Below are 113,915 nucleotides of genomic sequence, written 5' to 3'. Positions count from 1 at the left end.
TGAGCGAGGCGTACTACGGCGAGGAGTCCCAGATCGCGAAGCCGACCGTCGAGGAGTACAAGGAGATCACGAGCGGCCACGGCCACCACTGATCGCTGAGGCGTCGCCACGCCCCGCACAGGGCCCCGTCCGGTCTACGGACGGGGCCCTCTGCCGTGCCGCCCGGCTGGATAGGGTGGGGGCACACTTCCTTCTACGCATCTGGAGCGGCCTTATGAGCGCTGTGACCCCCGCTGGAGGCGACACCGCGGCGGGCCGCTCCTGGCCCGCCCTGCTGAACGGCCTGCTGGCCGGCCGCGACCTGAGCGCCGACGACACCGCCTGGGCGATGGACCTGATCATGCGCGGCGAGGCGACCGACGCGCAGATCGCCGGCTTCGTGGTGGCCCTGCGGGCCAAGGGCGAGACGGTCGAGGAGATCAACGGCCTCGTCCGGACGATGTACGAGCACGCCAACGTCATCGAGGTGCCGGGCGCGGCCGTCGACATCGTCGGCACCGGCGGCGACGGCGCGAAGACGGTCAACATCTCCACCATGTCGTCCATCGTGGTGGCCGGCACGGGCGCGAAGGTCGTCAAGCACGGCAACCGGGCCGCGTCCTCCGCCTCCGGCGCGTCCGACGTCCTGGAGAAGCTGGGCGTCAACCTGGAACTGCCGCTGGAGCGGGTCCCGGTGGTGGCCGAGGAGGCCGGCATCACCTTCTGCTTCGCGATCAAGTTCCACCCGGCGCTGCGCCACGCGGGCGCCGCCCGCGGGCAGCTGGGCATCCGCACGGTGTTCAACGCGCTCGGCCCGCTGACCAACCCGGCGAAGGTCAAGGCGCAGGCGGTGGGCGTCGCCGACCCGCGGATGGCGCCGATCGTGGCCGGCGTGTTCGCCGAGCGCGGCCACTCCTCGCTGGTGTTCCGCGGCGACGACGGCCTCGACGAGCTGACCACCACCGCCACCTCCCGGGTCTGGGTGGTCCGCGACGGCAAGGTCGGCGAGGAGGTCTTCGACCCGCGCGACGTCGGTATCGACCTGGTGCCGGTGGAGGCGCTGCGGGGCGCCGACGCGTCCTACAACGCGGAGGTCGCCCGGCGGCTGCTGGAGGGCGAGACCGGGCCCGTACGGGACGCCGTGCTGCTGAATGCGGCGGCGGCACTGGTAGCCCTGGAGCCGGGCCCCGGGACGCTCGCCGAGCAGATCCGCGAGGGCATGGCCAAGGCCGCGGAATCGATCGACTCCGGCGCGGCCAAGCGCACGCTGGAGCGCTGGGTGGCCGCCAGCAACGCCTGACCGAGGTGCGCGCGGTCCCGTGATCCGGACAGGAGTTGCGGGACCGCGATCACCTCGCGTACGTTCCTGTCCAGGTCATGAGTGACAGTCATACGGCCCCGGCCGGCTGTCCGGCAACCCTCCGTCCGTGGCGGGGTGCCCCGGGTGAGGACCAGGCCGTGGGCAGCGAGGTCCACGGCAAGCGCGGACCCCTCGCACACCAGGGGTCCTGGTCGTCGAGGAGCCTTCTGTGAGCAAGCGAATGCGATAGGGCGCAGCGCCCCGCCTCCGCGTACCCCTCTTTCACCTTTCCCGCGCTTGAGCCGTACGCGCTCGCGCGGTGGATCCCCTTGCCTTCACAGGAGTTCGCCATGTCCGTCTGCACCGCTGCCGTCGCCCCGGCCATTTGCGCCCCGCTGCCCGTTCTGGGCGGGGACGTCACCGTCCCGCTCGCCACCGGCGGCGAGGTCGCCTACGCGGCGCTCGACTACGCGGCCAGCGCCCCCGCCCTGCGGCGCGTCTGGGACGACGTGGCCGCGTACGCGCCGTACTACGGCAGCGTCCACCGCGGCGCCGGTCACCTCTCCCAGCTGTCCACCGACCTGTTCGAGAACGCCCGCCGGACGGTCGCCGGGTTCCTCGACTGCCGCGCCGACGACCAGGTGGTGTTCACCCGCTCCACCACCGACTCGCTCAACCTGCTCGCCGCCGCCCTCCCGGCCGGCTGCCAGGTGTTCGTCTTCGAGACCGAGCACCACGCCTCGCTGCTGCCGTGGCGGGACGCCCGCGTCACCTTCCTCGACGCCCCGCGCAGCCCGCGGCAGGCCGTCGAGACCCTGCGGCGCGCCCTGGCCGCCCGCGCCCCGCACGGGTCGGCCCTGGTCTGCGTCACCGGCGCCTCGAACGTCACCGGCGAGCTGTGGCCGGTGCGCGAGCTGGCCGCCACCGCCCACGCGCACGGCGCCCGCATCGTCCTGGACGCCGCCCAGCTCGCCCCGCACCACCCGGTGAGCGTCCGCGACCTGGACGTCGACTGGGTCGCCCTCTCCGGCCACAAGCTGTACGCGCCCTTCGGCTCCGGCGTCCTGGCCGGCCGCGCCGACTGGCTGCGGGAGGCCGAGCCGTACCTCGCGGGCGGCGGCGCCAGCCGCCGGGTGACCCGGCGCGCGGACGGGGGAGTGGACGTGGAGTGGCACGACAGCGCCGCCCGGCACGAGGCGGGCTCGCCCAACGTCATCGGCGCCTACGCGCTCGCGTCGGCCTGCGAGGCCCTCACCGAGGCCGGTTTCGACACGCTGGTGGCCCGTGAGCAGTACCTGATCGGCAGGGTGCGGGCGGGGCTGGCCGAGGTTCCGGAGGTCAGGGTGCTGTCGCTGTTCGGCGACGACGCGCCCCGCGTCGGCGTCATCTCCTTCGTGGTGGAGGGCTGGAACAGCTCCCACTTCGCCGCCGCCCTGTCCGCCGAGTACGGCATCGGCGTCCGCGACGGCCTGTTCTGCGCCCATCCCCTCGTCCGCACCCTGCTGGGCGGCGAACCGCGGACCCCGGGCGAGTGCGCCGCCCCCGGGGCAGCGCCGGGCGAGAGGTCCCTGAACGCCGTCCGGGTCAGCTTCGGCGCCGGAACGCCCGACGAGCACGTGGAGCGCTTCGTCGGCGCCGTGCGGGAGCTGGTGCGCGACGGCGCGAAGCTGCGCTACCGGACGCGGGACGGCCGCTGCGTCCCGGCGGTGTGAGCAGCCGGGAGCGCCCACGGGGCGGCGGTCAGGAGTCCAGGCCGATCGCGAACGCCGCCTCCAGGTCGTGCTGCGAGTAGGTGCGGAAGGCGACGTGCGTGTCCGTCGCCTCCACGCCGGGGATCTTGCTGATGCGTCCCGGGATGACCTCCGCCAGGTCCTCGTGCTGCCTGACCCGCACCATGGCGATCAGGTCGTAGGTGCCGGTCACGGAGAAGACCTCGCTGACGCTCTCCAGCGCGGCGATCGACTCCGCGATCTCGGGGATCCGGTCCACGCTGGTCTTGATGAGGACGATCGCGGTGATCACGGCTGGTTCTCTCCCTCGGTGGCCGTGGCTGGGGCGGACTTCACCCTATCCCCACCCCGGAACCGCACCCAGGCGACCACGAACCCCAGCCCGAAGCCCATCAGGTGCGCCAGATAGGCCACGCCGGGCCCCTCGGCCGCCCGCCCCGCGGCCACCCACTGCAGGGCCGCCCAGAACGGCAGCACGACCCATGCCGGGAAGCGCAGCGGCAGGAACAGCAGGAACGGCAGGAGACTGGTCACCCGCGCCCCGGGGAAGAGGTACAGGAACGCACCGAGGACCGCCGAGATCGCCCCGGACGCGCCGACCAGCGACTGCCCGGAGGCGGCATTGGCCGCCGAGTAGCCCAGCAGGGCGAGGTAGCCGCAGCCGACGTAGAACAGGGTGAACCGCACGGGGCCCATCCGTTCCTCGGTCATCACGCCGAAGACGTAGAGGAAGAGCATGTTGCCCAGCAGGTGGACCCAGCTGCCGTGGACGAACAGGGCGGTGGCCGGGGTGAGCGCGGCCCGCGCCGAGCCCTCGAACAGCTGCGTGGGCACCACGCCCCAGCGGCGGAAGTAGGCCCGCTGGGCGGCGAGCAGCGTGTCCCCGGAGCCGTAGGCCGGGTTCAGGCCCGCCGCCGGGCCGATCAGGAAGATCAGGCAGCACAGGGCGATCAGCCCGTACGTCACCGGGGCCGAGGGAGCCCGGATCGCTCGGCCGAGGGTCACGCTCCAGTTGCCGATGATGTCGCCGATCACGAACACAGAGCATGACGTAAGGGGACGCATCATCCCGGACCGCCTCGCCGCCGTGGACGGACCAGCGGCGACTACCTGCCAGGCCGTAGGGTTACGGCCACACGCCCCGCCGGGCCGGGGCGTCGCCGACAATGGAAGACCCAGAAGGAAAGAGCACAGTCACGATGACGGTTCCCCTGCCGACCGCCACGACGCGGTGGCGCTGCACGCTCTGCGGCAACCTGACGCGTTTCGATGTGACCCGCTCGTCGAAGGTCGTCGAGTACGTCCACCTCGACCTCGCCGGTGAGCCGACGGTCGAGGAGCGCGAAGTGGTCAGTGAGACCATCGAATCGGTGCGCTGCCGCTGGTGCAACGCCGTGGACCAGGTGGAACTCGTGGACAGGCCGGGTGCCGGCTCCTCCTGAGGGGGACCGGGCCCTCGCACAGCTAGTGGGGTGTGACGGATGGTGGAGACCGCAGGCGGGGGGCCGGGCGACGGCGCCGCTGAGGTGCTCGACCGTCCGCTGCCCGACGGAGTGCGCAAAAGGGTCGTACAGATCGTCTCGGACGGGTTCGGCGGGCTGACGCTCACCGAACTGCCGGCGCAGCTCAGACAGTACGCGCGGTTCGCGCCGAACCGGCGGGCGAAGTTCGCCGGCAACGCGATGGCGGCGGCCCTGGAGACCGATCCGCTGTTCCGCCGGCGCATCGGGGAGAAGTTCCGGGAAGCCCAGCCGGAGCTGGCCGGCGCTCTCGACTCCGGTTCGCCGCCTCCGGCCGCGGATCCGCTCGACGTGGCGGCCGCGGCCTATGTGCTGCGCCCGGCCGGCTGGGTGAAGCTGGTGACCGCGGCCGGCGAGGAAGCCCAGCGGGCCGACGCCGAACGCGCCGACGAGGAGAGCCGGGCCGAGCTGGAGCGGCTGCGCGAGGAGCTGGCCCGCGCCCGTGAGCAGACCCGGGCCGAGACGGAGCGGCTGCGCACCGAGCTGGAGGCGGCCCGCAAGGAGGCCGAATCGCTGCACCGCAAGCTGCGCGCCGCCCTCAGCGACGTCAAGCGCGGCGAGGCGGCGCTGCGCAAGGCGCAGGGCGAGATGGAGGCCGTGCGCGCCGAGGGGCACGCCCAGGTGTCCGCCGCGGAGAGCGAGACGCGGCGGCTGAAGGCGCGGCTCGGCGAGGCGGAGGCGGCCCTGGAGGCCACCCGCAAGGCGGCGCGGGAGGGGCGCAGCGTCGAGGACATGCGCGTACGGCTGCTGCTCGACACCGTGCTGGACGCGGCGCAGGGCCTGCGGCGCGAACTCGCCCTGCCGCCGGTGTCCGTGCGGCCCGCCGAGACCGTCGACGCGGTCGAGCCGGGCCGGATGAGCCCGAAGGACATCGCCGCGCGGGCGCTGTCCGAGCACGACCCGGCGATCCTGGACCAGCTCCTCGCGCTGCCGCAGGCGCATCTGGTCGTCGACGGCTACAACGTCACCAAGACCGGCTATCCCCAGATGCCGCTGGAGAAGCAGCGGCTCCGGCTGCTCGGCCAGCTCTCGCAGCTCGCGGCGCAGACCGGCGCCGAGGTGACGTGCGTCTTCGACGGGGCCGAACTGGCCGCGCCCGTACTGCTGGCGCCGCCGCGCGGGGTACGGGTGCTGTTCTCCAAGCCGGGCGTCACCGCCGACGAGCTGATCCGCCAGCTGGTGCGCGCGGAGCCGCCCGGCCGGCCGGTCATCGTCGCCTCGACCGACCGCGAGGTGGCCGACGGGGTGGCCCGGGCCGGGGCGCGGCCGGTGGCTTCTGCGGTGCTTCTCAAGCGCCTGTCCTGAAAACGTCAAGGTCGAGGTTTAATGCCCGAATTGACGGGACCGTCACGCAACGTAGCGTCAACCGTGCATCACCTCATGTGAGTTGTGTGCAAAGAATGCATTGCGTGACGGGGTTTTTTGGTGTGAGGATTTGAACTGATCACAGGAACATCACTAGGGTCGGGCCTCGAACCTCCAAGCGGGTGATCCCTCGGAAGAAGGAGTTCGCCTCCGTGGCGTCCCATCGTCGACCCAAGCAGCCGAGCCGGGCACGTGTGACCGTGCTGACCACCGCGGCAGCCGCCGCTGTCGCCATCAGCGCGCAGGCCGCCAACGCCGCGCCGAGCGAGAAGCCGAGCAAGGACGAGGTCAAGACGAAGGTCGACAAGCTCTACGAGCAGGCGGAGCAGGCCACCGAGAAGTACAACGGGGCCAAGGAGAAGCAGGAGAAGCTCCAGAAGGAGATCTCCACCATCCAGGACGACGTCGCCCGCGGCCAGGAGGAGCTCAACGAGCTGCGCGACTCCATAGGGCTGGCGGCCGCGGCGCAGTACCGCTCCGGCACCATCGACTCCTCCCTCCAGCTGTTCCTGTCGTCCAACCCGGACGACTACCTGGACAAGGCGTCCGCCGCCGACCAGCTCAGCGCCCAGCAGGTCGAGGCGCTGAAGAAGATCCAGGAGAAGCAGCGCGAGCTCGCCCAGGAGCGGGCCGAGGCCTCCGACAAGCTCAAGGACCTCGCGGCCACCCGCACCGAGCTGGGCAAGAAGAAGAAGGAAGTCCAGAGCAAGCTCGCCGAGGCGCAGAAGCTGCTCAACTCCCTGACGGCCGCGGAGAAGGCGGCGATCGCCGCGGAGGACGCCCGCGCCAGCCGCTCCGCCAGCTCCCGGGTCGACCTCGGCAACTCCACCCCCGCCTCCAGCCGGGCCGCCGCGGCCTTCTCCGCCGCCCAGAGCAAGATCGGCTCGCCCTACGTCTACGGCGCCTCCGGCCCGAGCTCCTTCGACTGCTCCGGCCTCACCTCGTGGGCGTACGCGCAGGCCGGCGTCTCCATCCCGCGCACCTCGCAGGCCCAGGCCAACGCCGGCACCCGCATCTACAGCCAGAGCGCCCTCCAGGTCGGCGACCTGGTCATCTTCTACGGGGACCTGCACCACGTCGGCTTCTACGCCGGCAACGGCCAGGTGCTGCACGCCCCGCGCACCGGCACCGTCGTGCGCTACGAGTCGATCAACAACATGCCGTTCCAGTTCGGCGTCCGGATCTGACACCCGCCTTCCGCCCGAACGGGCGAATCGCGTGATCCCGCGCTGACCCCCACGCCCCGCCCATGACCTGCGCGTCAGGGCGGGGCGTCACGCTGTGTGGTCGCCGGGGTCTTTGGCCGGGGCCCGGGCGCGGGTCTACTGTCTGCCGCGTTTCCTCGTCCGCCAGCGGAAGGAGCGCGGCTTCCCGTGGGGTCACATCGCCGCCTTGCACCGTCCGGGTTCGACCGCGGCGCCTGCGCCGCCCTCGGCGTACTGTCCGCCGCGGCCGCCGCCCTCGGCCCCGTACCAGCGTCGGCCGCGCCGCACGACGACGTCCGCGCCGAGGTCGACCGCCTCTACGAGCAGGCCGAGAAGGCGACCGAGGCCTACGACGAGGCCGGTGAGCGGGCCGACGCGCTGCGCGAGCAGGTGAGCACGGCGCGGGACCGCGTCGCCCGCGGGCAGGAGCGGATCAACCGCATGCGGGAGGCGCTGGGCGCGCTCGCCGGCGCCCAGTACCGCTCCGGCGGCCTGGACCCCTCGCTGGCCCTGCTGTTCTCCGACGACCCGGAGGACTACCTCGACAAGGCCTCCGTCCTGGACCGCATCGGCGCCCGCGAGGCCGGCCGGCTCCGGAGGCTGCGGTCGGCGATGCGTGAACTCGCCCAGGAGCGCGCGGAGGTGAGCGGGAAACTCGCCGAACTGGACAAGAGCCGCAAGGCGGTCGTCGAACACAAGCGGACGGTCGAGAGGAAACTCGCCCGGGCGCGGCGGCTGCTCGATTCCCTGCCGTACGCCGAGCGCCTCGCCTACCAGCGCGCCTCCCGCGGCGGCCGCACCGACGTGCTGGGCCCCGGCGGCGCCGTCCCGTCCTCGGCCCGCGCGGCCGCCGCCGTCGCCGCGGCCCGTTCCGCCCTCGGCAGGCCGTACGTGTGGGGCGCCAACGGCCCCACCGGTTTCGACTGTTCGGGCCTGATGCAGTGGTCGTACGCGCAGGCCGGCGTCGCCCTGCCGCGCACCTCGCAGGCGCAGCGCCACGCCGGCCGGCTGATCCCGCTGTCCCAGGCGCGCCCCGGTGATCTGGTCACCTACCGGTCCGACGCCAGCCACGTGGCGATGTACGTCGGCAACGGCCAGGTGATCCACGCGCCCCATCCCGGCGCGGCGGTGCGCTACGACCCGGTGGACATGATGCCGGTCTCCTCCGTCACCAGGGTCTGACCGGGGCGGCGTCCCGGCCTTACGATCGGCGGATGAGAGGTCGCGGACGGGCGCCGGCGCGCCAGGTGGTCGCGCTCGCCCTGCTGCTCGTCTGCCTGGTGTCCTGCGGCGGGCGGCCCGCGGCCGACAGCGCCCGGGCCGACGTGCAGCGGGTCCTGGACCGGCGGGCGGCCGCGGTCCTCGACCGCGACCGGGCGGCCTTCCTGCGGACCGGCGCCCTGAGCTGGTTCGAGAACCTGCGCGGGGTGCCGTTCGCCGGCTGGTCCTACCGCGTCACCGGCCTGCACCGCACCGGCGACCGGGCCACCGCCGACGTCGAACTGCGCTACCGCGTCCTCGGCTACGACCGGGCCCCGGTCACCGCCGGCCGCACCCTGACGCTGTCCCGGCGGCCGGACGGGCAGTGGTACGTGGACGCCGAGACGCCCGCGCGGAAGTCCGCCCAGCAGCTGTGGGACCAGGGCGAGGTGGACGTCGTGCGCGCCCGGCGCGGGATCGTCCTGGGGGTCGGCCAGTCCGGCGAGGCGCTGCACAGGTACGCCGATCTGGCGGACCGCGCGGTGCCGGCGGTGTCGGCGGCCTGGGGCACCGACTGGGCCCGGCGCGTCGTCGTCCTCGTGCCGAAGTCGCTGGCGGGCATGGCCGGCCTGCTCGGCTCGCCCGCCTCCTCCTACCGCGGGATCGCGGCCGTCACCACCGGCGAGGTGGGCGGCCCGCCCACGGCGCCCGCGGACCGCATCATCGTCAATCCCGACGCCTACGCCGTCCTCGGCGGCCTCGGCAAGCAGGTCGTGCTCACGCACGAGACCACCCACGTCGCCACCCGCGCCCACACCTCCGCCGCGACGCCGCTGTGGCTGTCGGAGGGGTACGCCGACTGGGCCGGCTACCGCGGCACCGGGCGCACCGCCGCGCAGGCGGCGCCCGAACTGGCCCGTGCCGTCGCCGACGGGCGGCTGCCGGCCGCGCTGCCCGCCGACAAGGACTTCGCCTTCAGCGGGGACGCCGGTGAGCTGGCGCGGGCCTACGAGAGCGGCTGGCTGGCCTGCCGGCTGATCGCCGAGCGGTGGGGCGAGGTGCGGCTGCGGGAGTTCTACCGCGCGGTGGGCGACCACGAGCGGCGGGCGGGCGCGGTCGAGGACGCGATGAAGAAGGTGCTGGGGACGACGCCGGAGCGGTTCACCGCCCGGTGGCGGGCCTACGCGGAGGACCGGCTCACCTGATCCGGCCGGCCGCCGGCCGTCGGTCTCCGTGAGCCGTGTCCGGTCCGCTGGGGTTTCCGTGAGCCGTGTCCGGTCCGCTCCGGCGCACGGGGCCTGCGGCCTGGGGGCGCGGTCAGGAGGACGCCGAGGTCTCCCGCGCGCGGGGGGTCTGGGCGGGGAGGGACGGGGCGGGGGCGCGGGAGGCCGTCGACTGCCACAGTTCCAGGGCCGCCAGCAGGGTGGTGACCACCAGCAGGCCGTTGCGCGCGATCAGCAGGGTGACCCCCAGCGGGTCGCTCGCGACCACGTGCCCGAACCAGACCGGGAACTCCAGCACCGTCAGGAAGGCCGCGACCAGGACCAGACAGGCCGGCAGCCCCATCCGGCTGCCGCGGAAGCACAGGCAGACGGCCGCCGTGCCGACCAGCCACACCATGTACTGGGGGCTGATCACCCGGCTGGTGACGGTGAACAGCAGCACCGCCGTGAACGCCGCGTCCGCGAGGGTGTGCGGCGCGAAGCGGTTCGCCCTCAGCCGCCACAGCAGCAGCCAGCCGAAGGCGGCCACCGTCAGCCCCAGCGCGGCCGTGCTGACGGCGCTCACGTACGGGCCGAGGAACTCCACCGAGCCGTAGCGGAGCAGCACCTCACCGCGCCAGCCGAACTGCCGGGCCAGGTGGAGCACCAGCGCGCCCAGCGACTCCACCTCCGTGCCGCGCTCCCGCTGGAAGGCCAGGAAGGAGAACGCCCCGGGCATCGACACGGCGAACAGGGCGGCCAGCGCGCAGCAGGTGGCCGCGGCCGCGCCCCAGGCGCTCCGCCCGCGCGCGCCGACCAGCAGCAGCACCGGCCACACCTTGAGCATCGCGCCGAAGCCGGCCAGCGCGCCCATCGCCCGCGGATGCCGGGCGCCCGCGAGCAGCGCGGCCACCGCCACCGCGGTCACCATCACGTCGTAGCGCGCGTACACCGTCGGTCCCAGCAGCGGGACGCCCGCCACCCACACCCAGGCCCCGCGCAGCCGCCTGCCGGGGCGCAGGCCCGCGTACAGCAGCAGGCACAGGACCGTGAGGTCGGCCAGGAAGGCGAGGACGAAGAAGGCCGCGGCGTAACCGAGGAAGCCCAGCAGGGCGGGGGAGAGGATGGCGAGGGCGGCGGCGGGCGGGTACTGCCAGGTGACGTCGTCGAGCGGGAACGTGCCCTGGCGCAGCACCTCGTACCAGCCCCGGTAGATCACGGACACGTCGGTGGTGACGTCCGGTCCCGGGAAGCGCAGCACCCCGAAGACGAACAGCAGCAGCACCAGTCGGCTCACGGTCCAGGTCCCCAGCAGCCCGGCCAGGTAGCGCTTCGCGCCCGTCATGTCCACCTGTGCCCCTGTTCATCCGTTCCTCGCCCGAGGAGCCATGATGTCCCGTCGGCCGGTGCGCGAGCCATGGAACGCACCCGGAGTCGCGGGCCGCCGCCGGCGCTCGACTCCCAGGGTGGCGGAAAGCCCCGCGTCCGGCCGCCCGTGGGCGCCGTGCGGGTGGCGTTGGATAGGGTCGGCCGCGATGCACAAGACCCTGATAGTGACGAACGACTTCCCGCCCCGCCCGGGCGGCATCCAGGCGTTCCTGCACAACATGGCGCTGCGGCTCGACCCCGAGCGTCTCGTCGTCTACGCCTCCACCTGGAAGCGCGGGCCGGAGGGGACCGAGGCGACGGCCGCGTTCGACGCCGAGCAGCCCTTCACGGTCGTACGGGACCGTACGACGATGCTGCTGCCGACGCCGGCCGCGACCCGGCGGGCGGCCGGGCTGCTGCGGGAGCACGGCTGCACCTCGGTGTGGTTCGGGGCGGCCGCGCCGCTCGGGCTGATGGCGCCTGCCCTGCGCAGGGCCGGCGCGCGGCGCCTGGTGGCCACCACCCACGGCCACGAGGCGGGGTGGGCCCAGCTGCCGGCCGCGCGCAGCCTGCTGCGCCGGATCGGGGAGTCGACGGACACGATCACCTACCTCGGCGAGTACACCCGCTCGCGGATCGCGGCCGCGCTGACCCCCGAGGCGGCCTCGCGGATGGTGCAGCTGCCGCCGGGGGTCGACGAGAAGGTCTTCCACCCGTCGTCGGGCGGCGACGAGGTGCGCGCCCGCCTCGGGCTGGCGGACCGGCCCGTGGTGGTGTGCGTGTCCCGGCTGGTGCCGCGCAAGGGGCAGGACACCCTCATCCTGGCCATGCCCCGGATCCTCGCCGCCGAGCCGGAGGCCGTACTGCTGATCGTCGGCGGCGGCCCGTACGAGAAGGACCTGCGCAGGCTCGCCGCCGAGACCGGCGTGGCCGGCTCCGTGCGCTTCACCGGCGCCGTGCCCTGGTCCGAGCTGCCCGCGCACTACGGCGCCGGGGACGTCTTCGCGATGCCGTGCCGCACACGCCGGGGCGGACTGGACGTGGAGGGGCTCGGGATCGTCTACCTGGAGGCGTCGGCGACCGGGCTGCCCGTCGTGGCCGGCGACTCGGGCGGCGCGCCCGACGCCGTACTCGACGGCGAGACCGGCTGGGTGGTGTCCGGCGGCTCCCCCGCGCAGGTCGCCGACCGCGTCGTCACGCTCCTCGGCGACCCCGAACTGCGCCGCCGCATGGGGGAGCGGGGACGGGAGTGGGTCGAGGAGAAGTGGCGCTGGGACCTGCTGGCCGAGAAGTTGACGACGCTGCTCTAGGCCCTGGCCGGAACGTTCCATTCCGCCGATGCTGCGCGTATGACACCAGAACTGATGCAGCGTCAGCTGACACGCCGTCACATCCTCGGCATGGCCGCCCTGCAGACCGCCGCGGCCCTCGGCTTCACCCGCGTCGGCCTCCAGTCGGCCCGGGCCGCCGAGCCCGCGGCGGCCGAATCCGCCCCCGCAGTCGTGGTCGGCTCCGGCTACGGCGGCGCGGTCGCCGCCCTGCGCCTCGGCCAGGCCGGCATCCGCACCCTCGTGCTGGAGATGGGCAAGCTGTGGAACACGCCCGGCTCCGACGGCAAGGTCTTCTGCTCCACCGTCGCCCCGGACGAGCGGTCGATGTGGTTCCGCACCCGCACCGAGGCGCCGCTGGCCACCTTCCTGTGGCTGGACGTCGTCGACCGGGACATCAGCCGCTACCCGGGGGTCCTGGACCGCGTGCACTTCGAGAACATGTCCGTCTACGTCGGCCGGGGCGTCGGCGGCGGCTCCCTGGTCAACGGCGGCATGGCGGTCACCCCGCCGCGGGCGTACTTCACCGAGCAGTTCCCCACCGTGGACGCGGCGGAGATGTACGGCACCTACTTCCCGCGCGCCCGCTCCATGCTCGGCGTGAACTCCGTCGACCCGGCGTGGTTCGAGTCGACCGAGTGGTACCGGTTCACCCGGACCTCCCGCAAGGCCGCGACGAACGCCGGACTGAGGACCACGTTCGTGCCGAACGTCTACGACTTCGGCCACATGCAGCGCGAGGCGGCCGGCACCGCCCCGAGATCCGCACTCGCCCAGGAGGTCATCTACGGCAACAACCACGGCAAGCGCAGCCTCGACAAGACCTACCTCGCCGCGGCGCTCGGCACGGGGAACGTCACCCTCCACACCCTGGAGCGGGTGACCGGCATCAGCCGCGCGGGCGACGGGAGCTGGGTGCTGAACGCCGACCGCATCGACGCCACCGGCGCGGTCGTCGGGACCAAGCAGTACGGCTGCCGCCACCTCTTCCTCGGCGGCGGCAGCCTCGGCACCACCGAACTCCTGCTGCGGGCCCGCGAGACGGGCACCCTGCCGGACCTGCACGCGAGCGTCGGCACCGGCTGGGGGACCAACGGCAACGTCATGCTGGGCCGCGCCAACCACGTCTGGGACACCGTCGGCGCCGACCAGTCGACCATGCCGGTCATGGGCATCGACGACTGGGACAACGCCGCCAACCCCGTCTTCGCCGAGATAGCCCCGCTGCCGATGGGGCTGGAGCACTGGGTCAGCCTCTATCTGGCGATCACCAAGAACCCGGAGCGGGGCTCCTTCTCGTACGCGGACGGAGCGCTGCGGCTCGACTGGAGCGCCGCCCAGAGCGCCGTCTCCGTCGCCATGGCCAAGAAGCTGTTCGACCGGATCAACGCGGCCAACGCCACCATCTACCGGTACGACCTGTTCGGCTCGTCCGGCAAGGTCTTCGCGGACGACTTCTGCTACCACCCGCTGGGCGGCTGCGTGCTGGGGAAGGCGACCGACGACTACGGCCGGGTGAAGGGATATCCGGGACTGTACGTCACCGACGGCTCGCTCGTGCCCGGCTCGATCGGGGTGAACCCGTTCGTGACGATCACCGCGCTCGCCGAACGGACGATGGAACGGGTCCTCGCCGAGGACACCGCGGCGTGAGCCGCACGGCGCGCTGCGAGCCGGGCGGCGCGCCTCACTTGGCGTAGAGGGCCTCGATCTCGTCCGCGTAGTCCTTCGCCACCACGTTCCGCTTCAGCTTCAGCGACGGCGTCAGGTGGCCCGACTCCTCCGTGAACTGGGAGGACAGAACGCGGAACTTCCGCACCGACTCCGCCTTCGACACCGCGGCGTTGCCGTCGTCGACCGCTGTCTGGATGGCCGCCAGCAGCTCCGGGTCGTCACGCAGCGACGCCGCGGTGGAACCGGCCGGCTTGCCGTGCTCGGCGCACCAGCGGGCCAGGAACTCCTGGTCGAGGGTGATCAGCGCGCCGACGAACGGCCGCCCGTCGCCCACCACCATGCACTCCGCGACCAGCGCGTGCGCCCGGATGCGGTCCTCGATCACGGCCGGGGCCACGTTCTTGCCGCCCGCGGTGACGATGATCTCCTTCTTGCGGCCGGTGATCCTGAGGTAGCCGTCCTCGTCCAGGGTGCCGATGTCACCGGTGTGGAACCAGCCGTCCGTCAGCGCCTCGGCGGTCGCCGCCTCGTTGTTCCAGTAGCCCTTGAACAGGTGCTCGCCGTGCAGCAGCACCTCCCCGTCGTCCGCGATCCTGACCACCGAGCCCGGCAGCGGCTGGCCGACCGTGCCGATCTTCTGCCGGTCCCACGGGTTGAACGCGGTCGCGGCGCAGGACTCCGTCAGGCCGTAGCCCTCCAGGACGGTGAAGCCGATGCCGCGGAAGAAGTGCCCGAGCCGCTCGCCCAGCGGGGCGCCGCCCGAGACCGCGTACTCGCCCCGGCCGCCGAGCACCGCCCGCAGTTTGCCGTAGACCAGCTTGTCGAACGCCTTGTGCTTGATCTTCAGACCGAGCGACGGGCCCGACGGCGTGTCCAGCGCCTTGCTGTACGCGATCGCGGTGTCGGCGGCCTTGTCGAAGATCTTGCCCTTGCCGTCCGCCTGCGCCTTGGCCCGCGCCGAGTTGTACACCTTCTCGAAGACGCGCGGCACGCCCAGGATCAGCGTCGGCCGGAAGGCGGCCAGCTCGTCGGTGAGGTTCTTGATGTCGGGTACGTTGCCCAGCTTGATCGGCGCCATCATCGGCGCGATCTGGATGAGACGGCCGAAGACGTGCGCCAGCGGCAGGAACAGCAGCACGCTGCACTCACCGGTGCGGAACAGCGGGCGCAGGCGCTCCACGACGTTCCCGCACTCGGCGAAGAAGCTGCGGTGGGTCAGCACGCAGCCCTTGGGCCGCCCGGTCGTGCCCGAGGTGTAGACGATCGTCGCCGGGTCGTCGGCCTTGGCGAGCGAGCTGCGCTCCTCGACCGTGGCGTCGGTGACGTCCGCGCCGAGCGCGCCCAGCTCCTCGACCGCGCCGGCCTCGATCTGCCAGAGGTGCTTGAGGTCCGGCAGCCGGTCGCGCACCGACTCGACGGCGGCCGCGTGGGCGTCCAGTTCCGTGACGCAGGCCGTCGCGCCCGAGTCGGAGAGGATCCACTCCACCTGCTCCGGCGAGCTGGTCTCGTACACCGGCACGGTGATCGCGCCCGCGCTCCAGATCGCGAAGTCCAGCAGCGTCCACTCGTAGCGCGTGCGGGACATCAGCCCGACCCGGTCGCCCGGCTGGACACCGGAGGCGATCAGCCCCTTGGCGGCGGAGCGCACCTCGGCCAGGAAGGCCGTGGCGGTGACGTCCTGCCAGACGCCGTCAACCTTGCGGGCGATCACGGCGACGTCGGGATGCTGCGCGGCGTTTCTGCGGACGATGTCGGCCAGGTTGCCGTCCGCAGGGACCTCGTACAAAGCCGGAAGGCTGAACTCGCGCAAGACTGCTGCTCCTCATAGGGCGCCGGCGCCACGACGTTGTGCGATGCGACGGTGCGGTCCACGGCTCGGGCGGTGCTCAGAGATCCACTGGTTGAAATCCTGAGCACAACTGGACGGCCCGGACGTTACCCGCCGGTATAGCTCTTTCGACAGGGGGTCCCGACGATATGTTCGCTGCGTCACACAGATTGGTGTTCCTTTCTGCACGGTAGTCCACCGCCTTCCTGACTGGCCAGTAACCGCAGGTGGCGGCGGCACTGTTCACCCGCGCCGCTCGGCCGTACTCTTGATCGCCATGGCAACCGCACCGTCCGGCAACCGAAGGACCCGTGTCCACGTGGTCAGCGACGTGCACGGCAACGCCCGGGACCTGGCCAGGGCCAAGGACGGCGCCGACGCCCTGATCTGCCTGGGCGACCTGGTGCTCTTCCTGGACTACGCCGACCACTCGCGCGGGATCTTCCCCGACCTGTTCGGCAAGGAGAACACCGACCGCCTCGTCGCGCTGCGCACCGCCCGCCGCTTCGAGGAGGCGCGGGAGCTCGGGGCCCAGCTGTGGGCCGGCATCGGCGCGGACCGGGCCGCGGTGATCGAGCGCGCGGTACGCAGACAGTACGCCGAGATGTTCGCCGCGTTCCCGGCGCCGACGTACGCCACCTACGGCAACGTCGACATGCCGCCCCTGTGGCCGGAGTTCGCGGGGCCCGGCACGACGGTGCTGGACGGGGAGCGGGTGGAGATCGGCGGGTGGGTCTTCGGCTTCGTCGGCGGCGGCCTGAAGACGCCGATGCGCACGCCGTACGAGCTCACCGACGAGGAGTACGCGGCGAAGATCGAGGCCGTGGGCGAGGTCGACGTGCTGTGCACGCACATCCCGCCCGAGGTGCCCGAACTGGTCTACGACACCGTCGCGCGCCGCTTCGAACGCGGCAGCCGCGCCCTGCTGGACGCGATCCGCCGCACCCGGCCCCGGTACTCCCTGTTCGGCCACGTCCACCAGCCGCTGGTCCGGCGGATGCGGATCGGTCCGACCGAGTGCGTCAACGTGGGGCACTTCGCCGGCAGCGGGAAGCCGTGGGCCCTGGAGTGGTGACCCGTCGCGGTGTGCCGGGTACACGGTGAAGTCGGCTGGTCGGAGCGCGGTAGCCTTCACGCTGCACACACGTGCGCACGACCTGAATTCCGGCCCGCATCTGGAGGAGCCACGGCGATGGCGGAACACACCAGCTCGAGCATCACGATCGAGGCGGCACCGGCCGATGTCATGGGGGTGATCGCCGACTTCGCCCGCTACCCGGACTGGACCGGTGAGGTGAAGGAGGCGGAGGTGCTCAAGACCGACGCCCAGGGCCGCGCCGAACAGGTCCGCCTCGTCATGGACGCCGGCGCCATCAAGGACGACCAGGTGCTCGCCTACACCTGGGGCGGCGGCAACGAGGTCTCCTGGACCCTGGTCAAGTCCCAGATGCTGCGCTCCCTCGACGGCTCCTACCGCCTCAGGCCGGCCGGCCGGGGCGCCACCGAGGTCACCTACCAGCTCACGGTCGACGTCAAGATCCCGATGCTGGGGATGATCAAGCGCAAGGCGGAGAAGGTGATCATCGACCGCGCGCTGGCGGGCCTGAAGAAGCGCGTGGAGTCCGGGGAGACGTCCGGCGGAATGTTCGAGAAGAAGCAGCCGTGAGCCGGGCCGGGAACCGCCCTCGCGGCGGCCCGGCCGGCCGACCGGGTACCGGTACCGTCACCCCATGCGCACCATCCTGATCACGGGCCCCGGCGGTTGTGGACGTACCACCGTCGCCGCCGCCACCGCCCTGCGTGCCGCGGGCGACGGCACCCGCACCCTCGTCCTGAGCGCCGACCGCACCGACACCCTCGGCGCGGCCCTCGGCGCACCGACGGGCCCGGCCCCGCGGCAGGTCGCGCCGAACCTCACCGCCTGGCGCCCCGACGCCGCGGCCGGCTTCCGGGACGACCTCGCCGCCTTCCAGGAGCGCGCCGCGAACGTCCTCGACCTCCTGGGCGCCTCCCGCCTCGACGCCGAGGAGGTCACCCCCCTGCCCGGCGCCGCCGAGCTCGCCCTCCTGCGCGCCCTGCGGGACGCCGCCCTCGCCGACCGGGACGAGGCGCACCAACTCCTCGTCGTCGACCTGCCGCCCACCCCGCAGGCGCTCTCACTGCTGGCCCTGCCCGAGGAACTGCGCCGCTACCTGCGCCGTCTGCTGCCGCCCGAGCGGCAGGCGGCCCGCGCCCTGCGGCCCGTCCTCGGCCGCCTGGCCGGCGTCCCGATGCCCGCGGAGTGGCTGTACGAGACCGCGGCCCGCTGGGACCTGGAGCTCGGCGCCGTCGAGGCGGTCCTCACCGACCCGGACACCGTCGTACGGCTGGTCGCCGAACCCGGCCCGGCCGGCGCCGACGCCGTACGCGCCGCCTGCCTCGCCCTCGCCCTGCGCGGTCTGCGCCCCGAGACGCTGGTGGCCAACCGGGTGCTGCCCGAGCACGCCGCCGACAGCTGGCTCGCCGGCCCCCTCGCCCAGCAGCGCAAGGCCCTGGCGGAATGGCGGGAGTCCCACGACGTCCACCGCGTCGCCCACCTCGGCCGCGACCCGCGCGGCACCGACGACCTCGCCGCGCTCGCCGTGCCCGGCGTCAACGACACGACCTCCACGGTCGAGTGGCCCGTCACCGACCGGCTCGCCGCGGACGGCGTGCTGGTCTGGCACATCCCGCTCCCCGGCGCCATACGCGACGAGCTGGACCTCATCCGGCGCGGCGACGAACTCGTCGTCAGCGCCGGGCCGTTCCACCGCATCGTCCCGCTGCCGTCCGCCCTGCGCCGGTGCACCGTCGACGGCGCCTCCCTGCGGGACGGCCGGCTGCTGATCCGGTTCGCGCCGGACCCGGAGCTGTGGCCCGGCAGGCCCTGAACGGCGTACGGCCGTTCGGGTAACGTCGTAAGGACGAACCGTAGTCAGGAGTCCGTCATGAGCGAAGAGCTCCCCCCGTCGGATGCCGGTGACCGCGAGGCCGACGACGCGGTGCGGGCGACCGACGCCGACGCCTGGGCGACGGCGTGCGCCGAGGACCTCGCGGCCGAGAAGGCCCGCCGCCGCGCGAGCTACGGCCCGCCGCCGGGCTCGGCCGCCGAGGAACTGCGCCGGCTGGTCGACACCGTCGCGGACCGCCTCTCCGGGTTCTCGGGGTTCCGGTCGCCGCTGCTCGGCGCCGTCGCGGGCCCCGCCGCGCAGCAGGCGGTGCGGCAGGTCGTCCAGCAGGCCAAGGCCGCCGTCGAACCCGTGATAGAGCGCAACCCGGACGTCTTCGACCACCTGGCCGCGGCCGGCAGCGAACTGCTCGCCGCCTACCGCTCCGCGGTCCAGGCCCAGGAACAGCGCTGGACCCACGGCGCGGGCGACCCGCGCGGGGACCGCGAGGACCGGACGGGCAAGGACCCGGACGAGCGTCCCGGCCGGGACGACGGCACCGGACCCGGCCAGCGCATCGATCTCGACTGAGGGTCCCCGGGCAGCCCCGACCGCCTGATTCCGGCCTGTCCAGCGGCCGGACGACGGGGAACCGACGGCAGGGCCTCGGGTACGGTTGGCCGTAGCGGGGCTCGACCGGAACTGAGGGATTCATGGGACTCACCATCGGCGTCGACATCGGCGGCACGAAGATCGCGGCCGGCGTGGTCGACGAGGAAGGCAACATCCTCTCGACCTTCAAGGTGCCGACCCCCACCACGCCCGAGGCCATCGTGGACGCCATCTCCTCGGCGGTGGAGGGCGCGCGGGCCGGGCACGAGATCGTCGGCGTGGGCATCGGCGCGGCCGGGTACGTCAACCGGCAGCGTTCCACCGTCTACTTCGCGCCGAACATCGACTGGCGCCAGGAGCCGCTGAAGGACAAGGTCGAGGCGCGCGTGGGCCTGCCGGTCGTCGTGGAGAACGACGCGAACGCGGCGGCCTGGGGCGAGTACAAGTTCGGCGCGGGCAAGGGCCACCGCAACGTCATCTGCATCACCCTCGGCACCGGCCTCGGCGGCGGCATCATCATCGGCAACAAGCTGCGCCGCGGCCACTTCGGCGTGGCCGCCGAGTTCGGCCACATCCGCATGGTGCCGGACGGTCTGCTGTGCGGCTGCGGCTCGCAGGGCTGCTGGGAGCAGTACGCCTCGGGGCGCGCGCTCGTCAGGTACGCCATGCAGCGCGCCAACGCCACCCCCGAGAACGCCGAGCTGCTGCTGTCGCTGGGCGACGGCACCCCCGACGGCATCGAGGGCAAACACATCTCCATGGCCGCCCGCCAGGGCGACCCGGTCGCCGTCGACTCCTACCGCGAGCTGGCCCGCTGGGCCGGCGCCGGCCTCGCCGACCTGGCCTCCCTCTTCGACCCGTCCGCCTTCATCGTCGGCGGCGGCCTCTCCGACGAGGGCGAGCTGGTCCTGGACCCGATCCGCAAGTCCTACAAGCGCTGGCTGGTGGGCGGCAACTGGCGCCCGGTCGCCGACGTGATCGCGGCCCAGCTCGGCAACAAGGCCGGCCTGGTCGGCGCGGCGGACCTGGCCCGCGAGCCCGATCCCATCATGTGACGTCCTCCGGGACGACCCGAGGGGCGCGGGGTACACCTCGCGCCCCGGCGTGCGGCGTAGATTGATCCGCATGGAGCCGCTTCCCAACTCCCGTACCGAACCCGACGGTTCGGCCGTCGTCCGGGTCCTGAGCTACAACGTCCGCTCGATGCGGGACGACACGGACGCCCTCGCCCGCGTCATCACCGCCTGCGCCCCCGACCTCGTCCTGCTCCAGGAAGCGCCCCGTTTCTTCCGTTGGCGCAAGAAGCTCGCCCGACTGGCGGCCGCCTCGGGGCAGGTCGTCCTCGGCGGGGGCGCGACCGCCGCCGGACCGGCGCTCCTGTGCTCGCTGCGGGCCACCGTCGAGCGCACCGAGGACGTGCTGCTGCCCCTCACCCCGGGCCTGCACCGGCGCGGCCTCGCCACGGCGGTGGTCCGCTTCGGCGGCGCCCGCCTCGGCGTGCTGAGCTGCCACCTCTCCCTCCAGAAGGACGAGCGGTACGAGCAGGGCGGCATGCTGCTGGACCGGCTCGCGGCCATGGGCGTGCGGCACGCCGTCGCGGGCGGCGACCTCAACGAGCCGCCCGCCGGCCGCACCTTCCGGCGTCTCGCCGGCACCCTCCAGGACTGCCGGGCCACGGCCCCCTGGGGCGGCGAGCACACCTGGACGCGCACCGAGCCGCACCGCCGCATCGACGCGGTCTTCGCCACGAAGGACGTCGAGGTGCTCGGCTGCGGGGTGCCGGTCGGCCACCCCGGCGTGACGGAGACCGACCTGAGGGCGGCCACCGACCACCTTCCGGTCCTGGCCGCCCTCAGGATCCCGGCGGGCTGACCGGCGCTGCGCCGGGCCCGCCGGGCCGCGCCGTCGGTCGGCTGCCGCGCCGTGGTGGCCGGTCGCGTGGTTCCCCGCGCCCCTTGGGGGGCGGTCGCCGAGGCTTGCGGCGGGTTGAGCGGCGTTGTGCGGGAGGCGTGGCGTCACGCCGTCGGTCGGCTGCCGCGCCGTCGTGCCCGGTCGCGCGGATCCCCGCGCCCCTTCGGGGCGCACCGGCGCGGGCTTCGCCCGGCCCGCCCGGAGGCCCGGAGCCCAGCCGGGGACGGGTCTCACACGACGGCGCCGCGGCCCGGGTCGCCGTCGTCCTCGTCGTCCGTCTTCATCCGCGTCACCAGCGTGGCGAAGCCGCCCAGGAAACCGCCGATGCCCAGCGTGGCGAGCCACCAGGTCATGTCCCAGCCGAGCACCACCGCCAGCAGGAGCAGCACCGGGCCGCCGATCACCGCCAGCCAGGCGAACTTCGCGGTCGCGTCGGCGGCCGGCAGCGGCGGCGGCTCCGGCGGGACGAAGTGGCCCTCGTCGTCCTCGTCGAAGTCGTCGTCGGACGCCTCGGGGGCCGTGTGGTCGCGCGGACCCACGCCCGGCGCGAAGGCCACCGACGCGCCCAGCGGCTTCGCCGGCTCGTCCTTCTCCGGCGGGTCGTCACCGCCGTCGCCGTCGTTCGTGACGGTCTCCAGCAGCGCCAGGTCCTCGACCGCCTTGAAGGGCTTGGCGCCCGGCGGGTCCGCGGGCTCCTCGCCGTACCCCGCCACGATCGCCGCCCACGCGGCGTCCTCGTCGAACGGCACGCCCTGATCCTCCGGCTCCCGGTCCTCCCGGTCGGAGTCGTGCTCAGCCACCTGCCGCCGTCCCTTCGTTGCCGACCCCGGTCCCCTTGCCGACACCGGTCGCGAGCCGGCCGATGAACGCGAGGCTCTCCGCGAAGATCCGGTCCGCGTCGTGGTCCAACGTCGCGACGTGGTAGCTCTGTTCCAGCAGGATCTCCGTCACGTCCAGCGAGGAGACGCGGCCCAGGACGCGCGCCGAATCGGCCGGTGGCACCACGTGGTCCTGCGGGCTGTGCAGCACCAGCAGCGGCTGGGTGACCTGCGGCAGCTCGCCGTCGACCAGCCGGAAGAAGGCGCGCAGGGAGTGGGCGGCGCCCAGCGGCACCCGGTCGTAGCCCAGCTCCGTACTGCCCTCCTTGGCGATGTCGCTGGCGATCCCCTTCGTCGAGCGGACCAGGTGGCGGACGACGGGGAGAGCGTGGGCGGCCAGGCCGTGCATCCGGTTCGCCGGGTTCACCAGCACCAGGCCGCGCACCGCGTCCCCGTGCTTCGCCGCCAGCCGCAGGGCCAGCGTGCCGCCCATGGACAGGCCCGCCAGGAAGACCTCCGAGCAGCGCTCCAGCAGGCCGCGCAGCTCCCGGTCCACCTCCGCGTACCAGTCCTGCCAGCCGGTGAGCTGCATGTCCTCCCAGCGGGTGCCGTGCCCGGGCAGCAGCGGCAGCGAGACGGTCAGGCCGCGCGCGGCGAGATACTCCGCCCAGGGGCGCATCGACTGGGGGGAACCCGTGAAGCCGTGGCAGAGGAGGACTCCGACCTCGCCGCCCTCGTGGCGGTACGGCTCGGCTCCAGGAAGGACCGGCACCATCGGTCTCCTGTTCGTGGAATGGGGCTGGCACTTGGCACTGCAGGACCTTCACCGTACGCGACGGCACCGACACCGACCAGGCCCGTCGACGCCTTCCGGACGGGCCGGGTTAAGGTCTGACCCACGGACATGGGAGGCACTCGGTTGTTGTACGGCGCGATGAAGGTCGCCATCGGGGGACCGCTGAAGGTCACCTTCAGGCCCTGGGTGGAGGGTCTGGAGAACATTCCCGCCGAGGGCCCCGCGATCCTGGCGAGCAACCACCTCTCCTTCTCCGACTCGTTCTTCCTGCCCGCGGTGCTGGACCGCAAGGTGACCTTCATCGCGAAGGCGGAGTACTTCACCACGCCCGGCGTGAAGGGCCGGCTGACCGCCGCCTTCTTCAAGGGCGTCGGCCAGCTCCCGGTGGACCGCTCCGGAGCGCGCGGCGCGGGCGAGGCTGCCGTCAGGAGCGGCATCGAGGTCCTGCAGCGCGGTGAACTGTTCGGGATCTACCCGGAAGGCACCCGCTCGCCCGACGGCCGCCTCTACCGCGGCAAGCCCGGCGGCCTCGCCCGGGTGGCGCTGGCGACCGGCGCGCCCGTCATCCCCGTCGCCATGATCGACACCGAGAAGATCCAGCCGCCGGGCCAGGTGATGCCCAAGCTGATGCGGCCCGGCATCCGCATCGGCAAGCCCCTCGACTTCAGCCGCTACCAGGGCATGGAGCACGACCGTTTCGTGCTCCGCGCGGTGACGGACGAGGTCATGTACGAGATCATGAAGCTCTCCGGCCAGGAGTACGTCGACATCTACGCGACCGCCGCCAAGCGGCAGCTCGCGGAGGCGGCGAAGGCCGGGAAGGAACAGGCCAGGGAACAGGCCAGGAAGGACAAGTCCGGGGCGTGAGCCCCGGGCCCGTCCTGGCCGGGGGGTGGGGGACGTGCCGAAGCGCGAGCGGGTCGTGAGGATGTCGGTCGAGCAGCCGCTGTGGCGCGCGCTGACCGCCTACCGGGTGCTGACCATGCTGTACGCGGTCGGCCTGTTCACCACCGTCTACGACCGCTACGACCGCCCCGCCGTCGCCGTCGCCTTCTACGCCGTCCTGTGCGTGTGGACGCTCGCCACCCTGCCGCGCGTGCAGAACGCGGCCGCCTGCACCAAGCGCTTCCTGGCCGTCGACCTCGCCGTCGCGCTCACCGGCATCGTGCTCACCCCCCTCGCCGTCAGCGAGCAGCACATCGACGACGGCGGCCCGACCCTGCCGTCGATATGGACCGCGGGCTCGGTGCTCGCGTACGCCATCAAGGGCGGCTGGCGCTGGGCCGCGTTCGCCTCCACGCCGGTCGCCGCCGCCAACCTGATCGAACGCGGCACCCCGGCCCGCGACACCGTCCACAACGTGATCCTCGTCTGGGTCGCCTCCATCGCCATCGGCTACGTCGTCGAGGTCGCCCGCGCCTCCGAGCGCACCCTCGCCCGCGCCCTGGAGATCGAGGCCGCGACCCGGGAACGGGAGCGCCTCGCCCGGGACATCCACGACAGCGTCCTCCAGGTGCTGGCCATGGTGCAGCGCCGCGGCGCGGTCATCGGCGGCGAGGCGGCGGAGCTGGGCCGGATGGCGGGCGAGCAGGAGGTGGCGCTGCGCACGCTGGTCTCCGGCGGGCTGCTGCCGGCGCCGCGAGTCTCGGTGGACGCCGCCGCGGGGGCGCTCGTGACCACCGTCGACGAGCCCGACGGACCGGACGGACCCGACCGGAACGGCACCGTCGACCTGCGCTCGCTGCTCGCACCGTACGCCGGCGCCAGGGTCAGCCTCGCCGAGCCGGGCGCGCCGGTGCCGCTGGCGCCTGCGGCCGCGCGGGAACTGGCCGCGGCCGTCGGCGCGGCCCTGGACAACGTCCGCCGGCACGCCGGGGAGCACGCGCGCGCGTGGATCCTCGTCGAGGACGAGCCCGGCGAGGTCGTGGTGACCGTACGGGACGACGGGCCCGGCATCCCCGAGGGGCGGCTCGCCCAGGCCGAGGGGGAGGGCCGGCTCGGCGTGGCCCTGTCGATCCGGGGCCGGCTGCGCGACCTCGGCGGCACCGCCGAGGTGATCTCGGTGCCGGGGCAGGGCACGGAGGTGGAGCTCACGGTGCCGAAGCACACGAAGCACACGAAGCGCACGAAGCGCACGGACGACACGAAGGACCCACGGGGGAAGGCGGAGCGGCGATGAGTGAACAGCAGGACGCGATCAGAGTCATGGTGGTCGACGACCACCCCATGTGGCGCGACGCCGTGGCCCGCGACCTGGCCGAGGCCGGCTTCGAGGTGGTCGCCACCGCGGGCGACGGCGAGCAGGCCGTGCGCCGCGCCAAGGCCGCCGCGCCCGACGTCCTCGTGCTCGACCTCAACCTGCCGGCCAAACCGGGCGTGCAGGTCTGCAAGGAACTCGTCGGCCACGACCAGGCGCTGCGCGTGCTCGTGCTGTCCGCCAGCGGCGAGCACGCCGACGTGCTGGAGGCGGTGAAGTCGGGCGCGACCGGCTACCTGCTGAAGTCGGCGTCCACCGAGGAACTGCTGGACGCGGTGCGCCGCACGGCCGTCGGCGACCCGGTGTTCACGCCCGGCCTGGCCGGCCTGGTCCTCGGCGAGTACCGGCGCCTGGCCGCCGATCCCGCACCCGCCGCGGACCCCGGCCGGCCGGACGCGCCGCGGCTGACCGAGCGCGAGACCGAGGTGCTGCGGCTGGTCGCCAAGGGCCTGAGCTACAAGCAGATAGCCGAACGCCTCGTCATCTCCCACCGCACCGTGCAGAACCACGTCCAGAACACCCTGGGCAAGCTCCAACTGCACAACCGGGTGGAACTCGTCCGCTATGCGATCGAGCGGGGGCTGGACGACGAGTGAACCGGGCGCCGCGAACGGGGCCGCGCCGATAGCGTGGAACCACGGGAAACGGAAGCTGATGCGAAGGGACGGGGAGATCCATGCGTGTCGGAGTGCTCACCGGAGGCCGTGACTGTCCGGGCCTGAACGCCGTGGTGCGGGCCGTCGTCCGCAAGGGCGTGCAGGAGTACGGCTACGACTTCGTCGGCTTCGTGGACGGCTGGCGCGGCCCCCTCGAAGGGGACACCGTCGCCCTCGACATCCCCGCCGTGCGCGGCACCCTGCCCCGCGGTGGCACCCTCCTCGGCACCTCACGCACCCACCCCCTGGAGCACCCGGACGGCGTCCGCCGCATCCGGGACAACCTCGCCAAGCTCGAGGTGGAGGCGCTCATCACGATCGGCGGCCGGGACACCCTCGGCACCGCGGCCGTCCTCGCCCAGGACCACGGGCTGCCCTGCGTCGCCGTGCCCAAGACCATCGACAACGACCTGCACGGCACCGACCGCACGGTCGGCTTCGACACCGCCGTCGGCGTAGCGACCGCGGCCATCGACCGGCTGCACACCACCGCCGAGTCCCACAAGCGGGTGCTCGTGGTGGAGGTGATGGGCGGCGAGACGGGCTGGATCGCCGTGCACTCCGGCCTGGCCGGCGGCGCCAACGCCATCCTGATCCCCGAGCGGCCCTTCGACGTGGACCAGGTGTGCGCCTGGGTCACCTCCCGCTTCCGCGCGTCGTACGCGCCGATCGTGGTCGTCGCCGACGGGGCCGCCCCCCGGGACGGCAAGCCGGTGCTCACGCCGGTGGCGGGCCCCGCATCCGGCGTGCGGCTTTCCGGCGTGGGGGAGTGGCTGGCCCGGGAGATCGAGCACCGCACCGGCAAGGAGGCCCGCACCACCGTCCTCGGCCACGTCCAGCGCGGCGGATCGCCCAGTCCCTTCGACCGCTGGCTGGCCACCCGGTTCGGCCTGCACGCCGTGGACGCCGTGCACGACGGAGCCTTCGGCACGATGGTGGCCCTGCGCGGCACGGACATCGTCCGCGTCCCGATCACCGAGGCGGCGGCCGGCCCGAAGACGGTCGACCCGGCGCTGTACGACGAAGTCAGCGTGTTCTTCGGCTGATCACCGGAACCGGAGCCAGGCATATGCGCCCGGCATATATTCGACGGGGTGCCCCGGCGGAGGGGCACCCCAGCAGAACGGAGAAGTCGTGGAGATTCTCGCCTTCGGCGTGCAGGCGGACGAGAAGCCCCTGATCGAGCAGGCCTTCCGGGGCCGCCACGAGGTCCGCTGCCTGGACGTCTTCCTCAACCAGGACACCGCCCCCATCGCGTCCGGCTACGAGATCATCTGCACCAGCGTCAACTGCGCCCTGGACAACCACGTCCTGCAGACCCTGGCGGTCGGCGGAACGCAGATGATCGCCCAGCGCTCCACCGGCTTCAACAACATCGACCTCCCGGTCGCCGAACGGCTCGCCATGACGGTCGCCCGGGTGTCGTACTACTCGCCGTACTCCGTGGCCGAGTTCGCCTGGACGCTCGCCATGGCGGTCAACCGCCGCATCGTCCGCGCCTCCATCCGCACCCGCGACTTCGACTTCCGCCTCAACGGGCTGATGGGCCGCGACATGCACGGCCGCACCGCGGGCGTCCTCGGCACCGGCAAGATCGGCGAGGCGTTCGCCCGGATCGCCCACGGTTTCGGCATGCGGCTGCTCGGCTGGGACGTCGCCGAGAACCCCGCCTGCGTGGAACTCGGCATGGAGTACGTCTCCAAGGAGCGGCTCCTCGCCGAGTCCGACCTGATCACGCTGCACGTGCCGCTGATGCCCGCGACCCAGCACCTGATCGACGCCGACGCGCTGAAGGCGATGAAGGACGACGCGGTCCTGGTCAACTCCAGCCGCGGCGGCCTCATAGACACCGCCGCGCTCGTCGCCGAGCTGCGCGAGGGCCGCTTCACCGGCGTCGGCCTCGACGTGTACGAGGCGGAGGCGGGCCTGTTCTTCCTCGACAAGTCTCTCCAGGCCATCGAGGACGACACCCTGGCCCGCCTGGTCACCTTCCCCAACGTCCTGGTCACCTCCCACCAGGCGTACTACACCGTGGACGCCGTCCGGCAGATCATCGACGCCACGGTGCGCAACGTCCAGGACTACACGGAGGGCCGCCGCTCCGAGAACGTGCTCGTGCCGCGCAGCTGACCCATCAGCTCCCCGACGACGGCGCCGCCGTTCAGGGTGAGCACCGACTCGGGGTGGAACTGCACGCCGGCGAAGCCGGGCCCGCGCAGGGCGTGCACCTCCCCGCCCGCGCTCCGGGACACCTCCACGCCGTGCGCGGCCAGTTCCTCGGCCGCCTCGTCGTCGCAGCGCGCCACGAAGCTGTTGTAGAAGCCGACGGTCTCGCTGCGCCCGAACAGGTCGATCGTCGTCTGCGCCCCCTGGTACGGCACCTCCTTGCGCACGATCTCCAGCCCCAGCTCGGCCGCGATCAGCTCGTGCCCGAGACAGACGCCGAGCACGCCGTGCCGGTGGTCGCGCACCACCCGCGCGGCCAGCTCCCGCAGGAACCGCATCTTGGGGTCGGCCAGGTCGGACGGGTCGCCGGGGCCCGGCCCCAGCACCACCGGCCCCGGGTGCGCGAGCACCGCATCCCGCAGGCCGGGCTCGTCGAAACGCCGGACGGTGACCTCCAGCCCACCGGAGCGCAGCACGTGGGCGAGCATCGCCGTGAAGGTGTCCTCGCCGTCGACGACCAGGGCGTGGCCCTCCAGCCCGTCCGACCGCTCCTGCATCCGCAGCCAGAACGGCGCCAGCGAAGCGCGGCGCCCGTCCAGCGCCGCCCGCACCCGGGGGTCGTCGGCCAGCCGGGGGCGCGTGTGCTCCGACCGCGGCCGGGAGGGCCGTACGCCGAGGGCCGCGAGCACGCCCGCCGCCTTCGCGTGCGTCTCCGCGACCTCGCCCGCCGGTTCGGACCCGCGCACGAGCGTGGCGCCGACCGGCACCCGCAGCCGCCCCTCGGCGTCGATGTCGGCGGTGCGGATGAGGATGGGGGAGTCGAGGGTCTGGGCGCCGCCGGAGTCCCGGCCGAGCAGGGCCAGCGCGCCCGCGTAGTAGCCGCGCCCGCCGGCCTCGTGCCGCTCGATGACCCGGCAGGCGTTCTGCACCGGCGAGCCGGTGACCGTCGCCGCGAACATGGTCTCCCGCAGCACCTCGCGGACGTCCAGCGAGGACCTCCCGCGCAGCTCGTACTCGGTGTGCGCGAGGTGCGCCATCTCCTTCAGCCGCGGTCCGACGACGACCCCGCCCCGGTCGCCGACGGTGCACATCATCTTCAGCTCCTCGTCGACGACCATCGACAGCTCCTCGATCTCCTTGCCGTCGGCGAGGAAGCCGAGCAGGTGCTCGGGGGTGGGGCCCCCGGCCGGATACCGGTAGGTCCCGCTGATCGGGTTCATGACGACGGTCCCGCCGGACATCCGCACGTGCACCTCGGGACTCGCGCCGACCAGCGTCCGCTCCCCGGTGCACACCACGAACGTCCAGTACGCGCCGCGCTCCCCCTCCAGCAGGCGCCGGAACAGGGCGAGGGCGTCGGCCCGGCCGAAGCCCGCAATCTCACCCCGGTACGTCCGCCGGATCACGAAGTTCGCGCCCTCGCCGCGCCCGATCTCCTCGCGGAGCACGCGCCCGACGATCCGCGCGTACTCCTCGTCCGGCACGTCGAAGCCGCCGCCGCGGACCTCGACGTGGTGGGCGGGGAGCTGGGCGAGCGCGGCCTGGAGCGGCAGGACGTGCGTCTCCTCGGGCCTGAGCACCGCCAGCGGGGTGCCGTCGTCGCGCACGTCGAAGCCGCGCTCGCGGATCTGCCGGAACGGCACGAGCGCGAGGCCCTCGTCGGGGAGGTCGGCGAGGCGGTCGTGCACCGTGACCGGACCGAGCAGCAGCTCGACGACGTCCTGGTCGTGGCCGGGGGTGCGGCGGCGCAGCAGGGCGAACGGGCGGGGGTCGTGCAGCAGGTCCGGCAGGTTCATGGGTCCGTGTCCTTCTCGGTCTCGATCGACGGAGAGGAACGGCCCGGGAAACGCGGAAGGCCGCCCCTCGGGCGGCCTTCGCGAAGTCTGTGCGTACGCGCAGTCAGTGGGCCGCCGGATGAGCGGTCCACCACCAGTTCTGGGTCGAAAGCGCGAACATGCCAGGCACCCTACCGCACCGGCGGGCGGCGCGTCCGGCCATTGATCGCTCTGTCTCACCAGGCGAACCGGAGACAAACCACGCGACACGACCCCGTAATGTTTACAGGGTGACCGTGAACGCTAAGACCAGCGCGAGTGCTGGCAACACCTGGCGAGACCTGCCCGCGGCGCAGCAGCCTGAGTACCCCGACACCGAGGCTCTGCGCGCAGTGATCGCGGACCTCGAGTCGTATCCGCCGCTCGTCTTCGCGGGCGAGTGCGACCAGCTGCGCGCCCGGATGGCGGCCGTCGCCAAGGGAGAGGCGTTCCTCCTCCAGGGCGGCGACTGCGCCGAGGCGTTCGACGCGGTGTCCGCCGACCAGATCCGCAACAAGCTCAAGACGCTGCTCCAGATGGGCGCCGTTCTCACGTACGCGGCCTCCGTGCCGGTCGTGAAGGTGGGCCGCATCGCCGGCCAGTACTCCAAGCCGCGCTCCAAGCCGGTCGAGACCCGTGACGGCGTGACGCTCCCCAGCTACCGGGGCGACTCCGTCAACGGCTTCGAGTTCACCGAGGCCGCCCGCATCCCCGACCCCGAGCGCCTGAAGCGGATGTACAACGCCTCCGCCTCCACGCTCAACCTGGTGCGCGCCTTCACCACCGGCGGCTACGCCGACCTGCGCCAGGTGCACGCCTGGAACCAGGACTTCGTGAAGTCCTCCCCCTCCGGCCAGCGCTACGAGCAGCTGGCCCGCGAGATCGACAACGCGCTGAACTTCATGCAGGCCTGCGGTGCGGACCCGGAGGAGTTCAGGACCGTCGAGTTCTTCTCCTCGCACGAGGCGCTGCTGCTGGACTACGAGTCGGCGCTGACCCGCGTCGACTCGCGCACCGGGCACCTCTACGACGTCTCCGCGCACATGGTGTGGATCGGCGAGCGCACCCGGCAGCTGGACCACGCGCACATCGAGTTCGCCTCGCGGATCCGCAACCCGGTCGGCGTCAAGCTCGGCCCGAGCACGACGGCCGAGGAGGCGCTGCAGTACATCGAGCGCCTCGACCCGGACCGTGAGCCGGGCCGGCTGACCTTCATCGTCCGCATGGGCGCCGACAAGGTCCGTGACAAGCTCCCGGAGCTGGTCGAGAAGGTCACGGCGTCGGGTGCGACGGTGGCCTGGGTGACCGACCCGATGCACGGCAACACCTTCGAGGCGGCCTCCGGCCACAAGACGCGCCGTTTCGACGACGTGCTGGACGAGGTCAAGGGCTTCTTCGAGGTGCACAAGGCGCTGGGCACCCACCCGGGCGGCATCCACATGGAGCTCACCGGCGACGACGTCACCGAGTGCGTGGGCGGCGGCGACGAGATCTTCGTCGACGACCTGCACCAGCGCTACGAGACGGCGTGCGACCCGCGTCTGAACCGCAGCCAGTCGCTCGACCTGGCGTTCCTGGTCGCCGAGATGTACCGGGACCAGTGACGGCTCACCCCGTCACCGGGACATGAGGTGGGGCGCGGATCACAACGATCCGCGCCCCACTCCGCTTTCGCGGGCCCCTTCCGGCGAGTAAGGTTAGGTTTGCCTCACCGATCAACGGGGACGGCGTCATCTGGATCCCCTCGGGAGGTGAACCGCGTGTACGTCTGCAGTTGCTTCGGCATCACCGAACAGCAGGTCAAGCAGCACGCGGAGAACGGCGCCTGCACGCCCCGCCGGATCGCTTCGGCCTGCAAGGCGGGCACCGACTGCGGTTCGTGCGTACGGCGCATCCAGGCCCTCCTGGGGCGGGGTGCCCTGCCGGGGCGCGAGACGGCCGGCCAGGGCGGACCGCTCCTCACCGGCCTCGACGAGGCGGCCTGACCGGCGCCGACGCCGCGGGCCGACGCCGTGGGCCGACGCAGCGGGCCGGTGCGCCTAGCTATCCGGCTGCTCGATCACCTGGGCGATGTAGAGCGCCTCGCCCAGCTTCTCCACCAGCTCCAGCTGGGTGTCCAGGTAGTCGATGTGGTGTTCCTCGTCCTCCAGGATCGATTCGAAGATGTTCGCGGACGTGATGTCGCCCTTCTCCCGCATCACCCTGACGCCGCGCTTGAGACGGTCGATCGCCTCGACCTCGATCTGCCGGTCGGCCTGGAACATCTCGGTGACGGTCTGGCCCACCCGGACGTGGAAGAGGCGCTGGTAGTTGGGCAGCCCCTCCAGCAGGAGGATCCGGTCGGTCAGCATTTCGGCGTGCTTCATCTCGTCGAACGACTCGTGCCGGGTGTACTTCGCGAGCTTGGTCCAGCCGAAGTTCTCCTGCATCTTCGAGTGCAGGAAGTACTGGTTGATCGCGGTCAGCTCACCGGTGAGCTGCTCGTTGAGGAATTCGATGACCTCGGGGTCGCCCTGCATCGCGAAGGCTCCTTCCAAGCCGGGGGTCAGGCGGAATGCGCCGCATGATTGCACCGGCGGGGAAGATCGTCCAGTAAGTCTCCGCTTACCACGTAGGTGCACAGTTGTCGTTGGTTGCCCGAATTTGAGTGGGGCCCGTCAGGTGCAGCGTCCCCGGTCTGTCAGGATGGAGTCATGGGTCAGCCGGTGGAGCGCGAGTCGGGAGAGCGTGATTCGGGAGGAGTGGCACAGTCCGAGCTGCCGCCCGGACAGCGCCTCCAGCGTGGCTGGCCGGTCACGCACTACGGGCCGGTCCCGAAGTTCCGTCCCGAGCGCTGGGAGTTCCGGGTCTTCGGCGCCACCGCGGGCGGCGAGAAGCACTGCTGGAGCCACGAGGAGTTCACGGCGCTGCCGTACACCACCGTGGTGGCCGACCTGCACTGCGTCACGCGGTTCAGCATGCTCGGCGCCGAATGGGGCGGCATCCCGGCGCGCACGATCTTGGAGATCGCCCCTCCGGCGCCGGCCGTCACCCATGTGATGGTGTGGGCCGAGTACGGCTTCAGCGCGAACCTGCGCCTGTCGGACTTCGCCTCCGAGCGGACCGTCTTCGCCACCCACAAGGACGGCGAGCTGCTGACCGCCGAGCACGGCTTCCCGCTGCGTCTGATCGTCCCCCACCTGTACGCCTGGAAGGGCCCCAAGTGGGTGCGCGGTGTGGAGTACATGACCACCGACCGCCGGGGCTTCTGGGAGGAGCGCGGCTACCACAACATCGGCGACCCGTGGAAGGAGCAGCGCTACTCCTACCAGGAGGAGCCCGGGGAGGGTCCCGAGCTGTGACTCCCGGCGCCCGCCGTCAGTGATGGTGGGCGTGCACCACCGCGTGGCCCTTGCCGCGGCCGATCATCCACTTGTTGACGGGTGTCGTGACCACGAAGGCGATCACCAGGGACAGGGCGAGGGAGGTCCAGAACAGCGCGTCGGCGAGTTCCGCGTCCATCGCGTCCGGCCACAGCGCGATCACGCCGTTGTCGATGAGTTCCATCACGGCGATCGACACGGTGTCCGCGGCCAGCGCCACCCGCAGGGCCGCCCGGAAGCCGAGGCCCGCCCGCAGTACTCCGCGCAGGGTGAGCGAGTAGCCGAAGAAGAAGGCGAGCACGATCGCCAGGACGGTCGTCGGGGCGTTGCCCCAGCCGAGCGCGGTGCCGATCACCATGCCGAGCACCTCACCGATGGCGCACCCGGTCAGGCAGTGCAGGGTGGCCTGCGCGGCCATGGCCCAGCCGGCCGGGGAGCGCCCGTGGCCCGCGTGGCCGTGCGCCGCGGGGTCGTGCGCCGCGGGGTGGTGTGCCGTGCTCCCGTGCGCCGTGTGCTGATGCGCGGCGTCCTGATGCGCGGTGTCCCGATGTGCCGTGTGCTGATGCGCCGCCGTCGCGTGCGCCTGGTGCGCCTCGTGCGCGTCGTGGTCCATGGCTTGCCCCCAATGCCGGGTGACGGTTTCTGTACCGGACAGGAACCAGATACCCCTAGGGGGTATTCCCACGCGTCAGGAGTCGCGGAGTTTCTTCAGCCGCTCCACGTCCGCCGCGTGCCCCTCCTTGCCGCCGGGCGTCTCGATGACCAGCGGTACGCCCGCGGTCGCGGGGTGGGTCGTCAGCGCGCGGAACGGATCCTCGCCGATGTGGCCGGCGCCGATGTTCGCGTGCCGGTCCTTGTGGGCGCCCACCACGTCCTTGGAGTCGTTGGCGTGGATCAGCTTCAGCCGGCCCTCACCGACCGTCTCCACCAGCAGGTCCAGCGTCCGGTGCATGCCGTCGGGACCGGTCAGGTCGTGGCCCGCCGCGAACACGTGACAGGTGTCCAGGCAGACGCCCAGCTTCGGATGGGAGTCCAGCGCCTCGAAGTACGGCGCGAAGTCCGCGGTCCGCGAGCACAGGGAGGCGCCCTGTCCCGCGGTCGACTCCAGCAGCAGGTACGGATCGTCGTCGTGGGTCAGTTCGTCGAGCAGCGGCAGCAGGCGCTCGCGCACCTGGGCCAGGGCCACGGCCCGCTCCCGGCCGCCGGTCGCGCTGCCGGTGTGCACCACCACGCCGAGCGCGCCGATCTCCCGCCCGCGCCGCAGGGAGTGCCGCAGCGACCGCACCGAGTTCTCCACCGTCGCCTCGGTGTGCGAGCCGAAATTGATCAGGTACGGGGCGTGGACGTACGCCGGGATCGACCGCGCCGCGCACGCCGCACGGAACTCCTCGTCCTGTCGCGGGTTGCCGGCGGGCGTGGCCCAGCCGCGCGGGTTGGCGACGAAGACCTGCACGGCCTCGGCCCCGAGGTCGCGGGCGTAGGCGAGCCCGACGGTGTTCAGACCGCCGGCCACGGGGACGTGGCTGCCGACGGGGTTGCGGGCGGGACCGGGGCGCTGGCTGTTCACCCGTTCAGGGTGCCACGCCGCCGGTCCCGCGCCGTCAGCGGATCCGGATGGTGATCGTCGATCCCTTGGGCGCCGTCTCGCCGCCCGCCACGGACTGGCCCTGGACCGTGTCGCCGAACAGGCCCAGCAGCCCGCGGTCCTCGTCGACCTTGAAGCCGGCCGCCTCCAGCGCCTTCGTCGCGTCGTCGACGCTGTCGCCGGTCACGTCCGGGACCTCGACCATCTCCGGGCCCTTGGACACGGTGAGCGTCACCGTGTCGCCCTCGGCGAGCTGCTTGCCGCTCGCGGGGGTCTGCGCGGCGACCTGGCCCTTGTCGTACTCGGAGTTGATCTGCACGGCCGCGACCTTGACCTTCAGGCCCGCGGCCGCCAGGTCCGCCTTCGCCTTCGCCAGGTCCTCGCCGGTGACGTCGGGGACGTCGACCGGGCTGCCCTTGCTGACGGTCAGCGCGATCGCCGAACCCGCGTGCCGGCTGCTGCCCGCCTCCGGGTCCGTGGAGATCACGAAGCCCTTGGGAAGGGTGTCGCTGAACGCGCCGGTGACCATGCCCGGTTCCAGCCCCCCGGCCTTCAGCCGGGCCTTCGCCCGGTCGAGCCGGTCGCCCTGCAGGTCGGGCACCCGCACCATCTCCGGGCCGTCGGAGATGGTGAGCGACACCGAGGCGTTGTCCCGGACGCGGGCGCCGGGCGCCGGGTCCGAACTGATCACCGTGCCCCGCTTCACGGTGTCGCTGTAGGCGTGTCTGACCTTCCCGAGGTCGAGGCCGGCCCGCTGCAACTGCTGGGTGGCCTGCGTCTGGGTCTTCGCCAGCACCGCCGGGACCCTGGTGAACTGGCCGGAGTTGATGTACCAGACGCCCGCGGTGACGCCGAGGACCAGCAGCACGGCCGCGACGACCATGAGCGGGCCGCGCCCCAGCAGCCCCGGGCGGCGCCGCGGCGGCAGGGGCGGCGGCGACTGCAGCCGGCTGGTGTGCTGCACGGGCCCGGCGGGACCCGCGCCGTCCCCGCCGGCCGGGAGCGGCCACGGCGGGGTTCCTCCCGCGGGGGCGAGGCCGGGTGCGGGGGAGGTCAGCGGGCGCGGGATGACGCTCGTACGGTCGTCGGAGATGTCGCGGTCCTCCGGGCCGAGGGCCCCCGGCGGGACGGCGTCCAGCTGGTCCGCGCTCAGCGCGCCGCGCGCCTGACGGGCCAGCGCGAGCAGCGCCACCGCGTCGTGCGGCCGGACGTCGGGGGTGCGGGCGGTGGCCGACGCGACCAGCTGGTCCAGCGCGTACGGCAGCCCCGGCACGGCGGCGGACGGCGGCGGCACGTCCTCGTGGAGGTGCTTGAACAGCACGGTGGCAGTCGAGTCGCCGGCGTGCGGACGGTCACCGGTCAGCATCTCGTACAGGACGACACCGCACGCGTACACGTCGACCCGGGTGTCGGCGGTGCCGTGCTCGATCTGCTCCGGCGCGAGATAGGAGGCGGTGCCGAGCACGGTGCCGTTCGTGCTGGTGACCGTGTCCACGGCGCGCACCAGGCCGAAGTCGGCGACCTTGACCCGGCCGTCGTCCGCGATCAGTACGTTCTCCGGCTTCATGTCCCGGTGCACGAACCCGGCGCGGTGCGCGGCGCCGAGCGCGGCCAGCACCGGCTCCAGGATGTCCAGCGCGGCGCGCGGCTGCAGCGCCCCGCGCTCGCGCAGCACGTCGCGCAGGGTGCAGCCGGGCACGTACTCCATGGCGAGGTAGACGTACGACCCGTCGGCGCCCTGGTCGAAGACCTGCACGACGTTGGGGTGCGCGAGCCGTGCGACCGACTTCGCCTCCCGGATGAACCGCTCGACGAAGGAGCCGTCGGCCGCGAGTGTCGGGTGCATCACCTTGAGCGCGAGCACGCGGTCGAGGCGGGTGTCCAGGGCCCGGTAGACCGTGGCCATCCCGCCGACCGCGATCCGCGCGTCCACGCGGTAGCGCCCGTCGAGCACCTGCCCGACCAATGGGTCCTGAAGGGTCGTATCCACGCAGGTGAGTGTACGAGCCGCAATCGACACGGCCGCCGGTTCACCCGATCCGGGTACGGAATGCAGCAGACCTGTGACTGTTGTGCGACGAGAACGCGGTGGTGCTCAGAACGCGGGGCGTTCGGGATCCAGCCGGGCTCGTCCCCCGGTGGGTGAGGAGGCCTCGGCGAAGTGGCGTCGCGGGATGCGTCCGGCCCGGTACGCCAGGCGTCCCGCCTCCACCGCGTGCCGCATCGCCTGCGCCATCAGCCGCGGCCGGTGCGCCCGGGTCACCGCCGAGGCGAGCATCACGCCCGCGCACCCCAGCTCCATCGCCAGCGCCGCGTCCGAGGCGGTGCCGGCGCCCGCGTCCAGGATCACCGGCACCCGCGCGTGCTCGGTGATCAGCTGGAAGTTGTGCGGGTTGCGGATGCCGAGCCCGGAGCCGATCGGTGAGCCCAGCGGCATGATCGCCGCGCAGCCGGCGTCCTCCAGCTTCCGGGCGAGGACCGGGTCGTCGTTGGTGTACGGCAGCACGGTGAACCCGTCGTCGACCAGCGTCTCGGCCGCCTCCAGCAGCTCGATCGGGTCGGGCAGCAGGGTGCGCTCGTCGGCGATGACCTCCAGCTTGACCAGGTCGGTGCCGAGTGCCTCGCGCGCGAGGCGGGCGGTGAGGACGGCCTCCCGGGCGGTGAAGCAACCCGCCGTGTTCGGCAGCACCCGGATGCCCAGCCGGGTGAGCACGTCCAGCACCGAGCCGTGCACCGAGGGGTCCACGCGCCGCATGGCGACCGTGGTCAGCTCCGTGCCGGACGCCACCAGGGCGCTCTCCAGCACTTCCAGGCTGGGGGCACCGCCGGTGCCCATGATCAGGCGGGACGTGAAGGACGTGCCGCCGAGGACGAAGGGGTCGTCGGCCATGGGTCAGCCTCCTTGGACGGCGGTGAGGACCTCGACGCGGTCCCCCTCGGCGAGGGGGGTCGACGGCCACTGCGCGCGCGGGACGACGGTTTCGTTGAGGGCGGCGGCCACCCCGGAGGACGCCGGGGCGAGTGCCCTCACCACGGTGTCGAGAGCCGTTCCGGGAGGGACCTCGCGGAGTTCGCCGTTGACCGAGATGTTCATGCGGGCTGCTCCGTGCGGGCGAACCGCCGCGGGGTGAAGGGGCGTGCCTCCTCGGGGAGTTCGCCGGTGGTCAGGACGTGCGCCAGGGCGTCGCCGGTGACCGGGGCGAGCAGCACGCCGTTGCGGTGGTGCCCGGTGGCCAGCAGCAGCCCGGGCAGCCCGCTCGGGCCGAGCAGCGGCGCGTTGTCGGGGGAGCCGGGGCGCAGCCCGGCCCGGGTCTCGGTCAGCGGCAGCTCGGTGATGCCGGGGACCAGCTCGTGGGCGTCGCGCAGCAGCTCGTACACCCCGCCCGCGGTGACCGTGGTGTCCCAGCCCAGCTCCTCGCTGGTCGCACCGACCACCAGCTCGCCGTCCTCGCGCGGCACCAGGTAGACGTGGCTGCCGCGCACCATGGCCCGGACGGTACGGCTGAGGAACGGCGCGTACCGTCGCGGCACGCTCAGCCGGAGCACCTGCCCCTTGACCGGCCGCACCGGCGGCAGCACGTCGTCCGGGACGCCCGCGAGCCGTCCGCTGAGGCTGCCGGCTGCCAGTACCACCCGGTCCGCCGCCAGCGCGGTGCCGTCCGCCGCGGTGACGCCGACGGCCCGGTCCCCGGCGCGGTCGAGGCGCTCGGCCCACACCCGGTGGAAGACCACGCCCGCCCGCTCGCAGGCGGCCACCAGCGCGCGGGTCAGCCGCCGCGGGTCGATCTGGTGGTCGCCGTCGACCCGGAGGCCGCCGCGCACGCCCGGCGCGAGCATCGGCTCCAGACGCCGGCACTCGCGCCCCGACAGCCATTCCGACCGCAGACCGGACTGCTGCTGCAGGGCGTGCAGTTCGCGCAGGTGGGCGCGGTCGTCGGCGTCCAGCGCGACGGCGAGCGTGCCGCACCGGCGGTAGCCGAGGTCGTGGCCCGTGAGGTCGGCGAGCTCGGCCGCGAAGTCCGGGTAGCGGCGGGCCGAGGCGAGGTTGAGGCCGAGCAGGGTCTGCTCGCCGTGGTGCAGTTCGGTGACCGCTGCCAGCATGCCGGCCGCCACCTGGGCGGCCCCGCCGCCCGGTTCCGGGTCCACCACGGCGGTGGCGAAACCGCGCTGCGCGGCGCGCCAGGCCGTGACCAGGCCGATGATCCCGCCCCCGACGACGAGGACGTCTGACGTACGTGACGGCATGGGCGTCCAGCCCCTCCCTTCGCCGGCATGACCCGGATCAGGTTCGTACGGTCGGAGGCCGCCAGCCTCCCTCTCAGCCCGGTGCGTCCGGGCTCCCGCGAGTGCTTGTACGGTGGCCACCCTAGCCCGCGCCCCGTCGCCCTCGTAAGGGAGCCTTCCCCATGCCGCGCTCGCTGGACGGCCTCGTCCTCGCACCGGTCGCCGACCAGGCCGCCGGCCAGGTGGGCACCCGGACCCGTTTCACCTACCACGAGGCCGACGGCGCCGTCTGGGCCGAGTACGCGGGCGGCGACGTCGTACGCGGCCGTCTGGTGGGTACCCGGGAAGGTGACCGGCTCGACTTCCGCTACGTGCAGCTGACGAACGACGGCACGACGGCCTGCGGGCACTGCGTGTCGGCGGTCGTGGAGCTGCCGGACGGCCGGGTGCGCCTGGAGGAGACGTGGGAGTGGGAGTCCCGGCCGGGCAGCGGCACCAGCGTTGTGGAGCAGGTCACTGACGGGAACCGCGACTGACGTGACGTCAGGTGTCTATGGTGATCAGGTGAGCGAGCAGACGCAGGAACGGCAGGCACCCCCGCAGCGGCGAGTCGTCGTGGCCGGCGCGGGCATGGCCGGCGTGCAGACCGCGGTGGCCCTGCGCGAACAGGGCTTCGCCGGGCCGGTGACCCTCATCGGCGCCGAGCCCCACCAGCCTTACGACCGGCCGCCGTTGTCCAAGGCCGTCCTGCTCGGCAAGGCCGAGGGGTCCGCCTTCGACGTCGACTTCGAGGCGCTCGGCATCGAACTGCGGCTCGGGCGCGAGGTGCTGGGCGTCCGGGTCGGCGACCACGAACTCGACACCGCCGAGGGGCCGGTGCCGTACGACGTCCTGGTCCTCGCGACCGGTGCCGAGCCGGTGCGGCTGCCGCAGGCCCAGGGGGTGCCCGGCGTCCATCTGCTGCGCACCCTGGACGACGCCGAGCGGCTGCGGCCGGTGCTCGCCCGGCAGCACGACGTGGTGGTCGTCGGCGCGGGCTGGATCGGCGCGGAGTTCGCCACGGCGGCGCGCGAGGCGGGCTGCGCGGTGACCGTCGTGGAGGCCGCCGACCGGCCGCTCGCGGGCGCGCTGCCCGCCGAGGTGGCCGCCCGGATGGCCTCCTGGTACGCCGACGCGGGCGCCGTGCTGCGCACCCACGCGCGCGTGTCGCGGGTCGAGCCCGGCGAGGTCGTCCTCGACGACGGCACCCGGCTGACCGCGGGCGCCGTCGTGGTCGGCATCGGCGCGCGCCCCGCCACCGGCTGGCTCGGCGGCTCGGGGATCGTGCTCGGGGCGCACGGCGAGGTCGTCGCCGACGACGGCCTGCGCACCTCGGCGCCGGACGTCTACGCGGTCGGCGACTGCGCGTCCTTCCCCTCCCGCAGGTACGGGGAGCGCCTGCTGGTGCACCACTGGGACAACGCCCTGCAGGGCCCGCGCACGGTGGCCGCGAACATCATCGGCGAGGAGCCCGCCGTCTACGACCCGGTGCCGTACTTCTGGTCCGAGCAGTTCGGCCGGTTCGTGCAGTACGCCGGTCACCACGCGGGCGCCGACACGACCCTGTGGCGGGGCGACCCGTCCGGCCCGAGCTGGTCCGTGTGCTGGCTGCGCGACGGCCGCCTGGTGGCGCTGCTGGCGGTGGGCCGGCCCAGGGACCTGGCGCAGGGCAGGCGCCTGATCGAGGCGGGCACGCCGATGAACCCGGACCTGCTGGCGGACGCGAGCAAGCCGCTGAAGGCCGCCACCGCTTAGCCGGGACGGTGGACCGCAGCCGGGACCACCCGGTCGGACGGGAGCCGGGACCACCTGGTCGGACGGGCCTGGCTTCCGACTGTCGGTGCGGGATGGCAGGCTTGTTCCCGTGACCGAGATTGACGCAAAGATCGATGCTCTCGTCCCCGCCTGGCTCACCCTCCCCGACATCGCCGAAATGCTCGGCGTCGAGGTGACACGTGTGCGGCAGCTGGTCAAGGAGGGCCAGCTCATCGCCGTACGCCGTGGTGAGAACCGCGCGCTGCACGTCCCCGCCGCCTTCATCGACGGGGACAAGGTCGTCAAGGGCCTGACCGGCACCCTGACGCTCCTGCGGGACGACGGCTTCACGGACGAAGAGATGATCGAGTGGCTCTTCACCCCCGACCCGACCCTGCCCGGCACCCCCGCGCAGGCTCTGAGCGAGAATCGCGGCACGGAGGTGAAGCGTCGCGCCCAGGCGCTCGCCGTCTGATCAGTACGGGCCACCAGCAGGCCACCAGCAAGACGACGAGCGAGACGACGAGCAGGCCGACGAACAGGCCGACCGGCAGACCTGCCGGAGGACGAACAGCAGGCTGAACACCGTCCGGTGTCCGGGCCGGGGCCGAACCGGCCCCGGCGCGGTCCCGGCGCGGCCGGAAGCGGCCCGCCGGGACCGTCCCGGCCCGCACGCCGCCGACAACGGGGGGACACCACCATGCCCGACACCGCCGCCACCGACGACGCCCGCGCGCGGCTCGCCGACGCCCGCGTCTACCTCTGCACGGACGCCCGCAGGCGCCAGGGCGACCTGCCCGAGTTCCTGGACGCGGTCCTGGCCGGCGGCGTCGACATCGTCCAGCTGCGGGACAAGGGCATGGAGGCGGCGGAGGAGCTGCGGTGGCTGGAGGTGTTCGCCGACAAGTGCCGCGAACACGGCAAGCTCCTCGCGGTCAACGACCGCGCCGACGTGGCCCACGCAGCCCGCGCCGCGCATCCCGCGGGCCCCTCGGTGCTCCACCTCGGCCAGGGCGACCTCCCGGTCCCCGCGGCCCGCGCGATCCTCGGCGACGACGTCCTCATCGGCCGCTCCACGCACGCGGAGGCCGAGGCGGAGGCCGCCGCCGTCCAGGAGGGCGTGGACTACTTCTGCACCGGCCCGTGCTGGCCCACCCCGACCAAGCCCGGCCGTCACGCGCCCGGCCTCGGTCTGGTGCGTCACACGGCGGCCCTCGGCACCGACCGCCCCTGGTTCGCCATCGGCGGCATCGACCTCGGCAACCTCGACGAGGTGCTCGACGCGGGCGCCCGCCGCGTGGTGGTCGTCCGCGCGATCACGCAGGCCGACGACCCGGGCGCGGCGGCGGCGGAGCTCGCCAAGCGGCTGCGGCAGCTGTAGCGGCACCGGTCGCAGCTGCGGCGGAACCGGTCGGCGGCCGCCGGGCCCCTGACGAGGGCGAATCTGTCCAAGGAGTGGACAACAAGTCGGCAAATCGGGCAAAAGGTCCAGGTTTGGTTGGGTGGTCCGCAGCCCCTGGTTAACCTGCGAGTATGGCCCTCGGCACCGCATCCACCAGGTCGGACCACGCTCGCACCGTGCGCGACATGCTCGCCACGGGCAAGACGACGTACTCCTTCGAGTTCTACGCCCCGAAGACCCCGAAGGGCGAGCGCAACCTGTGGACCGCGCTGCGCCGAGTCGAGGCGGTGGCCCCCGACTTCGTCTCCGTCACCTACGGGGCGGGCGGCTCGACCCGCGCGGGCACGGTCAAGGCGACCGAGGCGATCGCCTCCGACACCACGCTGACGCCGATCGCCCACCTCACCGCCGTCGACCACTCGGTCGCCGACCTGCGCAACATCATCGGGCAGTACGCCGACGCCGGGATCCGGAACATGCTGGCGCTGCGCGGTGACCCGCCCGGCGACCCGATGGGCGAGTGGGTGCCGCACCCGCGGGGCCTGACCTACGCCGCCGAACTCGTCGAACTCATCAAGGCGTCCGGCGACTTCTGCGTGGGTGTCGCCGCCTTCCCGGCGATGCACCCGCGCTCCACCGACTGGGACACCGACGTCCGCCACTTCGTCGACAAGTGCCGCGCGGGCGCGGACTACGCGATCACGCAGATGTTCTTCGATCCGGAGGACTACCTCCGGCTGCGCGACAAGGTCGCCGCCGCCGGCTGCGAGACCCCGATCATCCCCGAGGTCATGCCGATCGGCAGCGTCAGGACGCTGGAGCGCATCCCGTCACTGACCAACGCCGCCTTCCCGGGCGCCCTGAAAGAGCGGATCCTCGCAGCGAAGGACGATCCCGCCGCTGTACGCTCCATGGGGATCGAATTCGCCACGGAGTTCTGCGCACGGCTGCTGGCCGAGGGAGTGCCCGGACTGCACTTCATCACGCTCAACAACTCCACGGCGACGCTGGAAATCTACGAGAACCTGGGCCTGCACCACCCCCCGCGGGCCTAGACCGGCCGCACGGGTGTACGACACACTCGTAGCGGCGACTGGGAGAGGGGCGTACATGGGCTATACGGTCCTCTACATCGCGTTCGGCATCGTCGCGCTGTGGCTGCTCGGTGAGGTGCTGCTGCAGTACAAGGCGCGCCTGCGCTGGAGGCTGATCGCGTTCGTCGGCTTCCTCGGCGTCGTGCTCGGGGTGATGATCCCGTCCGTCGTCGTCATCGGCCTGGGCGCGGCCGCCTTCGCGGTCGGACAGACCTACGTCACGCTGTCGTTCCGCCGCGGCTTCTCGTCCGGCTGGGCGGTCAAGCGCCCCGACGCGGACGCCGAAGGCGGCGGCAGCAAGCGCCGCCGCGGCCGGGTGGACCGTCAGGACCCGACGCCGGAGGTCTCCGACCCGGACGCGGCCGACGGCGGGTACGGCTCGCCTGCCGGGAGTGAACCCGCCTACGGCCAGGGCGACGACTACGACCGCGACGACGTCTTCACCCCCGTCCGCCAGGCCGAGCCCACCGCCGCCGAGACCACCGCGGTGTACGAGCCGCAGCCCCTGCCCGACGACACCGGCTCGTACGGCGTCTACGGCGACAACGGTTCGTACGCCGCCGCCGGCCAGGCCCAGGACCAGTACGCGACGGCCGACCAGGGCTACGGCTACGACGGCTACACGGGCTACGACCAGCAGCAGTACGGCTACGACGCCGGCGGCCAGCAGCAGTACGCCGCCTACTCCGACCCCTACATCGGCACCCAGTCCTACGGCGCCGGCTACGACGCGGGTTACGACCAGTACGGGCAGCAGGGCTACGGCCAGGACCAGTACGCAGGCGGCGGCTACGGCGGCGAGACCCCGCCCGGCGGCGTGTGGGTCCCGCAGCAGCGCACCGACGAGTCCTACGGCGACGGCCTCCCGCCGGAGCAGCCCTACCCCTACCAGGGCGACGACCAGGGACAGGGCCAGGGGCAGGGGCAGGGCAACGGCTACGACGAGCAGTACCGCTACTGACCGCTGAGGACGTCCCGGCGGCGGGCGGCCCGCACCGCGGGGCGTCCGCCGTCGTTCACTGCGAGCCGCGGAACTCCGGTCCCTCCACGATCAGTCCGGCCACCAGCGCGCCCGACATGCCGGCGTGCGGCAGCCCCCCACCGGGATGAGACCAGCCGCCGACCCGGTAAAGCCCCGGCAGCCGGGTGGTGTTGGCCGGGTGCAGGAAGCGGCCCTCGCCCGCGGCGAGCGCCGGAGCGGACACGGCTCCTCCGGGGGCGCCGGTGGCCTCCTCGCCGTCGAGCGGAGTGCGCACCTCACGCCAGACCAGACGCTCGCGCAGCCCCGGAATCGCCGCCTCGGCCCCGGCGAGCACCAGGTCCGCGACGCGTTCGCGGGTCTCGGGGCGGCTCCAGTCGGCCTGCGCCGGCACCATCGCCGACACGACCGCCGACTCGTGGTCCGCGTCGGGACGCAGGCCCGGGTCGTCCGGCCGCAGCACCGTCACCGTGGGCCGTACCGTCTCCGTGAGCGGCAGGGGCTCGTCCGACCCGTACAGCCGGTCCAGTTCGGCCTCCCGGTCGGGGGTGTGCACGACCGTGCGGTGCGCCCCGCCTGCCTCGCGCGGCCCGCGCAGGGCCAGCAGCACCCCGAACCGCCCGGCGCGCGGCGCGCCGCGGTCCGCGGACACGTCGCCCGCGGCGTCCAGTTGACGCTCCGTCAGCGCGTGCAGCCGGGCGGGGTGCAGACCGGCGACCACGAAGTCCGCCTCCGCGACCGTACCCTCGGCGAGTTCCACGCCCGCCGCCCGGCCGTCCTTCTCCACGATCCGCGTGACCTCGGCGCCGAAGACGAACTCGACCCTCCGGGCCGTGCAGCGCTCGTACACCGCGCGCGCCAGCTCCCGCAGACCGCCGCGCACGTACCAGGTGCCGAAGGCGTGCTCCAGGTACGGCAGTACGGCCGCGCTCGCCGGGGTGACGCGCGGGTCGAGCCCGAAGGCCAGGGCGTGGCTCTCCAGCAGCGCGGCCAGCCGCGGGTCACGCAGCTCCCAGGCGCCGACCTCGGCGAGCGTGCCGGCCCGGCGGGTGCGCAGCAGCCGCTTGTGCGGGACGGCGGGATACGGTTCCCGCCCGGCCAGCACCGCCCAGTTCGGCCACAGCGGTTCCTCCAGCAGCGGCCGGCGCGTGCGGTCCCAGGCCTCGCGGGCGCGCACCAGGAAGTCGCCCCAGCGTCCGCCGGTACCCGCGCCGAGCGCCTCGTCCAGGGCGGCGACCACACCCGCCCGCGAGGCGTTCGGCAGTGCGACCTCGGTGCCGTCGGCGAAGACGTGCCGCGAGGACGGGTCGACCTGGACCAGCTCGACGCACGCCTCCAGCGGCTCCTTGCCCGTCTTGACGAACAGGTCCCGCCACACCGCGGGCAGCGGCAGCAGTCCGGGACCGGTGTCGAAGGCGAAGCCGTCCCGCTCGAAGCGGCCGACCCCGCCGCCGTAGGTCCCCGCCCGCTCGTACACCGTCACCCGGTGGCCCGCGACGGCCAGCCGGGCGGCGGCCGCCATCGCGCCCATCCCGGCGCCGATCACCGCAATCCGTCCCATGCCCGCGACTTTATCGACCACCCCCGACACCCCGGCCGCCGAGGTCGGCGCGGCGACCGGCCCGCCGGGCACCGGTCCCGGGGTCCGCGCGGGGAGCTGAGTACGCGTACCTAGGAGAGGAGATGAGTACGCGCGCGGATGGGGCCCGGCCCGCCGGGACGAGAGAGTGGGGGCACGGAGACGGGCACGGCCGCGGCACCGGCGACACGGGGCGCCGGAACGCGGCGGCCCGCGATCCGCTCCTTCCGTCGGCCGGTGCCGGCGGGAGCGAGGCACGGGGGACCCGGGGGAACGACCGCAACGGGGGAACACGGGGAACACGGGGGAACACGGGAAGGCGCCGGTCCGAGGCGGCCCGCGGGGGACGCGGCCACAGCGGACCGGCGCCTTCCCATGTCATCTCCGGCGTGTCATCTCTGACGTGTCATGCCCGGCGTGTCATCTCCGGCGTGTCGTCTCCGGGCGGTCACGTCCAGTGGCCGCTCACCCTGCCCTGCAGCAGCCTGGACAGCGACGCGTGGACGTCGTCCAGGGAGCGCTCCGGCTGGAACGACTGCCAGTCCAGCGCGGCCACCAGGACCATGCCGACCAGTGCGGCCGCGGTCAGCGGGACGTCGATCTCGTCGCTGAACTCGCCGCCCGCCACGCCCTCGCGCAGCACGTCCTCGATGACGGCGATCACCTGCTGCCGCACCACCATGAGGGTGGACTGCCAGGCGCGGTTGGTGCGCCACAGCTCGGCCACGTACAGCTGGGTGAAGGACGGGTAGCGGGCGATGAAGGCCAGCCCGGCGCGGATCATCGCGTCCAGGGCGTCGACCCTGCTGCCGCCGTCGCGCGCCGTCTGCTCGGCCGCCTCCTTCAGGGACGCGGTCAGCAGCCCCACGCCGTGCCGCAGCAGCTCCTCGAACAGGACGGACTTGCTCGCGAAGTTGTAGTAGACCGTGCCCTTCGCGACCCCGGCTCGCTCGGCGATCTCGTCCACCGTGGTGGCGGAGAAGCCCTGCTCGGCTATGAGCGTGACGGCCGCCTCGTAGAGCTTCTGGCGGGTGGCCTCGCGGCGCGTGCTGCCGCCCGTCGTGGCGCTGCTGCTTTCCATGGTCCCGATTCTCACAGGAACCGGGCGCGCGGCACTCCTCTTGCGGATCACAGGCTCAGCTCCGGGTGCAGCCGGGCGGGCGTCCACACCTGCCGGCGGCGCGCCGCCAGCGCGGTGAGGGCGAGGGAGCCCGCGGTGAAGACCACCAGCACGGCGCACGCCGTCCACACCGGCGCCAGGCCGCCGCCGGTGACGAGCCTCCTGAGCGCCTCGACGATGTAGCTCATCGGCAGGAAGGGGTGGACGGCGTTGAAGAAGCCGGGACTGGTCTGTACGGGGTAGGTGCCGCCCGCGGACGTCAGCTGCAGCATCAGCAGGGCGAGCACCAGGATGCGGCCCGCCGCGTCGAAGCGCGCGTTCAGCCATTGCACGATCGCCGCGAAGCACGCCGTCACCAGGAACAGGAAGCCCACCGTGCCGGCCGCCCGCGCCATCTGCAGGCCGATCGCCCAGTGCAGCACCGACATCAGGGCCGCGGTCTGCAGCACCCCGATCGCCACCACCGGCAGCCAGCCCGCGAACGCGATCCGCCAGGCCGAGGCGCCGGCGGCGAGCGCGCGCCGGTTCATCGGCGGGATCAGCATGTACGCCACCATCGAGCCCACCCACAGCGACAGCGGGATGAAGTACGGGGCGAAGCCGGTGCCGTAGTTGGGCGCCTTGTGCAGGTCCCGGGAGGCGAGCCGCACGGGATCGGCCATGACCTCGGTGCGCCGGTCGCGGTCCTTCTCGTCGTAGTCCGGGATCTTCGCGGCGCCGTCGTGCAGTCCGCCGGCGAGTTTGCCGGAGCCGTCGACGAGCTTGTACAGGCCGCCGTTCAGGGTCTCGGCGCCCGACTTCAGCCTGCCGACGCCCTTGTCGAGGTCCGCCGCGCCGCTGTCGGCCGTGCCGAGCCCCTTGTGCAGCTGCTTCGCGCCCGCGGCGACCTGTCCGGCGCCCTCGTTCAGCTTGTCGATCTTCTTGACCGCGTCGTCGAGGTCCTCGGACAGGTGCGGGGCGCGGTCGGCGAGTGCCTGGGCCTGCTCCTGGAGGACGGCCAGCCGGGCGTCGAGCTTCTTCAGGTCGCCGTCCTGGTCGCCGACCAGCGTGTTCACGTCGTCGGCGACCGTCGCCACGTCCGCGGCCGCGTCCCTTGCCTTCTTCAGGTCCGGGCAGGCGGCGTCCGGCGGTGCGGCGTCCTCGCAGCGCGCCGTGTAGACGCGGTCCAGCGTGCGGGAGGCCGTGCGGGCGCCCTCCGCGGCGGCCGGCGCCGTCTTCACCAGAGTGGAGAGGTGCTCGCGGACGATCTTCGCGGAGTCGGCGACGAGCTGGGCGGTGTCCCCGATGCTCTTCTCGTTGTCCTTCAGGAAGGGCCCCACCTTCGCGTCGACCGCGTCGACCTTGTCCGCGAGCGTCTGCGTGCCGTCCGCGACCTGCCGGGAGCCGTCCTGGAGGTCGCCCGCGCCCTTGTCGAGCTTCTTCAGGCCCTTCGCCAGCCTGCCGCTGCCGTCCTTGGCGTCCTTCAGCCCGTCGGCCAGGGCCTTGGAGCCCTTCTCCGCCTTGTCGATGCCGCTCTTGAGCTTGTCGGCGCCGCCGGCGGCCCTCACGGTCGCGCCGTGGATGTCGGAGAAGGAGATGAAGATCCGGTCCAGGTACGACCGTGACGTCCTGGTGGACGCGGCCCGGCGGACCTCGCTGAAGACCGTCCGCGAGATCTGTCCGACGATGTAGTTGTTCGCGTCGTTGGTCCGTACCTGGAGCGCGCCCGTCTCGGGGGAGTCGCCGGCGCTGGAGGCGACGCGCCGGCTGAAGTCGGCCGGCAACGTCAGCGACAGGTAGTACGTGCCGTCCTCCACGCCCGCGCGTGCCTGGGCCGCGCTCACCTCGTGCCAGTCGAACGTCCTGCTCTCGCGCAGGCCCTCGGCGATGTCGTCGCCGGCCGTGATCCGCCTGCCGTCCGCGGTGGCGCCCTCGTCGGCGTCGACGAGCGCCACGGGGATGCGGTCCAGGCGCCCGTAGGGGTCCCAGAAGGACCACAGGTACAGGGCGCCGTACAGCAGGGGCAGCACCAGCAGCGCCACCAGGGCGGCCCGCGGCAGCCTGCCGCGGCCGAAGCGGCGCAGCTCAAGCGCGGCCAGTCGCGGCGAGCGCATCGGCCTCCTCCTTCCCGCGGGCGGCGGCGGATCCCCCGGTGGCCACCTTGACCGTGTCCCCGGCGTCCCCGGGCGCCTCGCTGCACACCGCCACGACCGTGGTGCCGGCCTCGGCGATCGACCTCAGCAGCGCCCACACCTGGACCCGCTCGGCGTCCGAGAGCTTCAGGTCGGTGTCGTCGACGCCGAGCAGGCCCGGCCGGCCGATCAGCGCGAGGGCGACGGACAGCCGCAGCGCCTCCAGACGCTCCAGGTCCCGTACGGTGGTACGCGTGCCCTTGGGCAGGGTGCGGGGGTCGAGACCGGCCGCGTCCAGCGCGGCGTCGATCCGCAGTCCGGCCCGCAGGGCCCGTTCGCCGCGCGGTTGCAGCAGCCCGCGCAGCGAGTCGCCGAACCGCCGCTGCAGCAGCGCCCGTTCGCCCAGGTGCTCGCCGACGGTCAGCGCCGGGTCGAGGTCGGTGACCCCGGCGACGTGCGCGAGCCCGCCGGCCTGCCGCACGGCCGCCATCTGCTTCGGCAGCCGCCACTCACCCACCAGGGCCGACCCCTCCGTCGGCTTCATCCGGCCGGTGAGCGTGAGCAGCAGGCATGTGCGGCCGGAGCCCGACGGTCCCTCGACCGCGATCAGTGAGCCGGGCTCCGCCTCGAACGTGACGTCGCGGAAGGCCCAGCCGCGCGGGCCCCTGACCCCGAGGCCGTGTGCCGTGACTCCCAGGCCGCCATCCGTGGCCCCGGTGGCCGTGATTCCGGTGGCTCCCGTGGCCGTGATTCCGGTCGCCGTGGCTCCGGTTCCGGGCATGGTCCTCCCCCCTCCCCATTATTTGAACTGACTGGTCAGTGCAAAAACTAGTCCGAACTTCAGATCGATGCAAAAGCCCAGGTCGCAACGGATTGTCAGTGGCATACCGCACGATGGGCACATACGGCATCCCGTAACAGGGCATGCCGTCCGTAGACGACAGGAGGTTCGTCATGGCCAGCTACCACGCAGCCGCCGCCCGTCGGCGCCGCGCCACCGGCCCTGCCCCCTCACTGACCGGACCGGCGAGCGACGTTCACCCCGTGCTGCGCCGGGCCACCGCCCCGCCCGCGGCCCTGGACCTGCTCGCCCAGGCCCGCGCCGGACTCGACGAGGCCGCCGTCCTGGAGACGCCGAACGAGCGCTACGCGACGGCGCATCTCGCCGCCCTGCGCACCGCCGCCGCGGTGCTCGCCGCCCGCGGACGCCCGGAGAGCAGCGCCCGGCGCCGGGCCCGCATCCGGAGCGCCTGGGAAGTGCTCCCCGAGATCGCGCCCGAACTCGCCGAGTGGAGCGCGCTGTTCGCCTCCGGCGCCCGGCGCCGCGCGCTGGCCGAGGCCGGCATCCAGGGCGCGGCCAGCCGCCGGGACGCCGACGACCTGATACGCGACGTGGCGATGTTCCTGCGCCTCGTCGAGCGCATGCTCGTCCTGCAGCCCGTCCTGCCGCAGCCGCGCCAGGACGCCGACCGCCCGGACAACGGCCCGGACGGCCCCCGCGACATGCCCGACGCGGGATGAGCGGCGTCCGCCGGTGCGCGGCGCGGCCGGGCACGCCACCGCGGTGACCAGGGACGGCGGACAGGCAATAGGGTGGAAGACGCCTGAGGCCTTACCGTCCCGCCACCCCGGGCCGGGAAGGCAGCCCGTTCGCTCCGCCCCGCACAGGCGGTGCCGCGCCGAGGAGTCAACTGCCGTGTCGGACCCGATGCGCCCGCCCGTCTCCCACCAGCACGCCCACACCGCGTCGCTGCGCTCCGATCCCCCTCGGCCGCGTGCCTCGCTGCGTACCGCCGTGGTCTGGGAGGTCCTCCAGGACGCCCTGGACCGCCTGGTCAAGACCACGGGACGGCAGACGCTGGACGTCCTCGACACCGGAGGCGGCAGCGGCAGGTTCGCGGTGCCCGTCGCCGGCCTCGGCCATCAGGTCACCGTCGTGGACCCCAGCCCCAACGCCCTGTTCGCACTGGAGCGCCGGGCCGCCGAGGCCGGCGTCGCCGACCGCGTCCGGGGCGTCCAGGGCGACGCCCACGGCCTGTTCGACGTGGTCGAGCGCGGCGGCTACGACGTGGTGCTGTGCCACGGCGTCCTGGAGTACGTCGACGACCCGGCCGAGGGCCTGCGCAACGCGGTCGCCGCCCTGCGGTCCGAGGGCGTCCTGAGCCTGCTCGCCGCCGGTCTGGGCGGCGCCGTCCTCGCCCGCGCCCTCGCGGGCCACTTCAAGGAGGCCAAGCAGGCCCTGGAGGATCCGGCCGGCCGCTGGGGCCAGGGCGACCCGATGCCGCGCCGCTTCACCGCCGGGCAGCTCACCGAGCTGGTCGAGGGCGCGGGCCTGCGGGTGGGCGCGGTGCACGGCGTGCGGGTCTTCGCCGACCTCGTGCCCGGAGTGCTCGTGGACACCGAGCCGGGCGCCCTGGAAGCCCTGCTGAAGCTGGAGGAGGCGGCGGCCGAACTGCCCGCCTTCCACTCCGTGGCCACGCAGCTGCACGTGCTGGGTGAGACGCGGGGGACCGGAGAGGCCTGAGTACCTGCGGTGCCGCGCCGCTGATCAGGGACTTGTGTGCGGATGGTGTACGCCACAGGCCACCCGATCGGGCGGTCGGCGCCGTATGATCGGAGGAGACCACCCGGCATGACGGGTCGGCCGCTGGGGAATGGAAGACTCAGCGAGCCGGGACGTCCATGGCGGGTTCCGGTTGGCCAATTGGCGCAGAGGGGCGGGTTTCACGGGGGCGATTCCCTGCCTATCCTGAAGGGACCCCCGGGTCGCCCCGGCGACTGCACGATGAGGAGGACTCCGTGCCGCTCTCGGAGCACGAGCAGCGCATGCTCGAGCAGATGGAGCGAGCGCTGTACGCCGAAGATCCCAAGTTCGCGTCGGCGCTCGAGGGAAGCGGGCTGCGTACGTACACCCGGCGGCGGGTCTACCAGGCGGTCGCGGGCTTCCTCGTAGGTATCGCGCTCCTCATGGCTGGAATGGTCGCGAAGCAGGTCTGGCTCAGTGTGGTGGGGTTCCTCGTCATGCTGGGCTGTGCGGTGCTCGCCGTGACCGGCTGGCGCAAGGCCCCCAAACCGGGCGAGCACCCCGCCGGCGCGCCGCACGGGCGCCGTCAGGGCCGGCCGAAGCGCTCCATGATGGACCGCATAGAAGAGCGCTGGCAGCGGCGTCGCGACGAGCAGGGCCACTAGCCCGCTCCCGGCCGACGCCTCCGCAGACATCCCTGAGGGGGTGACCACCACGGTGGTCACCCCCTCAGCCATACCCCGGCCCCGCCACCCCACCGAGGGCACGGAAGCCCGCCCGCACACGCAGGCGCGGCATCACGGCGCCCGTGGCCCGGGATCCGTGGTCCGGCGCCCGTGGCCCGTGGCCGGGCGGCGTGGTCCAGCGCCTGTCGCCCGGCGTCGGCGAGTCGGCGGCTGCCGGTTCGCGGTCTGCCGGGGCGGTGCGCGGGGCGTCGGTGGTCAGTTGGTGTGTTGGCCTGAGGGGCGGCGGGACACAGTGGACCAGCGGTCGGCGGTGCGGGTCTTCAGGGCTGTCCATCGGTCGGTGAGTTCCCACACGGCGCGGACGGCCGAGCGGGGCGCGATCACCGCCCGTACCCGCGTGGTGCGGCCGACCCGGGAGCGCAGAGCCGCGCGCATGCGGTGGACGGCGTCGGGAAGGCCCGGCACGGCCTGCGGGCGGGGAGCGAACAGGACCTGCTCCACGGCGCCCGCGACCTGGTGCACCGATTCCGCCGCCGTCGGGTCCAGCTGCCCGAGCCGTACGATCCGCGCGGCGGCCTTGCGCGGGGTGAGCGCGTCGTCCGGCACGATGCCGTAGTCCCAGGCGGTGTCGACGAGCTCGCGCCAGACGGCCAGGACATGGCGCGCGGCCGCCTCCGCCGCGTCCCCGGCATCCGGCTCGATTCCGCCCGACGCGGCGTGCTGGGCGGACGCCAGCCGCACCGAGCGCCGTCGCAGCCGCCAGACCATGGGCAGCAGCGGCACGGCGACCACCAGCAGGCCGAGCAGCGCCCAGCCGCCGATCCGGTACCAGGGCGGGCCGGCGTCGTCCTTCTGCGTCGGCCCCGTCGGCAGCGCGTTGCCGCACGCCTCCAGCTTCTTCTCCTCCGCCCCGCAGCCGGCACTCGCCGAGGGCTCCGCCGACGCGGACGCGCCCGCCGACTGCGAGGGCCGCGCCACGTCGGGGAGACTGTTGCCCGGCGTGTCCGTCTGCGTGTACGAGGGAGTCGACCCCCGGTTCGGGGTCGGCTCGAAGCGGGTCCAGCCCACGCCCTCGAAGTACAGCTCGGGCCAGGCATGGGCGTCCTTCAGCCCCACCGACACCGAGCCGTCCGCCTGCGGTGTCCCCGGCGCGAAGCCCACCGCGACCCGGGCCGGTATGCCGAGGCTGCGGGCCATCGCCGCCATCGCGAAGGAGAAATGGACGCAGAAGCCCTGCCTGTCCTTCAGGAAACGGGCTATCGCCTGCGGCCCGGTGCCGACCTGCACCCGGGTGTCGTAGTCGAAACCGCCGGTCACGGCGAAGTAGTCCTGGAGCCTGACCGCCTGCTCGTAGTGGCTCGTCGCACCGTCGGTGACCTCGCGGGCGGTCCGGGCGACCACCGCGGGCACGGAGTCCGGCAGCTTGGTGTACTCGCGCTTCAGCTCCGCGGACGGCTCGGGCGCCTCGGCGAGCTGCTGCGCCGTCGGCTCCACGCCCAGGCTCTTGACCAGGTAGGTCCTGCCCCGGGTGGTCTGGCCGTGATCGCCGACCAGTGTCATGCCGACCGGTTCGTAGCGCCACTTGCCGTCGATCTCCACACCGCTGGGCGGGTAGGGCATCGGCAGCCAGTCCTGGGCGTACCAGTCGGCCGCCGTGATACGGGTCAGGATCTGCGTGCGCCGCACGTCCGCGCCGAGGCCGGCCGGCGTCGGGAACTCGTCCGGCACACCCTCGATGTGCCGCTTGGCCGGCTTCCACGTGCTGCCGTCGAAGTCGTCGAGGGAGACGATCCGCAGGTACAGGTTCGAGATGTCGTCGCTGTTGGTCCTCAGGGACAGGACCTGACGGTCCGAGTCCACGTTCAGGCTGTCGCGCAGCGACACCAGCGGGTTCACCGCGGAGATCGTGCCGCCGCTCCCGCTGCCGGAGCCCACACCCGTGCCGGCGCCGTCCAGCAGACCGCCGTTCATCGCGGGCAGGGCCAGCGGCACCGCGAGGGCGATGCCCAGCGCGACCGCGCCGATGCGCCGTCCGGTGCGGACCGGCGCCACCGCGCCGCTGTCCCGGCCGGGCGTGCGCTGCACGGTGGCGAAGACGCGGCCCCACTGAGAGAGCCGGTCCCGGCCCTCGGCCAGCAGCAGCATCAGGTAGCCCGCGGCGGCGACCAGGAACCACAGCCAGTCGGCGCCGCCGTCGGACAGACCCGCGGCGACCGAGTACAGCGCCAGCAGCGGCAGTCCGGCCGGGGCCGCGCTGCGGAACGTCACGGCGACGGTGTCCACCGCGAGGCCGATCACCAGGACCCCGCCGATCAGCATCAGCCGTATGCCGGCGGACGTCAGCGGCGCCGGGACGGCGTACCGCGCGATGTCGTCGGCGCCCTGCCGCAGCAGGTCGGCGAAGTGGCGGAAGGCCTCCGGACCCGGGACGAACCCGGCCACGGCCTGCGCCCGCGCGAAGACCAGGGTCAGCAGCATCAGCGTCACCAGCGCCTGCGCCGCGACGGTCAGCGGCCGGGCCAGCGGCACCCGCCGGGTCGCCGCGCCCACGCCCGTCTGCACCGCCAGCAGGACGGCCGCCTGCAGGATCCAGGTGGCCGGGTCGACCAGGGGCAGCAGGGCGCACGACGCCATCAGCGTGGCCGCCCAGGCGCACAGCGCCAGTCGTGCCCGCCCGCTCATGAACCCGCCCCCTTGATGCCCGTCCGGCCCGCCCCCGCCGTGCTCGTCCGGCCCGCCCCCGCCGTGTTCGTCCCGCCCGCCCCCGCCACGCTCGTCCCGCCCGCCCACTCCGAGCCCGTCCCGCCCGCAGCGGCCAGGCCCGTGCGCTCCCGGTCCGCCTGCCGCCACAGCGCGTCCAGCGAGGCGCCGCGCGGCACGCCCAGCGCCGTCCAGCCCGCATCCCGCAGCATCCGCAGCCGCTCCCCGCTCCGGTCCGACGGCCCGGGCACGTCGGTCGGTTCCCGCACCCACGAGCCGCTGTCCAGCACGAACGCGAGGGCGCCCCCGCTGCGCTGGCGCATCTTGGCCGCCACCGCGGCCTGCTCCTCGTCGAGGTCGCCGAAGAAAGCCACCAGCAGGCCCTCGTTCCCGCCGCGCAGCACGTCGTACGCCCGCGACAGGCCCGTGCCGTCCGAGTGGTCGATCACCGCGAGGGTGTCCATCATCAGCCCGGCCGCGTCGGCCGTCTCCTGGCTCGCGCCGGCGAACCCGTCGGCGCCCTCGCCGGGCACCGAGTTGCCGGTGTCGGTCAGCATCCGCACCGAGAACCCCCGCTCCAGCATGTGCACCAGGACGGACGCCGTGCCCGAGACGGCCCACTCGAAGGCGGAGTCGGGGCCCGCCCCCCGGAAGGCCAGGCCCCGGGTGTCGAGGAGGACCGTGCAGCGGGCGCGCTGGGGCTGCTCCTCGCGGCGCACCATCAGCTCCCCGTAGCGGGCGGTCGAGCGCCAGTGGACGCGGCGCAGGTCGTCGCCGTACCGGTAGCCGCGCGGGATGACGTCGTCCTCGCCCGCCAGGGCCAGCGAGCGCTGCCGCCCGTCGCCGTACCCCTTGGACTCGCCGCTCAGCCGCACCGGCGACAGCGCCTCCACCCGCGGTATCACCGTCAGGGTGTCGTACGTCGAGAACGACCGGGTCAGCTCGCACATGCCGAACGGGTCGGTCAGGCGCAGCTGCAGCGGGCCCAGCGGGTAACGGCCGCGCAGGTCGGAACGGACGCGGTAGGAGACCTCCCGGCGGCCGCCCGGCTCGACCCGGTCGAGCACGAAGCGGGGCCGCGGGCCGAGCACGTACGGCACCCGGTCCTGGAGCATCAGCAGCCCCGTCGGCAGCCGCGAGACGTTGTCCATGCGCAGGTGGACGCGGGCCTCGCTGCCGGCGGGCACGCGCGCGGGGGACAGGCGCCGACTGCCGGCCACCCGGTAGCGGGTGCGGTAGAGGACCAGCGTGCAGACCAGGGGCAGCGTGGCGAGCAGCAGGCCGACCCGCAGCAGGTCGCTCTGCCCGAGCACGTAGGCGCAGACCGCGGCCGCGACACCGGCCGCCAGGAACGAGCGCCCGCGGGTGGTCAGGCCCGCCAGGGCGGCCCGGACACCGCCCTTCTCGCCGCGGTCGGCCTCCGGGTCCCCGGCCTGGCCGGTGGTCATCACAGCCCCCGCGGCTGCCGGCCGTACGCCGGGCCGTGGCCGCCGAAGCCTTGCTGCTGGGGCGCCGCGGGCACGGGCGTGCGCTGCAGGATCTCCTGGACGACCTGCTCCGCGGTGCGGCGGTTGAGCTGGGCCTGGGCGGTGGGCAGCAGACGGTGGGCCAGTACGGCGACGGCGAGCGCCTGCACGTCGTCCGGCAGCGCGTACTCCCGCCCGCCGAGGGCGGCGGACGCCTTGGCCGCGCGCAGCAGGTGCAGCGTCGCGCGCGGGGAGGCGCCGAGTCTGAGGTCGGGGTGGGTACGGGTGGCGGAGACCAGGTCCACCGCGTACCGCCGGACCGTTTCGGCGACGTGCACGCCGCGGACGGCCTCGATCAGCTTCGCGACGTCGTGCGCGTGCGCCACCGGCTGCAGGTCCTCCAGGGGGGACACCCCGCCGTGCACGTCGAGCATCTGCAGCTCGGCCTCCACGCTGGGGTAACCCACCGACACCCGGGCCATGAAGCGGTCGCGCTGCGCCTCGGGCAGCGGGTAGGTGCCCTCCATCTCGACCGGGTTCTGCGTGGCCACCACCATGAAGGGGCTGGGCAGCTCGTAGCTCTGCCCGTCGATGGTGACCTGGCGCTCCTCCATCGACTCCAGGAGCGCCGACTGCGTCTTCGGCGAGGCGCGGTTGATCTCGTCGCCGATCACGATCTGCGCGAAGATGGCGCCCGGCTTGAACTCGAAGTCACGGCGCTGCTGGTCCCAGATGGACACACCGGTGATGTCCGAGGGCAGCAGGTCGGGCGTGAACTGGATACGCCGCACCGAACAGTCGATGGACCGGGCGAGCGCCTTGGCCAGCATCGTCTTGCCCACGCCGGGGACGTCCTCGATGAGCAGATGGCCCTCGGCCAGCAGCACGGTCAGCGAAAGCCGTACGACCTCGGGCTTGCCCTCGATCACTCCTTCCACGGAACTGCGGACCCGCTCCACAGTGGAAGTCAGATCACCAAGGCTCGCTCGATCGTCATAGGTCGTCACCCGGCCCTCCTCGGCCCGTTCTTTCTCCGGGCCGACGCGCCGCGACTGCGGACCGGCCCACCCCTGGAACACGGACACCACACGTGAATGGTTCCGTGTGACACCCCACCACGCATTCTTGCTGCCGTTACTGATTCGTGTCACTCGCCTGTGGACAAGTGCTTTCGATATGTCGGTTCTTACGACCTTTTGGGCAGCCCGCGGCCGGGATCGGCAACGGAACGACGACGGAGGCGCGGACGGTGACGGGGGGTGGGACCGGGACGCTCAGGACGGGTCGATCTCGCGCAGCAGGCCCGTCTTCACGTCGAAGACGAAGCCGCGCACGTCGCCGGTGTGCAGCAGGAACGGCGAGGTGCGCACGCGCTGCATCGACTGCCGCACGTCCTGGTCGACGTCCCGGAAGGCCTCGACGGCCCAGGCCGGACGCTGGCCGACCTCCATCTCCAGCTCGTGCCGGAACTCCTCGGTGAGGGACTCCAGGCCGCAGCCGGTGTGGTGGATGAGGACCACGCTGCGCGTGCCGAGCGCGCGCTGGCTGATGGTGAGGGAGCGGATCACGTCGTCGGTGACGACGCCGCCGGCGTTGCGGATCGTGTGGCAGTCGCCCAGTTCCAGGCCGAGCGCGGCGTGCAGGTCGAGACGGGCGTCCATGCAGGCCACGACCGCGACCTGGAGGACCGGACGGGCGTCCATCCCGGGGTCGATGAAGGCGGCGGCGTACCGCCCGTTCGCCTCGACGAGGCGGTTGGTGACGGTTTCGCCCGTTATGGCGCTCTGGGGGTTTGCGGGAACCGATGCAGAAGTCGTCATACCCATGACGGTACTGGTCACCTGCTGTCCGGTCGCGGTGTGAGGGTGAGAAAAGAGCGTCGTCACGGTCTTCTTGTGAGGTACCCCACAGGGGTGGCGCAGGCGCGGCCGTGCGGGTGAATTTCCCTGATTCGCCGCTTCGCGTGCCTGCCGGACCGCGACGCGCAGGCCGGTTGATTGACCGTGGGACCAGGTGGACTAAAGTGGCGCGAAAGCGGGAGACGAGGCTCTCCCTGCTGGACTGGAAACCCCCGGAGACCCCGGCCACCACCCGGAGATCTCCCCACGTGCGCGGCGCGTACGTACGGCTCGGCCTCCTCCCGCTCTCCGGTCGGCTGACGCTTCCGGCGGCGGCGGGCCTCCCCTTCGTGCGGGGGTCCCCGGCGTCGGCCGGGGAGGGCGTGGACCCGGCGGTGCGTGCGGCCCCGCCGGACCTGAGAGGGCCCCTTGAGCAGCCAAAGTCGACACGTCCCGGTGATGCTCCAGCGGTGCCTGGACCTGTTGGCCCCCGCCCTGCAGCGGCCGGGAGCGGTGGTCGTCGACTGCACGCTGGGCCTCGGCGGCCACAGCGAGGCGCTGCTGACCCGGTTTCCTCACGCAGCGCTCGTCGGCCTCGACCGCGACAAGGAGGCGCTGCGGCTGTCCGGCGAGCGGCTGGCCCCGTTCGGCGAGCGGGCCACCCTCGTGCACGCCGTGTACGACGAACTGCCCGAGGTGCTGCGCCGGCTCGGCATCCCGCGCGTGCAGGGCGTCCTGTTCGACCTCGGCGTCTCCTCCATGCAACTGGACGAGGCCGACCGCGGCTTCGCCTACGCCCAGGACGCCCCGCTCGACATGCGCATGGACCAGACGACCGGCATCAGCGCCGCCGAGGTCCTGAACACCTACCCGCCGGGCGAACTCGTCCGGATCCTGCGGGCCTACGGCGAGGAGAAGCAGGCCAAGCGGATCGTGTCCGCCGTCGTGCGCGAGCGGGAGAAGGAGCCGTTCACCACCAGCGCGCGGCTGGTGGAGGTCATCCGGGACGCGCTGCCACAGGCCGCCAAGCGCACCGGCGGCAACCCGGCCAAGCGCACCTTCCAGGCCCTGCGCATCGAGGTCAACGGCGAACTCGCCGTCCTGGAGCGGGCGATCCCGGCCGCCGTGCGGGCGCTGGACGTCGGCGGACGGATCGCCGTGCTGTCGTACCACTCGCTCGAGGACCGGCTCGTCAAGCAGGTGTTCGCGGCCGGAGCCGCCTCCACCGCGCCGCCCGGGCTGCCCGTCGTCCCGGAGCGCTACCAGCCCCGTCTCGAACTGCTCACGCGCGGCGCCGAACTCCCCACCGAGGAGGAGGTCGCCGAGAACCGCAGGGCGGCGCCGGCACGACTGCGCGGAGCCGTGCGCGTCCGGGAGGACGCCGAATGAGCCGGGGCACGGGACACCCGAGGAGTGAGTACGGCGGGGAACCGGACTCACTGGAGGGCGCGTGAGCACGAAACCCGAACCCAGGAAACCGGAACCCAGGAAACCGGAACGCAGGACCCCGGACCGCGCGAAACCGGAACGCCGGAAACCGGAACGCCGGAAACCCGAAGCGAACGAGCGTGAACCGGGAAAACGCGAACCGCGGAAACGTGAACCCGGGAAACGCGAACCGGACGAGCCGGGGGCCGGGAGGCGCGAGCCCGGCGGAACGGCGAAGAAGCCCGAGCTGCGCGGCCGGGCGGCCCGGCTCGCACGGCTCATCCCCGGCGCGAGAGCGCAGGGGCACGCCGCCCGCACCCCCTTCGTCCTGCTCGTCGTCGTCCTCCTCAGCGGCGGCCTGCTCGGGCTGCTGATGCTGAACTCCGCGATCAGCGAAGGCTCGTTCAAACTGGACGACCTGCAGCGGGACACCAAGAACCTCACCGACGAGCAGCAGGCGCTCCAGCGGGACATCGACTCCTACTCCGCTCCCGACGCCCTCCAGCGCCGTGCCCGCGAGCTCGGCATGGTCCCCGGCGGCGACCCCGTCTTCCTCGGCCCCGACGGCACCGTGAAGGGCGTCCCCTCCGCCGCCGCCCGGCAGTCCGCGGCCCGCGCGCCCGGCGTCGTACTGCCGCCCGAGGCCCTCGCCGCGACCTCCGTCCCGGCGGCCGCCCCCGCCCCGACCCCGAGCCCCGGCAGGTGACGGAAGTGTCCGACAGGCAACCGCCGCGCCGCCGGGTCCCCGGCCCCGCCCGGCCCGAGCGCTCCCCCCGAGCCGTGGTCGGCCAGCGCCGTCCGGGCCCCGGCGCCCGCCCCGCCCGCCGCCCGGCGCCCGGCCGGGCCACCGCCCCGCGCCCGCTGAAGCTGGGCAATCCCCGCCCCCGCCTGCGCATGGTCGGCGTCGGCCTGGCCCTGGTGCTGACCGCGTTCACCGTCCGGCTGTTGCAGGTGCAGGCCGTCGACGCGAGCACGTACGCCGCCAAGGCCGAGCAGAACCGATACGTGGGCCACGTCCTGGCCGCCGCCCGCGGCGGCATCACCGACCGCAACGGCGTGGCCCTCGCCACCAGCGTGGACGCGTACGACATCACCGCCGATCCCACGATGTTCACCCGCAAGCAGCTGAAGGTCGGCGACGGCCCCGAGCAGGCTGCCGCGCTCCTCGCGCCGATCCTCGGACAGGACCAGGAGACGCTCGTCAGGAAGCTGCGCCCGAAGAACAAGAAGCTGCAGTACGTCCTGCTGGCGAGCCGGCAGACCCCGCAGGTGTGGACCCAGATCAAGGACCTGAAGTCGGCGCTCGCCGCGAAGTCGGAGACGGACGCCTCCACCGCCAACGTCCTGGCCGGCGTCTTCTCCGACCCCAGCAGCAAGCGGGTGTACCCCAACGGCGACCTCGCCGCCGGGATCCTGGGCTGGGTCAACGCCGAGGGCAAGGGCGGCGGCGGCATCGAGCAGCAGCTCGACAAGCAGCTCACCGGCAAGGACGGCAAGATCCGCTACGCCCAGTCCGGCGGCCGGCAGGTGCCCACCGCGGGCTCCACCGAGACGCCCGCCGTGCCCGGGGCCGACGTCGAGCTGACCATCGACCGCGACATCCAGTGGGCCGCGCAGCACGCCATCACCGAGCAGGTGAAGAAGTCCGGGGCCGACCGCGGCTACGTCATCGTCCAGGACACCCGCACCGGCGAGATCCTCGCCATGGCCGACTCGCCGGGGTTCGACCCCAACGACCTGACGAAGGCGGACTCCTCCGCCATGGGCAACGCGGCCCTGCAGGACGCCTACGAACCGGGCTCCACCGCCAAGGTGATGTCGATGGCCGCCGTGCTGGAGGAGAACGTGGCCACCCCGCTGACGCACGTCGTGGTGCCCAACCGGCTGCACCGCGGTGACCGCCTCTTCAAGGACGACGTCAACCACGGGACGTGGAACCTGACGCTCAACGGCGTGCTCGCCAAGTCCAGCAACATCGGCACCATCCTGGCCACCGGGCAGCTCGGCAGGACCCAGCGGCAGGCCAACAAGGTCCTCTACTCGTACCTGCGCAAGTTCGGCCTCGGCAGCTACACCGGGCTGGGCTTCCCCGGCGAGACGAAGGGCATCCTCGCGCCGCCGGACCAGTGGTCCACCTCGCAGCAGTACACGATTCCTTTCGGCCAGGGCGTGTCGATCAACGCGATGCAGGCGGCGTCCGTCTACTCGACCATCGCCAACGGCGGCGTACGCGTGGAACCCACCCTCGTGCGCGGCACGAAGGGAGCCGACGGACGCTTCGAGGCCACGCCGAAACCCGAGAAGACACGGGTCATCAGCGCGAAGACGGCCAAGACCCTCGCCGAGATGCTGGAGTCGGTGGTGAGTGACCGGGAGGGCACCGGCACCAGGGCACGCATCCCCGGCTACCGCGTCGCGGGCAAGACGGGCACCGCGAACCGGGTGGATCCGGCCACCGGCGAGTACCGCGGCTACACCTCCTCGTTCGCCGGATTCGCCCCCGCCGACAAGCCGCGCGTCACCGTCTACTGCGCCATCCAGAACGCCACCGAGGGAAGCTACTTCGGCGGCCAGATCTGCGGACCCATCTACAAACAGGTGATGGAGTTCGCGCTGAAGACCCTCCAGGTGCCGCCCACCGGGGCCGAGCCCGCCAACCTGCCCGTCAGCTTCACACCCTGATCAGCGCCGACCAGCCAGGACCCTCCGTGACCATGATCACTCCCGACCCCGGGAACCAGACGCCGCCCACGCCCTCGCTTCGCCCGCAGGCGGGTGCGCCCGGTACGCTCACCGCCGTGCCACACGCTGATCAGTCCCAAACCACCCAGAAGGGCGCATCCGTGACATACCCGGGTCCGCCCAGACCGGTGCGGGTCCCCGCGACACCCCTCGCGGAACTCGCCGGTCAGCTGGGTACCGCCGTGCCGGAGACGACCGCGGAGGTCACGGGCATCACCCACGACTCACGAGCCGTGCGCCCGGGCGACCTCTACGCGGCGCTGCCCGGAGCCCGGCTGCACGGCGCCGACTTCGTGACTCAGGCGGCCGGCCTCGGAGCCGTCGCCGTGCTCACCGACCCGGCCGGCGCCGACCGCGCCGCCGCGACCGGCCTGCCGGTCCTGGTGGTCGACGACCCGCGGGGGCGGATGGGCGAACTGGCGGCCACCATCTACGGCCACCCGGGCCGCGACCTGCTCCAGATCGGCATCACCGGCACCTCCGGCAAGACCACCACCGCCTACCTCGTCGAAGGCGGCCTGCGGACCGCGCGGAAGACCGGCCTGATCGGCACGGTCGAGATGCGCGTCGGCGACGAGCGCATCAAGTCCGAGCGCACCACGCCCGAAGCGACCGACCTGCAGGCGCTGTTCGCGGTCATGCGCGAACGCGGCGTGGAGGCCGTCGCCATGGAGGTCTCCAGCCACGCGCTGGTCCTCGGCCGGGTCGACGGCTGCGTCTTCGACATCGGCGTGTTCACCAACCTCAGCCCGGAACACATGGAGTTCCACTCCGACATGGAGGACTACTTCCGGGCCAAGGCACGGCTGTTCACCCCCGAACGCAGCCGCCTCGGCGTCGTCAACGCCGACGACGAGTACGGCCGCCGGCTGGTGAAGGAGGCCGGCGTGCCGGTCGTCACCTACTCCGCCGAGGGCCACCCCGACGCCGACTGGCGCGCCGAGGACGTCGAGATCGGGCAGCTGGACTCGACGTTCACCGTGGTCGGCCCCCGGGGCGAGCGCATCGCCGCCAAGTCGCCGCTGCCGGGCCCCTTCAACGTGGCCAACACCCTCGCCGCGATCGTCGCCCTCGCCGCGGCGGGACTCGACCCGCAGGCCGCCGCCGACGGCATCGCCGCCGTGCCCGGCGTGCCGGGCCGCCTGGAGCGGGTGGACGCCGGGCAGCCCTACCTCGCGGTGGTCGACTACGCCCACAAGACGGACGCCGTCGAATCGGTGCTGCGCGCGCTGCGCAAGGTCACCGAGGGCCGGCTGCACGTCGTGCTCGGCTGCGGCGGCGACCGGGACCGGACGAAGCGGGCCCCGATGGGCGCCGCGGCGGCCCGGCTCGCCGACACCGCCGTACTGACCTCCGACAACCCCCGCTCCGAAGACCCCCTCGCGATCCTCGCGACCATGCTCGAGGGCGCGGCGTCCGTGCCGGCGCACGAACGCGGCGAGGTCCAGGTCTTCGAGGACCGGGCCGCCGCGATCGCCGCGGCCGTCGCCCGCGCCCGGCCGGGCGACACGGTGCTGGTCGCCGGGAAGGGCCACGAGCAGGGCCAGGACATCGCCGGGGTGGTCCGTCCCTTCGACGACCGCCAGGTGCTTCGCGAAGCTATCCAGAAGACCCAGGGATGAACTTGTGATCGCCCTCTCCCTCGCCGAGATCGCAGAAGTCGTCGGCGGGCAGACACACGACATACCGGACCCGTCCGTCCTGGTGACCGCCTCGGTCGTCCGGGACTCCCGGGAGGTGCAGCCCGGGAGCCTGTTCGTCGCCTTCGTCGGCGAGCGCGCGGACGGCCACGACTTCGCCCGGCAGGTGGTCGAGGCGGGCGCGGTGGCCGTGCTGGGCTCGCGCCCCGTCGGCGTCCCCGCGATCGTCGTCGACGACGTCCAGGCGGCCCTCGGCGCCCTCGCGCGGCACGTCGTACGACGCCTCGGCGCGACCCTCGTGGCCCTCACCGGCTCGGCCGGCAAGACCAGCACCAAGGACCTGATCGCCCAGGTGCTGCGGCGCAAGGCGCCGACGGTGTTCACCCCGGGCTCGCTCAACAACGAGATCGGGCTGCCGCTCACCGCCCTCAGCGCCACCGAGGAGACGAAGTTCCTGGTGCTGGAGATGGGCGCCCGCGGCATCGGCCACATCCGGTACCTCACCGGCCTGACGCCCCCCAGGGTCGGCCTGGTGCTCAACGTCGGCACCGCCCACATCGGCGAGTTCGGCGGCCGCGAGCAGATCGCCCAGGCCAAGGGCGAACTCGTCGAGAGCCTGCCCCCGGCGGACGAGGGCGGCACCGCGATCCTCAACGCCGACGACCCCCTCGTGCGCGCCATGGCGTCCCGAACCAAGGCGAAGGTGCTCTTTTTCGGAGAATCCGATGAAGCGGACGTACGTGCCGAGAACGTGCGACTCACGGACAGCGGACAGCCCGCCTTCAGGCTTCGCACACCCTCCGGTGCAAGCGATGTGACCATGCGCCTGTACGGTGAGCACCACGTGTCGAACGCGCTCGCCGCGGCCGCCGTCGCCCATGAGCTGGGCATGTCCGCGGAAGAGATCGCCACCGCGCTCTCCGAGGCGGACTCCCTCTCCCGCTGGCGGATGGAGGTCACCGAGCGCCCGGACGGCGTGACCGTCGTCAACGACGCCTACAACGCCAACCCGGAGTCCATGCGGGCCGCGCTGCGCGCGCTGGCCGCCATGGGCCGGGGACGGCGGACCTGGGCGGTGCTCGGCAAGATGGCCGAGCTCGGGGACGAGGCGCTCGCCGAGCACGACGCGGTCGGGCGGCTCGCCGTCCGGCTCAACGTCAGCAAGCTCGTCGCGGTCGGGGGCAGGGAAGCGTCCTGGCTGCAACTGGGCGCATATAACGAGGGTTCGTGGGGTGAGGAGTCGGTGCACGTGTCCGACGCACAGGCGGCGGTCGACCTGTTGCGCAGCGAGTTGCGCCCGGGGGACGTCGTACTCGTGAAGGCGTCCCGTTCGGTCGGTCTGGAGAGCGTCGCCCAGGCGCTGCTCGCGACCGGTACCGAGGGTGAGGTCGCGGCCCGATGATGAAGCAGATCCTGTTCGCGGGTGTCATCGGTCTCTTCCTCACCCTGATCGGCACCCCGCTGCTGATCAAGCTGCTGGCCCGCAAGGGCTACGGCCAGTACATCCGCGACGACGGCCCGCGCGAGCACGCCAGCAAGCGCGGTACGCCGACGATGGGCGGCATCGCCTTCATCCTGGCGACGATCGCCGCGTACTTCCTGAGCAAGGTCATCACCGGCTACCCCCCGACCTACTCCGGACTGCTGGTCCTGGGGCTGATGTTCGGCATGGGACTGGTCGGCTTCCTCGACGACTACATCAAGATCGTCAAGCGGCGTTCGCTGGGTCTGCGGGCCAAGGCGAAGATGGCCGGCCAGCTGATCGTCGGCATCGCCTTCGCGGTGCTGTCGCTGATGTTCGCCGACTCGCGCGGCAACACCCCGGCGTCCACGAAGCTGTCGTTCATCACCGACTTCGGCTGGTCCATCGGCCCGGTGCTGTTCGTCGTCTGGGCACTGTTCATGATCCTGGCGATGTCCAACGGCGTGAACCTGACCGACGGTCTGGACGGCCTGGCCACCGGCGCCTCGGTCCTCGTCTTCGGCGCCTACACCTTCATCGGCGTGTGGCAGTTCCAGGAGTCCTGCGCCAACGCCACCACGCTCACCAACCCGGGCGCCTGCTACGAGGTGCGCGACCCGCTGGACCTGGCCGTCGTCGCCTCCGCGCTGATGGGTGCCTGCCTGGGCTTCCTGTGGTGGAACACCTCGCCCGCCAAGATCTTCATGGGCGACACCGGCTCGCTCGCCCTCGGCGGCGTCCTCACCGGCCTGGCCATCCTCTCCCGCACGGAGCTGCTGGTGGCCATCATGGGCGGCCTGTTCGTCCTCATCACCATGTCGGTGGTCATCCAGGTCGGCTCCTTCCGGCTCACCGGCAAGCGCGTCTTCCGGATGGCCCCGCTCCAGCACCACTTCGAACTCAAGGGCTGGTCCGAAGTCCTCGTGGTGGTCCGTTTCTGGATCATCCAGGGCATCTGCGTCATCGTCGGACTGGGCCTCTTCTACGCGGGATGGGCAGCGGACAAGTGACCGACTGGCAGGGCAAGCACGTCACCGTCGCCGGGCTCGGCGTCTCCGGCATCCCGGCGGCCAAGGTGCTGCACGGGCTCGGCGCGAAGGTCACCGTCGTCAACGACGGCGACGACGCACGCGCGCGTGAGCAGGCCGCGGAGCTGGAGGCGCTCGGCGTCACCGTCCGCCTCGGTGACGGCGCGACCCTGCCCGACTCCACGCAACTCGTCGTCACCGCGCCCGGCTGGAAGCCGGACAAGCCGCTGTTCACCGCGGCCCGCGCGGCCGGCGTCGAGATCTGGGGCGACGTCGAGCTGGCCTGGCGGCTGCGCGGGCCGGACGCCGCCCCCTGGCTCGCGGTCACCGGCACCAACGGCAAGACCACGACGGTCCAGATGCTGGCGTCGATCCTGAAGGCGGCCGGCCTGCGCACCGCGGCCGTCGGCAACATCGGCGTCTCGCTGCTCGACGCGGTGCTCGGCGACGAGCCGTACGACGTCCTGGCCGTGGAGCTGTCGAGCTACCAGCTGCACTGGGCGCCCTCGCTGCGCGCCCACTCCGCCGCCGTGCTCAACCTCGCCCCCGACCACCTCGACTGGCACGGCTCCATGGAGGCGTACGCCGCCGACAAGGGCCGCATCTACGAGGGCAACCGGGTCGCCTGCGTCTACAACGTCGCCGACAAGGCCACCGAGGACCTGGTGCGCGCGGCGGACGTCGAGGAGGGCTGCCGGGCGGTCGGCTTCACGCTGGGCACCCCCGGCCCGTCCCAACTCGGCGTCGTGGAGGGCATCCTGGTCGACCGCGCCTTCGTCGAGAACCGGCACAAGAACGCCCAGGAGCTCGCCGAGGTCTCCGACGTCCGTCCGCCGGCCCCGCACAACATCGCCAACGCCCTTGCCGCGGCGGCCCTGGCGCGCGCCTTCGGCGTCCCCGCCAGGGCGGTGCGGGACGGCCTGAGGGCCTTCACGCCGGACGCCCACCGCATCGCGCACGTGGCCGACGTGGACGGGGTCGCGTACGTCGACGACTCCAAGGCCACCAACACCCATGCCGCGGAAGCCTCGTTGGCGGCGTACGAGTCCATCGTCTGGATCGCGGGCGGACTCGCCAAGGGCGCCACCTTCGACGAACTCGTCGCCAAGTCGGCAAAGCGACTTCGCGGCGTGGTGCTCATCGGCGCGGACCGCGCCCTGATCCGGGACGCCCTGGCGCGACACGCCCCCGAAGTACCCGTCGTCGACCTCGACCGGACCGACACTGGGGCGATGCTCCAGGCTGTCCAGGAGGCCGGTCGGCTCGCCGTCCGGGGCGACACGGTCCTGCTGGCCCCCGCCTGCGCCTCCATGGACATGTTCGCCAACTACAACAAGCGCGGTGACGCGTTCGCGGAGGCGGTTCGCGAACTCGGCGCGGGCACCTGACGACCGGCCTCGGCCACGGCGGGTGCCTCGGGACCCTTGGAGGGACGCGTGACTCGGATGTGGCCCGGGTGGGGCCGGCGGTCGTCCGCCGGCGGTGCGGAGCGGCGGCGGGCCGCGGTGCCGGAGGAGGGCGGCGCGGGGACTCCCGCGCCGCGGTCCGCCGACGGCCGTCCGGGAGCCCGCCGTGCCCGGTAGCCGCACCGGCGGGCGCCCGCCCGTCCAGCGGGCCGTCCGGCGCCCCGCCGCCTCCCGGCCGCCCCGCGACAACCCCGTGCGCCGCCTGTACGCCAGGGCCCGGCGCGCCTGGGACCGGCCGCTGACCGCCTACTACCTGATCCTCGGCGGCAGCATGCTGATCACGGTGCTGGGGCTGGTGATGGTCTACTCGGCGTCCCAGGTCACCGCGTTGCAGATGTCCCTGCCGGGCTCGTACTTCTTCCGCAAGCAACTCCTCGCCGCCGCCATCGGCGGGGTGCTGCTGCTGGCCGCCTCCCGCATGCCGGTCACCCTGCACCGGGCGCTGGCCTACCCGATCCTCGCCGGAGCGGTGTTCCTGATGGCCCTGGTGCAGGTCCCGGGGATAGGGATGTCGGTCAACGGCAACCGGAACTGGATCTCCGTCGGCGGCCCCTTCCAGCTCCAGCCCAGCGAGTTCGGCAAACTCGCCCTGGTGCTCTGGGGCGCCGACCTGCTCGCCCGCAAGCAGGACCGGAAACTGCTGACGCAGTGGAAGCACATGCTGGTGCCACTGGTCCCGGTCGCCTTCCTGCTGCTGGGGCTGATCATGCTCGGCGGCGACATGGGCACGGCGATCATCCTGACCGCGATCCTGTTCGGCCTGCTGTGGCTGGCCGGCGCGCCGACCCGGCTGTTCGTCGGGGTGCTGTCGGTCGCGGCCACGATCGGGGTGGTCCTCATCAGGACCAGCCCCAACCGCATGGCCCGCCTGTCCTGCATCGGCGCCACCGAACCGCAGTCCGGGCCGGTCGACTGCTGGCAGGCCGTGCACGGCATCTACGCCCTCGCCTCCGGTGGAATCTTCGGGTCGGGGCTCGGCGCGAGTGTGGAAAAATGGGGTCAACTCCCGGAAGCGCACACGGACTTCATCTTCGCCGTCACCGGTGAGGAACTGGGCCTGGCGGGGACGCTGTCGGTGCTCGCCCTCTTCGCGGCTCTAGGCTATGCGGGTATCCGCGTGGCCGGACGCACGGAGGACCCCTTCGTGAGGTATGCCGCGGGAGGCGTGACCACCTGGATCATCGCGCAGGCGGTGATCAACATCGGTGCGGTGCTCGGCCTGCTGCCGATCGCCGGCGTCCCCCTCCCGCTGTTCTCCTACGGGGGATCCGCCCTGCTGCCGACCATGTTCGCCATCGGGCTGCTGATCGCGTTCGCGCGTGACGAGCCCGCTGCGCGGGCGGCGCTTTCGATGCGGCAACCTCGCTTTGGTAGAAAGCGGGCGGGAGGCGCCGTGCCGGCACGGGGGCCTCGGAGATGGAACACGATGCGACGGCGTGCCTCGGCGGCGCGCACGTCCGGAGAGCGGTGAATTTCGGTGCATGTCGTACTCGCCGGTGGGGGGACCGCCGGCCACATCGAGCCCGCGCTCGCCCTCGCGGACGCCCTGCGCAGGCAGGACCCGGCCGTGGGGATCACGGCCCTGGGCACCGAGCGCGGCCTGGAGACCACGCTCGTTCCGCAGCGGGGCTACGAGCTCGCGCTGATCCCCGCCGTACCGCTGCCCCGCAAGCCCACGCCCGAGCTGATCACCGTCCCGGGCCGGCTGCGCGGCACCATCAAGGCGACCGAGCAGATCCTGGAGCGCACCAAGGCGGACGTCGTCGTCGGCTTCGGCGGGTACGTCGCGCTGCCGGGCTACCTGGCGGCCAAGCGCCTCGGCGTGCCGATCGTGATCCACGAGGCCAACGCCCGCCCGGGCCTGGCCAACAAGATCGGCTCGCGCTACGCGGCCCAGGTCGCCGTCGCCACTCCCGACAGCAAGCTGCGCAACGCGCGCTACATCGGCATCCCGCTGCGCCACTCCATCGCCACCCTCGACCGGGCCGCGGTCCGCCCCGAGGCCCGCGCGGTGTTCGGCCTCGACCCCAACCTGCCCACGCTGCTGGTCTCCGGCGGCTCGCAGGGCGCCCGCCGCCTCAACGAGGTCGTCCAGCAGGTCGCCCCGTGGCTCCAGCAGGCCGGCATCCAGATCCTGCACGCGGTGGGTCCGAAGAACGAACTGCCACAGGTGCAGCAGATGCCGGGAATGCCCCCGTACATCCCGGTAAGTTACCTGGACCGGATGGACCTCGCGTACGCCGCGGCCGACATGATGCTCTGCCGTGCGGGCGCGATGACCGTCGCCGAGCTCTCCGCCGTCGGACTTCCGGCCGCCTACGTCCCGCTGCCCATCGGCAACGGCGAACAGCGGCTGAACGCCCAGCCGGTGGTCAAGGCCGGCGGCGGACTCCTGGTCGACGACGCGGAACTGACGCCCGACTGGGTGCGCGAGAACGTGCTGCCCGTGCTCGCCGACCCGCACCGGCTGTACGAGATGTCCCGTGCCGCCGCCGAGTTCGGCCGCCGGGACGCCGACGACCTGCTCGTCGGCATGGTGTACGAGGCGATCGCCTCGCATCCGCGCCGGTGACACACCGGCGAGCGAGCCGGAGGGGCGCGGGCTGAGGCGCCCCGGTGGTCCTCCCCCGGGCCGGATGCGCCCGGGGGAGGACCGAGCCAGGGAAAGGGAGTGTGCGTGGCCGGATCGACCACCGCCGAACGCGGTGAACGCCAGCAGGAGTCGTCCGCTGCGCTCCTGGTCGGGCGATTCCGGCCCGGCCGGCGCCGTACGCTCGTCGCCGTCGCCGGCGCGGCCGTCGTCCTCGGCGCCGCCACGCTCTGGCTGCTGTACGGCTCGCCCTGGCTGCGCGTGCGGCAGGTGACCGTCTCCGGGACGGCGGTGCTGACGCCCGCTCAGGTGCGCGCGGCCGCCGACGTCCCGGAAGGGGCGCCGCTGATCTCCGTGGACACCGCGGACGTCGAGGCGCGGCTGCGCCGGGAACTGCCGCGCGTCGGCACCGTCGAGGTGGTCCGTTCCTGGCCGCACGAAATCGGGCTGAAAGTAATCGAGCGCACCCCGGTGCTGATTGTCCGAAAGGGCGGAAAGTTCGTCGAAGTGGACGCGGAGGGAGTCCGTTTCGCCACGGTCTCCCGGGCCCCGAAAGGCGTTCCCGCGCTCGAATTGCACCTGTCCCGCCCCGGTTCGGCGGCCGCGAGCCTGCGGCGCTTCGACGGGAAACGGCTGGTGCGGGAGGCGGTCCGGGTCGCCGACGCCCTCCCGGCCGCCGTCGCGCGCGGCACCCGCACGGTCGACGTGCGTTCCTACGACGACATCTCGCTGGAGTTGGGCGACGGCCGCACCGTCGCCTGGGGGAGCGGCGAGAGGGGCGCCGCGAAGGCCCGCACGCTGGTCGCCCTCATGAAAGCGTCGCCCGGCGCCCGGCACTTCGACGTCAGCGTTCCCAGCGCCCCCGCCTCATCGCGGAGTTGACGCACATCCGCGCAGGCCAGCACCCTGGTTGGGCAGCGCTGTGCCTGATCACATAGGGTGAAAAGAAAAACGGGAGGTTCGGCGTGTTCGTTGAACGCGCGCCACTTGTCGACTTAGTGTCCTGTTCGGAAGACTCCAGCGAACAGTCACACTGGTAACCCTAAACTTCAACGTTAGGGTTCGGGTCGGCGAAACGGACCGTCCCATTCGGCATCAGTCGTCGGATCGCGAGGCGCAGCTGCGTCGCGTCGATCCGCCGACACGTAACTCGAGGCGAGAGGCCTTCGACGTGGCAGCACCGCAGAACTACCTCGCAGTCATCAAAGTCATCGGTGTCGGCGGCGGTGGTGTCAATGCCATCAACCGGATGATCGAGGTCGGTCTCAAGGGCGTCGAGTTCATCGCCATCAACACCGACGCGCAGGCGCTGTTGATGAGCGACGCCGACGTCAAACTCGACGTCGGCCGCGAACTCACCCGCGGACTCGGCGCCGGAGCCAACCCGGCCGTCGGCCGCAAGGCCGCCGAGGACCACCGCGAGGAGATCGAGGAGGTCCTCAAGGGGGCCGACATGGTCTTCGTGACGGCCGGTGAAGGCGGCGGCACCGGCACCGGCGGCGCGCCCGTCGTGGCCAACATCGCCCGCTCCCTGGGCGCCCTCACCATCGGCGTGGTCACGCGCCCGTTCACCTTCGAGGGCCGCCGCCGCGCCAACCAGGCCGAGGACGGCATCGCGGAACTCCGCGAAGAGGTGGACACCCTCATCGTCATCCCCAACGACCGGCTGCTGTCCATCTCGGACCGCCAGGTCAGCGTGCTCGACGCGTTCAAGTCCGCCGACCAGGTGCTGCTGTCCGGCGTGCAGGGCATCACCGACCTGATCACCACGCCCGGTCTGATCAACCTCGACTTCGCCGACGTCAAGTCGGTCATGTCGGAGGCCGGATCGGCCCTGATGGGCATCGGCTCGGCCCGCGGCGACGACCGTGCGGTGGCCGCGGCCGAGATGGCGATCTCCTCCCCGCTGCTGGAGGCGTCCATCGACGGTGCCCGGGGCGTGCTGCTGTCCATCTCGGGCGGCTCCGACCTCGGCCTGTTCGAGATCAATGAGGCCGCCCAGCTGGTGAGCGAGGCCGCCCACCCCGAGGCGAACATCATCTTCGGCGCGGTCATCGACGACGCCCTCGGCGACGAGGTCCGGGTCACGGTGATCGCGGCCGGCTTCGACGGGGGCCAGCCGCCGGCCCGCCGGGACACCGTCCTCGGCTCGTCCTCGGCCCCGGCCCGCCGCGAGGAGCCGACTCCGGTACGGCAGCCCGAGAGCCGTCCGTCGTTCGGCTCGCTCGGCAGCGTGACGCCGAAGGAGGAGCCGGAGCCGGTTCCCGAGCCGGTCGCCGACATCCCGGTCGCCCCGCCCGTTCCACCGTCGCGGTCCTACTCGGACAGCGCGGCAGAGGAACTGGACGTACCGGACTTCCTCAAGTGATCCTTCAGACGTGACCACACAGCGCGACATCGCGAACGGCGCGCACTTCGCCTTCACCGACCGGTGGGGCGGGGTGAGCGCCGTTCCGTACGAGGAGCTCAACCTCGGCGGAGCGGTCGGCGACGACCCCGAGGCCGTGAGGACCAACCGGGAGCTGGCCGCCAAGTCGCTCGGCCTCGATCCGGCCCGGGTGGTCTGGATGAACCAGGTGCACGGGGCGGACGTGGCGGTGGTCGACGGACCATGGGGCGAGCGGCCCGTGCCGGAGGTCGACGCGATCGTCACCGCCCGCCGCGGACTGGCCCTCGCCGTCCTCACCGCCGACTGCACGCCCGTACTGCTCGCCGACCCGGTCGCCGGCGTCGCCGCCGCGGCCCACGCGGGCCGGCCCGGCCTGGTCGCCGGGGTCGTCCCGGCCGCCGTACGGGCCATGGCCGAGCTGGGCGCCGAGCCGTCCCGGATCGTCGCCCGCACCGGGCCGGCCGTCTGCGGACGGTGCTACGAGGTGCCGGAGGCGATGCGTGCCGACGTGACCGCCGTCGAGCCGGCGGCGTACGCCGAGACGAGCTGGGGCACTCCCGCGGTCGACGTGACCGCCGGAGTGCACGCGCAGCTCGACCGGCTCGGGGTGCACGACCGGGAGCAGTCGCCGGTGTGCACGCTGGAGTCGGGTGATCACTTCTCGTACCGCCGCGAGCGAGCCACGGGGCGACTCGCGGGATATGTCTGGCTGGACTGATGGGGCATGACGGACCGTAAGGATGAACTCGCCGCGAACCTGGCGAGGGTGGAACAGCGCATCGCCGACGCCTGCGCGGCCGCGGGCCGCGGACGGGAGGAGGTGACCCTGATCGTGGTCACCAAGACCTATCCGGCGAGCGATGTGAGGATTCTGTCGGAACTCGGTGTACGGCACGTGGCCGAGAACCGGGACCAGGACGCGGCGCCGAAGGCGGCCGCTTGTTCGGACCTGCCCCTGGTGTGGCACTTCGTGGGTCAGTTGCAGACCAATAAAGTGCGTTCCGTGGTCGGTTATGCGGATGTGGTGCAGTCCGTCGATCGTTCCCGGCTGGTGACGGCCCTGTCGAAGGAGGCCGTGCGGGCCGGGCGCGAGGTGGGGTGCCTCATCCAGGTCGCCCTCGACGCGGGGGCGAGCGAGCGGGGGGAGCGCGGCGGAGTGGCGCCCGGCGGAGTCGCGGAGTTGGCCGATCTGGTCGCCGGCTCTCCCGGACTGCGGCTCGACGGACTGATGACCGTCGCTCCGCTCACCGGCGAGTACGCGGGGCGTCAACAGGCGGCGTTCGGGCGGTTGATGGATTTGTCGACCGACCTGCGCCGGAGCCATCCGGCTGCGAACATGGTCTCGGCAGGGATGAGCGCGGACCTCGAACACGCGGTGGCGGCCGGAGCGACACATGTGCGCATCGGCACCGCGGTACTCGGAGTCCGCTCCGGGCTCGGGTAACGTCGCCAGGAAGTCGGACCACAGCAGAAAATATGGTCAATGCCGCCGAAAGGCGGTGTAAAGACCTCGTGGATCGCGGGCACTTGGCGGTCGTCAGCCGATCCACCACAGAGCGGAGGACTCAGAGCATGGCCGGCGCGATGCGCAAGATGGCGGTCTACCTCGGCCTCGTGGAGGACGATGGGTACGACGGCCGGGGATTCGACCCCGATGACGATTTCGAGCCCGAACTCGACCCCGAGCCCGAACGGGAGCACCGGCGGCACGAGCCGTCACTCCCGTCACACGGCGCACACCAGTCCCAGAGGGACGAAGAAGTCCGCATCGTCCAGCCGCCCGCGCCGCGTGAGCCGGTCGCCCGGTCCGCTTCGCTGTCCGCGGAATCCGGCCGCCCGGCGCGCATCGCGCCCGTGGCGTCCATCACACAAGAACGCGCAAGTCTGGAGAAGAACGCACCGGTGATCATGCCCAAGGTCGTGTCGGAACGAGAGCCTTACCGGATCACCACGCTGCACCCGCGGACCTACAACGAGGCCCGTACCATCGGGGAACACTTCCGTGAGGGCACCCCGGTGATCATGAATCTGACTGAGATGGACGACACAGACGCGAAGCGACTTGTCGACTTTGCGGCCGGTTTGGTGTTTGGTCTTCACGGCAGCATCGAGCGGGTGACGCAGAAGGTGTTCCTGTTGTCGCCTGCTAACGTCGATGTCACGGCGGAGGACAAGGCCCGCATCGCAGAGGGCGGGTTCTTCAACCAGAGCTGAGACGCACAACCGGAAACAGCAGTACACGAGCAGTACCGAGCAGCACGGAAACAGGGGAGAGGGAAGCACCGAACATGGGCGTGGTCCTGGATGTCGTCTACATCGCGCTGATGTGCTTCCTCATCGTGCTCATCTTCCGGTTGGTCATGGACTACGTCTTCCAGTTCGCCCGCTCGTGGCAACCCGGCAAGGCGATGGTGGTCGTTCTGGAGGCCACCTACACTGTCACTGATCCACCGCTCAAGCTTCTGCGGCGGGTGATCCCGCCGTTGCGTCTCGGGGGCGTGGCGCTCGACCTGTCCTTCTTCGTACTGATGATCATCGTCTACATCCTGATCTCGATCGTGAGCCGGCTGTGAGCGATGTGACCTACCGTCTTGCCGAATGCCGACGACTACGTTGAGGTGAAGAGATGCCGTTGACCCCCGAGGACGTGCGGAACAAGCAGTTCACGACCGTCCGCCTCCGAGAAGGCTATGACGAGGACGAGGTCGATGCCTTCCTCGACGAGGTCGAAGCCGAACTGACCCGTCTGCTCCGCGAGAACGAGGACCTGCGCGCCAAACTGGCCGCGGCCACGCGTGCCGCTGCTCAGAACCAGCAGAACATGCGCAAGCCCCCGGAGGGTCCCGGCGGTCCGCAGGATCAGCAGCAGGGTATGCCCCAGCAACAGGGCATGCCGCAGCAGGGTGGCATGCCGCAGCAGGGGATGCCGCAGCAGGGCATGCGAGGACCCGGCGCTCCGGTGCCCGCCGGGATATCGGGCCCGCCGCAGCAGCAGATGGGTGGCCCCATGGGTGGCCCGCCCCAGCTGCCGAGCGGTGCACCGCAGCTGCCCGCCGGTCCCGGCGGTCAGGGCGGTCCGCAGGGTCCCGGCCCGATGGGTCAGGGTCCCGGCCCCATGGGCCAGGGTCCGGGCATGGGGCAGGGTCCGGGCATGGGCCAGGGTCCGGGCATGGGCCAGGGTCCGATGGGTGGTCAGCCCCCCATGCAGCAGATGGGCGGCCCGATGGGCGGTCCCATGGGCGGCCCGATGGGCGGCCACGGACAGGGCCCCGGCGGCGACAGCGCCGCCCGTGTCCTCTCGCTGGCCCAGCAGACCGCCGACCAGGCGATCGCCGAGGCCCGCAGCGAGGCCAACAAGATCGTCGGCGAGGCCCGCAGCCGCGCCGAGGGTCTGGAGCGTGACGCCCGTGCCAAGGCCGACGCGCTGGAGCGGGACGCGCAGGAGAAGCACCGCGTCGCGATGGGCTCCCTGGAGTCCGCCCGCGCCACGCTGGAGCGCAAGGTCGAGGACCTGCGCGGCTTCGAGCGCGAGTACCGCACGCGCCTGAAGTCGTACCTCGAGTCGCAGCTGCGCCAGCTGGAGACCCAGGCCGACGACTCCCTGGCCCCGCCGCGCACTCCGGCCACGGCCTCCCTGCCGCCGTCCCCGGCGCCCTCCATGGCCCCGGCCGGCGCGAGCGCCCCGTCGTACGGCGGCGGCAACCCGGGCATGGGCGGCGCGCCGAGCCCCGCTGCTCCGTCCTACGGCGGCCAGCAGCAGATGTCCCCGGCGATGACCCAGCCGATGGCGCCGGTCCGCCCGCAGGGCCCGTCGCCGATGGGGCAGGCCCCCTCGCCGATGCGCGGCTTCCTCATCGACGAGGACGACAACTGACGGCCGCGTAGCACGCCGTAGGCGTCGGCAAGCGTTCAACAGGGCGGGGCCCCGGATCTGATCCGGGGCCCCGCCCTGTTACGCGTGTCGATCCCCGCACCGACGGGAGCCGTGCCGCGAGGCCGGTTGTGCCGACGGGAGCCGTGTCGCCGGTCCGCTGTCCCGAGGGCCCGGCCCCCGCGGGGGAGACCGGGTCCTCGGGCGCCGGGCGGTTACGCCTTGCGCAGGCGGAAGGTGAGGGACAGGCCCTCGTCGGTGAACGGGTCGCCGTAGGAGTCGTCCGCCTCGCCCTGGGCGAAGTCCGTGGCCAGGACCTCGTCGGCGATCAGGGCCGCGTGCTCGGACAGGGCCGCGATCACCGCGGGGTCGGTGGACGTCCAGCGCAGGGCGATGCGGTCGGCCACGTCAAGACCGCTGTTCTTGCGGGCCTCCTGGATGAGGCGGATCGCGTCACGGGCGAGACCCGCCCGGCGCAGCTCCTCCGTGATCTCCAGGTCCAGGGCGACCGTGGCGCCCGCGTCGGAGGCCACCGACCAGCCCTCGCGCGGGGTCTCGGTGATGATGACCTCGTCGGGGGCGAGAGCGACGGTCTCGCCGTCGACCTCCACCGCGGCCGTGCCCTCGCGCAGGGCGAGGGACAGCGCGGCCGCGTCGGCGTTCGCGATGGCCTTCGCCACGTCCTGCACCCGCTTGCCGAACCGCTTGCCCAGGGCGCGGAAGTTGGCCTTGGCGGTGGTGTCCACCAGGGAGCCGCCGACCTCGGACAGCGTCGCGAGGGCGCTGACGTTCAGCTCCTCGGTGATCTGCGCGTGCAGTTCGGGGTGGAGGGTCTCGAAGCCCGCGGCCGCCACCAGCGCGCGGGACAGCGGCTGGCGGGTCTTGACGCCCGACTCCGCGCGCGTGGCGCGGCCCAGTTCGACGAGGCGGCGGACCAGGACCATCTGCTTCGACAGCTCCGGGTCGATGGCCGACAGGTCCGCCTCGGGCCAGGACGCCAGGTGGACGGACTCCGGGGCGCCGGGCGTGACCGGCACGACCAGGTCCTGCCACACCCGCTCGGTGATGAACGGGGTCAGCGGCGCCATCAGCCTGGTGACCGTCTCGACGACCTCGTGCAGGGTGCGCAGCGCGGCCTTGTCGCCCTGCCAGAAGCGGCGGCGGGAGCGGCGCACGTACCAGTTCGACAGGTCGTCGACGAACGCAGACAGCAGCTTGCCGGCCCGCTGGGTGTCGTAGGCCTCCAGGGACTGGGTCACCTGGTCGGTCAGCGCGTGCAGTTCGGACAGCAGCCAGCGGTCCAGCAGGGGCCGGTCGGCGGGGGCCGGGTCCGCCTCGGACGGCGCCCAGTCGGAGGTGCGGGCGTACAGGGCCTGGAAGGCGACCGTGTTCCAGTAGGTCAGGAGGGTCTTGCGGACCACCTCCTGGATCGTGCCGTGGCCCACGCGGCGGGCCGACCACGGGGAGCCGCCGGCCGCCATGAACCAGCGGACCGCGTCGGCGCCGTGCCGGTCCATCAGCGGGATCGGCTGCAGGATGTTGCCCAGGTGCTTGGACATCTTGCGGCCGTCCTCGGCGAGGATGTGGCCCAGGCACACGACGTTCTCGTACGACGACTTGTCGAAGACCAGCGTGCCGACCGCCATCAGCGTGTAGAACCAGCCGCGGGTCTGGTCGATGGCCTCGGAGATGAACTGCGCCGGGTAGCGGCTCTCGAACAGCTCCTTGTTCTTGTACGGGTAGCCCCACTGCGCGAACGGCATCGAACCCGAGTCGTACCAGGCGTCGATGACCTCCGGCACGCGCGTGGCGGTCTTGCCGCAGGAGTCCTTGGGGCAGGCGAAGGCGACGTCGTCGATGAACGGGCGGTGCGGGTCCAGGTCCGACTGGTCGGTGCCGGTCAGCTCGGTGAGTTCCGCGCGGGAGCCGACGCAGGTGAGGTGGTCGTCCTCGCACCGCCAGATCGGCAGCGGGGTGCCCCAGTAGCGGTTGCGGGACAGTGCCCAGTCGATGTTGTTGTTCAGCCAGTCGCCGTACCGGCCGTGCTTGACCGTGTCCGGGAACCAGTTGGTGTTCTCGTTCTCCCGCAGCAGGCTGTCCTTGATCGCCGTCGTGCGGATGTACCAGGACGGCTGCGCGTAGTAGAGGAGCGCGGTGTGGCAGCGCCAGCAGTGCGGGTAGCTGTGCTCGTACGGGATGTGCTTGAACAGCAGGCCGCGGCCGGCCAGGTCCTCCGTGAGCTTCTCGTCGGCCTTCTTGAAGAAGACGCCCCCCACCAGCGGGACGCTCTCGTCGAAGGTGCCGTCCGGGCGGACCGGGTTCACCACGGGCAGGCCGTAGGCGCGGCAGACCTTGAGGTCGTCCTCACCGAAGGCGGGGGACTGGTGGACCAGACCCGTACCGTCCTCGGTGGTGACGTACTCGGCGTTGACCACGTAGTGGGCCGGTTCCGTGAACTCCACGAACTCGAACGGACGCCGGTACGTCCAGCGCTCCATCTCGGCGCCGGTGAAGGTCTGCCCGGTGCTCTCCCAGCCCTCGCCGAGCGCCTTGCCGAGCAGCGGCTCGGCGACGACGAGCTTCTCCTCGCCGTCGGTGGCGACGACGTAGGTGACCTCCGGGTGCGCGGCGACCGCGGTGTTGGACACCAGGGTCCAGGGGGTGGTCGTCCAGACGAGCAGCGCGGCCTCGCCGGCCAGCGGGCCGGAGGTGAGCGGGAAGCGGACGTACACGGACGGGTCCACTACCGTCTCGTAGCCCTGCGCCAGCTCGTGGTCGGACAGGCCGGTGCCGCAGCGCGGGCACCAGGGGGCGACGCGGTGGTCCTGGACCAGCAGCCCCTTGGTGAAGATCTCCTTCAGCGACCACCAGACGGAGTCGATGTACTCCGGGTCCATGGTGCGGTAGGCGTCGTCGAGGTCGACCCAGTAGCCCATGCGGGTCGTCAGCTCGGTGAAGGCGTCGGTGTGCCGGGTCACCGACTCGCGGCACTTCGCGTTGAACTCGGCGATCCCGTACGCCTCGATGTCCGGCTTGCCGGAGAAGCCCAGCTCCTTCTCGACCGCCAGCTCCACCGGCAGGCCGTGGCAGTCCCAGCCGGCCTTGCGGGCCACGTGGTAGCCGCGCATGGTGCGGAAGCGGGGGAAGACGTCCTTGAAGACGCGCGCCTCGATGTGGTGGGCGCCCGGCATGCCGTTCGCGGTGGGCGGGCCCTCGTAGAACACCCACTCGGGGCGGCCCTCGGACTGCTCCAGGGTCTTGGCGAAGATCTTCTGCTCGCGCCAGAATTCGAGCACCGCGTGCTCGAGCGCGGGCAGGTCGACCTGGGCGGGCACCTGGCGGTACGTCGGCGTTGTCATCAGCGAGCTTCCTCCGGCGGACTTGCTGCCTTCCGTCCGGAGGGACGAGAGCGACGACTGCGCGTACGTGCCGCACGCCGTCCACGCCGGTCTCGGCGTGCTCCCGCGGTACCACCCTCCTTGGCCCCCGGCGCGTTCCGCACGCCGGAGAGCCCCCTCATTGGGGTCGCGATGCCGGTTCTACTGACCCGTCGGGCGTTCTTCCGGCGGCTCCGGGGTGATCTTCACGCCGCGCTCGCCCCCGGGCTCCCACCGTCCCCGGGTCGCTCTGGGCTGCGTACGCCGCTACTCGTCCCCATCCACGCTTTTCGCTGCGCCCAGTGTACGGCGCCGCGGGGACGGCGGCCGACCGGTTTTCCGGCACCGGGCAGGGGGCGGGCCGCGGGGGCGGGGGCGACCCGAACGGGGGCCTGCGGGCCGGTCCGCGATCCGGGACCCGCGTCTCGGCGGATTACCCGGCGGGGAGCTGGGCACAACGGATGCAGGCTCGCCGTGCGCGTGTGCGAGCCGGGCGAATCGGGCGGTGTGCCCCGTTGCCGCGGGACACAAGTCGATTTATCGTCCGAGCACGATTCGCGAACCGGATCACGTAGGTGAAAGGACGCGGCCATGGTGGCGAAGAAGACCGCCGTACAGCAGCCGGCGTCCGGCAGCTCCACACGTGCCTCCGGCGGTGCGGCCGAGGACGTGAGCGGGGCGAAGAGCGGGCGGGCGGGTGCCACGGCGCGTACGGCGAAGCCGGCCGCCGGGGCGGCTCCCGCGAAACGGGCGGTGGCGGGGAAGGACGCCACGAAGAAGCCGGCGAAGCGGTCCGTGACGAAGGCCACGGAGAAGTCCGTGGCGAAGAAGGCCGCCGAGAAGGGCGCGGCCGAGCGGAGCGCGGCCGCCGAGGCCGCCACCAGGAAGGGCGCGGCCGGGAAGCACGCGGGCGCCGGGAGCGCGACCACGACGGCCACGGCCGACAAGAGCAAGGCCGACAAGAGCAAGGCCGACAAGAGCACGGCCGGGAAGAGCACGGCCGAAACGGCGGGCGCGGCCGAGGCCGCGCGGCAGACGGGAGCCACGACAGTGGTTGCGAAGAAGACCCCTGGCACAGCCACGGCGGCGACGACCGGCCTGCCCGAGGCACGGATCGCCACGGTGGAGCCGGGCGAGCTCGCGGTACGGCCCGGCGAGGACCCCTGGACCCCGGAGGAGGTCGAGGCGGCCCGCACGGAGCTGCTGTCCGAGGACGCCCGGCTGCGCGCCGAGATCAGCTCCTCGGAAGCCGCCCTCGTGGGCCTGATGCGGGACTCCGGGGACGGTGCCGGCGACGACCAGGCGGACACCGGCACCAAGAACATCACGCGCGAGCACGAGCTGGCCCTCGCGGCCAACGCGCGCGAGATGCTCATCCAGACCGACCGAGCGCTGGAGAGGCTCGAAGCGGGCACCTACGGCCTGTGCGAGAACTGCGGCAACCCCATCGGCAAGGCGAGGATGCAGGCGTTCCCGAGGGCCACGCTGTGCGTGGAGTGCAAGCAGAAGCAGGAACGCCGGTACTGAGGACGCCGGGGGACGTGCCGTACCCTCGTCCTCAGTCAGGTACTAGGCGAGGGACTCACGTGGCAGAGGCGGAGCGCATCATCGGTACGCCGGACACCCCGGAGGCGGCGGGGACCGGGCCGGAGCAGGACGGGACCGCCCGGCCCCGGGGCGGGCGCCGGATCGCCGTGCTGTTCGCGGTGGCCGCCCTGGCGTACCTGCTCGATCTGGGCAGCAAGCTGCTCGTGGTGGCCAAGCTGGAGCACCACCCGCCGATCGAGGTCGCCGGTGACTGGCTGAAGTTCGAGGCGATCCGCAACGCGGGCGCGGCCTTCGGCTTCGGCGAGGCCTTCACGGTGATCTTCACGGTGATCGCGGCGGCCGTGATCGTGGTGATCGCGCGCCTCGCCCGCAAGCTCTACAGCCTGCCGTGGGCGGTCGCGCTCGGCCTGCTGCTGGGGGGCGCGCTCGGCAACCTCACCGACCGGATCTTCCGCTCGCCGGGGATCTTCGAGGGCGCGGTCGTCGACTTCATCGCGCCCAAGGGCTTCGCCGTCTTCAACCTGGCCGACTCGGCGATCGTGTGCGGCGGCATCCTGATCGTGCTGCTGTCCTTCCGGGGCCTCGACCCGGACGGGACCGTCCACAAGGACTGAGCGCGCGTACGGGCCGCAAGGACTGAGCGCGCGTACGGGACCGTCCCGCCCGTCCGGCATACTCGACGGGTGAGCACGATTCCCGAGATCCGTACCCTGCCCGTGCCCGACGGCCTGGAGGGCGAGCGCGTCGACGCCGCCATCTCCCGCATGTTCGGCTTCTCCCGCACCAAGGCGGCGGAACTGGCCGGGGCGGGCAAGGTGCTGGTCGACGGCGCGGTCGTCGGCAAGTCGGAGCGGGTGCACGGCGGCGCCTGGCTCGAGGTCGAGATGCCGCAGGCGTCCGCCCCCGTACAGGTCGTCGCGGAGCCGGTCGAGGGCATGGAGATCGTGCACGACGACGAGGACGTGGTCGTGATCGTCAAGCCGGTGGGCGTGGCCGCGCACCCGTCGCCGGGCTGGACCGGGCCGACGGTCATCGGCGGGCTGGCCGCGGCCGGGTACCGCATCTCCACCTCCGGCGCCGCCGAGCGCCAGGGCATCGTGCACCGCCTCGACGTGGGCACCTCGGGCCTCATGGTGGTCGCCAAGTCGGAGTACGCGTACACCTCGCTCAAGCGCCAGTTCAAGGAGCGCACGGTCGACAAGCGCTACCACACGCTGGTGCAGGGGCACCCCGATCCCACCAGCGGCACCATCGACGCGCCCATCGGCCGCCACCCCCAGCACGACTACAAGTGGGCGGTCACGGCCGACGGCAAGCCCTCCGTCACGCACTACGACCTCATCGAGGCGTTCCGCGCGGCCTCCCTCCTCGACGTCAAGCTGGAGACCGGCCGCACCCACCAGATCCGCGTCCACATGGCCGCCCACCGCCACCCCTGCGTCGGCGACCTCACCTACGGCGCCGACCCGACCCTCGCCAAGCGGCTGCACCTGACCCGGCAGTGGCTGCACGCCGTGCGCCTCGGCTTCGAGCACCCCGGGGACGGGCAGTGGGTCGAGTTCGCCTGTGACTACCCGGCCGACCTGCAGAGCGCCCTGGACCAGGTCCGCGAGGAGACCTACCGGTGAGTCTGCCGTCGTACGAGGTCCGGGTCGCCGAGGACGCCGCGGACCGCGAGGCCTGCTTCGCCCTGCGCACGGAGGTCTTCGTCCGCGAGCAGGGCGTGCCCGAGGACCTGGAGTACGACGAGTACGACGCCGTGGCCGTGCACCTGCTGGCGGTGCGCGAGGACGGGATCGCGCTCGGCACGGGACGGCTGCTGTACGGCGAGGCGGCCGCGTCGAAGACCGGCGGCGACCCGTCGGTCGGGTCCCTGGGGCGGCTCGCCGTGGCCGCCCGGGCGCGCGGACTGGGCGTCGGCGCCGCGCTGGTGCGGGCCGTCGAGGAGGCCGCACGCGCGCGCGGGCTGGCCGCGGTGGACCTGCACGCGCAGACCCACGCCCTGGGGTTCTACGAGCGGCTGGGTTACCGGGCGTACGGACCCGTGTACCCGGAGGCGGGGATACCGCACCGGGCGATGCGGCGCCCGGTGTAGCCGGGAGGCCGAAATCGCTGGTCGCGGCGGCGGCGTGGCAGGCTGGAGATCCGCCGTCCGTCCGTCGACCCGCCCGGAGCGCTGACCGTGGACCAACTGGCCCTGTTGTTCGTGCTCTTGCTCGGGGCCCTGGTGAGCGTCCCCGTCGGAGACCGGTTCGGTCTGCCGGCGCCGGTGCTGATGACGCTGCTCGGGGTCGTCCTCGCCGTGCTCGACTTCGTCCCGAACGTCGACGTGCGGCCCGAGCTGATCCTGCCGCTGCTGCTGCCGCCCCTGCTGTACGCGGCGGTGCGGCGGACGTCCTGGCGGCAGTTCGCGGCCAACCGGCGGCCGATCTTCCTGCTGGCCGTGGCGCTGGTGTTCGTCACCATGGCCGCGGTGGCCGCCGTGGCCGGCGCGATCGTGCCGGGGCTGCCGGTCGCCGCCGCCTTCGCGCTCGGCGCGCTGGTCGCGCCGCCCGACCCGGTCGCGGCGACCGCGGTCGCGGGACAGCTGGGGCTGCCGCGCCGGCTGGTGTCCATCCTGGAGGGCGAGGGCCTGTTCAACGACGTGACGGCGATCGTGCTGTACCACGTCGCGATCACCGCCGTGGTCACCGGCTCCTTCTCGGCCTGGCGGGCCGGTATGGACCTGGTGCTGTCCGCCGTCGTGGCCGTCGTGGTGGGGCTGGCGCTCGGCTGGGGCGCCAACAGACTGCTGGACCTGCTGGGCGACGCCACCCTGCAGATCGGGCTCACGCTGCTGGTGCCGTACGCCTCCTACGTGCTCGCGGAGGAGCTGCACGGCTCGGGCGTGCTCGCCGTGCTGACCACCGCGCTGTTCCTCGCCGAGTACGCCACCGACGCCGACGACGTGATGATCCGGCTCGCCGGGCACACCTTCTGGAACATCGTCGACACGCTCGTCACCGGTGTGGCGTTCGGGCTGATCGGACTGGAACTGCACAACGCGATCCGGACGGCGTCCGGGCGCTGGGCCGAGATGCTCGGCTGGGCGGGGGCGGTCGTGGCCGTCGTGGTGCTGGTGCGGCTGGCCTGGCTGCTGCCGGCCACCTGGCTCACCAAACGGCTGCACGCCCGGCGGGACCATGACGAGGACATCCCGGCGAGCTGGCGGGAGACCGTCGTCATGTGGTGGTCCGGGATGCGCGGCGTGGCCTCCGTGGCGCTGGCGCTGGCGATCCCGCTGACGACCGACGACGGCTCGCCCTTTCCGGACCGAGACGAGATCGTGTTCATCGCCTTCGGGGTGATCATGGCGACCCTGGTGCTCCAGGGGCTGACGCTGCCGTGGCTGGTGAAGCGGCTCGGAGTGCGTGCCGACACCGAGCGCGAGAAGGACTTCGAGAAGGCGCTCGCGACCCGGGCGGCGAAGGCGGCGAAGCGGCGGCTGCGGGAGATCGAGCAGGTGGAGGAGTTGCCGGACGAGCTGTCCGAGCAGATGCAGCGGCGGGCCTTCGACATCGGGCTGCGCATCAGCCCGGAGATCGGGGAGGACGAACGGCGCGAGGACCACGAGATGCGGGTACGGCGGCTGAAGCGCGTGCGGCGCATCCAGAACGAGATGCTGAGCGCGGCGCGGCACGAGGTGCTGGCGGCGCGCAACGAGCCGGGGGCCGATCCGGAGGTGGTGGACCGGGTGCTGCGCCACCTCGACGTGCGCAGCATGCGGTGAGGCGGCGGGCGCGGCACGGCGCGGCCGACGGCGACGGTGCTCGCCGTCGGCGGTCCGCCGTTTGTAGGGTCGGTCCATGGCTCGCAACGTGGTGATCAGTGGTGGCGGTACGGGGATCGGGCTCGCCGCGGCCCGCGTCTTCGCCGAGGACGGGGACCGGGTGCTGCTGGTCGGGCGGCGCGGCGACGTGCTGGAACGGGCCGACGTGCCCGGCGCGTCCAGGTACGCCGCCGATCTCAGTGATCCGGGCGCGGTGCGCGGACTCGCCGCCCACGTGGAGCGGGAGTTCGGCGCCGTCGACGTGCTGGTGCACGCGGCCGGGGGCAACGGGCAGCTCGAGGAGCCGGCCGGCGGTGACGACCCGCTGGACCGCGTCGCGCACGAATGGACCGTCAACTTCCGGCTCAACACCCTGACCGCGGCGCTGCTCACCGAGGGGCTGAAGGACCGGCTGGCCTCGCCGGGCGGGCGCGTGCTGTTCATCAGCTCCATCGCCGCCTACCGGGGCTCCGGCAGCGTGGCGTACGGCGGGGCCAAGGCCGCGCTGCACCCCTACGCCCACGCCCTGGCCCGCGCGCTGGGGCCGCGCGGGATCACCGTGAACGTGGTCGCGCCCGGCTACATCGAGGGCACCGGGTTCTTCGGCCCGCGCATCGACCCGGCCCGCCGCGAACGGCTGGCCGGCGAAACCCTGGACAAGCGCGTCGGCACCCCCGGAGACGTCGCCGCGACCCTGCACTGGCTCGCCTCCCCGGGCGCCGGGCACATCACCTCGCAGATCGTCCAGGTCAACGGCGGCGCCGAGCGCGGGCACTGAGCCCGCGCCCGCTCAAGCCCGGCCCGCTCAGCCCCGGCCCGCTCAAACCCCGGCCCGCTCAAGCCCGGCCCGCTCAGCCCCGGCCCGTCCGCGGTGTCTCCTGGGCGCGGCGCACGGCCGCGCCGTTCCGCGCCGCGCCGTCCCGGGCCGCCCGCAGGATCCCGTCCGCGGACGTCCGGGGCGGCGGCAGCACCGCGTCGGCCGTGTTGACGCGGGGCAGCGCGTGCGGATGGTGCTCGCTCAGCCAGCGGATCATCCGCTCCCGGACCGTCACCCGCACCGTCCAGATGTCGTCCGCGTCCTTGGCCGTCACCAGCGCCCGCACCTGGATGGTGCTCGGGGTGGAGTCCGTGACGGCCACGCCGTAGTCGCGGCCGTCCCAGGCGGGGCAGGAGCGCAGGATGTCGCGGAGCTGCTCGCGCATCGCCTCCACCGGAGCCGAGTGGTCGAGGTGCCAGTAGACGATGCCCGTCATCTGGGTGCTGCCGCGCGACCAGTTCTCGAACGGCTTGGAGGTGAAGTACGACACCGGCATGGTGATCCGGCGCTCGTCCCAGGTCCGCACCGTCAGGAACGTCAGCGTGATCTCCTCGACCGTGCCCCACTCGCCGTCCACCACGACCGTGTCGCCGAGGCGCACCATGTCGCCGAAGGCGATCTGCAGCCCGGCGAACATGTTGCTCAGCGTGGACTGCGCGGCGACACCGGCGACGATGCCGAGGATGCCGGCCGAGGCCAGCAGCGAGGCGCCGGCCGCCCGCATCGCCGGGAACGTCAGCAGCATCGCGGCCATCGCCACCACGCCCACGATCGCGGAGACCACCCGCATGATCAGCTCGACCTGGGTGCGGACCCGCCGGACCCGCGCCGGGTCGCGGTGGACGCGGGCGTAACGGCTGTACGACGTCTCGACGACCGCCGCCGCGATCCGTATCACCAGCCAGGCCGCCGACCCGATCAGCACCAGGGTCAGGGTCCGGCCGACGCCGACCCGGTGCTGCGGCAGCAGGTCCGCCTGGTCGTAGGAGCCTCTGAGCAGGGCCGTGCACAGGACCAGCTGGTAGGGCACGCGGGCACGGCGCAGCAGACCCCACAGCGGGGTCTCGTGGTGCCGGCCGTCGGCCTTGCGCAGCAACTGGTCGGTGACCCAGCCGACGGCCAGGGTCAGCACGACCGAGCCGCCGAGCACGATCAGCGGACGCAGTACGTTCTCCATGCCGTCGAACCTAACCGGCACCGGGCGGGCACGAACATGTGACTTTCACGCGTTCCTGGGTACGGCCGCGAGCACGCGTTGTCGGACCCCGCTGGCACCATGGCCCCATGAACCTCATGCTCTTTCACTCCACCTACGGCCTCCGGCCCGCGGTGCGTCAGGCCGCCGACAGACTGCGCGAGGCCGGACACGAGGTGTGGATCCCGGACCTCTTCGAGGGGCGCACGTTCGACACCGTCGAGGAGGGCAGGGCCTGCAAGGACGAGATCGGCCAGGACGAGCTGCTGAAACGGGCCGTACTGGCCGCCGCCCCCTACTCGGAACGGGGACTGGTGTACGCCGGGTTCTCCCTGGGCGCGGCCGTTGCCCAGACCCTGGCGCTCGGCGACGAGAAGGCGCGCGGGCTGCTGCTCCTGCACGGCACCTCCGACATCGCGCCGAACGCCTCCGCGGACGGCCTGCCGGTCCAGCTGCACGTGGCCGAGCCGGACGCGTTCGAGCCCGACGACTGGCTGAGCGCCTGGTACCTGCAGATGGGCAGAGCGGGCGCCGACGTCGAGGTGTACCGGTACGCCGGGGCCGGTCACCTGTACACCGACCCCGGCCTGCCGGACTACGACGAGGAGGCGGCCGAGGCCACCTGGCGGACGGCGCTCGGCTTCCTGGACTCGCTCCGGTGATCCGCTACACCGGGTCGTAGGTCCGTTCCACCTTCTGCGTGCCGCTGCGGGTGCGGTAGGAGCGGGCCCACGACGAGGTCGCGTTCGCGGACGTGCGGTCGGACAGGACGTAGTAGTCCATCTGCGCGCGCTCGGCCGTGACGTCCAGGACGCCGTAGCCGTGGCGGTCGGTGTCGACCCAGTGGACGTGCCGGTTGGCGGCCTTGATGACCGGCGCGGCGATCGCGGAGACCGTGCCCTCGGGGACCTTCACGATGTCGTCGAGGTTGTCGGAGGTCACCGAGGTGACCACGAACTCGGTGGCGGCCGAGGCGGACAGCGGGTAGGTGCCGGCGTCCACGGGCACGTCGTTGGCCCACGCCATGTGGATGTCGCCGGTGAGGAAGACGGTGTTGCGGATGGCGTTGGACCGCAGGTGGGCCAGCAGTTCCCGCCGGTCGTCGGTGTAGCCGTCCCACTGGTCGGTGTTGAGGGCGAGCCCCTCCTTCGGCAGCCCGAGCAGCTCGGCGAGCGGCTTCAGCAGGTCGGCGGAGAGGGAGCCGACGGCGAACGGCGAGATCATCACCGAGTTGCCGACCAGCCGCCAGGTGGTGTCGGACGTCTTCAGCCCCGCCTTCAGCCAGTCGAGCTGGGCGCGCCCGGTGATCGTGCGGTCCGGGTCGTCCACCGAGCCGTTGCCGACCTTGACCTGCTGCGAGCGGAAAGAGCGCAGGTCGAGCAGGGACAGGTCGGCGAGCTTGCCGAAGCGCAGCCGGCGGTAGGTGGTGCCGGCGGTCGCCGGGCGCACCGGCATCCACTCGAAGTAGGCCTGTCTGGCGGCCGCCTGACGGGCCGACCAGGTGCCCTCGGCGCCCTCGGTGTGGTTCTCGGCGCCGCCCGACCAGGCGTCGTTGGCGAACTCGTGGTCGTCCCAGATCGCGATCACCGGCGCCTTGTGGTGCAGCGCCTGCAGATCGGGGTCGGTCTTGTACCTGCCGTGGCGGGTGCGGTAGTCGGCGAGCGTGAGGATCTCGTGGGCGGGCGCGTGCGGCCGTACGACGGTCCCGCGGGTGCCGTAGTCGCCGGTGCCGTACTCGTAGATGTAGTCCCCGAGGTGCAGCCAGGCGTCCAGGTCGCCGCGGGCCGCGAGATGGCGGTACGCCGAGAAGTGGCCGGCCTCCCAGTTGGCGCAGGAGACCACGCCGAAGCGCAGGCCGGAGACCGCCGCGTCCGCGGCCGGCGCGGTGCGGGTGCGCGCCGGCGGGGAGTCGGTGCCGCCCGCGGAGAAGCGGAACCAGTAGTCGGTGGCCGGCTCCAGGCCGCGGACGTCGGCCTTGACGGTGTGGTCGGAGGCCGCGGTCGCGGTGACGGCCCCCTCGGCGACGACGTCCGTGAACGCCTTGTCCCGGGCGACGACCCAGCCGACCTCGGTGTCCGGGCCGAGCCCGGAGCCGGGCACGGCCTCGGCGGTGGGGGTCACCCGGGTCCACAGCAGGACCCCGTCGGGCAGCGGGTCGCCGGAGGCGACGCCGTGCAGGAAAGCGGGGGTGCCGGCGGCCGCGCGGGCGGGCAGCGCGGCGGTCAGCGGACCGGCCAGGACGGCGGTGGCCGCGGCGGCCTTGACGATCGTACGGCGGCGCGGCGAAAGCGAGTTGACGCTCTCGGCGGGCGCGGATGCTCTGTATCGACTGGTCACGACCGATCAGGTTACTGATCGGTATGCGCGGGAGCGGGCGAACTCGGAAAGTTCGCCCGCTCTTCCGCCGGAAGTCGCCTCGGACGGTCCGTCAGCCCTTGAGGGCCGCCCCGACCACCTGGTTGAACTGGTCCGCCGTCATGGGCGGGTTGCCGTTGCTGTCGGCGGTGAGCACCTTGCCGTTCATGACGAGGCTCGGGGTGCCGGTGACGCCGTCCTTGTTGGTGTCGAAGGTCTTCGACATGGCGAGCGCCCAGGCGTCGTAGGTGCCCTTCTTCACCGCGTTCCGGAAGCCGGCGTTGTCCTTCAGGGCCGGAACGGTCTGGGCGACCTTGATCAGGTAGTCGTCGCTCTTGAACTTGTCGTCCGACTCCTCGGGGTGCCACTTCTTGGAGTAGAGCGCGGTCTTGTACTCCAGGAACGCCTCGTCGCTGACGTTCAGCGCGGCGCCCATGGCGCTCATCGCGTTCTTGGAGCCCTCGCCGCGCGAGCCGATCTGGCCCTTGCCGAGGGAGTCGCCGTCGAGGAAGGTGCCGCCGACGAACTGGAGCTTGTACTTGCCGCTGTCGAGGTCCTTCTTCACGGTCGGGCCGACTGCTTCCTCGAACTGGGCGCAGATCGGGCAGCGGGGGTCCTCGTAGACCTTCAGCGTCTTCTCGGCGCTCGCCTTGCCGATGACGACCGTCGTGCCGTTCTTGCCCGTGGTGTTGGCCGGCGCGACGACCTTCTCGTCCTTCACGGCCTCCCAGTGGCCGGGCTTGTTCGCCTGGACGACGGCGTAGCCTATGCCGCCGGCCGCGGCCAGCACGGCGACGACCGAACAGGCCACGATGACCTGCCGCTTGACCTTGGCCCGCTTGGCCTGGCGCTCGCGCTCCTGACGCAGCCGCTCACGGGCCGCCGTCTTGGCCGCCTGGTTGTTCCGCTTGCTCATATCGGTGATCTCCATGTGGGACGCGCATGTGTCGTGCGCGGGATACGTGTGGGGGTCTGCTGGTACTCAGCTGTGGTTCAGGCGAACGCGGCCGAGCACGGCGGCCCACGCCGCCCCAGGGAGTGCACGAGAAGCCGGTCGCGGACGACGGCGGACCGGCGGACGGGACGCCGCAGGCGCCCCTGCGCCTCGGCGGGCCGGACGGCCACCGCGGCCACCGCGAGCAGCAGCGGCCGGAACGTGGTCGCGGCGACCGCCCGCAGCGACTGGGCCAGCGCCCGCTCACCGCGGCGCAGCCAGGCGGCGGCGAGCAGCCCGACGCCGACGTGCGCGCCGAGCAGCAGCCAGGCGGTCGCCGGGTCGGCGTGGGCGAGCAGCACGGCGAGCCGGTCGGCGCCGGTGTCAGCCCACCCGTCACCCGGCCGCCACCCCTCGGGGAGGTGCTTCGCACCGCTGGTGATCTCGGCCAGCGGGCTGCCGACCTCGGTGCGGTTGCCGCACAGCACGTCGAAGCCGACGGAGCGCAGCGGGCCCGCGACCGGGCCGCCCGCGCGGCCGTAGCAGAGGTGCTGGCCGGTGGTGAAGACCGTGTCGGCGGCCAGCTCCAGCGGGACCAGCGCGGCGGCGATGCGCCCGAAGCCGCGTTCGCGGCCGGCCAGCGCGTAGGCGGCCGTGAACACGGCGGCGGCGACCGCGGCCACCGTGTTCAGCGGCAGCGGGACCCGTGACAGCAGCACGTGCGACGTGGTGCTGAGCGTCACGACGAGCGCCGTGAACACGGCCGCGCGCACGGCTCTCAACGGGGTCCCGGATATGTCCATAGCGCAGGAGAGTCTGTCACGCCGTGCCGTAAGGGACCCCTAAAGGGTCCCTGTGAGGCACGACCTGTCACAGACCCGGGATCCGGCCGTTGCGGAACAGGTCCACGAAGATCTGGTGGTCGGCACGCGCGCGTGCGCCGTAGTCGTGCGCGAAGTCCACCAGCAGGCCCGCGAAGCCGTCCTCGTCGGCGGCGATCGCCGCGTCGATCGCCCGCTCGGTGGAGAACGGCACCAGCGACTCGCCGGAGGTGTCGTCCGCCGCGGAGTGCATGGTCGCCGTGGCCCGGCCGAGGTCGGCCACCACCTGGGCGATCTCCTCCGGGTCGTCGATGTCGCCCCAGTCCAGGTCCACGGCGTACGGCGAGACCTCGGCGACCAGCTGGCCCGCCCCGTCCAGCTCGGTCCAGCCCAGCCAGGGGTCGGCGTGCTGCTGCAGGGCGCGCTGGGAGATCACCGTGCGGTGGCCCTCGTGCTGGAAGTAGTCGCGGATCGCCGGGTCGGTGACGTGGCGGGAGACCGCCGGGGTCTGGGCCTGCTTGATGTAGATCACGACGTCGTTCTCCAGGGCGTCGGTGTGCCCCTCCAGCAGGATGTTGTACGACGGCAGCCCGGCCGACCCGATGCCGATGCCGCGGCGGCCGACGACATCCTTGACGCGGTAGGAGTCCGGGCGGGCCAGCGACGCCTCCGGCAGCGTCTCCAGGTAGCCGTCGAACGCCGCCAGCACCTTGTAGCGGGTGGCGGCGTCCAGCTCGATGGAGCCGCCGCCCGGCGCGAAGCGGCGCTCGAAGTCGCGGATCTCCGTCATCGACTCCAGCAGCCCGAAGCGGGTCAGGGAGCGGGCGTCGCGCAGCGCGTCCAGCAGCGGCCCCTGCGCGGTGTCCAGGGTGAAGGGCGGCACCTCGTCGCTCTTGGCGCCGGTGGCCAGGGCGTGCACGCGCTCGCGGTACGCGGCCGCGTAGATCCCCACCAGCTCGCCGATCTGGCCGTCGCTGAGCGCCTTCGCGTAGCCGATCAGCGCGATCGAGGCGGCGAAGCGCTTCAGGTCCCAGGTGAAGGGGCCGACGTACGCCTCGTCGAAGTCGTTGACGTTGAAGATCAGGCGGCCGTTGGCGTCCAGGTAGGTGCCGAAGTTCTCCGCGTGCAGGTCGCCGTGGATCCACACCCGCGAGGTGCGCTCGTCCAGGTACGGACCGCTGAAGGTCCGCCCGTCGCCGCGCCCGGCCCGCTCCGCGTCCAGGTCGTGGTAGAAGAGGCAGGCCGTCCCCCGGTAGAACGCGAAGGCCGAGGACGCCATCTTCCGGAACTTCACACGGAACGCGGCGGGATCGGCGGCCAGGAGCTCGCCGAAGGCGGTGTCGAAGACGGCGAGGATCTCCTCGCCGCGCTGCTCGTCGCTGAGCTGGGGAACCGACATCGCTGGGTGCCTCCTGGTGCATGACAATGAGTGACGAGAGAGTCGTCACGTCCAACGGGCGAAGGTACGCGGGAGTGCCCGTGACCCACGCATGAAGGTACGCGGCGGAGCCCCGCGCGTGTCAGTGCCGAGGCATAGACTTCGACGCTGACCCCAGGACTGTCCGCCAGCCCGTTGTCCCGCGTTTCCCTTGGAGGCCGAACCGTGTCGAAGCCGCCGTTCACGCACCTGCACGTCCACACCCAGTACTCGCTGCTGGACGGTGCCGCGCGGCTGAAGGACATGTTCAACGCCTGCAACGAGATGGGCATGACGCACATCGCCATGTCCGACCACGGCAACCTCCACGGGGCGTACGACTTCTACCACTCCGCGAAGAAGGCCGGGATCACCCCGATCATCGGGATCGAGGCGTACGTCGCCCCCGAGTCCCGGCGCAACAAGCGCAAGATCCAGTGGGGCCAGCCGCACCAGAAGCGGGACGACGTGTCCGGTTCCGGCGGTTACACCCACAAGACGATGTGGGCGGTGAACAGCACCGGCCTGCACAACATCTTCCGGCTCTCCTCGGACGCGTACGCCGAGGGCTGGCTGCAGAAGTGGCCCCGGATGGACAAGGAGACCATCGCCCAGTGGTCCGAGGGCATCGTCGCCTCCACCGGCTGCCCCTCCGGCGAACTGCAGACCCGGCTGCGCCTGGGCCAGTACGACGAGGCGCTGAAGGCGGCCGCCGACTACCAGGACATCTTCGGCAAGGACCGCTACTTCCTGGAGCTGATGGACCACGGCATCGAGATCGAGCGCCGGGTCCGCGACGGCCTCCTCGACATCGGCAAGAAGCTCGGCATCCCGCCGCTGGTCACCAACGACTCGCACTACACGTACGCGCACGAGGCCGGCGCCCACGACGCCCTGCTGTGCATCCAGACCGGCAAGAACCTCTCCGACCCCGACCGCTTCAAGTTCGACGGCACCGGCTACTACCTGAAGTCCACCGACGAGATGTACGCCATCGACTCCTCGGACGCCTGGCAGGAGGGCTGCCGCAACACCCTGCTGGTGGCCGAACAGGTCGACACCACCGGCATGTTCGAGAAGCGCGACCTCATGCCCAAGTTCGACATCCCCGAGGGCTACACCGAGGTCACCTGGTTCAAGGAGGAGGTCCGCCGCGGCATGGAGCGCCGCTACCCGGGCGGCATCCCCGAGGACCGCCAGCGGCAGGCCGACTACGAGATGGACGTCATCATCTCGATGGGCTTCCCCGGCTACTTCCTCGTCGTCGCCGACTTCATCATGTGGGCCAAGAACAACGGCATCGCGGTCGGCCCCGGCCGAGGGTCCGCGGCCGGCTCGATCGTCGCCTACGCCATGGGCATCACCGACCTCGACCCGATCCCGCACGGTCTGATCTTCGAGCGGTTCCTCAACCCCGAGCGCATCTCCATGCCCGACGTCGACATCGACTTCGACGAGCGCAGGCGCGTCGAGGTGATCAGGTACGTGACGGAGAAGTACGGCGCCGACAAGGTCGCCATGATCGGCACCTACGGCACCATCAAGGCCAAGAACGCCATCAAGGACTCCGCGCGCGTGCTGGGCTACCCGTACGCGATGGGCGACCGCATCACCAAGGCCATGCCCGCCGACGTCCTCGGCAAGGGCATCCCGCTGTCCGGCATCACCGACCCCGCCCACCCCCGCTACTCCGAGGCGGGCGAGGTGCGGGCGATGTACGAGAACGAGCCGGACGTGAAGAAGGTCATCGACACCGCCAAGGGCGTCGAGGGCCTGGTGCGGCAGATGGGCGTGCACGCCGCCGGCGTGATCATGTCCAGCGAGACCATCACCGAGCACGTGCCCGTCTGGGTCAGGCACACCGACGGCGTCACCATCACCCAGTGGGACTACCCGAGCTGTGAGTCGCTCGGCCTGCTGAAGATGGACTTCCTCGGCCTGCGCAACCTGACGATCATGGACGACGCCGTCAAGATGGTGAAGTCCAACAAGGGCATCGACATCGATCTGCTGTCGCTCCCGCTGGACGACCCCACGACCTTCGACCTGCTCCAGCGCGGCGACACGCTCGGCGTCTTCCAGTTCGACGGCGGCCCCATGCGCTCGCTGCTGCGCCTGATGAAGCCGGACAACTTCGAAGACATCTCCGCCGTCTCGGCCCTGTACCGGCCGGGCCCGATGGGCATGAACTCCCACACGAACTACGCGCTGCGCAAGAACAAGCAGCAGGAGATCACGCCGATCCACCCCGAGCTGGAGGCGCCCCTCGAAGAGGTCCTGGCCGTCACCTACGGCCTGATCGTCTACCAGGAGCAGGTGCAGAAGGCCGCCCAGATCATCGCCGGCTACTCGCTCGGCGAGGCCGACATCCTCCGCCGGGTGATGGGCAAGAAGAAGCCCGACGAACTGGCCAAGAACTTCACCATCTTCCAGGCCGGCGCCCGCAAGAACGGCTACAGCGACGAGGCCATCCAGGCGCTGTGGGACGTGCTGGTCCCCTTCGCCGGCTACGCGTTCAACAAGGCCCACTCGGCCGCGTACGGCCTGGTGTCGTACTGGACCGCCTACCTCAAGGCGAACCACCCCGCCGAGTACATGGCGGCCCTGCTGACCTCCGTGAAGGACGACAAGGACAAGTCGGCGGTCTACCTCAACGAGTGCCGCCGCATGGGCATCCGGGTGCTCCCGCCGAACGTCAACGAGTCCGAGGCCAACTTCGCCGCCCAGGGCGACGACGTGATCCTCTTCGGCCTCTCCGCCGTCCGCAACGTCGGCACCAACGTCGTCGAGTCGATCATCAAGTGTCGCAAGGCCAAGGGCAAGTACGCCTCCTTCCCCGACTACCTCGACAAGGTCGAGGCGGTCGTCTGCAACAAGCGCACCACGGAATCGCTGATCAAGGCCGGCGCCTTCGACTCCCTGGGCCACACCCGCAAGGGGCTGACGGCGCAGTACGAGCCGATGATCGACAACGTGGTCGCGGTCAAGCGCAAGGAGGCCGAGGGCCAGTTCGACCTCTTCGGCGGCATGGGCGAGGAGCAGAACGACGAGCCCGGCTTCGGGCTGGACGTGGAGTTCTCCACCGACGAGTGGGACAAGACGTACCTGCTCGCCCAGGAGCGGGAGATGCTCGGTCTCTACGTCTCCGACCATCCGCTCTTCGGCCTGGAGCACGTGCTCTCGGACAAGGCGGACGCGGGCATCGCCCAGCTCACCGGCGGCGAGCACGCCGACGGCGCGGTCGTGACGATCGGCGGCATCATCTCGGGCCTGCAGCGCAAGATGACCAAGCAGGGCAACGCCTGGGCGATCGCCACGGTCGAGGACCTCGCCGGCTCCATCGAGTGCATGTTCTTCCCGGCCACCTACCAGCTGGTGTCCACGCAACTCGTCGAGGACGCGGTCGTGTTCGTCAAGGGCCGCCTCGACAAGCGCGAGGACGTGCCCCGGCTCGTCGCGATGGAGCTGCAGGTCCCCGACCTGTCGACCGCGGGCACCAACGCGCCCGTGGTGCTCACCATCCCGGCGGTGAAGGTGACCCCGCCGATGGTCAGCCGCCTCGGCGAGATCCTCAGCCACCACAGGGGCGACAGCGAGGTCCGCATCAAGCTCCAGGGCCCGACCAGGACGACGGTCCTGCGTCTGGACCGGCACCGGGTGAAGCCGGACCCGGCGCTGTTCGGCGATCTGAAGGTGCTGCTCGGGCCGTCCTGCCTGGCGGGCTGAGCGTCGAAAGCGCGCGGGGGCGCACCCGGTGCGGGTGCGCCCCTCGCGTCCGTGCCCGGGCGGGCGCGGCCCCGGTCAGTTGTGGCCGAGCTTCTTCGGCTTGCGGCCGTGCTCGACGACGTCGGCGGGGCTGGACGCCTCGGTGGCCACCGCGGTCTGCTGCTCGGCGTGCTCGGGAGCCGGCCGCCGGCTGCGCATCTGGTTGCCGCCCTGCTTGCGGTTCTTGTTCTTGGCCATGGAAATCTGCCTCCTTGTGGGGCATCTGGGGGCCAGGGACGGGATCAGATTCACATAGGCTCACAAGGCGCGCATGTCGGACAATTACCGTGCGTGACAGGGGTCATGGGAGCGCGCGGCTCCGAAACGCCACGCCGAAGATCGAGTTCCGGCCGTTTACCCCCGTGCTGTCGGGCAGACTCGAAGCAAGCCCGAAGCAAACCTCCCGGAAAGAGGGTGGATCGCGTGGACCGCTGCATCGTCCTGGTGGACGCCGGGTATCTGCTGGGGGCCGCCGCCAGTCTCCTCGCCGGGGAGCCCTCCCGGTCGCGGATCACCGTCGACCACACCGCTCTCATCCAGGGGCTGCGCGAGCGAGCCGAGTCCGAGACGGAACGGCCGCTGCTGCGCATCTACTGGTTCGACGGCGCCCCCGACCGCGTCCCGCAGCCCGAGCACCGCAGACTGCGCGTGATGCCCCGGGTCACCGTCCGGCTCGGCGCGCTGACCCGCAGCGACGGACGCTGGGCCCAGAAGGGCGTCGACGCCGCCATGCACGCCGAACTGACCGAGCTGGCCCGCAACCGCGCCTGCTCCGACATCGTCCTCGTCACCGGCGACGGCGATCTGCTGCCGGGCATGATGGCGGCCAAGGAGCACGGGGTCGCCGTGCACCTGTGGGCCGTGCAGGCCGCCGACGGCGACTACAACCAGTCCGAGGACCTGGTCGCCGAGGCCGACGAGCGGCGCGTCCTGGACCGTGCCTGGATCACCAAGGCCGTACGGGCCAAGGAGGTCGGCGGGGTCTGCGCGCCGCCGCCCGCACCGCGGCCGGAGATCGCCGCGATCCTGTCCGCGCCGCTGCCGGAGTCCGCGCTCGCGGCCACCGAGCGGCCCGCCGAGACGGGCGAGCACCCCCCGGCTGCCGCCGGCTCCCGGAACGGCACGCAGGAGCGGGCGTCCGCGCCCAAGGGCGTGCCGACCCCCAAGGACCTGGCGGCGATGCGCGCCCCGGGCGTCCAGCCCGCCCCGCAGCCCGCGAGCGCCACGCTGCGCTGGTCCTCCGACAGGGGATGGGTCGACCGGCCGGCCGTCGAGCCGCCCGAGGCCGCCTCCATGCCGACGCTGGCGCAGCTGACCACCGCGGAGCAGCGGTGGGCCGACCGGGAGGAGGACATCACCACGGTCGGCGGCGATCCCTACGAGGTCGGACAGGTGTTCGCCCGGCGGTGGATCGGGCGGCTGGGGGACCAGAGCCATCTGCAGCGGCTGTCCGGCATGTACCCGCGCATCCCGCACCGGATCGACGGGGAGCTGCTGCGGTACGCGGCGCGGTTCGGACTGCTCGCCCACAAGGACGACCAGATCGACGAGCACGACCGTTACGCCATCCGGGCCGGCTTCTGGCGGGAACTCGACGCCCGGACGGGCACCGAGCGCGCGCCGGCGGCCGAGTAGTCCTCCACCACCCCTCACCCCCTCCACCGGCAGTTCTTTACCGGCGCATTCGCTGTTGTCGACCGACCCGAGACCTGGCGCGGCGCGCGGACCACGTACCCTCGCTCTGTGAGTACGCGCGCGGCACAGGCACTTCGGCACGGCGGCGATGTCGTGTGCGCGGTGCGCGGGCTGACCAAGACCTACCCTGCGGTGCGCGGACGGCGGGGCGCTCCCGGAACGCCCGCGGTGCGGGCCGTCGACGACGTGCGGCTGGACGTCCGGCGTGGTGAGATCTTCGGGCTCCTCGGGCCGAACGGCGCCGGCAAGTCCACCCTGGTGCGGCAGCTGACCGGGCTGATGCGTCCCGACGCGGGGAGCGTCGAGATCCTCGGCCACGACATCGTGCGGCACCCGGAGCGGGCGGCGCGCATCCTCGCCTACCTCGGGCAGGAGTCGACCGCCCTCGACGAGCTGACCGTGGCGCTGGCCGCCGAGACCACCGGGCGACTGCGCGGGCTCCCGGCGCGGCAGGCGCGGGCCGAGCGGGACGACGTCCTCGACGAGCTGGGCCTCGCGCCCATCGCCGGGCGGCCGCTGAAGAAGCTCTCCGGCGGACAGCGGCGGCTGGCCTGCTTCGCCACCGCGCTGGTCGGCCGGCGGTCGCTGCTCGTGCTGGACGAGCCGACCACCGGGATGGACCCGGTGGCGCGGCGTGCCGTATGGGCCGCCGTGGACCGGCGGCGGGCCGAGCAGGGGGCGACCGTGCTGCTCGTCACCCACAACGTCATCGAGGCCGAGACCGTTCTCGACCGGGTCGCCGTCCTCGATCGGGGACGCGTGATCGCCTGCGACACCCCCGGCGGGCTCAAGGAGGGGGTCGCCGGGGAGGTCCGCGTCGACCTGGTGTGGCGCGCGAAGGCCCCGCTGCACGTGCCCGAGGTCGCCGCGCTCAGGGAGCGGGCCACCGAGTCCGGCCGTCGCTGGACCCTGCGGCTCGCGCCCGAGGAGGCCCGCGCGGCCGTCGCCACCGTCACCGGCGGGGCCGCCTTCGCCGCGCTGGACGACTTCACGCTGGCCACCCCGAGCCTGGAGGACGTGTACCTGGCGCTGGGCGGCGCCGCGCGGCAGGGACTGGTGAAGGCATGAGCGCACGGGCCGCCGCATCCGTACGCAACAGGGCCGACGGAGCGAAGAGGAGCAGCACGACGTGAGTGTCGTACCCGCCGATGTCGCGCCGGGCGCGGCCGTGGGCGAGCCGGAGTCCGCCCGCGCCGCGGCCGAGCTGGGACCGCGGGCGCGGCTGTGGCCGTCCCTCGTGGCCGTGTACCGCGCGCAGCTGTCGCGGGCGCGGGTCGCGCGGATCCCGCTGCTGTTCGTGGCCACCTTCCAGTCGGTCGGGATCATGGTCCTGATGCGCGGGGTGGTGAGCGGCGGCGGTGAGGCCAGGTCGGTGGTGGCCGGGTCGTCGGTGCTCGTCGTGGCGTTCGTCGCGCTGAACCTGCTCGCGCAGTACTTCGGGCAGCTGCGGGCCGGCGGCGGTCTCGACCACTACGCCACGCTGCCGGTGCCGCCGGCGTCGGTGGTGCTGGGGGCGGCGGGGGCGTACGCGTCGTTCACCGTGCCGGGGACCGTGGTGACCGCCGTGTTCGGGTGCGTGCTGTTCGGCCTGCCGCTGACCCACCTGTGGGTGCTCGCCGCCGTGATCCCGCTGGCCGGGGCGGCGCTGGCCGGGCTGGGCGCCGCGCTGGGGCTGCTCGCGCCGCGGCCGGAGCTGGCGACGCTGCTCGGCCAGTTGGGCATGTCCGCGGCGCTCCTGCTCGGGGTGCTGCCGGCCGACCGGATGCCGGAGGTGGTACGGCTCGCCCGCGACCTGCTGCCGTCGACGTACGGGGTGGAGGCCCTCGCCCGGACCTTCGGGACGCGTCCCGACTGGGCGTTCGTCCTCGGTGACCTGGCCGTCTGCGGGGTGGTCGGCGTCCTGTCGCTGACGGCGGCGACCTGGGCGTACCGCAGGGCGGCCGTCCGGTGACGCGCCGTCCCGGTGCGCCTGGCACGATGGCGGGGTGACCGCACCGTTGACTCCGCCTCCACCGCCGCATGAACACTCCCCGCAGGACGCCTGGCAGGCCTCGCCTCCCGGACACACGGCTTCGGCGTTCGAGGCCGCCGGGTACGGCACGTACGGACAGGACGGCCCCGGAATGAAGACCGAAGTGCGGGAGGCCGCCGTCGTCGCGGTGGCGGTGGCGCTCGGCGGGGTGCCGCTCGGCCTGCTGTGGTGGTGGCTGGCGCCGCACGTACCGCTGGTCGGGGACGCCGTCGACAGGAGCTGGGTGGTCTACCTCGCCGACAGCGAGGGGGAGCAGGCGATCGGGGTCGACGGAACGTTCACCCTGCTCGCGCTGGCGTTCGGAGCGGTGAGCGCCGCCGTGGTGTTCCTGGCGCGCAGGCGCGGCGGAGTGCCGCTGACCGTGGGGCTGGGCGTCGGCGGGCTGCTCGGCTCCCTGCTGGCCTGGCGGCTCGGCGTCTGGCTCGGGCCCACCCAGGACGTGATCGCCCACGCCAAGCAGGTGGGCGACGGGGTCAGGTTCTCGGCGCCGCTGAAGCTGGGGGCGAAGGGAGCGCTGCTGGCGTGGTCGCTGGCGGCGCTGCTGGTGCACCTCGGGCTGACGGCGCTGTTCGGGCCGCGGGACCCCGAACCGTACGATCAGGGGCCCGTCCCGAAGGATCCCTACGGGGCCCCGTCGGCGTGAGCCGGGTGGGGCCGCCCGCGGGCGCGCAGCGGCCCCCGGCGGGGCGCCACCGGCGTCACGACCCTTGCAGGACCCCTTGACGACCCCTTCGGCAGGTCCTCGGCCCTCGGCCGGGGACCTGTTCCGCGCCGAAGCCGTCGAAGCGCGTGTCGAGGGGTGCTTCGACGCGCGTGTCGAGGGGCGCGTCCGCGTGTCGAGGGACGCGCCGAAGGGTCACGCCCGCCCGATCGGCGCCACGACCGCTTCCGTGAGCCCGGCCAGGTCCGCGGGGGACAGCTCGATCTCCAGGCCGCGACGGCCAGCCGACACGCAGATCGTGTCGTGGCCGCGCGCCGAGGTGTCCAGGACCGTGGGCAGCTTCTTGCGCTGGCCCAGCGGGGAGATGCCGCCGCGGACGTAACCCGTGGTGCGTTCGGCGAGGGCCGGGTCCGCCATGGCGGCGCGCTTGCCGCCGACCGCGGAGGCGAGCGCCTTGAGGTCCAGCTGGCCCGCGACCGGGACGACGGCCACCGTCAGCCTGCCGTCGACGTCCGCCACCAGCGTCTTGAACACCCGCTCCGGCGACACGCCCATCGCCTCCGCCGCCTCCTGCCCGTAGGAGGGGTGGGCGGGGTCGTGGTCGTAGGAGTGGACCGTGTACGGCACGCCCGCGGCCGTCAGGGCCACCGTCGCGGGCGTGCCTCCGGACTGCTGTCGCTGATTCTTCGACTTCTTCGCCATCCCGGCCTTCACGGTCCTCAGGGTCGTCAGTTGAGGCTGGTCGGACCACGGGTGAGGTCCGCCGCCGGCAGTGACGGCAGACTACGGAGGATCGCCGTCTCGGAGCGAAGCAGTTTCAGCTCGTCACGCAGCCGGGACGCGGTGTCCGGAGCCTGCAGCAGTCGCTGCTTGGTCGGCGTGTCCAGCATCATCGCCGCCGCCACCAGGTACGACACCACGGACGGCTCGTCCGGCAGCTCCGCACCCGTGGCCAGCGACCTCTCCCGGGCGCCCGCCAGGCGCTTCTGGTACTGCCGGAAGGCCCGCAGCACGCCCTCGGCCAGGGCCCCGGCCTCGTCGCCCGGCTGCTCCTCGAGCGTCTCCAGCTCCGCCGTCAGGAACGGACCCGACGCGTCGACGGACAGCAGGCGCACCCGGGTGGTGCCCGTCGCCAGCACCTCGAAGGTGCCGTCGGCGCGCTCGCGGACGGTCGCCGCGTCCGCCACACAGCCGATCCGGTGGAACGACTTCGCCGGGTCGGGGCCGAAGCCCGCCGCCGGGCCACGCTCCGGCAGCGCGGTGGGGTCCGGCATGCCGGGCGCGCTGAGGGCCACCTCGTGGCCGTCGCGGATCGCCACGACGGCGAACCGGCGTGGTTCCTCCTCGGGCGTCTTCAGCAGTTCGCGCATCATGGCGCGGTAGCGCTCCTCGAAGACGTTGAGAGGCAGCACCAGCCCCGGGAACAGCACCGAGTTCAGGGGGAAGAGCGGAAGCCGGACGGTGGTCACGGCGCAGAAGCCTAATGGCCGCGGGGGCATGCGCGTCCGGCACGCCCACCGAGTGGATGCCCGGAGGGCTGTGCGGGACCCGCCGAGTGGATCTCGTCACGCGCTCTCAGGAAGGCGGCCAGGGGGTCGTCCGAGACCCGGTCCCAGGGGTAGGACGTGGCATACGGGCCGATCAGGGCGAGCTGGGCGCGAGCGTCCTCCCGGCGCTCCAGCCGGAGCAGGACGTACATCAGTTTGTTACGGACCTCGGCCGGCCAGGGGTCGGCGGCCGGGAAGCGGGCGGACAGCGCGATCGCGCGGTCGGCCGCCGCGTCCAGCCGCTCCCGCGCCACCCCGGCGCCCGCGGCGTCGGCCAGGTACGACAGGGCCGCCCGCGCGGGCAGCGCCTGCACGAGGGAGTCCGCGGGGGCGTCCTGGGCGGCCAGGTCGGCGAAGTCGAAGCACTCCCGGTGGGAGCCGCGCCAGGAGTCGGCGAGGTAGCACAGCGCCGCCACGTGGCAGCCGTAGTGGAGCGGGGCGCGGCGGATCGCGGCCTCCCACAGCTCCTCGAAGTACTTGTGCCCGGCCCGCGCGCCGCGCGCGTGGTCCAGCGCGATCCGCCAGGGCACCGGGTCGCGGTCGTCGCCGCGCGCGGCGGCCGTGATCAGCGGGCTCACCTCACGCAGCAGTTCCGCCCGCGCCGGGGAGTCCCAGGCGCGGTCCACCGCCAGCTGGGCCTCGACGAGCAGCGCGTCCGGGTCCCGCGGGGCGGCGGCGCGCCAGGCCGCCAGCCACTCGCCGCGGGAGCGCGCGAAGCCCGCGAGCCGTCTCGTGTACCGGTCGCGGCTCTCCCACTCGGCGTTCGCGCGGGTCGCGGCGAGCAGCGCGGAGGCGGGCCCGTGCTCGCCGCGCGCGGCCGCGACCAGCGCGGGGGCCAGCCGGTCGTCCGGCACGTCGAGCAGCACCTCGTCGTCGGCCGGCAGCGCGGCGGCGGGGCGGGGGGTCCGGTGCGTCCGGCCCGGGCGGATGAACGGGGGGAGCGGAGCCATGGTGCCGACCATTGAAGGACCGCAGGTCACCTGGCGCCAGAGGGCATCGGCAAGTCACCGAAGGTCGTGCTCGGAAAATCCGAGGGAAGGCAGAGGGAAGGCAAAGGGTGGCTGTCGGGTGCCTTTTCGGCGCCTGTGCGGGGCCTGTTCGCCACCTGTGCGGCGCCTGTTCGCCGCCTGCGCGGGCCCGCCCTCGGCTCCGCTGCCCGGGCGTGCCCTCAGCTCCGCCGCAGCAGCCGTGTCGCGCCCGCCGCCACCGTCGTCGCCAGCACCCAGCCCAGCAGGATCAGCGCCGCCGCCAGCCACTGCCAGCCGCCGTGCAACTGCCAGGAGCCGACCTGCCCGAGGTCGATGACCGGCAGCAGCAGGTCCAGGGCGAACAGGGCGGGATTCCACACCGGGGACCCGGCGTTCTCGACCGGCGGATGGCTCGCGTGCGCGAAGGCCAGGGACCCCGCCGCCCACAGCACCGCCATCCACACCGCGGCCCGGCCGGGGCGGTAGCCGTAGGCCACCGTCCAGTCCTGCGCGTAGCCCCACAGCTTGGCCGCGGGCGGCAGGGTCTCGCGGCGCCGGCGCTGCTTGGCCAGCAGCACCTCGCGGGCGTCCTCGTCCTCGCCGCCGGCCCGCAGCACCGAGGCCAGCCGCTCGTAGGGTTCCGGGTTGTACTCGGCGGTCGCCGCGGACACCCAGTCCAGCCGCTCGGCCAGCGGGAACGGGCCCCTGGGCACCAGGGCCTCGTACGTGAAACCGCCCATCTGCAGGTTGCCCGGGCCCGGCCACGCGCTCGCCCGGTCGACCAGGTTGACCACCCGCGCGCCCGACAGCACGACCTTGCCCCGCGCCGGTGCCTCCCCGAGGAAGCGCAGCTCGGGCGTCTGCACCCGGCGCAGCGACAGCTCCTGGTCGTCGGTGAAGACGAACCGGGCCCGCTCGAGGTCGACCGCGTCCCCGAACCGCCCGTCGTCCAGCCGCACCCCGCCCAGGCACTCGAACCGCTGGATCCGGGTGCCGCGCTCCGGAGTCGTACCGCTCAGCAGCGGGCTGCCGACGCCCGCCGGGGTCAGGTACAGCGTGCGCTCCACGGTCAGCTGCGGCGCGTTCAGCGCCAGCCGCGCGGCGGGGTTGGCCAGCCGGGCGCCGCGCAGGCTCAGCGAGACGCCGATCTTCGCGCCGCGCAGGCTCAGCTCGCCGTGCGACTCCAGCAGCTCGGCCTGCAGGTCCTGGCCCACCGACAGCCCGTCCCCGGCGATCGAGCGGCCGCTGCGGTCGCGGTGCACGACGGCCTGGTTGAGCATCAGGTCCGTGCCGATCCGGGCGTCGGTGAGCCGCACCCCGCCGCGGAACCGGCACCTCGGCAGGTGCAGGTCGCCCTCCGTGTGCACCCGGGCGGCCTCCAGGCGGGGCACGGAGCAGTCGATCAGCCGTACGGTCGTGAAGCGGGCCTCCGGCAGCAGGACGTCCCGCTCGAAACGGCAGCCGCGCATCTCCACGTACGGCACCACTGTGCCGCCGGCGAGGTCCAGGGTGCCGCTGATCCGCACACCGGACAGCTTCAGCGAGGACACCCGGCCGGCCAGCGCGGGCGGGCCGTCCAGCAGCAGCCAGCACACGACGCGCGCCCGCACGGTCCGCTCGGGCCCCCACGGGTGCCCGCCGTGCGGGTCGTCGACCACCGCGTCCCCGCTGCTGAGGTCGTACATGCTGCCGTTGCGGAAGGCCTGCCACATGCCGGCCTCCACGGCACTCAGATCGCCCGGTAATTCCCCGGCGCGCACACCGGTCCCTTCGGTCACGTCCGTTGCATCTCCCTCGTTCCGCTCCATGGACACCGCACATCTGTTCTTGCCTCCGTGATGCCCGTTCTGCGACCGGACGAACACTCAAAGTGAGGAAGAATGCCGGGAGTCGTCACGGTCTGTAGCAACGTCCGTATCAGCCATTGATACGCGCGGACGACGCCCGACGCGGGTCTGCGAGAATTGACCCCGTGCTGCAACAATCCTTCCTGGCCCGAATCGATCTGCGCGGCGACGCCCTTCCCGAGGGCCCCGCCCTGCGCGACCTGCTGCCCCGAGCCGACTTCGACGTCTCGGCCGCCCTGGAGAAGGTGCGCCCGATCTGCGAGGCCGTGCACCATCGGGGCGACGCGGCGCTGATCGACTTCGCCGAGAAGTTCGACGGCGTCAAGCTCGACCGGGTCCGGGTTCCCGCCGAGGCGCTCACCCGCGCCCTGGAGGAACTCGACCCGGCCGTGCGCGCGGCCCTGGAGGAGTCCGTGCGGCGCACCCGGCTCGTCCACCGCGCCCAGCGCCGCTCCACCCACACCACGCAGGTCGTGCCGGGCGGCACGGTCACCGAGAAGTGGGTGCCGGTCGGGCGGGTCGGCCTGTACGCGCCCGGCGGCCGGTCGGTCTACCCCTCCTCCGTGATCATGAACGCGGTGCCCGCGCAGGAGGCCGGCGTCGAGTCGATCGCACTCGCCTCCCCGGCCCAGGCCGACTTCGGCGGACTGCCGCACCCCACGATCCTCGCCGCCTGCGCGCTGCTCGGCGTCGACGAGGTCTACGCGGCCGGCGGCGCCACCGCCGTCGCGATGTTCGCCCACGGCACCGAGTCCTGCCCGCCCGCCGACATGGTCACCGGCCCCGGCAACATCTGGGTCGCCGCCGCCAAGCGGTACTTCACCGGCAAGATCGGCATCGACGCCGAGGCCGGCCCCACCGAGATCGCGATCCTCGCGGACTCCACCGCCGACCCGGTGCACGTCGCCTCCGACCTGATCAGCCAGGCCGAGCACGACCCGCTCGCCGCCGCCGTCCTCGTCACCGACTCCGTGGAGCTGGCCGAGGCGGTGGAGAAGGAACTCGGACCGCAGGTGGCCGCCACCAAGCACGTCGAGGACCGGATCCGCCCGGCCCTGGCCGGCCGGCAGTCCGCGATCGTGCTGGTCGACGGCATCGAGGAAGGCCTCAAGGTCGTCGACGCCTACGGCGCCGAGCACCTGGAGATCCAGACCGAGCACGCCGTCGAGGTCGCCGACCGGGTGAAGAACGCCGGCGCGATCTTCGTCGGGCCCTGGGCGCCGGTGTCGCTGGGCGACTACGCGGCCGGCTCCAACCACGTCCTGCCCACCGGCGGCTGCGCCTGCCACTCCTCGGGCCTGTCCGTGCAGTCCTTCCTGCGCGGCATCCACATCGTGGACTACACCAAGGACGCGCTGGCCGAGGTCGCGCACCACGTGGTGACCCTGGCGGAGGCGGAGGACCTGCCCGCGCACGGCGCGGCGATCAAGGCGCGGTTCGGATGGAAGGTACCGGTGAGCAAGTGAGCTTCACCATCGACGACCTGCCCGTACGGGACGAACTGCGCGGCAAGTCCCCCTACGGCGCGCCCCAGCTGGACGTGCCGGTACGGCTGAACACCAACGAGAACCCCTACCCGCTGCCCGAGCCGCTGGTCGAGCGGATCGCCGAGCGGGTGCGCGACGCGGCCCGCTGCCTCAACCGCTACCCGGACCGCGACGCCGTCGAGCTGCGCACGCGGCTCGCCGAGTACCTCACCGACACCACCGGCTACCGGGTCGGCCCGGCCAACGTCTGGGCCGCCAACGGCTCCAACGAGGTCATCCAGCAGCTGCTGCAGACCTTCGGCGGGCCGGGCCGCACCGCGATCGGCTTCGAGCCGTCGTACTCGATGCACAGCCTCATCGCGCGCGGTACCGGCACCGGCTGGGTCTCCGGCCCGCGCAACGAGGACTTCACCGTCGACCTGCCCGCCGCCGAGCGGTGGATCGCCGAGCACGCGCCCGACGTCGTCTTCGTCACCACCCCCAACAACCCCACGGGCAACGCGGTCGCGCCCGAGACGGTCGTCGCGCTGTACGACGCCGCGCAGGCGGCGAAGCCGTCGATGGTGATCGTGGACGAGGCGTACGTCGAGTTCAGCCACCACGCGTCGCTGCTGCCGCTGCTCGACGGCCGGCCGAACCTGGTGATCTCCCGGACGATGTCCAAGGCGTTCGGCGCGGCCGGCCTGCGCCTGGGCTACCTCGCCGCGCACCCGGCCGTCGTGGACGCCGTCCAGCTCGTCCGGCTGCCCTACCACCTCTCCGCCGTCACCCAGGCGACCGCGCTCGCCGCGCTGGAGCACACCGACACCCTGCTGGGCTACGTCGAGCAGCTGAAGACGGAACGCGACCGGCTGGTCGCCGAGCTGCGCGCGCTCGGCTTCGAGGTCACCGAGTCCGACGCGAACTTCGTGCAGTTCGGGCGGTTCGAGGACTCCCACGCCGCCTGGCGGCAGATCCTCGACCGGGGCGTCCTGGTCCGGGACAACGGCGTACCGGGATGGCTGCGGGTCACCGCCGGCACCCCGCAGGAGAACGACGCGTTCCTCGACGCGGTACGTGACATGAAGAAGGAGCAGAGCGCATGAACCGCGTGGGACGCGTGGAACGGGTCACCAAGGAGACGTCGGTGCTCGTCGAGATCGACCTCGACGGCAGCGGCAAGGTCGACGTGTCGACCGGCGTCGGCTTCTACGACCACATGCTCGACCAGCTCGGCCGGCACGGCCTGTTCGACCTCACCGTGAAGACCGAGGGCGACCTGCACATCGACTCGCACCACACCATCGAGGACACTGCCCTCGCCCTGGGCGCCGCCTTCCGGCAGGCGCTCGGCGACAAGGTCGGCATCTACCGCTTCGGCAACTGCACCGTCCCGCTGGACGAGTCCCTCGCCCAGGTCACCGTCGACCTCTCCGGCCGCCCCTACCTCGTGCACACCGAGCCCGAGAACATGGCGCCGATGATCGGCGAGTACGACACCACGATGACCCGGCACATACTGGAGTCCTTCGTCGCCCAGGCCCAGATCGCGCTGCACGTGCACGTGCCCTACGGGCGCAACGCCCACCACATCGTGGAGTGCCAGTTCAAGGCGCTGGCGCGGGCCCTCAGGTACGCCTCCGAGCGCGACCCGCGCGCGGCGGGCATCCTGCCGTCCACGAAGGGCGCGCTGTAGCCGTGAACGGACTGTCCACCGTACTGATCGTCGTCGGCCTGTTCCTCATCGGCGGCATCATCTCCTTCGCCAAGCAGCAGATGCCCAAGAGCCTGATCGTGCTGCTCTCCATCGGCGCCGCCATGTGCCTGGCCGCCGGAATCCTGCGGCTGGAGGTGTGGAATTGAGCACGCCGTCGAACAGGGCCAACAAGGCCAAGAAGGTCGTCGTCTTCGACTACGGCTTCGGCAACGTCCGCTCCGCCGAGCGCGCCCTCGCGCGCGCGGGCGCGGACGTCGAGATCACCCGCGACTTCGACCGGGCCATGAACGCGGACGGCCTGCTGGTGCCGGGCGTCGGCGCCTTCGCCGCCTGCATGCGGGGGCTGAAGGACGCCCGCGGCGACTGGATCATCGACCGCCGGCTGGCCGGCGGGCGCCCGGTCATGGGCATCTGCGTCGGCATGCAGATCCTCTTCGCGCGCGGCATCGAGCACGGCGTGGAGACCGAGGGCCTCGACGAGTGGCCCGGCTCGGTCGAGCCGCTGCAGGCCGACATCGTGCCCCACATGGGCTGGAACACCGTCGACGCGCCGGCCGGCTCGGAGCTGTTCGCGGGCCTGGAGGCGGACGCGCGCTTCTACTTCGTGCACTCCTACGCCGTCCACGACTGGTCGCTGGAGACGCACAACCCCACCATGCACGCCCCCAGGGTCACCTGGTCGACGCACGGCGAGCCCTTCGTGGCGGCCGTGGAGAACGGCGCCCTGTGGGCCACGCAGTTCCACCCCGAGAAGTCCGGCGACGCCGGAGCGCAGCTGCTCACCAACTGGATCGGAACCCTGTAGAGACATGGCCAAGCTCGAACTCCTCCCCGCCGTCGACGTCCGTGACGGCCAGGCCGTCCGCCTGGTGCACGGCGAGTCCGGCACGGAGACCTCGTACGGCTCCCCGCTGGAGGCGGCCCTCGCCTGGCAGCGGTCGGGCGCCGAGTGGCTGCACCTGGTCGACCTCGACGCCGCGTTCGGCACCGGCGACAACCGCGCCCTGATCGCGGAGGTCGCCGGGGCGATGGACATCAAGGTGGAGCTGTCCGGCGGCATCCGGGACGACGACACCCTCGCCGCGGCCCTCGCCACCGGCTGCACCCGGGTCAACCTCGGCACGGCCGCGCTGGAGACCCCGGAGTGGGTCGCCGGGGTCATCGCCGAGCACGGCGACAAGATCGCCGTCGGTCTGGACGTACGGGGCACCACGCTCCGCGGCCGCGGCTGGACCCGCGACGGCGGCGACCTGTACGAGACGCTGGCGCGGCTCGACAAGGAGGGGTGCGCCCGGTACGTCGTCACGGACATCGCCAAGGACGGCACGCTGCAGGGCCCCAACCTGGAGCTGCTGCGCAACGTCTGCGCGGCCACCGACCGCCCGGTGGTCGCCTCCGGCGGGGTCTCCTCGCTGGACGACCTGCGGGCCATCGCCGGCCTGGTGCCGCTCGGTGTCGAGGGGGCCATCGTCGGGAAGGCCCTGTACGCGAAGGCGTTCACCCTGGAAGAGGCCCTGGAGGTTGTCTCGTCATGACGTCCGAAGCCGTGCGGCGTGTGCAGAGCGGAAGTCCCTGGGAAGAGTCCTTCGGTTTTGCGCGCGCCGTCGCTGCGGGAGACCGGGTGGTGGTGGCCGGCACGACGTCCTTCAAGGGCGACGTGCTGTACGGGGAGGGCGACCCCTACGAGCAGGCCAAGGTGGCCTTCACCAGCGCGGTCGAGGCGATCGGTGAGTTCGGGCTCGGCATCGAGTCGGTGATCCGCACGCGCGTCTACCTGACGCATCAGCGGGACGTCGACGAGGTGGGCCGGGCGCACAAGGAGCTGTTCGACAGCGTCCGCCCGGCCGCCACCCTCCTGGTGGTGGAGGGCTTCGTCGACCCGCGCGTGCTGGTGTCGGTGGAACTGGAAGCCTTCCGGGGCTGAAGCCGTATTTTTTGTGAGGAGCCGTGGATTCATGACCCTGGCGGTCCGAGTCATCCCCTGCCTGGACGTGGACGGCGGCCGGGTCGTCAAGGGCGTCAACTTCCAGAACCTGCGCGACGCGGGCGACCCCGTCGAGATGGCCAAGGTGTACGACGCCGAGGGCGCCGACGAGCTGACGTTCCTGGACATCACCGCGTCCTCGGGCAACCGCGAGACGACGTACGACGTGGTGCGCCGCACCGCCGAGCAGGTGTTCATCCCGCTGACCGTCGGCGGCGGCGTGCGGACGGCCGAGGACGTCGACAAGCTGCTGCGGGCGGGCGCGGACAAGGTCGGCGTCAACACCGCGGCCATCGCCCGCCCGGACCTCATCCGCGAGATCGCGGAGCGCTTCGGCCGGCAGGTCCTGGTGCTGTCGGTCGACGCCCGCCGGACCGCGTCGGGCGGCTTCGAGGTGACGACCCACGGCGGCCGCCGGGGCACCGGCATCGACGCCGTGGAGTGGGCGCACCGGGCGGCCGAACTGGGCGCGGGCGAGATCCTGCTGAACTCGATGGACGCGGACGGCACCAAGGACGGCTACGACCTGGAGATGATCTCCGCGGTGCGCAAGCACGTCACCGTCCCGCTGATCGCCTCGGGCGGCGCCGGCAAGCTGGCCGACTTCCCGCCCGCCGTCGCCGCGGGCGCCGACGCCGTCCTCGCCGCGTCCGTCTTCCACTTCGGCGACCTGCGCATCGGCGAGGTCAAGCAGGCCCTGCGGGAAGCGGGACACCCCGTGCGCTAGGCAGCGCGGGGAGTCCGCACCAGGAGTGCGGACGGAACAGGATACGCAAGAAGAGTTGCGCAATGAACGTTGCGCAACTCTTCTTGCGTATCTGGCCTGAGGTCGTGGCACGCGACCAGAACCGCCCCATCACGGACCTCGGAACGCTCAAGGCACTGGCGCACCCGCTGCGGATGCGGCTGTACCGCCTGCTGTGCGTGGCCCGGACGGCGACCGCCTCGCAGCTCGCCGAACAGGTCGACGAGGCCGTTTCGCTGGTCAGTTACCACCTGCGCAAGCTCGGCGAGCACGGGCTGATCGAGGGGGCCGAGCCGGGCAGTGGCGACGGGCGGGAGCGCTGGTGGCAGCCCGCGTCGGACGGGGTGAGCATCCGCGACCGGGACTTCCGGGACGCGCCCGAGCGGGCGGCGGCGCACCTGGCGGCGACCCGGCTCTTCCACGAGCAGCGCGTCGACATGTACCGCCGCTACCTCGACGAGCGACCCCTCTGGAGCGCCGAGTGGAACGCGGCCGCCCCGGACAGCGAGGCGCTGCTGCGGCTGACCGCCGTCGAGCTGGACGAGCTGCGCCGGGAACTGGAGGCGCTGGCGAAGAAGTACGAGGAGAAGGGGCGGGCCGCCGAGGCCGCCGGCGACACCGAAGGGCGCGAGAACGTCGCGCTGCACGTGTACGGCTTCCCGTTCCGCGTCTGAGAGGACACTCCACCCGTGCCCGCCGCACGCACCGTACCGGCCGCCGTCCGGGAGGACCGGCCCGCTCACCGCGACGGCAACGTGCTGCGGTGGCTCGCCGCCTACACCTGCTCGATGCTCGGCGACAACGTGTACTACCTCGCCCTGTCCTGGGCCGCCGTCCAGGCCGGCACACCCGCGCAGGCCGGAGTGGTGATGTCGGTGAGCGCGCTGCCGCGGGCGCTGCTGATGCTGGGCGGGGGAGTGGTCGCCGACCGGTTCGGGCCGCGCCGGGTCGTCATCGGCAGCGACGCCGTGCGCTGCGCGGCCGTGCTGGCGGTGGCGGTCCTGCTGCTGTTCGCCCGCCCCGGCCTGTGGCCGCTCGCCCTGCTCGCCCTCGTCTTCGGCACCGTGGACGCGGTGTTCATGCCCGCCGTGGGCGCCCTCCCGGCGCGCGTGACGAGCCGCGGCCAGCTCGCCCGCGTGCAGGGCATGCGGGGCCTGGCGATCCGGTTCGCGGGCGTCGTCGGCGCCCCGCTCGGCGGCCTCGGCGTGGCGACGGGCGGCGCGCCGGCCGCCTTCGGGCTGGCGGGCCTGCTGATCGCGGCGTCGCTGCCGCTGCTGGTGTGGGTACGGGTGCGGGAACTGCCGCGGGACGACGGCCGGCCGGCGGCGACCGCCCGGGGCGACCTCGTCGACGGCCTGCGCCACATCCGCCGCCACCGCGTGCTCGCCCCGCTGGTGCTGGCCATCGCCCTCGGCGACCTCGGCTTCGTCGGACCGCTCAACGTGGGGCTGGCCCTGCTGGCCGACGAACGCGGCTGGGGCGCCTCCGGCATGGGCGGCGTGCTCGCCGGGTTCGGCGCCGGGGCGGGGGCCGCCTCGCTGCTGCTGACGGTGCGCGGGCGGCTGCCTCGCGCCGGGCTGGTCGCGGCATGCACGATCATCGCGGGCTCGGTCGCCATCGGCGCCCTGGCCTACGTGCCCGCTCTCGCCGCGGCCGTCACGACGGCGCTGTTCATCGGGCTGCTCGCCGGGCTCAGCGGCGCCATGTGCGCGGCACTGCTGCAGACCCTGGCCGAGCCCGCCTACCTGGGCCGGGTGACCGCCGTTGCCGGCCTGGTCAGCCTCGGGCTCGCCCCGCTCAGCATGCCGCTGTCGGCGGCCGCGATCGGCGCCTGGGGCACCGGCCCGGTCTTCGTGGTCAGCGCGGCCGTGTGGGGACTCGGCGGGGTCGTCGCCCTGTGCGTGCCCGGCCTGCGCCGCGCCGAACTGCCCCGCTGACCTCAGATGCCGAGCTCCTTGGTGGCGCCGAGCTTGGCGATCGCCTCCTGGTCGCCCTCCACCTCGACCTTGGCGACGCTCTGCCGGCCGTAGGAGAACAGCAGCAGCTCGGACGGCTCGCCGGTCACCGTCACCACCGGCGTGCCCCGGTGCGCGACCGTCGTCTGGCCGTTCGGGCGGCGCAGCACCAGACCGGTCGGGATGCCGCGGCCCAGCAGGCGGGCGGAGCGCTCCAGGCGGGACCACAGGGCGTCCTGGAAGACGGAGTCGAGCTCGCGCGGCGTCCACTCGGGCCGCGCGCGGCGGACGTCCTCGGTGTGGACGTAGAACTCGACGGTGTTCGCCATCTCGTCGACCTGCTTGAGCGAGAAGGGCGAGAAACGCGGCGGGCCGGTCCGGATGAGCTGGATCAGCTCCTCGTACGGCTTGCCGGCGTACTCCGCCATCACCCGCTCCAGCCGTGGCGCGAGCGGTTTGACGAGGACGCCGCCGGCGGCATCGGGTCGGCGCTCGCGCACCACCACGTGCGCCGCCAGGTCACGGGTCAGCCATCCCTCGCAGAGG

At 72.7% G+C, this 113,915-nt stretch carries 106 protein-coding genes and 2 riboswitches (2 of these 108 cut by a window edge); of the genes, 71 read left to right on the top strand and 35 right to left on the bottom strand.

Features of this window, described 5'->3' with window-relative positions:
• The 3 genes from VKA29_RS04210 to VKA29_RS04200 all read left to right on the top strand — a co-directional run.
• Window positions 1-92, top strand: partial view of a cytochrome bc complex cytochrome b subunit gene (locus VKA29_RS04210; RefSeq protein WP_324783786.1) — the 3' end only. The gene continues 1,546 nt to the left of window position 1, outside the view; only the last 92 of its 1,638 coding nucleotides appear in the window; its start codon lies beyond the left edge, outside the window; the stop codon is at window positions 90-92.
• 122 nt (window positions 93-214) lie between these two features.
• The gene (gene trpD, locus VKA29_RS04205) at window positions 215-1,279 is read left to right on the top strand and encodes an anthranilate phosphoribosyltransferase (RefSeq protein WP_324783785.1); all 1,065 of its coding nucleotides are present in this window, start codon (window positions 215-217) and stop codon (window positions 1,277-1,279) included.
• A 73-nt stretch (window positions 1,280-1,352) separates the two neighbouring features.
• Window positions 1,353-1,469, top strand: a riboswitch (SAM riboswitch).
• A 160-nt stretch (window positions 1,470-1,629) separates the two neighbouring features.
• Window positions 1,630-2,991 (top strand): aminotransferase class V-fold PLP-dependent enzyme, encoded by a 1,362-nt coding sequence (locus VKA29_RS04200; protein ID WP_324783784.1) that lies wholly within the window; start codon window positions 1,630-1,632, stop codon window positions 2,989-2,991.
• A gap of 28 nt (window positions 2,992-3,019) precedes the next feature.
• Here the strand turns inward: VKA29_RS04200 and VKA29_RS04195 are convergent, their stop codons facing one another.
• Complete coding sequence (locus VKA29_RS04195) at window positions 3,020-3,301, bottom strand: Lrp/AsnC family transcriptional regulator (RefSeq protein ID WP_324783783.1); 282 nt, start codon at window positions 3,299-3,301, stop codon at window positions 3,020-3,022.
• Entirely contained in the window at window positions 3,298-4,074 is a 777-nt protein-coding gene (locus tag VKA29_RS04190) for a rhomboid family intramembrane serine protease (protein WP_324783883.1), read from the bottom strand. The genes VKA29_RS04195 and VKA29_RS04190 overlap by 4 nt, the downstream gene beginning before the upstream one ends.
• Window positions 4,075-4,208: 134 nt before the next feature.
• On the opposite strand from VKA29_RS04190, the gene VKA29_RS04185 reads away from it, so the two are divergent.
• From VKA29_RS04185 to VKA29_RS04165, 5 genes are all read left to right on the top strand, one after another.
• Entirely contained in the window at window positions 4,209-4,451 is a 243-nt protein-coding gene (locus tag VKA29_RS04185; protein WP_324783782.1) for a hypothetical protein, read from the top strand.
• 39 nt (window positions 4,452-4,490) lie between these two features.
• Entirely contained in the window at window positions 4,491-5,834 is a 1,344-nt protein-coding gene (locus tag VKA29_RS04180; protein WP_324783781.1) for an NYN domain-containing protein, read from the top strand.
• Between the two features lie 212 nt (window positions 5,835-6,046).
• The gene (locus VKA29_RS04175; protein WP_324783780.1) at window positions 6,047-7,081 is read left to right on the top strand and encodes an NlpC/P60 family protein; all 1,035 of its coding nucleotides are present in this window, start codon (window positions 6,047-6,049) and stop codon (window positions 7,079-7,081) included.
• A gap of 186 nt (window positions 7,082-7,267) precedes the next feature.
• The gene (locus VKA29_RS04170; RefSeq protein ID WP_324783779.1) at window positions 7,268-8,281 is read left to right on the top strand and encodes an NlpC/P60 family protein; all 1,014 of its coding nucleotides are present in this window, start codon (window positions 7,268-7,270) and stop codon (window positions 8,279-8,281) included.
• Between the two features lie 32 nt (window positions 8,282-8,313).
• Window positions 8,314-9,504, top strand: a complete 1,191-nt coding sequence (locus VKA29_RS04165; RefSeq protein WP_324783778.1) for a hypothetical protein — start codon at window positions 8,314-8,316, stop codon at window positions 9,502-9,504.
• A gap of 112 nt (window positions 9,505-9,616) precedes the next feature.
• Here the strand turns inward: VKA29_RS04165 and VKA29_RS04160 are convergent, their stop codons facing one another.
• Window positions 9,617-10,846 (bottom strand): glycosyltransferase 87 family protein, encoded by a 1,230-nt coding sequence (locus VKA29_RS04160; RefSeq protein WP_420718434.1) that lies wholly within the window; start codon window positions 10,844-10,846, stop codon window positions 9,617-9,619.
• 190 nt (window positions 10,847-11,036) lie between these two features.
• On the opposite strand from VKA29_RS04160, the gene VKA29_RS04155 reads away from it, so the two are divergent.
• Together VKA29_RS04155 and VKA29_RS04150 are read left to right on the top strand one after the other, a co-directional pair.
• On the top strand, window positions 11,037-12,179 hold the full coding sequence (locus VKA29_RS04155) for a glycosyltransferase family 4 protein (RefSeq protein WP_324783776.1): 1,143 nt from the start codon (window positions 11,037-11,039) through the stop codon (window positions 12,177-12,179).
• A gap of 90 nt (window positions 12,180-12,269) precedes the next feature.
• On the top strand, window positions 12,270-13,850 hold the full coding sequence (locus VKA29_RS04150) for a GMC oxidoreductase (RefSeq protein WP_324783882.1): 1,581 nt from the start codon (window positions 12,270-12,272) through the stop codon (window positions 13,848-13,850).
• 34 nt (window positions 13,851-13,884) lie between these two features.
• Here VKA29_RS04150 and VKA29_RS04145 read toward each other — a convergent pair whose 3' ends face one another.
• Window positions 13,885-15,681 carry an AMP-dependent synthetase/ligase gene (locus VKA29_RS04145; protein ID WP_324783775.1) on the bottom strand — a complete coding sequence of 599 codons (1,797 nt, stop codon included), beginning with the start codon at window positions 15,679-15,681 and terminating at the stop codon, window positions 13,885-13,887.
• Between the two features lie 295 nt (window positions 15,682-15,976).
• Here VKA29_RS04145 and VKA29_RS04140 point away from each other — a divergent pair, with 295 nt between their 5' ends.
• The 6 genes from VKA29_RS04140 (at window position 15,977) to VKA29_RS04115 (ending at window position 21,089) form a co-directional block, all read left to right on the top strand.
• Entirely contained in the window at window positions 15,977-16,774 is a 798-nt protein-coding gene (locus VKA29_RS04140) for a metallophosphoesterase family protein (protein ID WP_324783774.1), read from the top strand.
• A gap of 117 nt (window positions 16,775-16,891) precedes the next feature.
• Window positions 16,892-17,365: an SRPBCC family protein gene (locus VKA29_RS04135; RefSeq protein ID WP_324783773.1), complete on the top strand. Its 474-nt coding sequence runs from the start codon at window positions 16,892-16,894 to the stop codon at window positions 17,363-17,365.
• Window positions 17,366-17,429: 64 nt separating this feature from the next.
• On the top strand, window positions 17,430-18,608 hold the full coding sequence (locus tag VKA29_RS04130; RefSeq protein WP_324783772.1) for an ArsA family ATPase: 1,179 nt from the start codon (window positions 17,430-17,432) through the stop codon (window positions 18,606-18,608).
• A 57-nt stretch (window positions 18,609-18,665) separates the two neighbouring features.
• Window positions 18,666-19,196, top strand: a complete 531-nt coding sequence (locus VKA29_RS04125; protein ID WP_324783771.1) for a DUF5304 domain-containing protein — start codon at window positions 18,666-18,668, stop codon at window positions 19,194-19,196.
• Between the two features lie 122 nt (window positions 19,197-19,318).
• Complete coding sequence (locus VKA29_RS04120) at window positions 19,319-20,272, top strand: ROK family glucokinase (protein WP_324783770.1); 954 nt, start codon at window positions 19,319-19,321, stop codon at window positions 20,270-20,272.
• Between the two features lie 70 nt (window positions 20,273-20,342).
• Window positions 20,343-21,089 carry an endonuclease/exonuclease/phosphatase family protein gene (locus VKA29_RS04115; RefSeq protein WP_324783769.1) on the top strand — a complete coding sequence of 249 codons (747 nt, stop codon included), beginning with the start codon at window positions 20,343-20,345 and terminating at the stop codon, window positions 21,087-21,089.
• A 269-nt stretch (window positions 21,090-21,358) separates the two neighbouring features.
• Here VKA29_RS04115 and VKA29_RS04110 read toward each other — a convergent pair whose 3' ends face one another.
• Together VKA29_RS04110 and VKA29_RS04105 are read right to left on the bottom strand one after the other, a co-directional pair.
• A complete protein-coding gene (locus VKA29_RS04110) occupies window positions 21,359-21,928 on the bottom strand; it encodes a hypothetical protein (protein WP_324783768.1) in 570 nt (189 codons plus the stop codon).
• Window positions 21,921-22,718 (bottom strand): alpha/beta hydrolase, encoded by a 798-nt coding sequence (locus VKA29_RS04105; RefSeq protein ID WP_324783767.1) that lies wholly within the window; start codon window positions 22,716-22,718, stop codon window positions 21,921-21,923. The genes VKA29_RS04110 and VKA29_RS04105 overlap by 8 nt, the downstream gene beginning before the upstream one ends.
• A 132-nt stretch (window positions 22,719-22,850) precedes the next feature.
• On the opposite strand from VKA29_RS04105, the gene VKA29_RS04100 reads away from it, so the two are divergent.
• The 5 genes from VKA29_RS04100 (at window position 22,851) to VKA29_RS04080 (ending at window position 27,785) form a co-directional block, all read left to right on the top strand.
• Window positions 22,851-23,609 (top strand): lysophospholipid acyltransferase family protein, encoded by a 759-nt coding sequence (locus VKA29_RS04100; protein ID WP_324783766.1) that lies wholly within the window; start codon window positions 22,851-22,853, stop codon window positions 23,607-23,609.
• A 34-nt stretch (window positions 23,610-23,643) separates the two neighbouring features.
• A complete protein-coding gene (gene macS / locus VKA29_RS04095; protein WP_324783765.1) occupies window positions 23,644-24,921 on the top strand; it encodes a MacS family sensor histidine kinase in 1,278 nt (425 codons plus the stop codon).
• A complete protein-coding gene (locus tag VKA29_RS04090) occupies window positions 24,918-25,595 on the top strand; it encodes a response regulator transcription factor (protein WP_324783764.1) in 678 nt (225 codons plus the stop codon). The genes macS and VKA29_RS04090 overlap by 4 nt, the downstream gene beginning before the upstream one ends.
• 80 nt (window positions 25,596-25,675) lie before the next feature.
• Window positions 25,676-26,701 carry a 6-phosphofructokinase gene (locus VKA29_RS04085; RefSeq protein WP_324783763.1) on the top strand — a complete coding sequence of 342 codons (1,026 nt, stop codon included), beginning with the start codon at window positions 25,676-25,678 and terminating at the stop codon, window positions 26,699-26,701.
• An 88-nt stretch (window positions 26,702-26,789) separates the two neighbouring features.
• Window positions 26,790-27,785: a 2-hydroxyacid dehydrogenase gene (locus VKA29_RS04080; protein ID WP_324783762.1), complete on the top strand. Its 996-nt coding sequence runs from the start codon at window positions 26,790-26,792 to the stop codon at window positions 27,783-27,785.
• Here the strand turns inward: VKA29_RS04080 and VKA29_RS04075 are convergent.
• Together VKA29_RS04075 and VKA29_RS36905 are read right to left on the bottom strand one after the other, a co-directional pair.
• Window positions 27,737-29,617 carry an anthranilate synthase family protein gene (locus VKA29_RS04075; RefSeq protein WP_324783761.1) on the bottom strand — a complete coding sequence of 627 codons (1,881 nt, stop codon included), beginning with the start codon at window positions 29,615-29,617 and terminating at the stop codon, window positions 27,737-27,739. The two genes, VKA29_RS04080 and VKA29_RS04075, sit on opposite strands and share 49 nt — an antisense overlap.
• Window positions 29,618-29,720: 103 nt before the next feature.
• On the bottom strand, window positions 29,721-29,777 hold the full coding sequence (locus tag VKA29_RS36905; protein ID WP_078912442.1) for a trp operon leader peptide: 57 nt from the start codon (window positions 29,775-29,777) through the stop codon (window positions 29,721-29,723).
• A 109-nt stretch (window positions 29,778-29,886) separates the two neighbouring features.
• On the opposite strand from VKA29_RS36905, the gene VKA29_RS04070 reads away from it, so the two are divergent.
• On the top strand, window positions 29,887-31,239 hold the full coding sequence (locus VKA29_RS04070; protein ID WP_324783760.1) for a class II 3-deoxy-7-phosphoheptulonate synthase: 1,353 nt from the start codon (window positions 29,887-29,889) through the stop codon (window positions 31,237-31,239).
• 156 nt (window positions 31,240-31,395) lie between these two features.
• Window positions 31,396-31,620: a (2Fe-2S)-binding protein gene (locus VKA29_RS04065; RefSeq protein ID WP_324783759.1), complete on the top strand. Its 225-nt coding sequence runs from the start codon at window positions 31,396-31,398 to the stop codon at window positions 31,618-31,620.
• Between the two features lie 54 nt (window positions 31,621-31,674).
• Here VKA29_RS04065 and bfr read toward each other — a convergent pair whose 3' ends face one another.
• A complete protein-coding gene (gene bfr, locus VKA29_RS04060; RefSeq protein ID WP_324783758.1) occupies window positions 31,675-32,154 on the bottom strand; it encodes a bacterioferritin in 480 nt (159 codons plus the stop codon).
• A 174-nt stretch (window positions 32,155-32,328) separates the two neighbouring features.
• On the opposite strand from bfr, the gene VKA29_RS04055 reads away from it, so the two are divergent.
• Window positions 32,329-32,976 carry a sulfite oxidase-like oxidoreductase gene (locus tag VKA29_RS04055; RefSeq protein WP_324783757.1) on the top strand — a complete coding sequence of 216 codons (648 nt, stop codon included), beginning with the start codon at window positions 32,329-32,331 and terminating at the stop codon, window positions 32,974-32,976.
• A 16-nt stretch (window positions 32,977-32,992) separates the two neighbouring features.
• Here the strand turns inward: VKA29_RS04055 and VKA29_RS04050 are convergent, their stop codons facing one another.
• The 6 genes from VKA29_RS04050 to thiO form a co-directional block, all read right to left on the bottom strand.
• The gene (locus tag VKA29_RS04050) at window positions 32,993-33,610 is read right to left on the bottom strand and encodes a DUF4396 domain-containing protein (RefSeq protein WP_420718433.1); all 618 of its coding nucleotides are present in this window, start codon (window positions 33,608-33,610) and stop codon (window positions 32,993-32,995) included.
• Between the two features lie 75 nt (window positions 33,611-33,685).
• Window positions 33,686-34,564 (bottom strand): deoxyribonuclease IV, encoded by an 879-nt coding sequence (locus VKA29_RS04045; protein WP_324783756.1) that lies wholly within the window; start codon window positions 34,562-34,564, stop codon window positions 33,686-33,688.
• Between the two features lie 34 nt (window positions 34,565-34,598).
• Complete coding sequence (pknB, locus tag VKA29_RS04040) at window positions 34,599-36,572, bottom strand: Stk1 family PASTA domain-containing Ser/Thr kinase (protein ID WP_324783755.1); 1,974 nt, start codon at window positions 36,570-36,572, stop codon at window positions 34,599-34,601.
• Between the two features lie 105 nt (window positions 36,573-36,677).
• A complete protein-coding gene (locus VKA29_RS04035; protein WP_324783754.1) occupies window positions 36,678-37,472 on the bottom strand; it encodes a thiazole synthase in 795 nt (264 codons plus the stop codon).
• A gap of 3 nt (window positions 37,473-37,475) precedes the next feature.
• The gene (gene thiS, locus VKA29_RS04030; protein ID WP_324783753.1) at window positions 37,476-37,676 is read right to left on the bottom strand and encodes a sulfur carrier protein ThiS; all 201 of its coding nucleotides are present in this window, start codon (window positions 37,674-37,676) and stop codon (window positions 37,476-37,478) included.
• Window positions 37,673-38,827: a glycine oxidase ThiO gene (thiO, locus tag VKA29_RS04025; RefSeq protein ID WP_324783752.1), complete on the bottom strand. Its 1,155-nt coding sequence runs from the start codon at window positions 38,825-38,827 to the stop codon at window positions 37,673-37,675. The genes thiS and thiO overlap by 4 nt, the downstream gene beginning before the upstream one ends.
• Window positions 38,825-38,936: riboswitch (TPP riboswitch) on the bottom strand. It overlaps the preceding gene by 3 nt.
• A gap of 52 nt (window positions 38,937-38,988) precedes the next feature.
• On the opposite strand from thiO, the gene VKA29_RS04020 reads away from it, so the two are divergent.
• The 6 genes from VKA29_RS04020 to VKA29_RS03995 all read left to right on the top strand — a co-directional run bounded on the left by VKA29_RS04020 (window position 38,989) and on the right by VKA29_RS03995 (window position 44,057).
• Window positions 38,989-39,342, top strand: a complete 354-nt coding sequence (locus VKA29_RS04020) for a hypothetical protein (protein ID WP_324783751.1) — start codon at window positions 38,989-38,991, stop codon at window positions 39,340-39,342.
• A 28-nt stretch (window positions 39,343-39,370) separates the two neighbouring features.
• A complete protein-coding gene (locus VKA29_RS04015; protein ID WP_324783750.1) occupies window positions 39,371-40,600 on the top strand; it encodes an FAD-dependent oxidoreductase in 1,230 nt (409 codons plus the stop codon).
• A 109-nt stretch (window positions 40,601-40,709) separates the two neighbouring features.
• A complete protein-coding gene (locus VKA29_RS04010) occupies window positions 40,710-41,075 on the top strand; it encodes an Rv2175c family DNA-binding protein (protein ID WP_324783747.1) in 366 nt (121 codons plus the stop codon).
• 225 nt (window positions 41,076-41,300) lie between these two features.
• Window positions 41,301-41,981 carry a thiamine phosphate synthase gene (gene thiE, locus VKA29_RS04005; protein ID WP_324783746.1) on the top strand — a complete coding sequence of 227 codons (681 nt, stop codon included), beginning with the start codon at window positions 41,301-41,303 and terminating at the stop codon, window positions 41,979-41,981.
• 152 nt (window positions 41,982-42,133) lie between these two features.
• Window positions 42,134-43,057 carry a methylenetetrahydrofolate reductase [NAD(P)H] gene (gene metF, locus VKA29_RS04000; protein WP_324783745.1) on the top strand — a complete coding sequence of 308 codons (924 nt, stop codon included), beginning with the start codon at window positions 42,134-42,136 and terminating at the stop codon, window positions 43,055-43,057.
• Window positions 43,058-43,112: 55 nt separating this feature from the next.
• A complete protein-coding gene (locus VKA29_RS03995) occupies window positions 43,113-44,057 on the top strand; it encodes a hypothetical protein (RefSeq protein ID WP_324783744.1) in 945 nt (314 codons plus the stop codon).
• 55 nt (window positions 44,058-44,112) lie between these two features.
• On the opposite strand, the gene VKA29_RS03990 is transcribed toward VKA29_RS03995, so the two are convergent.
• From VKA29_RS03990 to VKA29_RS03975, 4 genes are all read right to left on the bottom strand, one after another.
• Window positions 44,113-45,636 carry an NAD(P)/FAD-dependent oxidoreductase gene (locus tag VKA29_RS03990; protein WP_324783743.1) on the bottom strand — a complete coding sequence of 508 codons (1,524 nt, stop codon included), beginning with the start codon at window positions 45,634-45,636 and terminating at the stop codon, window positions 44,113-44,115.
• A gap of 466 nt (window positions 45,637-46,102) precedes the next feature.
• Window positions 46,103-46,735: a TetR/AcrR family transcriptional regulator gene (locus VKA29_RS03985; protein ID WP_324783742.1), complete on the bottom strand. Its 633-nt coding sequence runs from the start codon at window positions 46,733-46,735 to the stop codon at window positions 46,103-46,105.
• Window positions 46,736-46,782: 47 nt separating this feature from the next.
• Window positions 46,783-48,867 (bottom strand): YhgE/Pip domain-containing protein, encoded by a 2,085-nt coding sequence (locus tag VKA29_RS03980; RefSeq protein ID WP_324783741.1) that lies wholly within the window; start codon window positions 48,865-48,867, stop codon window positions 46,783-46,785.
• Entirely contained in the window at window positions 48,839-49,666 is an 828-nt protein-coding gene (locus VKA29_RS03975; protein WP_324783740.1) for an ATP-binding cassette domain-containing protein, read from the bottom strand. Before VKA29_RS03975 ends, VKA29_RS03980 begins: the two co-directional genes overlap by 29 nt.
• Before the next feature lie 173 nt (window positions 49,667-49,839).
• Here VKA29_RS03975 and VKA29_RS03970 point away from each other — a divergent pair, with 173 nt between their 5' ends.
• The 3 genes from VKA29_RS03970 (at window position 49,840) to VKA29_RS03960 (ending at window position 52,074) form a co-directional block, all read left to right on the top strand.
• Complete coding sequence (locus VKA29_RS03970) at window positions 49,840-50,406, top strand: SAV_6107 family HEPN domain-containing protein (RefSeq protein WP_324783739.1); 567 nt, start codon at window positions 49,840-49,842, stop codon at window positions 50,404-50,406.
• Between the two features lie 175 nt (window positions 50,407-50,581).
• Window positions 50,582-51,409, top strand: a complete 828-nt coding sequence (locus VKA29_RS03965; protein ID WP_324783738.1) for a methyltransferase — start codon at window positions 50,582-50,584, stop codon at window positions 51,407-51,409.
• 275 nt (window positions 51,410-51,684) lie between these two features.
• The gene (locus tag VKA29_RS03960; protein WP_324783737.1) at window positions 51,685-52,074 is read left to right on the top strand and encodes a DUF3040 domain-containing protein; all 390 of its coding nucleotides are present in this window, start codon (window positions 51,685-51,687) and stop codon (window positions 52,072-52,074) included.
• A gap of 276 nt (window positions 52,075-52,350) precedes the next feature.
• Here the strand turns inward: VKA29_RS03960 and VKA29_RS03955 are convergent, their stop codons facing one another.
• From VKA29_RS03955 to VKA29_RS03940, 4 genes are all read right to left on the bottom strand, one after another.
• Window positions 52,351-54,777, bottom strand: a complete 2,427-nt coding sequence (locus tag VKA29_RS03955; RefSeq protein ID WP_324783736.1) for a DUF3488 and transglutaminase-like domain-containing protein — start codon at window positions 54,775-54,777, stop codon at window positions 52,351-52,353.
• Window positions 54,774-56,243: a DUF58 domain-containing protein gene (locus VKA29_RS03950; RefSeq protein WP_324783735.1), complete on the bottom strand. Its 1,470-nt coding sequence runs from the start codon at window positions 56,241-56,243 to the stop codon at window positions 54,774-54,776. Before VKA29_RS03950 ends, VKA29_RS03955 begins: the two co-directional genes overlap by 4 nt.
• The gene (locus tag VKA29_RS03945; RefSeq protein ID WP_324783734.1) at window positions 56,243-57,268 is read right to left on the bottom strand and encodes a MoxR family ATPase; all 1,026 of its coding nucleotides are present in this window, start codon (window positions 57,266-57,268) and stop codon (window positions 56,243-56,245) included. Before VKA29_RS03945 ends, VKA29_RS03950 begins: the two co-directional genes overlap by 1 nt.
• A gap of 267 nt (window positions 57,269-57,535) precedes the next feature.
• Window positions 57,536-58,081 carry a carbonic anhydrase gene (locus VKA29_RS03940; RefSeq protein WP_324783733.1) on the bottom strand — a complete coding sequence of 182 codons (546 nt, stop codon included), beginning with the start codon at window positions 58,079-58,081 and terminating at the stop codon, window positions 57,536-57,538.
• Between the two features lie 447 nt (window positions 58,082-58,528).
• Here VKA29_RS03940 and rsmH point away from each other — a divergent pair, with 447 nt between their 5' ends.
• The 16 genes from rsmH (at window position 58,529) to VKA29_RS03860 (ending at window position 76,718) form a co-directional block, all read left to right on the top strand.
• The gene (gene rsmH / locus VKA29_RS03935) at window positions 58,529-59,488 is read left to right on the top strand and encodes a 16S rRNA (cytosine(1402)-N(4))-methyltransferase RsmH (protein ID WP_324783732.1); all 960 of its coding nucleotides are present in this window, start codon (window positions 58,529-58,531) and stop codon (window positions 59,486-59,488) included.
• A gap of 61 nt (window positions 59,489-59,549) precedes the next feature.
• A complete protein-coding gene (locus VKA29_RS03930) occupies window positions 59,550-60,233 on the top strand; it encodes a septum formation initiator family protein (RefSeq protein WP_420718432.1) in 684 nt (227 codons plus the stop codon).
• A gap of 5 nt (window positions 60,234-60,238) precedes the next feature.
• Complete coding sequence (locus VKA29_RS03925) at window positions 60,239-62,209, top strand: penicillin-binding protein 2 (RefSeq protein ID WP_324783731.1); 1,971 nt, start codon at window positions 60,239-60,241, stop codon at window positions 62,207-62,209.
• Between the two features lie 161 nt (window positions 62,210-62,370).
• A complete protein-coding gene (locus VKA29_RS03920) occupies window positions 62,371-63,891 on the top strand; it encodes a UDP-N-acetylmuramoyl-L-alanyl-D-glutamate--2,6-diaminopimelate ligase (protein WP_324783730.1) in 1,521 nt (506 codons plus the stop codon).
• Between the two features lie 4 nt (window positions 63,892-63,895).
• Window positions 63,896-65,311 carry a UDP-N-acetylmuramoyl-tripeptide--D-alanyl-D-alanine ligase gene (locus VKA29_RS03915; RefSeq protein WP_324783729.1) on the top strand — a complete coding sequence of 472 codons (1,416 nt, stop codon included), beginning with the start codon at window positions 63,896-63,898 and terminating at the stop codon, window positions 65,309-65,311.
• Window positions 65,311-66,381, top strand: coding sequence for a phospho-N-acetylmuramoyl-pentapeptide-transferase (gene mraY / locus VKA29_RS03910; RefSeq protein ID WP_324783879.1), 1,071 nt, complete (start codon window positions 65,311-65,313; stop codon window positions 66,379-66,381). Before VKA29_RS03915 ends, mraY begins: the two co-directional genes overlap by 1 nt.
• Entirely contained in the window at window positions 66,363-67,787 is a 1,425-nt protein-coding gene (gene murD, locus VKA29_RS03905; protein WP_324783728.1) for a UDP-N-acetylmuramoyl-L-alanine--D-glutamate ligase, read from the top strand. Before mraY ends, murD begins: the two co-directional genes overlap by 19 nt.
• Before the next feature lie 184 nt (window positions 67,788-67,971).
• Window positions 67,972-69,336 carry a putative lipid II flippase FtsW gene (gene ftsW / locus VKA29_RS03900; RefSeq protein WP_324783727.1) on the top strand — a complete coding sequence of 455 codons (1,365 nt, stop codon included), beginning with the start codon at window positions 67,972-67,974 and terminating at the stop codon, window positions 69,334-69,336.
• A gap of 6 nt (window positions 69,337-69,342) precedes the next feature.
• The gene (gene murG, locus VKA29_RS03895) at window positions 69,343-70,437 is read left to right on the top strand and encodes an undecaprenyldiphospho-muramoylpentapeptide beta-N-acetylglucosaminyltransferase (RefSeq protein ID WP_324783726.1); all 1,095 of its coding nucleotides are present in this window, start codon (window positions 69,343-69,345) and stop codon (window positions 70,435-70,437) included.
• Between the two features lie 105 nt (window positions 70,438-70,542).
• Window positions 70,543-71,337, top strand: coding sequence for a cell division protein FtsQ/DivIB (locus tag VKA29_RS03890; protein WP_324783725.1), 795 nt, complete (start codon window positions 70,543-70,545; stop codon window positions 71,335-71,337).
• A 289-nt stretch (window positions 71,338-71,626) separates the two neighbouring features.
• A complete protein-coding gene (ftsZ, locus tag VKA29_RS03885; protein WP_324783724.1) occupies window positions 71,627-72,823 on the top strand; it encodes a cell division protein FtsZ in 1,197 nt (398 codons plus the stop codon).
• A gap of 10 nt (window positions 72,824-72,833) precedes the next feature.
• Window positions 72,834-73,562, top strand: a complete 729-nt coding sequence (gene pgeF, locus VKA29_RS03880; RefSeq protein ID WP_324783723.1) for a peptidoglycan editing factor PgeF — start codon at window positions 72,834-72,836, stop codon at window positions 73,560-73,562.
• A gap of 6 nt (window positions 73,563-73,568) precedes the next feature.
• Window positions 73,569-74,288 carry a YggS family pyridoxal phosphate-dependent enzyme gene (locus tag VKA29_RS03875; RefSeq protein WP_324783722.1) on the top strand — a complete coding sequence of 240 codons (720 nt, stop codon included), beginning with the start codon at window positions 73,569-73,571 and terminating at the stop codon, window positions 74,286-74,288.
• Window positions 74,289-74,416: 128 nt separating this feature from the next.
• Window positions 74,417-75,058 (top strand): cell division protein SepF, encoded by a 642-nt coding sequence (locus tag VKA29_RS03870; protein WP_324783721.1) that lies wholly within the window; start codon window positions 74,417-74,419, stop codon window positions 75,056-75,058.
• 74 nt (window positions 75,059-75,132) lie between these two features.
• Window positions 75,133-75,417 (top strand): YggT family protein, encoded by a 285-nt coding sequence (locus VKA29_RS03865; protein ID WP_324783720.1) that lies wholly within the window; start codon window positions 75,133-75,135, stop codon window positions 75,415-75,417.
• Window positions 75,418-75,470: 53 nt separating this feature from the next.
• On the top strand, window positions 75,471-76,718 hold the full coding sequence (locus VKA29_RS03860) for a DivIVA domain-containing protein (protein WP_324783719.1): 1,248 nt from the start codon (window positions 75,471-75,473) through the stop codon (window positions 76,716-76,718).
• A 212-nt stretch (window positions 76,719-76,930) separates the two neighbouring features.
• Here VKA29_RS03860 and ileS read toward each other — a convergent pair whose 3' ends face one another.
• Window positions 76,931-80,074: an isoleucine--tRNA ligase gene (ileS, locus tag VKA29_RS03855; protein ID WP_324783718.1), complete on the bottom strand. Its 3,144-nt coding sequence runs from the start codon at window positions 80,072-80,074 to the stop codon at window positions 76,931-76,933.
• A gap of 609 nt (window positions 80,075-80,683) precedes the next feature.
• Here ileS and VKA29_RS03850 point away from each other — a divergent pair.
• The 6 genes from VKA29_RS03850 to VKA29_RS03825 all read left to right on the top strand — a co-directional run bounded on the left by VKA29_RS03850 (window position 80,684) and on the right by VKA29_RS03825 (window position 86,226).
• A complete protein-coding gene (locus VKA29_RS03850) occupies window positions 80,684-81,619 on the top strand; it encodes a TraR/DksA family transcriptional regulator (RefSeq protein ID WP_324783717.1) in 936 nt (311 codons plus the stop codon).
• Window positions 81,620-81,678: 59 nt separating this feature from the next.
• Entirely contained in the window at window positions 81,679-82,254 is a 576-nt protein-coding gene (gene lspA, locus VKA29_RS03845) for a signal peptidase II (RefSeq protein ID WP_324783716.1), read from the top strand.
• 69 nt (window positions 82,255-82,323) lie between these two features.
• Entirely contained in the window at window positions 82,324-83,268 is a 945-nt protein-coding gene (locus VKA29_RS03840; protein WP_324783715.1) for an RluA family pseudouridine synthase, read from the top strand.
• The gene (locus VKA29_RS03835) at window positions 83,265-83,735 is read left to right on the top strand and encodes a GNAT family N-acetyltransferase (RefSeq protein ID WP_324783714.1); all 471 of its coding nucleotides are present in this window, start codon (window positions 83,265-83,267) and stop codon (window positions 83,733-83,735) included. Before VKA29_RS03840 ends, VKA29_RS03835 begins: the two co-directional genes overlap by 4 nt.
• An 87-nt stretch (window positions 83,736-83,822) precedes the next feature.
• Window positions 83,823-85,409, top strand: coding sequence for a Na+/H+ antiporter (locus VKA29_RS03830; protein ID WP_324783713.1), 1,587 nt, complete (start codon window positions 83,823-83,825; stop codon window positions 85,407-85,409).
• A gap of 76 nt (window positions 85,410-85,485) precedes the next feature.
• Entirely contained in the window at window positions 85,486-86,226 is a 741-nt protein-coding gene (locus tag VKA29_RS03825) for an SDR family oxidoreductase (RefSeq protein ID WP_324783712.1), read from the top strand.
• Between the two features lie 73 nt (window positions 86,227-86,299).
• Here the strand turns inward: VKA29_RS03825 and VKA29_RS03820 are convergent, their stop codons facing one another.
• Window positions 86,300-87,442, bottom strand: coding sequence for a mechanosensitive ion channel family protein (locus VKA29_RS03820; RefSeq protein WP_324783711.1), 1,143 nt, complete (start codon window positions 87,440-87,442; stop codon window positions 86,300-86,302).
• Window positions 87,443-87,480: 38 nt separating this feature from the next.
• On the opposite strand from VKA29_RS03820, the gene VKA29_RS03815 reads away from it, so the two are divergent.
• Window positions 87,481-88,122: a dienelactone hydrolase family protein gene (locus VKA29_RS03815; RefSeq protein ID WP_324783710.1), complete on the top strand. Its 642-nt coding sequence runs from the start codon at window positions 87,481-87,483 to the stop codon at window positions 88,120-88,122.
• Between the two features lie 4 nt (window positions 88,123-88,126).
• On the opposite strand, the gene VKA29_RS03810 is transcribed toward VKA29_RS03815, so the two are convergent.
• The 4 genes from VKA29_RS03810 to VKA29_RS03795 form a co-directional block, all read right to left on the bottom strand.
• Complete coding sequence (locus VKA29_RS03810; protein WP_324783709.1) at window positions 88,127-89,797, bottom strand: alkaline phosphatase D family protein; 1,671 nt, start codon at window positions 89,795-89,797, stop codon at window positions 88,127-88,129.
• A gap of 91 nt (window positions 89,798-89,888) precedes the next feature.
• On the bottom strand, window positions 89,889-90,731 hold the full coding sequence (locus VKA29_RS03805) for a thioredoxin domain-containing protein (protein WP_324783708.1): 843 nt from the start codon (window positions 90,729-90,731) through the stop codon (window positions 89,889-89,891).
• A 77-nt stretch (window positions 90,732-90,808) separates the two neighbouring features.
• Window positions 90,809-91,552, bottom strand: a complete 744-nt coding sequence (locus VKA29_RS03800; RefSeq protein ID WP_324783707.1) for a hypothetical protein — start codon at window positions 91,550-91,552, stop codon at window positions 90,809-90,811.
• Between the two features lie 67 nt (window positions 91,553-91,619).
• Window positions 91,620-92,969 (bottom strand): DUF2252 domain-containing protein, encoded by a 1,350-nt coding sequence (locus tag VKA29_RS03795; protein ID WP_324783706.1) that lies wholly within the window; start codon window positions 92,967-92,969, stop codon window positions 91,620-91,622.
• A gap of 204 nt (window positions 92,970-93,173) precedes the next feature.
• On the opposite strand from VKA29_RS03795, the gene dnaE reads away from it, so the two are divergent.
• Window positions 93,174-96,713, top strand: coding sequence for a DNA polymerase III subunit alpha (gene dnaE / locus VKA29_RS03790; protein WP_324783705.1), 3,540 nt, complete (start codon window positions 93,174-93,176; stop codon window positions 96,711-96,713).
• Between the two features lie 75 nt (window positions 96,714-96,788).
• On the opposite strand, the gene VKA29_RS03785 is transcribed toward dnaE, so the two are convergent.
• Window positions 96,789-96,950, bottom strand: a complete 162-nt coding sequence (locus VKA29_RS03785) for a hypothetical protein (protein ID WP_324783704.1) — start codon at window positions 96,948-96,950, stop codon at window positions 96,789-96,791.
• Between the two features lie 225 nt (window positions 96,951-97,175).
• Here VKA29_RS03785 and VKA29_RS03780 point away from each other — a divergent pair, with 225 nt between their 5' ends.
• From VKA29_RS03780 to VKA29_RS03765, 4 genes are all read left to right on the top strand, one after another.
• Window positions 97,176-98,387 (top strand): NYN domain-containing protein, encoded by a 1,212-nt coding sequence (locus VKA29_RS03780; protein ID WP_324783703.1) that lies wholly within the window; start codon window positions 97,176-97,178, stop codon window positions 98,385-98,387.
• A 153-nt stretch (window positions 98,388-98,540) separates the two neighbouring features.
• Window positions 98,541-99,515, top strand: a complete 975-nt coding sequence (locus tag VKA29_RS03775; RefSeq protein WP_324783878.1) for an ABC transporter ATP-binding protein — start codon at window positions 98,541-98,543, stop codon at window positions 99,513-99,515.
• A 61-nt stretch (window positions 99,516-99,576) separates the two neighbouring features.
• The gene (locus VKA29_RS03770; RefSeq protein WP_324783702.1) at window positions 99,577-100,398 is read left to right on the top strand and encodes an ABC transporter permease; all 822 of its coding nucleotides are present in this window, start codon (window positions 99,577-99,579) and stop codon (window positions 100,396-100,398) included.
• 34 nt (window positions 100,399-100,432) lie between these two features.
• On the top strand, window positions 100,433-101,122 hold the full coding sequence (locus VKA29_RS03765) for an AAA family ATPase (RefSeq protein ID WP_324783701.1): 690 nt from the start codon (window positions 100,433-100,435) through the stop codon (window positions 101,120-101,122).
• 213 nt (window positions 101,123-101,335) lie between these two features.
• Here VKA29_RS03765 and ybaK read toward each other — a convergent pair whose 3' ends face one another.
• The 4 genes from ybaK to VKA29_RS03745 all read right to left on the bottom strand — a co-directional run bounded on the left by ybaK (window position 101,336) and on the right by VKA29_RS03745 (window position 105,433).
• Window positions 101,336-101,842 (bottom strand): Cys-tRNA(Pro) deacylase, encoded by a 507-nt coding sequence (gene ybaK / locus VKA29_RS03760; RefSeq protein WP_324783877.1) that lies wholly within the window; start codon window positions 101,840-101,842, stop codon window positions 101,336-101,338.
• Window positions 101,843-101,868: 26 nt separating this feature from the next.
• Complete coding sequence (locus tag VKA29_RS03755) at window positions 101,869-102,609, bottom strand: LON peptidase substrate-binding domain-containing protein (RefSeq protein ID WP_324783700.1); 741 nt, start codon at window positions 102,607-102,609, stop codon at window positions 101,869-101,871.
• An 11-nt stretch (window positions 102,610-102,620) separates the two neighbouring features.
• Window positions 102,621-103,649: a hypothetical protein gene (locus VKA29_RS03750; RefSeq protein WP_324783699.1), complete on the bottom strand. Its 1,029-nt coding sequence runs from the start codon at window positions 103,647-103,649 to the stop codon at window positions 102,621-102,623.
• A 206-nt stretch (window positions 103,650-103,855) separates the two neighbouring features.
• Window positions 103,856-105,433 (bottom strand): oxidoreductase, encoded by a 1,578-nt coding sequence (locus VKA29_RS03745; RefSeq protein ID WP_324783698.1) that lies wholly within the window; start codon window positions 105,431-105,433, stop codon window positions 103,856-103,858.
• A 212-nt stretch (window positions 105,434-105,645) separates the two neighbouring features.
• On the opposite strand from VKA29_RS03745, the gene hisD reads away from it, so the two are divergent.
• From hisD to VKA29_RS03695, 10 genes are all read left to right on the top strand, one after another.
• Entirely contained in the window at window positions 105,646-106,968 is a 1,323-nt protein-coding gene (gene hisD / locus VKA29_RS03740; protein ID WP_324783876.1) for a histidinol dehydrogenase, read from the top strand.
• The gene (locus VKA29_RS03735; RefSeq protein ID WP_324783697.1) at window positions 106,965-108,074 is read left to right on the top strand and encodes a histidinol-phosphate transaminase; all 1,110 of its coding nucleotides are present in this window, start codon (window positions 106,965-106,967) and stop codon (window positions 108,072-108,074) included. Before hisD ends, VKA29_RS03735 begins: the two co-directional genes overlap by 4 nt.
• Complete coding sequence (hisB, locus tag VKA29_RS03730) at window positions 108,071-108,664, top strand: imidazoleglycerol-phosphate dehydratase HisB (RefSeq protein WP_324783696.1); 594 nt, start codon at window positions 108,071-108,073, stop codon at window positions 108,662-108,664. The genes VKA29_RS03735 and hisB overlap by 4 nt, the downstream gene beginning before the upstream one ends.
• A gap of 2 nt (window positions 108,665-108,666) precedes the next feature.
• Window positions 108,667-108,831 carry a hypothetical protein gene (locus VKA29_RS03725; protein WP_324783695.1) on the top strand — a complete coding sequence of 55 codons (165 nt, stop codon included), beginning with the start codon at window positions 108,667-108,669 and terminating at the stop codon, window positions 108,829-108,831.
• Window positions 108,822-109,490 carry an imidazole glycerol phosphate synthase subunit HisH gene (hisH, locus tag VKA29_RS03720; protein ID WP_420718431.1) on the top strand — a complete coding sequence of 223 codons (669 nt, stop codon included), beginning with the start codon at window positions 108,822-108,824 and terminating at the stop codon, window positions 109,488-109,490. Before VKA29_RS03725 ends, hisH begins: the two co-directional genes overlap by 10 nt.
• A 4-nt stretch (window positions 109,491-109,494) precedes the next feature.
• The gene (priA, locus tag VKA29_RS03715) at window positions 109,495-110,220 is read left to right on the top strand and encodes a bifunctional 1-(5-phosphoribosyl)-5-((5-phosphoribosylamino)methylideneamino)imidazole-4-carboxamide isomerase/phosphoribosylanthranilate isomerase PriA (protein ID WP_324783693.1); all 726 of its coding nucleotides are present in this window, start codon (window positions 109,495-109,497) and stop codon (window positions 110,218-110,220) included.
• The gene (locus VKA29_RS03710) at window positions 110,217-110,609 is read left to right on the top strand and encodes a RidA family protein (protein ID WP_324783692.1); all 393 of its coding nucleotides are present in this window, start codon (window positions 110,217-110,219) and stop codon (window positions 110,607-110,609) included. Before priA ends, VKA29_RS03710 begins: the two co-directional genes overlap by 4 nt.
• A 31-nt stretch (window positions 110,610-110,640) precedes the next feature.
• Complete coding sequence (gene hisF / locus VKA29_RS03705; RefSeq protein ID WP_324783691.1) at window positions 110,641-111,396, top strand: imidazole glycerol phosphate synthase subunit HisF; 756 nt, start codon at window positions 110,641-110,643, stop codon at window positions 111,394-111,396.
• A gap of 104 nt (window positions 111,397-111,500) precedes the next feature.
• The gene (locus VKA29_RS03700; protein WP_324783690.1) at window positions 111,501-112,088 is read left to right on the top strand and encodes a helix-turn-helix domain-containing protein; all 588 of its coding nucleotides are present in this window, start codon (window positions 111,501-111,503) and stop codon (window positions 112,086-112,088) included.
• 15 nt (window positions 112,089-112,103) lie between these two features.
• On the top strand, window positions 112,104-113,351 hold the full coding sequence (locus VKA29_RS03695; protein WP_324783689.1) for an MFS transporter: 1,248 nt from the start codon (window positions 112,104-112,106) through the stop codon (window positions 113,349-113,351).
• 2 nt (window positions 113,352-113,353) lie between these two features.
• Here VKA29_RS03695 and VKA29_RS03690 read toward each other — a convergent pair whose 3' ends face one another.
• On the bottom strand, window positions 113,354-113,915 hold the 3' portion of the coding sequence (locus tag VKA29_RS03690) for a TIGR03085 family metal-binding protein (RefSeq protein ID WP_324783688.1). Its footprint extends 74 nt past the window's final position; only the last 562 of its 636 coding nucleotides appear in the window; its start codon lies beyond the right edge, outside the window; its stop codon occupies window positions 113,354-113,356.

The organism is Streptomyces sp. H51 (genome assembly GCF_035656535.1).
Classification (GTDB): domain Bacteria; phylum Actinomycetota; class Actinomycetes; order Streptomycetales; family Streptomycetaceae; genus Streptomyces.
Note: the sequence above shows the minus strand (reverse complement) of the source record. Positions and strands in the feature narration are given on the sequence as shown.

What these genes read in the sequence shown, in the direction of transcription:
- trpD (WP_324783785.1), top strand. Translation starts at nt 215, where the DNA reads ATGAGCGCTGTGACCCCCGCTGGAGGCGACACCGCGGCGGGCCGCTCC.
- VKA29_RS04200 (WP_324783784.1), top strand. Translation starts at nt 1,630, where the DNA reads ATGTCCGTCTGCACCGCTGCCGTCGCCCCGGCCATTTGCGCCCCGCTG.
- VKA29_RS04190 (WP_324783883.1), bottom strand. Translation starts at nt 4,074, where the DNA reads ATGCGTCCCCTTACGTCATGCTCTGTGTTCGTGATCGGCGACATCATC.
- VKA29_RS04185 (WP_324783782.1), top strand. Translation starts at nt 4,209, where the DNA reads ATGACGGTTCCCCTGCCGACCGCCACGACGCGGTGGCGCTGCACGCTC.
- VKA29_RS04180 (WP_324783781.1), top strand. Translation starts at nt 4,491, where the DNA reads ATGGTGGAGACCGCAGGCGGGGGGCCGGGCGACGGCGCCGCTGAGGTG.
- VKA29_RS04165 (WP_324783778.1), top strand. Translation starts at nt 8,314, where the DNA reads ATGAGAGGTCGCGGACGGGCGCCGGCGCGCCAGGTGGTCGCGCTCGCC.
- VKA29_RS04160 (WP_420718434.1), bottom strand. Translation starts at nt 10,846, where the DNA reads ATGACGGGCGCGAAGCGCTACCTGGCCGGGCTGCTGGGGACCTGGACC.
- VKA29_RS04155 (WP_324783776.1), top strand. Translation starts at nt 11,037, where the DNA reads ATGCACAAGACCCTGATAGTGACGAACGACTTCCCGCCCCGCCCGGGC.
- VKA29_RS04150 (WP_324783882.1), top strand. Translation starts at nt 12,270, where the DNA reads ATGGCCGCCCTGCAGACCGCCGCGGCCCTCGGCTTCACCCGCGTCGGC.
- VKA29_RS04140 (WP_324783774.1), top strand. Translation starts at nt 15,977, where the DNA reads ATGGCAACCGCACCGTCCGGCAACCGAAGGACCCGTGTCCACGTGGTC.
- VKA29_RS04135 (WP_324783773.1), top strand. Translation starts at nt 16,892, where the DNA reads ATGGCGGAACACACCAGCTCGAGCATCACGATCGAGGCGGCACCGGCC.
- VKA29_RS04130 (WP_324783772.1), top strand. Translation starts at nt 17,430, where the DNA reads ATGCGCACCATCCTGATCACGGGCCCCGGCGGTTGTGGACGTACCACC.
- VKA29_RS04125 (WP_324783771.1), top strand. Translation starts at nt 18,666, where the DNA reads ATGAGCGAAGAGCTCCCCCCGTCGGATGCCGGTGACCGCGAGGCCGAC.
- VKA29_RS04120 (WP_324783770.1), top strand. Translation starts at nt 19,319, where the DNA reads ATGGGACTCACCATCGGCGTCGACATCGGCGGCACGAAGATCGCGGCC.
- VKA29_RS04115 (WP_324783769.1), top strand. Translation starts at nt 20,343, where the DNA reads ATGGAGCCGCTTCCCAACTCCCGTACCGAACCCGACGGTTCGGCCGTC.
- VKA29_RS04100 (WP_324783766.1), top strand. Translation starts at nt 22,851, where the DNA reads ATGGGAGGCACTCGGTTGTTGTACGGCGCGATGAAGGTCGCCATCGGG.
- VKA29_RS04090 (WP_324783764.1), top strand. Translation starts at nt 24,918, where the DNA reads ATGAGTGAACAGCAGGACGCGATCAGAGTCATGGTGGTCGACGACCAC.
- VKA29_RS04085 (WP_324783763.1), top strand. Translation starts at nt 25,676, where the DNA reads ATGCGTGTCGGAGTGCTCACCGGAGGCCGTGACTGTCCGGGCCTGAAC.
- VKA29_RS04075 (WP_324783761.1), bottom strand. Translation starts at nt 29,617, where the DNA reads ATGAACCTGCCGGACCTGCTGCACGACCCCCGCCCGTTCGCCCTGCTG.
- bfr (WP_324783758.1), bottom strand. Translation starts at nt 32,154, where the DNA reads ATGCAGGGCGACCCCGAGGTCATCGAATTCCTCAACGAGCAGCTCACC.
- VKA29_RS04055 (WP_324783757.1), top strand. Translation starts at nt 32,329, where the DNA reads ATGGGTCAGCCGGTGGAGCGCGAGTCGGGAGAGCGTGATTCGGGAGGA.
- VKA29_RS04050 (WP_420718433.1), bottom strand. Translation starts at nt 33,610, where the DNA reads ATGGACCACGACGCGCACGAGGCGCACCAGGCGCACGCGACGGCGGCG.
- VKA29_RS04035 (WP_324783754.1), bottom strand. Translation starts at nt 37,472, where the DNA reads ATGGCCGACGACCCCTTCGTCCTCGGCGGCACGTCCTTCACGTCCCGC.
- thiS (WP_324783753.1), bottom strand. Translation starts at nt 37,676, where the DNA reads ATGAACATCTCGGTCAACGGCGAACTCCGCGAGGTCCCTCCCGGAACG.
- thiO (WP_324783752.1), bottom strand. Translation starts at nt 38,827, where the DNA reads ATGCCGTCACGTACGTCAGACGTCCTCGTCGTCGGGGGCGGGATCATC.
- VKA29_RS04020 (WP_324783751.1), top strand. Translation starts at nt 38,989, where the DNA reads ATGCCGCGCTCGCTGGACGGCCTCGTCCTCGCACCGGTCGCCGACCAG.
- thiE (WP_324783746.1), top strand. Translation starts at nt 41,301, where the DNA reads ATGCCCGACACCGCCGCCACCGACGACGCCCGCGCGCGGCTCGCCGAC.
- metF (WP_324783745.1), top strand. Translation starts at nt 42,134, where the DNA reads ATGGCCCTCGGCACCGCATCCACCAGGTCGGACCACGCTCGCACCGTG.
- VKA29_RS03995 (WP_324783744.1), top strand. Translation starts at nt 43,113, where the DNA reads ATGGGCTATACGGTCCTCTACATCGCGTTCGGCATCGTCGCGCTGTGG.
- VKA29_RS03990 (WP_324783743.1), bottom strand. Translation starts at nt 45,636, where the DNA reads ATGGGACGGATTGCGGTGATCGGCGCCGGGATGGGCGCGATGGCGGCC.
- VKA29_RS03985 (WP_324783742.1), bottom strand. Translation starts at nt 46,735, where the DNA reads ATGGAAAGCAGCAGCGCCACGACGGGCGGCAGCACGCGCCGCGAGGCC.
- VKA29_RS03980 (WP_324783741.1), bottom strand. Translation starts at nt 48,867, where the DNA reads ATGCGCTCGCCGCGACTGGCCGCGCTTGAGCTGCGCCGCTTCGGCCGC.
- VKA29_RS03975 (WP_324783740.1), bottom strand. Translation starts at nt 49,666, where the DNA reads ATGCCCGGAACCGGAGCCACGGCGACCGGAATCACGGCCACGGGAGCC.
- VKA29_RS03970 (WP_324783739.1), top strand. Translation starts at nt 49,840, where the DNA reads ATGGCCAGCTACCACGCAGCCGCCGCCCGTCGGCGCCGCGCCACCGGC.
- VKA29_RS03955 (WP_324783736.1), bottom strand. Translation starts at nt 54,777, where the DNA reads ATGAGCGGGCGGGCACGACTGGCGCTGTGCGCCTGGGCGGCCACGCTG.
- VKA29_RS03950 (WP_324783735.1), bottom strand. Translation starts at nt 56,243, where the DNA reads ATGACCACCGGCCAGGCCGGGGACCCGGAGGCCGACCGCGGCGAGAAG.
- VKA29_RS03940 (WP_324783733.1), bottom strand. Translation starts at nt 58,081, where the DNA reads ATGACGACTTCTGCATCGGTTCCCGCAAACCCCCAGAGCGCCATAACG.
- mraY (WP_324783879.1), top strand. Translation starts at nt 65,311, where the DNA reads ATGAAGCAGATCCTGTTCGCGGGTGTCATCGGTCTCTTCCTCACCCTG.
- murD (WP_324783728.1), top strand. Translation starts at nt 66,363, where the DNA reads ATGGGCAGCGGACAAGTGACCGACTGGCAGGGCAAGCACGTCACCGTC.
- VKA29_RS03875 (WP_324783722.1), top strand. Translation starts at nt 73,569, where the DNA reads ATGACGGACCGTAAGGATGAACTCGCCGCGAACCTGGCGAGGGTGGAA.
- VKA29_RS03870 (WP_324783721.1), top strand. Translation starts at nt 74,417, where the DNA reads ATGGCCGGCGCGATGCGCAAGATGGCGGTCTACCTCGGCCTCGTGGAG.
- VKA29_RS03865 (WP_324783720.1), top strand. Translation starts at nt 75,133, where the DNA reads ATGGGCGTGGTCCTGGATGTCGTCTACATCGCGCTGATGTGCTTCCTC.
- VKA29_RS03860 (WP_324783719.1), top strand. Translation starts at nt 75,471, where the DNA reads ATGCCGTTGACCCCCGAGGACGTGCGGAACAAGCAGTTCACGACCGTC.
- ileS (WP_324783718.1), bottom strand. Translation starts at nt 80,074, where the DNA reads ATGACAACGCCGACGTACCGCCAGGTGCCCGCCCAGGTCGACCTGCCC.
- VKA29_RS03850 (WP_324783717.1), top strand. Translation starts at nt 80,684, where the DNA reads ATGGTGGCGAAGAAGACCGCCGTACAGCAGCCGGCGTCCGGCAGCTCC.
- VKA29_RS03825 (WP_324783712.1), top strand. Translation starts at nt 85,486, where the DNA reads ATGGCTCGCAACGTGGTGATCAGTGGTGGCGGTACGGGGATCGGGCTC.
- VKA29_RS03820 (WP_324783711.1), bottom strand. Translation starts at nt 87,442, where the DNA reads ATGGAGAACGTACTGCGTCCGCTGATCGTGCTCGGCGGCTCGGTCGTG.
- VKA29_RS03805 (WP_324783708.1), bottom strand. Translation starts at nt 90,731, where the DNA reads ATGAGCAAGCGGAACAACCAGGCGGCCAAGACGGCGGCCCGTGAGCGG.
- VKA29_RS03800 (WP_324783707.1), bottom strand. Translation starts at nt 91,552, where the DNA reads ATGGACATATCCGGGACCCCGTTGAGAGCCGTGCGCGCGGCCGTGTTC.
- VKA29_RS03795 (WP_324783706.1), bottom strand. Translation starts at nt 92,969, where the DNA reads ATGTCGGTTCCCCAGCTCAGCGACGAGCAGCGCGGCGAGGAGATCCTC.
- VKA29_RS03785 (WP_324783704.1), bottom strand. Translation starts at nt 96,950, where the DNA reads ATGGCCAAGAACAAGAACCGCAAGCAGGGCGGCAACCAGATGCGCAGC.
- ybaK (WP_324783877.1), bottom strand. Translation starts at nt 101,842, where the DNA reads ATGGCGAAGAAGTCGAAGAATCAGCGACAGCAGTCCGGAGGCACGCCC.
- VKA29_RS03750 (WP_324783699.1), bottom strand. Translation starts at nt 103,649, where the DNA reads ATGGTCGGCACCATGGCTCCGCTCCCCCCGTTCATCCGCCCGGGCCGG.
- hisB (WP_324783696.1), top strand. Translation starts at nt 108,071, where the DNA reads ATGAACCGCGTGGGACGCGTGGAACGGGTCACCAAGGAGACGTCGGTG.
- priA (WP_324783693.1), top strand. Translation starts at nt 109,495, where the DNA reads ATGGCCAAGCTCGAACTCCTCCCCGCCGTCGACGTCCGTGACGGCCAG.
- VKA29_RS03710 (WP_324783692.1), top strand. Translation starts at nt 110,217, where the DNA reads ATGACGTCCGAAGCCGTGCGGCGTGTGCAGAGCGGAAGTCCCTGGGAA.
- hisF (WP_324783691.1), top strand. Translation starts at nt 110,641, where the DNA reads ATGACCCTGGCGGTCCGAGTCATCCCCTGCCTGGACGTGGACGGCGGC.